The 111,093-nt window shown below is 71.5% G+C and carries 107 protein-coding genes, 1 tRNA gene and 1 riboswitch (2 of these 109 running past the window's edge); of the genes, 48 read left to right on the top strand and 60 right to left on the bottom strand.

Features of this window, described 5'->3' with window-relative positions; genetic code table 11:
• Positions 1 to 908, top strand: partial view of a TIM44-like domain-containing protein gene (locus ACLBX8_RS01445; RefSeq protein WP_447714513.1) — the 3' portion only. Its footprint begins 67 nt before the window's first position; the window shows 908 of its 975 coding nt (coding positions 68–975); its start codon lies beyond the left edge, outside the window; it ends in the stop codon at positions 906 to 908.
• Positions 909 to 951: 43 nt separating this feature from the next.
• Here ACLBX8_RS01445 and rsmA read toward each other — a convergent pair whose 3' ends face one another.
• The 5 genes from rsmA to lptF all read right to left on the bottom strand — a co-directional run bounded on the left by rsmA (position 952) and on the right by lptF (position 7,981).
• The gene (gene rsmA, locus ACLBX8_RS01440) at positions 952 to 1,830 is read right to left on the bottom strand and encodes a 16S rRNA (adenine(1518)-N(6)/adenine(1519)-N(6))-dimethyltransferase RsmA (RefSeq protein ID WP_056522390.1); all 879 of its coding nucleotides are present in this window, start codon (positions 1,828 to 1,830) and stop codon (positions 952 to 954) included.
• A gap of 10 nt (positions 1,831 to 1,840) precedes the next feature.
• Complete coding sequence (gene pdxA / locus ACLBX8_RS01435; RefSeq protein WP_091680149.1) at positions 1,841 to 2,956, bottom strand: 4-hydroxythreonine-4-phosphate dehydrogenase PdxA; 1,116 nt, start codon at positions 2,954 to 2,956, stop codon at positions 1,841 to 1,843.
• A gap of 110 nt (positions 2,957 to 3,066) precedes the next feature.
• Complete coding sequence (locus ACLBX8_RS01430; RefSeq protein WP_447714512.1) at positions 3,067 to 5,646, bottom strand: LPS-assembly protein LptD; 2,580 nt, start codon at positions 5,644 to 5,646, stop codon at positions 3,067 to 3,069.
• Between the two features lie 77 nt (positions 5,647 to 5,723).
• Positions 5,724 to 6,812, bottom strand: coding sequence for an LPS export ABC transporter permease LptG (lptG, locus tag ACLBX8_RS01425; RefSeq protein ID WP_447698128.1), 1,089 nt, complete (start codon positions 6,810 to 6,812; stop codon positions 5,724 to 5,726).
• A gap of 8 nt (positions 6,813 to 6,820) precedes the next feature.
• Positions 6,821 to 7,981: an LPS export ABC transporter permease LptF gene (gene lptF, locus ACLBX8_RS01420; RefSeq protein ID WP_020093547.1), complete on the bottom strand. Its 1,161-nt coding sequence runs from the start codon at positions 7,979 to 7,981 to the stop codon at positions 6,821 to 6,823.
• 184 nt (positions 7,982 to 8,165) lie between these two features.
• Here lptF and ACLBX8_RS01415 point away from each other — a divergent pair, with 184 nt between their 5' ends.
• The 4 genes from ACLBX8_RS01415 to msrP all read left to right on the top strand — a co-directional run bounded on the left by ACLBX8_RS01415 (position 8,166) and on the right by msrP (position 13,418).
• Complete coding sequence (locus ACLBX8_RS01415) at positions 8,166 to 9,677, top strand: leucyl aminopeptidase (RefSeq protein ID WP_447697689.1); 1,512 nt, start codon at positions 8,166 to 8,168, stop codon at positions 9,675 to 9,677.
• Positions 9,678 to 9,726: 49 nt separating this feature from the next.
• Positions 9,727 to 10,458 (top strand): hypothetical protein, encoded by a 732-nt coding sequence (locus tag ACLBX8_RS01410; RefSeq protein WP_447714511.1) that lies wholly within the window; start codon positions 9,727 to 9,729, stop codon positions 10,456 to 10,458.
• A gap of 99 nt (positions 10,459 to 10,557) precedes the next feature.
• Positions 10,558 to 12,303 carry an AMP-binding protein gene (locus ACLBX8_RS01405; RefSeq protein ID WP_447697688.1) on the top strand — a complete coding sequence of 582 codons (1,746 nt, stop codon included), beginning with the start codon at positions 10,558 to 10,560 and terminating at the stop codon, positions 12,301 to 12,303.
• Between the two features lie 161 nt (positions 12,304 to 12,464).
• Positions 12,465 to 13,418, top strand: a complete 954-nt coding sequence (gene msrP, locus ACLBX8_RS01400; RefSeq protein ID WP_091680143.1) for a protein-methionine-sulfoxide reductase catalytic subunit MsrP — start codon at positions 12,465 to 12,467, stop codon at positions 13,416 to 13,418.
• Between the two features lie 96 nt (positions 13,419 to 13,514).
• On the opposite strand, the gene ACLBX8_RS01395 is transcribed toward msrP, so the two are convergent.
• The 7 genes from ACLBX8_RS01395 to carB form a co-directional block, all read right to left on the bottom strand.
• On the bottom strand, positions 13,515 to 13,775 hold the full coding sequence (locus ACLBX8_RS01395) for a YARHG domain-containing protein (protein WP_447714510.1): 261 nt from the start codon (positions 13,773 to 13,775) through the stop codon (positions 13,515 to 13,517).
• A gap of 41 nt (positions 13,776 to 13,816) precedes the next feature.
• A complete protein-coding gene (locus ACLBX8_RS01390) occupies positions 13,817 to 14,707 on the bottom strand; it encodes a LysR family transcriptional regulator (protein WP_012317569.1) in 891 nt (296 codons plus the stop codon).
• Positions 14,708 to 14,976: 269 nt separating this feature from the next.
• A complete protein-coding gene (gene trxB / locus ACLBX8_RS01385; protein WP_447680573.1) occupies positions 14,977 to 15,957 on the bottom strand; it encodes a thioredoxin-disulfide reductase in 981 nt (326 codons plus the stop codon).
• Positions 15,958 to 15,971: 14 nt separating this feature from the next.
• Positions 15,972 to 17,021, bottom strand: coding sequence for a mitochondrial fission ELM1 family protein (locus tag ACLBX8_RS01380; protein WP_447714509.1), 1,050 nt, complete (start codon positions 17,019 to 17,021; stop codon positions 15,972 to 15,974).
• Positions 17,022 to 17,072: 51 nt separating this feature from the next.
• Positions 17,073 to 17,573 (bottom strand): hypothetical protein, encoded by a 501-nt coding sequence (locus ACLBX8_RS01375; protein ID WP_132366934.1) that lies wholly within the window; start codon positions 17,571 to 17,573, stop codon positions 17,073 to 17,075.
• A 4-nt stretch (positions 17,574 to 17,577) separates the two neighbouring features.
• On the bottom strand, positions 17,578 to 18,054 hold the full coding sequence (greA, locus tag ACLBX8_RS01370) for a transcription elongation factor GreA (protein ID WP_170855149.1): 477 nt from the start codon (positions 18,052 to 18,054) through the stop codon (positions 17,578 to 17,580).
• A 90-nt stretch (positions 18,055 to 18,144) separates the two neighbouring features.
• On the bottom strand, positions 18,145 to 21,618 hold the full coding sequence (gene carB / locus ACLBX8_RS01365; protein ID WP_447697685.1) for a carbamoyl-phosphate synthase large subunit: 3,474 nt from the start codon (positions 21,616 to 21,618) through the stop codon (positions 18,145 to 18,147).
• Between the two features lie 353 nt (positions 21,619 to 21,971).
• On the opposite strand from carB, the gene ACLBX8_RS01360 reads away from it, so the two are divergent.
• Positions 21,972 to 22,361, top strand: coding sequence for a pseudoazurin (locus ACLBX8_RS01360; protein ID WP_447697684.1), 390 nt, complete (start codon positions 21,972 to 21,974; stop codon positions 22,359 to 22,361).
• Positions 22,362 to 22,394: 33 nt separating this feature from the next.
• Here ACLBX8_RS01360 and ACLBX8_RS01355 read toward each other — a convergent pair whose 3' ends face one another.
• Both ACLBX8_RS01355 and carA read right to left on the bottom strand, forming a co-directional pair.
• Complete coding sequence (locus ACLBX8_RS01355; RefSeq protein ID WP_020093535.1) at positions 22,395 to 22,772, bottom strand: hypothetical protein; 378 nt, start codon at positions 22,770 to 22,772, stop codon at positions 22,395 to 22,397.
• 187 nt (positions 22,773 to 22,959) lie between these two features.
• The gene (gene carA, locus ACLBX8_RS01350; protein ID WP_447697683.1) at positions 22,960 to 24,183 is read right to left on the bottom strand and encodes a glutamine-hydrolyzing carbamoyl-phosphate synthase small subunit; all 1,224 of its coding nucleotides are present in this window, start codon (positions 24,181 to 24,183) and stop codon (positions 22,960 to 22,962) included.
• A gap of 192 nt (positions 24,184 to 24,375) precedes the next feature.
• Between carA and ACLBX8_RS01345 the strand changes: the two genes are divergently transcribed.
• The 4 genes from ACLBX8_RS01345 to ACLBX8_RS01330 all read left to right on the top strand — a co-directional run bounded on the left by ACLBX8_RS01345 (position 24,376) and on the right by ACLBX8_RS01330 (position 30,344).
• Complete coding sequence (locus ACLBX8_RS01345) at positions 24,376 to 24,837, top strand: GatB/YqeY domain-containing protein (protein ID WP_447697682.1); 462 nt, start codon at positions 24,376 to 24,378, stop codon at positions 24,835 to 24,837.
• Between the two features lie 100 nt (positions 24,838 to 24,937).
• On the top strand, positions 24,938 to 26,827 hold the full coding sequence (gene dnaG, locus ACLBX8_RS01340; protein WP_447714508.1) for a DNA primase: 1,890 nt from the start codon (positions 24,938 to 24,940) through the stop codon (positions 26,825 to 26,827).
• A 198-nt stretch (positions 26,828 to 27,025) separates the two neighbouring features.
• Positions 27,026 to 29,008 (top strand): RNA polymerase sigma factor RpoD, encoded by a 1,983-nt coding sequence (gene rpoD / locus ACLBX8_RS01335; RefSeq protein WP_020093531.1) that lies wholly within the window; start codon positions 27,026 to 27,028, stop codon positions 29,006 to 29,008.
• Between the two features lie 76 nt (positions 29,009 to 29,084).
• On the top strand, positions 29,085 to 30,344 hold the full coding sequence (locus ACLBX8_RS01330; protein ID WP_020093530.1) for an adenylate/guanylate cyclase domain-containing protein: 1,260 nt from the start codon (positions 29,085 to 29,087) through the stop codon (positions 30,342 to 30,344).
• Positions 30,345 to 30,432: 88 nt separating this feature from the next.
• Here ACLBX8_RS01330 and ACLBX8_RS01325 read toward each other — a convergent pair whose 3' ends face one another.
• Both ACLBX8_RS01325 and ACLBX8_RS01320 read right to left on the bottom strand, forming a co-directional pair.
• The gene (locus tag ACLBX8_RS01325; protein ID WP_447697680.1) at positions 30,433 to 31,554 is read right to left on the bottom strand and encodes a glycosyltransferase; all 1,122 of its coding nucleotides are present in this window, start codon (positions 31,552 to 31,554) and stop codon (positions 30,433 to 30,435) included.
• A 401-nt stretch (positions 31,555 to 31,955) separates the two neighbouring features.
• A complete protein-coding gene (locus tag ACLBX8_RS01320) occupies positions 31,956 to 32,462 on the bottom strand; it encodes a retropepsin-like aspartic protease family protein (protein ID WP_244526933.1) in 507 nt (168 codons plus the stop codon).
• Between the two features lie 233 nt (positions 32,463 to 32,695).
• Positions 32,696 to 32,824, top strand: a riboswitch (TPP riboswitch).
• Positions 32,825 to 32,888: 64 nt separating this feature from the next.
• Between ACLBX8_RS01320 and thiO the strand changes: the two genes are divergently transcribed.
• The 4 genes from thiO to ACLBX8_RS01300 are packed head-to-tail and all read left to right on the top strand — an operon-like array spanning position 32,889 to position 35,780.
• Positions 32,889 to 34,112 carry a glycine oxidase ThiO gene (thiO, locus tag ACLBX8_RS01315; RefSeq protein WP_447714507.1) on the top strand — a complete coding sequence of 408 codons (1,224 nt, stop codon included), beginning with the start codon at positions 32,889 to 32,891 and terminating at the stop codon, positions 34,110 to 34,112.
• The gene (gene thiS / locus ACLBX8_RS01310) at positions 34,109 to 34,321 is read left to right on the top strand and encodes a sulfur carrier protein ThiS (protein WP_020093526.1); all 213 of its coding nucleotides are present in this window, start codon (positions 34,109 to 34,111) and stop codon (positions 34,319 to 34,321) included. The genes thiO and thiS overlap by 4 nt, the downstream gene beginning before the upstream one ends.
• Positions 34,322 to 34,323: 2 nt before the next feature.
• Complete coding sequence (gene thiG, locus ACLBX8_RS01305; RefSeq protein ID WP_447714506.1) at positions 34,324 to 35,127, top strand: thiazole synthase; 804 nt, start codon at positions 34,324 to 34,326, stop codon at positions 35,125 to 35,127.
• The gene (locus ACLBX8_RS01300; protein ID WP_447714505.1) at positions 35,124 to 35,780 is read left to right on the top strand and encodes a thiamine phosphate synthase; all 657 of its coding nucleotides are present in this window, start codon (positions 35,124 to 35,126) and stop codon (positions 35,778 to 35,780) included. Before thiG ends, ACLBX8_RS01300 begins: the two co-directional genes overlap by 4 nt.
• Before the next feature lie 58 nt (positions 35,781 to 35,838).
• Here ACLBX8_RS01300 and ACLBX8_RS01295 read toward each other — a convergent pair whose 3' ends face one another.
• The 6 genes from ACLBX8_RS01295 to map all read right to left on the bottom strand — a co-directional run bounded on the left by ACLBX8_RS01295 (position 35,839) and on the right by map (position 41,608).
• Entirely contained in the window at positions 35,839 to 36,591 is a 753-nt protein-coding gene (locus tag ACLBX8_RS01295) for a peptidase (protein WP_020093523.1), read from the bottom strand.
• Between the two features lie 44 nt (positions 36,592 to 36,635).
• Positions 36,636 to 37,463 (bottom strand): transglutaminase family protein, encoded by an 828-nt coding sequence (locus tag ACLBX8_RS01290; RefSeq protein WP_020093522.1) that lies wholly within the window; start codon positions 37,461 to 37,463, stop codon positions 36,636 to 36,638.
• A 21-nt stretch (positions 37,464 to 37,484) separates the two neighbouring features.
• Positions 37,485 to 38,432 carry an alpha-E domain-containing protein gene (locus ACLBX8_RS01285; RefSeq protein WP_020093521.1) on the bottom strand — a complete coding sequence of 316 codons (948 nt, stop codon included), beginning with the start codon at positions 38,430 to 38,432 and terminating at the stop codon, positions 37,485 to 37,487.
• 65 nt (positions 38,433 to 38,497) lie between these two features.
• Positions 38,498 to 39,931, bottom strand: a complete 1,434-nt coding sequence (locus ACLBX8_RS01280) for a circularly permuted type 2 ATP-grasp protein (RefSeq protein WP_447714504.1) — start codon at positions 39,929 to 39,931, stop codon at positions 38,498 to 38,500.
• A gap of 96 nt (positions 39,932 to 40,027) precedes the next feature.
• Entirely contained in the window at positions 40,028 to 40,774 is a 747-nt protein-coding gene (gene radC / locus ACLBX8_RS01275; RefSeq protein WP_020093519.1) for a RadC family protein, read from the bottom strand.
• Positions 40,775 to 40,780: 6 nt separating this feature from the next.
• On the bottom strand, positions 40,781 to 41,608 hold the full coding sequence (gene map, locus ACLBX8_RS01270) for a type I methionyl aminopeptidase (RefSeq protein WP_056522448.1): 828 nt from the start codon (positions 41,606 to 41,608) through the stop codon (positions 40,781 to 40,783).
• A 200-nt stretch (positions 41,609 to 41,808) separates the two neighbouring features.
• Between map and ACLBX8_RS01265 the strand changes: the two genes are divergently transcribed.
• From ACLBX8_RS01265 to ACLBX8_RS01245, 5 genes are all read left to right on the top strand, one after another.
• A complete protein-coding gene (locus ACLBX8_RS01265; protein ID WP_020093518.1) occupies positions 41,809 to 42,066 on the top strand; it encodes a zinc-finger domain-containing protein in 258 nt (85 codons plus the stop codon).
• A gap of 12 nt (positions 42,067 to 42,078) precedes the next feature.
• A complete protein-coding gene (locus tag ACLBX8_RS01260) occupies positions 42,079 to 43,272 on the top strand; it encodes an FAD-dependent monooxygenase (RefSeq protein WP_447697674.1) in 1,194 nt (397 codons plus the stop codon).
• A gap of 33 nt (positions 43,273 to 43,305) precedes the next feature.
• Positions 43,306 to 43,392 (top strand) — tRNA-Leu (locus ACLBX8_RS01255).
• 25 nt (positions 43,393 to 43,417) lie between these two features.
• Positions 43,418 to 43,600: a hypothetical protein gene (locus ACLBX8_RS01250; protein WP_020093516.1), complete on the top strand. Its 183-nt coding sequence runs from the start codon at positions 43,418 to 43,420 to the stop codon at positions 43,598 to 43,600.
• Between the two features lie 93 nt (positions 43,601 to 43,693).
• Positions 43,694 to 43,942, top strand: coding sequence for a flagellar protein (locus tag ACLBX8_RS01245; protein WP_447680587.1), 249 nt, complete (start codon positions 43,694 to 43,696; stop codon positions 43,940 to 43,942).
• Here the strand turns inward: ACLBX8_RS01245 and ACLBX8_RS01240 are convergent.
• The 4 genes from ACLBX8_RS01240 to ACLBX8_RS01225 form a co-directional block, all read right to left on the bottom strand.
• Positions 43,932 to 44,630, bottom strand: a complete 699-nt coding sequence (locus tag ACLBX8_RS01240; protein WP_447697673.1) for a YoaK family protein — start codon at positions 44,628 to 44,630, stop codon at positions 43,932 to 43,934. The two genes, ACLBX8_RS01245 and ACLBX8_RS01240, sit on opposite strands and share 11 nt — an antisense overlap.
• 112 nt (positions 44,631 to 44,742) lie before the next feature.
• Positions 44,743 to 45,114: a hypothetical protein gene (locus ACLBX8_RS01235; RefSeq protein WP_447680589.1), complete on the bottom strand. Its 372-nt coding sequence runs from the start codon at positions 45,112 to 45,114 to the stop codon at positions 44,743 to 44,745.
• A gap of 107 nt (positions 45,115 to 45,221) precedes the next feature.
• Positions 45,222 to 45,455: a hypothetical protein gene (locus tag ACLBX8_RS01230; protein WP_447680590.1), complete on the bottom strand. Its 234-nt coding sequence runs from the start codon at positions 45,453 to 45,455 to the stop codon at positions 45,222 to 45,224.
• A 150-nt stretch (positions 45,456 to 45,605) separates the two neighbouring features.
• On the bottom strand, positions 45,606 to 46,253 hold the full coding sequence (locus tag ACLBX8_RS01225; protein ID WP_020093511.1) for a carboxymuconolactone decarboxylase family protein: 648 nt from the start codon (positions 46,251 to 46,253) through the stop codon (positions 45,606 to 45,608).
• A 185-nt stretch (positions 46,254 to 46,438) separates the two neighbouring features.
• Between ACLBX8_RS01225 and hrpB the strand changes: the two genes are divergently transcribed.
• From hrpB to ACLBX8_RS01190, 7 genes are all read left to right on the top strand, one after another.
• On the top strand, positions 46,439 to 48,904 hold the full coding sequence (gene hrpB, locus ACLBX8_RS01220) for an ATP-dependent helicase HrpB (RefSeq protein ID WP_447714503.1): 2,466 nt from the start codon (positions 46,439 to 46,441) through the stop codon (positions 48,902 to 48,904).
• 41 nt (positions 48,905 to 48,945) lie between these two features.
• Entirely contained in the window at positions 48,946 to 49,371 is a 426-nt protein-coding gene (locus tag ACLBX8_RS01215) for a PaaI family thioesterase (RefSeq protein WP_447680592.1), read from the top strand.
• 74 nt (positions 49,372 to 49,445) lie between these two features.
• Complete coding sequence (locus tag ACLBX8_RS01210; RefSeq protein ID WP_447697671.1) at positions 49,446 to 50,669, top strand: SMP-30/gluconolactonase/LRE family protein; 1,224 nt, start codon at positions 49,446 to 49,448, stop codon at positions 50,667 to 50,669.
• 90 nt (positions 50,670 to 50,759) lie between these two features.
• On the top strand, positions 50,760 to 51,344 hold the full coding sequence (locus ACLBX8_RS01205) for a DUF1285 domain-containing protein (protein WP_447697670.1): 585 nt from the start codon (positions 50,760 to 50,762) through the stop codon (positions 51,342 to 51,344).
• Positions 51,341 to 52,012, top strand: a complete 672-nt coding sequence (locus tag ACLBX8_RS01200) for a CoA pyrophosphatase (protein WP_056522483.1) — start codon at positions 51,341 to 51,343, stop codon at positions 52,010 to 52,012. Before ACLBX8_RS01205 ends, ACLBX8_RS01200 begins: the two co-directional genes overlap by 4 nt.
• A 9-nt stretch (positions 52,013 to 52,021) precedes the next feature.
• Positions 52,022 to 52,279: a DUF6111 family protein gene (locus ACLBX8_RS01195; RefSeq protein WP_020093505.1), complete on the top strand. Its 258-nt coding sequence runs from the start codon at positions 52,022 to 52,024 to the stop codon at positions 52,277 to 52,279.
• Positions 52,276 to 53,514, top strand: a complete 1,239-nt coding sequence (locus ACLBX8_RS01190) for a CCA tRNA nucleotidyltransferase (protein ID WP_447714502.1) — start codon at positions 52,276 to 52,278, stop codon at positions 53,512 to 53,514. Before ACLBX8_RS01195 ends, ACLBX8_RS01190 begins: the two co-directional genes overlap by 4 nt.
• A gap of 7 nt (positions 53,515 to 53,521) precedes the next feature.
• Here the strand turns inward: ACLBX8_RS01190 and ACLBX8_RS01185 are convergent, their stop codons facing one another.
• The 7 genes from ACLBX8_RS01185 to ACLBX8_RS01155 all read right to left on the bottom strand — a co-directional run bounded on the left by ACLBX8_RS01185 (position 53,522) and on the right by ACLBX8_RS01155 (position 60,417).
• Positions 53,522 to 53,923 carry a F0F1 ATP synthase subunit epsilon gene (locus ACLBX8_RS01185; protein ID WP_020093503.1) on the bottom strand — a complete coding sequence of 134 codons (402 nt, stop codon included), beginning with the start codon at positions 53,921 to 53,923 and terminating at the stop codon, positions 53,522 to 53,524.
• 140 nt (positions 53,924 to 54,063) lie between these two features.
• Complete coding sequence (gene atpD / locus ACLBX8_RS01180) at positions 54,064 to 55,518, bottom strand: F0F1 ATP synthase subunit beta (RefSeq protein ID WP_020093502.1); 1,455 nt, start codon at positions 55,516 to 55,518, stop codon at positions 54,064 to 54,066.
• A 42-nt stretch (positions 55,519 to 55,560) separates the two neighbouring features.
• Positions 55,561 to 56,451, bottom strand: coding sequence for a F0F1 ATP synthase subunit gamma (locus tag ACLBX8_RS01175; protein ID WP_103985306.1), 891 nt, complete (start codon positions 56,449 to 56,451; stop codon positions 55,561 to 55,563).
• Positions 56,452 to 56,586: 135 nt separating this feature from the next.
• Complete coding sequence (gene atpA / locus ACLBX8_RS01170) at positions 56,587 to 58,119, bottom strand: F0F1 ATP synthase subunit alpha (protein ID WP_447714501.1); 1,533 nt, start codon at positions 58,117 to 58,119, stop codon at positions 56,587 to 56,589.
• A gap of 54 nt (positions 58,120 to 58,173) precedes the next feature.
• Positions 58,174 to 58,746 (bottom strand): F0F1 ATP synthase subunit delta, encoded by a 573-nt coding sequence (locus tag ACLBX8_RS01165; RefSeq protein WP_020093499.1) that lies wholly within the window; start codon positions 58,744 to 58,746, stop codon positions 58,174 to 58,176.
• Positions 58,747 to 58,962: 216 nt separating this feature from the next.
• Positions 58,963 to 59,661 carry a DsbA family protein gene (locus ACLBX8_RS01160; RefSeq protein ID WP_056522497.1) on the bottom strand — a complete coding sequence of 233 codons (699 nt, stop codon included), beginning with the start codon at positions 59,659 to 59,661 and terminating at the stop codon, positions 58,963 to 58,965.
• A gap of 129 nt (positions 59,662 to 59,790) precedes the next feature.
• Positions 59,791 to 60,417: a 2-hydroxychromene-2-carboxylate isomerase gene (locus ACLBX8_RS01155; protein ID WP_020093497.1), complete on the bottom strand. Its 627-nt coding sequence runs from the start codon at positions 60,415 to 60,417 to the stop codon at positions 59,791 to 59,793.
• Between the two features lie 212 nt (positions 60,418 to 60,629).
• On the opposite strand from ACLBX8_RS01155, the gene ACLBX8_RS01150 reads away from it, so the two are divergent.
• On the top strand, positions 60,630 to 61,868 hold the full coding sequence (locus ACLBX8_RS01150) for an argininosuccinate synthase (RefSeq protein ID WP_447697668.1): 1,239 nt from the start codon (positions 60,630 to 60,632) through the stop codon (positions 61,866 to 61,868).
• A gap of 49 nt (positions 61,869 to 61,917) precedes the next feature.
• On the opposite strand, the gene ACLBX8_RS01145 is transcribed toward ACLBX8_RS01150, so the two are convergent.
• Both ACLBX8_RS01145 and mtgA read right to left on the bottom strand, forming a co-directional pair.
• The gene (locus ACLBX8_RS01145; protein WP_091977071.1) at positions 61,918 to 62,562 is read right to left on the bottom strand and encodes a hypothetical protein; all 645 of its coding nucleotides are present in this window, start codon (positions 62,560 to 62,562) and stop codon (positions 61,918 to 61,920) included.
• 62 nt (positions 62,563 to 62,624) lie between these two features.
• Positions 62,625 to 63,395 carry a monofunctional biosynthetic peptidoglycan transglycosylase gene (mtgA, locus tag ACLBX8_RS01140; protein WP_447714745.1) on the bottom strand — a complete coding sequence of 257 codons (771 nt, stop codon included), beginning with the start codon at positions 63,393 to 63,395 and terminating at the stop codon, positions 62,625 to 62,627.
• A gap of 35 nt (positions 63,396 to 63,430) precedes the next feature.
• Between mtgA and ACLBX8_RS01135 the strand changes: the two genes are divergently transcribed.
• Positions 63,431 to 64,402: a polyprenyl synthetase family protein gene (locus ACLBX8_RS01135; RefSeq protein WP_026604982.1), complete on the top strand. Its 972-nt coding sequence runs from the start codon at positions 63,431 to 63,433 to the stop codon at positions 64,400 to 64,402.
• Between the two features lie 184 nt (positions 64,403 to 64,586).
• Here the strand turns inward: ACLBX8_RS01135 and mmsB are convergent, their stop codons facing one another.
• The 4 genes from mmsB to ACLBX8_RS01115 form a co-directional block, all read right to left on the bottom strand.
• Positions 64,587 to 65,714 carry a multiple monosaccharide ABC transporter permease gene (gene mmsB / locus ACLBX8_RS01130; protein WP_447714744.1) on the bottom strand — a complete coding sequence of 376 codons (1,128 nt, stop codon included), beginning with the start codon at positions 65,712 to 65,714 and terminating at the stop codon, positions 64,587 to 64,589.
• A gap of 95 nt (positions 65,715 to 65,809) precedes the next feature.
• Positions 65,810 to 67,345, bottom strand: a complete 1,536-nt coding sequence (gene mmsA / locus ACLBX8_RS01125) for a multiple monosaccharide ABC transporter ATP-binding protein (protein ID WP_447714500.1) — start codon at positions 67,343 to 67,345, stop codon at positions 65,810 to 65,812.
• 99 nt (positions 67,346 to 67,444) lie between these two features.
• Positions 67,445 to 68,518: a multiple monosaccharide ABC transporter substrate-binding protein gene (gene chvE, locus ACLBX8_RS01120; RefSeq protein ID WP_447714499.1), complete on the bottom strand. Its 1,074-nt coding sequence runs from the start codon at positions 68,516 to 68,518 to the stop codon at positions 67,445 to 67,447.
• A gap of 545 nt (positions 68,519 to 69,063) precedes the next feature.
• Positions 69,064 to 69,813, bottom strand: coding sequence for an SDR family oxidoreductase (locus ACLBX8_RS01115; RefSeq protein ID WP_056522513.1), 750 nt, complete (start codon positions 69,811 to 69,813; stop codon positions 69,064 to 69,066).
• Between the two features lie 210 nt (positions 69,814 to 70,023).
• Here ACLBX8_RS01115 and ACLBX8_RS01110 point away from each other — a divergent pair, with 210 nt between their 5' ends.
• The 5 genes from ACLBX8_RS01110 to mutS all read left to right on the top strand — a co-directional run bounded on the left by ACLBX8_RS01110 (position 70,024) and on the right by mutS (position 76,435).
• Positions 70,024 to 71,757, top strand: a complete 1,734-nt coding sequence (locus ACLBX8_RS01110; RefSeq protein ID WP_100252199.1) for a patatin-like phospholipase family protein — start codon at positions 70,024 to 70,026, stop codon at positions 71,755 to 71,757.
• Between the two features lie 140 nt (positions 71,758 to 71,897).
• Positions 71,898 to 72,101, top strand: coding sequence for a hypothetical protein (locus ACLBX8_RS01105; protein WP_020093487.1), 204 nt, complete (start codon positions 71,898 to 71,900; stop codon positions 72,099 to 72,101).
• Between the two features lie 70 nt (positions 72,102 to 72,171).
• Positions 72,172 to 73,029, top strand: a complete 858-nt coding sequence (locus ACLBX8_RS01100; RefSeq protein ID WP_447714498.1) for an alpha/beta fold hydrolase — start codon at positions 72,172 to 72,174, stop codon at positions 73,027 to 73,029.
• Positions 73,030 to 73,266: 237 nt separating this feature from the next.
• Positions 73,267 to 73,575 carry a hypothetical protein gene (locus tag ACLBX8_RS01095; RefSeq protein WP_447697664.1) on the top strand — a complete coding sequence of 103 codons (309 nt, stop codon included), beginning with the start codon at positions 73,267 to 73,269 and terminating at the stop codon, positions 73,573 to 73,575.
• Positions 73,576 to 73,717: 142 nt separating this feature from the next.
• Positions 73,718 to 76,435, top strand: coding sequence for a DNA mismatch repair protein MutS (gene mutS / locus ACLBX8_RS01090; protein ID WP_447714497.1), 2,718 nt, complete (start codon positions 73,718 to 73,720; stop codon positions 76,433 to 76,435).
• Between the two features lie 40 nt (positions 76,436 to 76,475).
• On the opposite strand, the gene ACLBX8_RS01085 is transcribed toward mutS, so the two are convergent.
• Positions 76,476 to 76,913 (bottom strand): response regulator, encoded by a 438-nt coding sequence (locus ACLBX8_RS01085; protein ID WP_020093483.1) that lies wholly within the window; start codon positions 76,911 to 76,913, stop codon positions 76,476 to 76,478.
• A gap of 57 nt (positions 76,914 to 76,970) precedes the next feature.
• Positions 76,971 to 78,047 carry a histidine kinase dimerization/phosphoacceptor domain -containing protein gene (locus ACLBX8_RS01080; RefSeq protein WP_082557723.1) on the bottom strand — a complete coding sequence of 359 codons (1,077 nt, stop codon included), beginning with the start codon at positions 78,045 to 78,047 and terminating at the stop codon, positions 76,971 to 76,973.
• Between the two features lie 203 nt (positions 78,048 to 78,250).
• Here ACLBX8_RS01080 and ACLBX8_RS01075 point away from each other — a divergent pair, with 203 nt between their 5' ends.
• From ACLBX8_RS01075 to ACLBX8_RS01065, 3 genes are all read left to right on the top strand, one after another.
• Complete coding sequence (locus ACLBX8_RS01075; protein WP_447680604.1) at positions 78,251 to 79,636, top strand: AmpG family muropeptide MFS transporter; 1,386 nt, start codon at positions 78,251 to 78,253, stop codon at positions 79,634 to 79,636.
• A gap of 25 nt (positions 79,637 to 79,661) precedes the next feature.
• Positions 79,662 to 80,600, top strand: a complete 939-nt coding sequence (locus ACLBX8_RS01070) for an EcsC family protein (protein WP_447714496.1) — start codon at positions 79,662 to 79,664, stop codon at positions 80,598 to 80,600.
• Between the two features lie 82 nt (positions 80,601 to 80,682).
• Positions 80,683 to 81,342, top strand: coding sequence for an MgtC/SapB family protein (locus ACLBX8_RS01065; RefSeq protein ID WP_273562479.1), 660 nt, complete (start codon positions 80,683 to 80,685; stop codon positions 81,340 to 81,342).
• A 34-nt stretch (positions 81,343 to 81,376) separates the two neighbouring features.
• Here the strand turns inward: ACLBX8_RS01065 and ilvA are convergent, their stop codons facing one another.
• The 5 genes from ilvA to ACLBX8_RS01040 all read right to left on the bottom strand — a co-directional run bounded on the left by ilvA (position 81,377) and on the right by ACLBX8_RS01040 (position 87,024).
• Positions 81,377 to 82,993, bottom strand: a complete 1,617-nt coding sequence (gene ilvA / locus ACLBX8_RS01060; RefSeq protein WP_447680687.1) for a threonine ammonia-lyase, biosynthetic — start codon at positions 82,991 to 82,993, stop codon at positions 81,377 to 81,379.
• Between the two features lies 1 nt (position 82,994).
• Positions 82,995 to 83,342, bottom strand: coding sequence for a diacylglycerol kinase (locus ACLBX8_RS01055; RefSeq protein WP_020093477.1), 348 nt, complete (start codon positions 83,340 to 83,342; stop codon positions 82,995 to 82,997).
• Entirely contained in the window at positions 83,339 to 84,397 is a 1,059-nt protein-coding gene (locus tag ACLBX8_RS01050; protein WP_020093476.1) for an AbrB family transcriptional regulator, read from the bottom strand. Before ACLBX8_RS01050 ends, ACLBX8_RS01055 begins: the two co-directional genes overlap by 4 nt.
• Positions 84,398 to 84,507: 110 nt before the next feature.
• Positions 84,508 to 85,998 (bottom strand): argininosuccinate lyase, encoded by a 1,491-nt coding sequence (locus ACLBX8_RS01045; RefSeq protein ID WP_447714495.1) that lies wholly within the window; start codon positions 85,996 to 85,998, stop codon positions 84,508 to 84,510.
• A gap of 90 nt (positions 85,999 to 86,088) precedes the next feature.
• Positions 86,089 to 87,024 carry a LysR substrate-binding domain-containing protein gene (locus ACLBX8_RS01040; protein WP_447697657.1) on the bottom strand — a complete coding sequence of 312 codons (936 nt, stop codon included), beginning with the start codon at positions 87,022 to 87,024 and terminating at the stop codon, positions 86,089 to 86,091.
• A gap of 136 nt (positions 87,025 to 87,160) precedes the next feature.
• Here ACLBX8_RS01040 and ACLBX8_RS01035 point away from each other — a divergent pair, with 136 nt between their 5' ends.
• The gene (locus ACLBX8_RS01035) at positions 87,161 to 88,750 is read left to right on the top strand and encodes a catalase (RefSeq protein WP_447714494.1); all 1,590 of its coding nucleotides are present in this window, start codon (positions 87,161 to 87,163) and stop codon (positions 88,748 to 88,750) included.
• 85 nt (positions 88,751 to 88,835) lie between these two features.
• The gene (locus ACLBX8_RS01030) at positions 88,836 to 89,312 is read left to right on the top strand and encodes a cupin domain-containing protein (protein WP_447697655.1); all 477 of its coding nucleotides are present in this window, start codon (positions 88,836 to 88,838) and stop codon (positions 89,310 to 89,312) included.
• Here ACLBX8_RS01030 and ACLBX8_RS01025 read toward each other — a convergent pair.
• The 11 genes from ACLBX8_RS01025 to ACLBX8_RS00975 form a co-directional block, all read right to left on the bottom strand.
• Positions 89,264 to 90,508: an MFS transporter gene (locus ACLBX8_RS01025; protein ID WP_447697654.1), complete on the bottom strand. Its 1,245-nt coding sequence runs from the start codon at positions 90,506 to 90,508 to the stop codon at positions 89,264 to 89,266. The genes ACLBX8_RS01030 and ACLBX8_RS01025 overlap by 49 nt on opposite strands.
• Complete coding sequence (gene lnt, locus ACLBX8_RS01020; protein WP_447697653.1) at positions 90,505 to 92,136, bottom strand: apolipoprotein N-acyltransferase; 1,632 nt, start codon at positions 92,134 to 92,136, stop codon at positions 90,505 to 90,507. Before lnt ends, ACLBX8_RS01025 begins: the two co-directional genes overlap by 4 nt.
• Positions 92,137 to 92,224: 88 nt before the next feature.
• Positions 92,225 to 93,358 carry a hemolysin family protein gene (locus ACLBX8_RS01015; protein ID WP_447697652.1) on the bottom strand — a complete coding sequence of 378 codons (1,134 nt, stop codon included), beginning with the start codon at positions 93,356 to 93,358 and terminating at the stop codon, positions 92,225 to 92,227.
• A 36-nt stretch (positions 93,359 to 93,394) separates the two neighbouring features.
• Complete coding sequence (gene ybeY / locus ACLBX8_RS01010) at positions 93,395 to 93,874, bottom strand: rRNA maturation RNase YbeY (protein ID WP_026604977.1); 480 nt, start codon at positions 93,872 to 93,874, stop codon at positions 93,395 to 93,397.
• Between the two features lie 2 nt (positions 93,875 to 93,876).
• Positions 93,877 to 94,983, bottom strand: a complete 1,107-nt coding sequence (locus ACLBX8_RS01005; protein ID WP_091977046.1) for a PhoH family protein — start codon at positions 94,981 to 94,983, stop codon at positions 93,877 to 93,879.
• A 37-nt stretch (positions 94,984 to 95,020) separates the two neighbouring features.
• Positions 95,021 to 96,358 (bottom strand): tRNA (N6-isopentenyl adenosine(37)-C2)-methylthiotransferase MiaB, encoded by a 1,338-nt coding sequence (miaB, locus tag ACLBX8_RS01000; protein WP_020093466.1) that lies wholly within the window; start codon positions 96,356 to 96,358, stop codon positions 95,021 to 95,023.
• A 155-nt stretch (positions 96,359 to 96,513) separates the two neighbouring features.
• Positions 96,514 to 98,250 carry an L-lactate permease gene (locus tag ACLBX8_RS00995; RefSeq protein ID WP_447680615.1) on the bottom strand — a complete coding sequence of 579 codons (1,737 nt, stop codon included), beginning with the start codon at positions 98,248 to 98,250 and terminating at the stop codon, positions 96,514 to 96,516.
• A 343-nt stretch (positions 98,251 to 98,593) separates the two neighbouring features.
• The gene (locus tag ACLBX8_RS00990; RefSeq protein ID WP_091977043.1) at positions 98,594 to 99,460 is read right to left on the bottom strand and encodes a lysophospholipid acyltransferase family protein; all 867 of its coding nucleotides are present in this window, start codon (positions 99,458 to 99,460) and stop codon (positions 98,594 to 98,596) included.
• A 4-nt stretch (positions 99,461 to 99,464) separates the two neighbouring features.
• Positions 99,465 to 99,980: a GNAT family N-acetyltransferase gene (locus ACLBX8_RS00985; protein WP_012317649.1), complete on the bottom strand. Its 516-nt coding sequence runs from the start codon at positions 99,978 to 99,980 to the stop codon at positions 99,465 to 99,467.
• On the bottom strand, positions 99,977 to 100,651 hold the full coding sequence (gene tsaB, locus ACLBX8_RS00980) for a tRNA (adenosine(37)-N6)-threonylcarbamoyltransferase complex dimerization subunit type 1 TsaB (protein ID WP_447714493.1): 675 nt from the start codon (positions 100,649 to 100,651) through the stop codon (positions 99,977 to 99,979). Before tsaB ends, ACLBX8_RS00985 begins: the two co-directional genes overlap by 4 nt.
• A 288-nt stretch (positions 100,652 to 100,939) precedes the next feature.
• Positions 100,940 to 101,506: a NifU family protein gene (locus ACLBX8_RS00975; protein WP_020093462.1), complete on the bottom strand. Its 567-nt coding sequence runs from the start codon at positions 101,504 to 101,506 to the stop codon at positions 100,940 to 100,942.
• 190 nt (positions 101,507 to 101,696) lie between these two features.
• Here ACLBX8_RS00975 and ACLBX8_RS00970 point away from each other — a divergent pair, with 190 nt between their 5' ends.
• From ACLBX8_RS00970 to ACLBX8_RS00955, 4 genes are all read left to right on the top strand, one after another.
• Positions 101,697 to 102,164, top strand: a complete 468-nt coding sequence (locus ACLBX8_RS00970) for an atp-dependent helicase (RefSeq protein WP_447714492.1) — start codon at positions 101,697 to 101,699, stop codon at positions 102,162 to 102,164.
• A 107-nt stretch (positions 102,165 to 102,271) separates the two neighbouring features.
• Complete coding sequence (locus ACLBX8_RS00965; RefSeq protein ID WP_447714491.1) at positions 102,272 to 102,694, top strand: DUF2934 domain-containing protein; 423 nt, start codon at positions 102,272 to 102,274, stop codon at positions 102,692 to 102,694.
• Between the two features lie 154 nt (positions 102,695 to 102,848).
• Positions 102,849 to 103,514 (top strand): HAD family hydrolase, encoded by a 666-nt coding sequence (locus tag ACLBX8_RS00960; protein WP_447714490.1) that lies wholly within the window; start codon positions 102,849 to 102,851, stop codon positions 103,512 to 103,514.
• Positions 103,515 to 103,703: 189 nt separating this feature from the next.
• Positions 103,704 to 103,910, top strand: a complete 207-nt coding sequence (locus tag ACLBX8_RS00955; protein ID WP_056522580.1) for a hypothetical protein — start codon at positions 103,704 to 103,706, stop codon at positions 103,908 to 103,910.
• A gap of 15 nt (positions 103,911 to 103,925) precedes the next feature.
• Here the strand turns inward: ACLBX8_RS00955 and ACLBX8_RS00950 are convergent, their stop codons facing one another.
• From ACLBX8_RS00950 to ACLBX8_RS00940, 3 genes are all read right to left on the bottom strand, one after another.
• On the bottom strand, positions 103,926 to 104,213 hold the full coding sequence (locus tag ACLBX8_RS00950; RefSeq protein WP_447714489.1) for a hypothetical protein: 288 nt from the start codon (positions 104,211 to 104,213) through the stop codon (positions 103,926 to 103,928).
• A gap of 104 nt (positions 104,214 to 104,317) precedes the next feature.
• Positions 104,318 to 104,623, bottom strand: coding sequence for a hypothetical protein (locus ACLBX8_RS00945; protein WP_447714488.1), 306 nt, complete (start codon positions 104,621 to 104,623; stop codon positions 104,318 to 104,320).
• A gap of 170 nt (positions 104,624 to 104,793) precedes the next feature.
• Positions 104,794 to 105,174 (bottom strand): DUF6481 family protein, encoded by a 381-nt coding sequence (locus ACLBX8_RS00940; protein WP_447680619.1) that lies wholly within the window; start codon positions 105,172 to 105,174, stop codon positions 104,794 to 104,796.
• A 767-nt stretch (positions 105,175 to 105,941) separates the two neighbouring features.
• On the opposite strand from ACLBX8_RS00940, the gene ACLBX8_RS00935 reads away from it, so the two are divergent.
• The 6 genes from ACLBX8_RS00935 to ACLBX8_RS00910 all read left to right on the top strand — a co-directional run.
• Positions 105,942 to 106,136 (top strand): DUF4089 domain-containing protein, encoded by a 195-nt coding sequence (locus ACLBX8_RS00935; RefSeq protein ID WP_020093454.1) that lies wholly within the window; start codon positions 105,942 to 105,944, stop codon positions 106,134 to 106,136.
• Positions 106,133 to 107,533, top strand: a complete 1,401-nt coding sequence (locus tag ACLBX8_RS00930; RefSeq protein ID WP_447714487.1) for an AtzE family amidohydrolase — start codon at positions 106,133 to 106,135, stop codon at positions 107,531 to 107,533. The genes ACLBX8_RS00935 and ACLBX8_RS00930 overlap by 4 nt, the downstream gene beginning before the upstream one ends.
• Positions 107,530 to 107,913 carry an oxalurate catabolism protein HpxZ gene (gene hpxZ, locus ACLBX8_RS00925; protein WP_447680622.1) on the top strand — a complete coding sequence of 128 codons (384 nt, stop codon included), beginning with the start codon at positions 107,530 to 107,532 and terminating at the stop codon, positions 107,911 to 107,913. The genes ACLBX8_RS00930 and hpxZ overlap by 4 nt, the downstream gene beginning before the upstream one ends.
• 107 nt (positions 107,914 to 108,020) lie before the next feature.
• A complete protein-coding gene (locus ACLBX8_RS00920; RefSeq protein ID WP_447714486.1) occupies positions 108,021 to 109,643 on the top strand; it encodes an ABC transporter substrate-binding protein in 1,623 nt (540 codons plus the stop codon).
• 160 nt (positions 109,644 to 109,803) lie between these two features.
• Positions 109,804 to 110,757 (top strand): ABC transporter permease, encoded by a 954-nt coding sequence (locus ACLBX8_RS00915; RefSeq protein WP_056522601.1) that lies wholly within the window; start codon positions 109,804 to 109,806, stop codon positions 110,755 to 110,757.
• A 14-nt stretch (positions 110,758 to 110,771) separates the two neighbouring features.
• Positions 110,772 to 111,093: the beginning of an ABC transporter permease gene (locus tag ACLBX8_RS00910; RefSeq protein ID WP_020093449.1), read on the top strand. It continues 614 nt past the right edge of the window; the window shows 322 of its 936 coding nt (coding positions 1–322); the start codon lies at positions 110,772 to 110,774; its stop codon lies beyond the right edge, outside the window.

Below are 111,093 nucleotides of genomic sequence, written 5' to 3'. Positions count from 1 at the left end.
TCGCGGCACCCGTCGTGGAAGCCCGTCCGGGCGGCGGCGGGTCCGTCGGGTCCCGCGGCTCGCGCACCTACACGGCGCCCTCCGCCACGCCGACCGCTCCGGGCGGCGGCACGACGATGCAGCGCTCGCAGACCGCGCCCTCGCCCGGCATGGGCAGCCCCGGCATGCAGGCCCCGGCCGCGCCCGGTCGCCGCTTCGGCGGCGGCTTCTTCGCGGGCCTGCTCGGCGCCGGCCTGATCGGCGCGCTGCTCGGCGGCGGCTTCTTCGGCGGTCTCGGTGGCCTCGCCTCGATGATCGGCCTCCTGTTCCAGGTCGGTCTCGTCGTGCTCGTGGTGATGCTGGCCCTGCGGTTCTTCCGCCGCCGGAACGAGCCGGCCGGCGCCGGCGCGCCCTACGCGCGCTCGTCGCTCGACGATCAGCCGGGCGCCCGCGGCCCGATGGGCGGCGCTCCGGGCGGCCCGGCTCCAGGCGGCATGTTCGGCGGTGGGCAGCGCCTGCCGCAGACGCGCCCGGTGCAGATCGGCCCGGCCGATTACCAGGCCTTCGAGCGCCTGCTCGGCGACATCCAGGATGCCTACTCGCGCGAGGATCGGGTGACCCTGGGCAACCTGTCGACGCCCGAGATGGTCAGCTACTTCGACGAGGAGCTGCGCGGCAACGCCTCCCGCGGCGTGGTGAACAAGATCTCGGACGTGAAGCTGCTGCAGGGCGACCTCGCGGAGGCCTGGGGCGAGGACCGCACCGACTACGCGACCGTGGCCATGCGCTACGCCCTCAAGGACGTGATGATCGAGCGGGCGAGCGGCCGCGTCGTCTCCACGGACTCGTCCGAGGCGACGGAGCTCTGGACCTTCCTGCGCCAGCCCGGCCGCGGCTGGGTGCTCTCGGCGATCCAGCAGACCCGCTGACCCGGCAGCGCTCCGTCCTCCGGGCCGGAGCCGCGGCTCTCCGTCAGGCCGGCGTCCCCACCGGGGCGCCGGCCTTTCTGTGCGCGTCCCACCGATTGGCGAGATCGACGAACCCGGACACCGGGATCTCCTCGGCGCGCGCGGTCTCGGACAGGCCGGCGGCGGCCAGCAGGGCGCCGGCCTCGGGCGTCAAGGCCTTGAGGCTCTGGCGCAGCATCTTCCGCCGCTGGCCGAAGGCCGCCCGGGTGACGGCTTCGAGCGCGCCGGCGCGGCAGGGCAGGGGCTGGGCGCGCGGAACCAGCCGGACCACGCTCGAGGTCACTTTGGGCGGCGGCACGAAGGCCGAGGGGCTGACGTCGAACAGGATCTCGGCCTCCGTGCGCCAGCCGCACAGGACGCCGAGCCGGCCGTAATCGGCCCGCTCCTCCGGGCCGGCGACGATCCGCTCGGCGACCTCCCGCTGGAACATCAGCACGGCCTGGTCCCACCAGGGCGGCCAGACCTCCCCGTCGAGCCAGCCGGTGAGCAGAGCGGTCCCGACATTGTAGGGCAGGTTGGCGACGATCCGCGCCGGGGCCTCGCCCACCAGCGGCCGCGGGTCGAACGCCAGGGCGTCGGCGTCGACCACCTCGAGCCGGCCGGGATAGTGGGCGGCGATCTCGGCGAGGGCCGGCAGGGCGCGCGGGTCGCGCTCGATCGCCACGACGCGGGCGGCGCCCTCGGCGAGGAGCGCGCGCGTCAGCCCCCCCGGGCCCGGCCCGACCTCCACCACGGTCACCCCCGCGAGCGGACCGGCCGCCCGGGCGATCCGGCCGGTCAGGTTGAGGTCGTAGAGGAAGTTCTGGCCGAGCGCCTTCTTCGGCTCCAGGCCGTGGCGGGCGACGACCTCGCGCAGCGGGGGAAGACCGTCCCCGGCGCTCATGCTGGCTGCCTCACAGCTCGTCCTCGGGATCGAAGTGGCGGGCGCCGACGGGCCGGGGACGGCCGGCATAGACGCTGAACGGGATGATCTCGGCCCCGGCGGGGGCCTCGCTCCGCGCGGCCGCGTTGGCGGCCAGCCGGTCGGCGAGGCGCAGGGCTGCCACGAGGCTGTCCGGCCGGGCGACGCCCTGGCCGGCGATGTCGAAGGCCGTCCCGTGGTCCGGCGAGGTGCGCACGAAGGGCAGGCCGAGGGTGACGTTCACGCCGTCGTCGAACGCGATCGTCTTGATCGGGATCAGGGCCTGATCGTGCGTGGGCGCGAGGGCGACGTCGTAGGTCTCCCGGGCGCGGGCGTGGAACAGGGTGTCGGCGGGGAGCGGCCCGCGGATGTCGATGCCCCGCGCCCGCAGGCGCGCCACGGCGGGGGCGAGGACGTCGCGGTCCTCGCGGCCGATCGTTCCGGCCTCGCCCGCGTGCGGGTTCAGGCCGGCGAGGACGAGGCGCGGCTCGGGCAGGCCGAACCGTTCCCGCAGGTCCCGGGCGACGATCGCGGCGGTCTCCTCGACGAGTTCCTGGGTGAGCAGGTCCGGAACGTCCCTCAGCGGCACGTGGATCGTCACCGGCACGACCGAGAGGCCGGCGCTCCAGATCATCATCACCGGCCGGGGCGGCGTCACGCCGGGCGGCACCGCGAGGGCGGCCAGGAACTCGGTGTGCCCGGGATGGGCGAAGCCCGTCCGGGTCAGCACGAACTTGGCGATCGGGTTGGTCACCACCGCGCTCGCGCGCCCGGCCTTCACGAACTCCACCGCCGCGGTGATCGACTCGATGGTCGCGCCGGCGTTGCCGGAATCGGGGACGCCGGGATCGGCCGCGACGCGGGCGCCGCTCGGCAAGGGCACCACGGGGAGCGCGCGCGGGAACACCTCGGCGGCCGTCTCCGGATCGACCTCCGCCACCGGGACGGGGCGGTCGAGGCGGTGGGCGAGGCGCTCGACGAAGTCGGGATCGGCCACCAGGAAGAACGGCGGCAACGGATCCGCCCCGCCGCGCCCGAGCCACGCGCTGAGCGCCAGCTCCGGGCCGATGCCGGCGGGATCTCCGAGGGTGAGGGCGAGGGGCGGCATGGGCGCTCTATAGCGCCCGCGCGGCGCGGGCGCATCCTCGGCGGCTCAGACCGAGCAGCGGGATCGCGGCGGGCGACGCGCCGGACCGGCGCGCCGCCGGTCCCGGTTCCTCAGCGGATCGAGGCGATGCCGTCGGCGGTGGTGGCGGTCCCGACGTTCTGGCGCAGGTCGGCCTCGCCCAGGGTCTTCAGCTCGACCCGCAGCAGCACCGTCTGGTTGCGCTCGCGGACGCCCGTCGCGGTCGCGATCGGCGAGTTGATGTAGTTCAGCGAGACGGTGGTGCACTCGTCCTGATAGCCGCCGCCGAAGCTCGCGCCCGACAGGTAGAAGCGGCCCGGGTTCTGGTAGATCGGCACGGTCCCGATCGGGTTCGCCAGGTAGGAGCTCAGCGCGTCCGTGTAGGTGTTGCGCACGTCGAGGTAGTGGGTCAGGTCGACGAGCAGCGAGCCCGACACGAACCAGTTCGGCGTGATGTTGTAGGTCGCGGTGGCGGTGATGCCCTCGCGGTAGTGGCTGTAGCCCAGCAGAGGCTGCGCCTCGTAGTACGAGTAGAAGGCCGAGACGGTGAGCGGCAGGAACGGCGCGAACCGCGCCGTCGCGCCGGTCTCGAACCGCGCCACGTGGAAGTCGGACTGGTTGAACCGGGCCCGGCTGATGAACGTGATGTTCTGGTTCGGCGAGACCTGGAAACGGCCGACGAAGTCCGAGCGCTGCGTCTCGAGCCCGGAATCGAGGCCGGTGTTGGCGATGTCGCCGCGGCGGAACGAGTTGACGCCCGCGAGCTGGATGGACTCGCCGAACAGGACGTTCGCGTACCAGCCGGACGGGGTCACGACCGAGTACTGGCCGCCGAGATTGGTGCGCACGCCGCCCTCGACCCGGTCATAGCCCGAGAATTTGTCCCACTCGAACAGCGAGGTGTCGTCGAAGACGAGGCTCTGCGCGTCCTCGTTCGGCAGGCGGCCGATCCGGGTCTCCGACGGGCGCGCGATGATCTGGCCGATCGGCTCCAGGGTGTGGACGCCGAGGGCGCCGAAATTGGCGACGAACGGGTAGCGGTAGTCGAGGCCGATCGCCGGCATGACCCGCCCGGCAAAGCCCTGATCGACGTGCGCGACCTGCGGGACGAGGTCATTCTGGTAGCCCGAGAAGCTCGTGCTGTTGAAGAACGCGTCCGTGCGCAGGTACGCGAAGGGCGTGAATTTCTGGCCCAGATCGTCGATGAAGCTGCGGCGCCAGGACAGCTCCGCGGAGGCGCGGGTGTTCGTGCCGGCGAGCCCGTCGATGGCGCACAGGCCGCGCTGGAAGACCGTGCAGGTCTGGTAGAGCGGGAAGCTGACGCCGTTGACGCTCGGCGAGAACAGGTAGCTCGAGGTCCGCGGCAGGCCCTGGTACTGCGTGGTCTCGCGGGTCAGGCTGGTGATGTTCGCCTGGAAGCGCACCTCGCCGCCGATCTCCGATGGGCCATTGATCCGCTTGTCGTAGTCGATCACCGGCGCCACGATCGGCTGCTGCTTCTGCCAGTCGAAGCTCGACAGGCCCTTGAAGTAGTAGCCCCGCGCCTCGAACCACGAGCGGTCGCCCTGACCGATCAGGAAGGCGGTCGAGGTCGCCTCGCGGAAATAGTCCGTGGTGATGTTCTGGTTGCGGATCCGGTAATTGTCGAGGAACCACTTGTCGGTCACGCCGACGAGGTCCCAGCCGGTGCGCCAGCGCGGGTTGATGTAGAACCGACCCTGCGACTCGACCGAGCCGCGGAAGTCGCGCTCGCCCGCGCCGAGGGGGCTCGGCAGGAAGGCCGAGGGCGTCGTCTGCGAGATGCCCGACAGGCGGATGTTGTAGAAGCCGTTGTCGATCCGCTGGCGGAACTCGCCCTGCGCGAGCAGGCCCTGCCGGCTCAGCAGGGTCGGCGTCAGCGTCAGGTCGTAGTTCGGCGCGAGGTTGATGAAGTACGGGAGCGACACGCCGTTGCCGAGCGCGGTCGTCGTGATGAAGCGCGGCGTCAGGAAGCCGGTCTTGCGCTTCACCGTCGGGTCCGGCGCCTCGAAATACGGCAGGTAGGCCACCGGGATGCCGGCGATCTCGAGCGTCGAGTCGTCGAAGTAGACCGTGTGGGTCTCGTTGTCGTGGATGATCTTCTTCGCCTTGATCTGCCACAGCGGCGGCGTCTCAGGGTTGTCCTTGCACGGCTCGCAGGCCGTGTAGCTGCCGGACTCGAAGCTGGTCTGCTCGCCGTTCAGGCGCTCGGCCCGCGGCGCGGAGAACCGGGTGCGCACGGTCTCGAACTTGCGCTGGACGGTCTGCTGGCCGCGGAAGGCGTCGACGAAGCCGGTCTTGAAGTCGTCGGTGAGCTCCATGCGCGCGCCGGTCACGACGCCGCCGTCGGCCTCGGTGAGGCGGACATTGCCCTCGGCGAAGACCCGGCCGGAATTCCGGTCGTAGCGCACGCGGTCGGCCTGCAGCGTCCGCGGGCCGTAATGCAACTCGGCGTTGCCCCGCGCCGTCACGGTGCCGTGGTCGTTGTCGTAGATCAGCTCGTCGGCCTCGACGAGGAGCTTGTCGCCGGGCTTGCCGGCCGCGACGGCGGGCAGACCCTGGGCATGGGCGGACAGGCCCCCGGCCAGCGGCGCGGCGAGCGCCAGCGCGGCCCGGAAACCAGCCTTCCGCAGGATGTCGGCGACCTTACGCAACGCGCGTCCCAACCCCTGTGACGTCTGCCGCCACCAACCTCAACACCCGTCTCCCGTCCCGCGAAGGATCGCGGAAGTCAGCCGTCTTCCTGGTACAGAAGCGTGAGCGTACCGAGAAGACTGCCTACCACGGCCGGGAACCAGGCCGCCACCGGTGCGGCGACGAGTCCGGATGCTCCGAGCCCCTCCATGACCTGTCGGACCACGTAGAGGGCGAAGCCGGCCGCGACGCCACCGAGGACGAGTTTACCGACCCCACCAAAGCGGAAGAACCGTAAGGAAACGGTTGCGGCGACGATGACCATGGCCACGAACAGCACCGGCCGCGCCCACAGGACATCGTACTGGAGACGGTAGCGGGTGGCGTCCAAACCGGCCCGCTCGGTCCGCGCGATGGTTGTGGGAAGTTGCCAGAAAGGCACAGATTCCGGGGGGGTGAACCGCTGCCGCACCTGCCCGGGGTCGAGGTTCGAGTCGATCAGGTAGGTGTCGAACGACTCAGGCGGCGCGTGCGGTGTGAGAACGCGCACATCGGAGAGTTCCCAGTAGCCGTCGTGGAGCGTGGCGCGGGCCGCGACGAGCTGCTCGGCGAACCTGCCGGCGTCGTCGAACGTGAAGACCGACACCCCCGCCAGGGTGGTCGTGCCCTCGATGGCGGTCTCGGCGCGGAGGATCGCCTCGCCGTCGAGGCCCTTCTGGCGGATCCAGAGGTCCTTGCCCGAACTCGCCTTGGTGGATTTGGCGAAGATCTTGGCCTCGATCTCGGTGGAGCGCTGCTTCAGCATCGCCGAGACCGGGTTGTAGACGCCGACCGCCAGCGCGCCGAGGGTGAGGGCCACGAAGAAGCCGGGCTGCAGGAACTGCCAGGCCGAGATCCCGGCCGCGCGGGCGACCACCAGCTCCAGCTTGCGCGAGAGCTGGAGCAGGGCCGCCATGGAGCCGAACAGGACCGCGAAGGGCAGGACCCCCTCCGCCACCGCGGGGGTGCGATAGAGCGAGAGCTGCGCCATCAGGCCGGCGGACGCGCCCTGAGCCTCGCCGGCGCGGCGGAGCAGCTCGACGAAGTCGAGGGTGTAGACCAGCGCGAACACGGTGACGAAGACGCCGAGCACCGTGCGGAGGAAACGGGCCGCGAAGTAGCGCCCGAGGGTGGGGCCGATCAGCATCATCGGCGTCAGGCCGCCGGCGCGAGGCGCGGGCCGCGGAACCGGCCGCGGACGGCGCGGGCCAGGGCGGCGTTGAAGGCGCGCACCCGGGGCCCGTAGAAGATGAGGAGGCTCGACAGGAGGATCGCGAGCAGCGGCACGCCGTAGACCGCCAGGACCGCGGCGGGGCTGCGCGCGGCGGCGCTGACCGCCGCGAAGCCGCCGATGCGCAGCGCCACGACGGCGACGATCGCGCCGGCGATCGCGACGCCGCGCCCCTGCCGGGTCGTGCGGGGATCGCCCAGAGCCGCGAAGGCGATGAAGACCAGGGCCAGCGGGTAGAGGCAGGCGGAGAGTCGGTCGTGCAGCTCGGCGCGGAACCGGCCCTTCTGCAGCTTGTAGTAGCCCTCCGTCGTGTCGGGGAACAGGAGCTGCGCCGTCGAGCGCTCGCGCGGCTTGTAGATCGTGTCGGAATCCGGGGGCGCGAAGGCCGCGAGGTCGATCGTGTAGCGCTCGAAGGTCAGGATCGAGGAATCGCGCGAGTCCTTCTGCTGCTGGTGGACGCTGCCGTTTTCCAGGATCAGGTAGCTCTGGCCGTCGACGTCGACCGCGTTGCCGCGCTCGGCGAGGTAGACCTTGGTCTTCCCGGCCTCGCGCCGGTCCTGGATGAACAACCCCTTGAGGGTGCCGCCCGGTCCGCGCTCGCGGAAGTGGAAGGTGATGCCGTTGTCGAGCTGGGTGAACTGCCCTTCCTTGACGACGTTCGCGATGAAGTCGCCGCGCACCCGGGTGATCACGTCGCGCAGCTCCTGGAAGCTCGCGGGCATGACCACAACGACCAGGAATCCCACCAGGAAGCTGACGAACAGCGCCAGGGTGAGGAAGGGCCGCAGCAGCGAGCGCGGCGGCATCCCGGCCGCCGACATGACAATCAGCTCGGAATCGCCGTTCAGCTTGTTGAGCGCGTAGATCGTGCCGATGAACAGCGCCACGGGGGCGATGACGACGACGAGGGTCGGCAGCGACAGGCCGGTGACGAAGAGGAAGACCAGCAGCGTCTGGCCCTTGGCGGTCACGAGATCGAGCTCGCGCAGGGCCTGGGTCAGCCAGATGGTGCCCGTCAGCCCGATCAGGCAGGCGAGGGTGGCGCCCAGGGCGATCCGAAAGATGTAGCGCTCGATCTGCCTCATCGGCCCGGCAGTCCCGCTCGTCCTCTCGCGCCCTCGAGGCGGCAGGGACCCGACAAAAGGGGCGATTCCAGGGCTGTCACGCCGCGTTGCGTTCTCCGTCTCAGCGGCTACACAGGGCGGATCGCCCGCGCCTCGGCGCGCGGGTGCGTAGTACGGCTCCGGAATAACGGGCAGGGCGACGGGTATGGCGGACGGTATCGAGGTCGGTTTCGGTCCCCTGGAGCAGAGCGGCCAGGGCCCCGGCGGATCCGGCGATCTCGTGGTCTTCGTCGGCGACGACCTGTCGCTCGGGTCGGCCGCCCGCGAGGCGCTGGGCGCCTCCGGGGCGGATCTCGTGGCCCGCGCCGCGGCCTCCGAGAAGTTCAAGGGCCGCTCGCTCAGCGCCCTGTCCCTGCCGGCCCCGGCGGGCGTCGGTGCCGACCGCCTCGTGGTCGTGGGCCTGGGCTCGGAGAAGGACCGGGCCAAGACCGACTGGCCGGCGCTCGGCGGCTTCACCGCCGGCAAGGTGGCGGGACGGACCGCCCGGGTGGTGCTCGACTGGCCGGGCGCGACGGTCACGGCGGCGCAGGCCGGCGAGTTCGCCCTCGGCGCGCGCCTGCGGACCTACGCGTTCGACCGCTACAAGACCAAGAAGAAGCCCGACGCCGACGACAAGTCCGTCACCGCGCTGACCCTGCTGCTCGCCGATCACGGCGCGGCCGCCCGCGAGGGCGAGGGCGCCAAGAGCCTGTCCGACAGCGTGGTCCTGGCCCGCGACCTCGTGAACGAGCCGCCGAACGTGCTCTTCCCGGCTGAGTTCGCCCGCCGCGCCTCGGAGCTCGCCAAGCTCGGCGTCGAGATCGAGGTGCTGGAGCCGGCCCGGATGCGGGAACTCGGCATGGGCGCGCTGCTCGCGGTGGCGCAGGGCTCGGCCCGCGAGCCGCGGATCGTGATCATGCGATGGAACGGCGGCCCCGCGGCCGAGGCGCCCGTGGCCCTCATCGGCAAGGGCGTCGTGTTCGATTCCGGCGGCGTCTCGATCAAGCCGGGCGGCGGCATGGAGGACATGAAGGGCGACATGGGCGGCGCCGCCGCCGTGGTCGGGGCGCTCCACGCGCTCGCCGCCCGCAAGGCGCACTGCAACGTGGTCGGCGCCATCGGCATCGTGGAGAACATGCCGGACGGCGGGTCGTACCGCCCGTCCGACATCCTGACCTCCATGTCGGGCCAGACCATCGAGGTGATCAACACCGACGCCGAGGGCCGGCTGGTGCTGGCCGACGTGATCACCCACGTCATCCGCAGCACCAAGCCCAAGGCCATCGTCGACCTCGCGACGCTGACCGGCGCGATCATCGTGGCGCTGGGCCAGGACATCGCCGGCATGTTCTCGAACGATGACACGCTGGCGGGCAACATCCACGCCGCCGGCGAGGCGACCGGCGAGAAGGTGTGGCGGATGCCGCTGATCCCCGCCTACGACAAGGCGATCGATTCCAAGTTCGCCGACATGAAGAACACCGGCGGCCGCCACGGCGGCGCCGCCACCGCGGCGTCGTTCATCAAGCGCTATGTCGAGGACGTTCCGTGGGCGCATCTCGACATCGCCGGCGTCGCGATGTCGTCGAACGCCAGCGAGATCAACCGCAGCTGGGGCGCTGGCTGGGGCGTGCGCCTCCTCGACCGGCTGATCCGCGACCATTACGAGGCCCGCTGAGGCGGCCGCGGCGGTCCCGACCCCGCGCGCCTCTCCGGCTGATCCCAGCATGGCCGCACACGCCAACGCCGCGCTCGACCGGGTCGGCCCGGGCGCCGGGACGTTCGGAGGCCGCTCCGGCGGCCTTCTGGCAGCGGCGGGGCCGATCCTCGCCATGCTGGCCGCCCTGGCTCTCGTCGCGGCGACCGGCCTGAGCCAGCGCGACGCCGTGCCGGAGGCCCTCGAGCCCTGGATCTTCGGCTACTTCATCGGCCGCTACCCGCTCTTCGCCTTCGCACTGGTCTACGGGCTCGGCCACCTCGCGCGGGTGGCGACGGGCCCGGGCCCGGGCTCCGCGCCGCGCCGGATCGTGTTCGGACTGGCGGGCGCGGCCGCGCTCCTCGCCGCCGGGCTCTACCCGACCTTCGGCGGCCTCGTCCTGCGCGGCGCCTTCGCCACCGGGGGCATGGCCTTCCTCACCCACCAGCCCCTGTGGCTGGCCTACGGGCTCGGCGCCGCCGTGGGCGCGCTGACGTTCGGCGGCGTCCTCGGCCTGTTCGCGGTCGCGGCCAACCGGCCCCTGCGGCCGCGGCTGCGCCGGGTCGGCTACGGCGCGCTCGCCTTCCTGACCCTGTGGCTCGGCGCGATCCTGATCGGCCTCGCCTGCGACCTGGGCGTCGGCCCCTGGCCGCGGCGTGCGATGCGGCCGGAGGAGGCCGCGCTCGCCGCCGGCCTGCTGATCGCGGCGGCCCTGCCCCACACCGTGCTGGCGACATTGCGCCGGCATCGTCCAGCCCTCTGACCCCCCTGCCTTGCGGGCCGGCCTCCGTTCCCGCAGAGTCCGCGCGACAGGCGTTGCGGGACTCGGCCCCCGAGAGTCGGGCCCGCGGGAGGCATCGCGATGCATGAGGCGAACGTGATGGAGCACGGCGCTCGAGCCGCCACGGCCGGAGCGATGCCGGGCCACGGGGCCTCCGACCGGCCCTGGCTGCCCTTCTATCCGCCCGGCGTGCCGGCGGAGATCGACGTCGCGGGCCTCGGGACCCTGGTCGACCTGTTCGAGACCAGCGTGACCGACTTCGCCGACCGGCCGGCGATGCTGTGCTTCGGCTCGACCATGACCTACGCGACCCTCGGCCAGCAGGCGCGCGACCTCGCGGCCTGGCTGCGCGGCCAGGGGCTGGCGAAGGGCGACCGCGTGGCGATCATGCTGCCGAACGTCCCCGCCTACGCCGTGGCGATCTTCGGCGTCCTCCTGGCGGGGGGAACGGTGGTCAACACCAACCCGCTCTACACGCCCCGGGAATGCGTGCAGCAGATCAACGATTCCGGCGCGCGGATCCTGATCGTCCTGGAGAATTTCGGCGCCACCATCGCGGCGGCGCTGCCGGACGTGGCCCTGGAGCGGGTCGTCCTCGTGGGTCCGGGCGACGGGCTGGGGCTGAAGGGGCGGGTGATCAACCTCGCGAGCCGGCACGTCCGCAAGGCGGTGCCGCCGTTCCGCCTGCCGGAAGGGCTGGCGATCCCGTTCGCCACCGTGCTCCGCCAGGGCCGGACGATGCCGCGCGCGTCCGCCGCGGTCGACCCGGAGGACCTCGCCTTCCTGCAATATACCGGGGGCACCACCGGCATCGCCAAGGCGGCGATGCTGAGCCACCGCAACATCATGGCGAACGTCGAGCAGTCGCAGCTCTGGTTCAACTCGAAGGATCCGAGCGTCGCGCGCTGCGTGGTCACGGCGCTGCCGCTCTACCACATCTTCGCGCTCACCGCGTGCTTCTTCCAGTTCATGCGCAGCGGCGGCTCTTGCCTGCTGATCCCCAATCCGCGCGACTGCGACGGCATGGTCAAGACCCTGAGCCGCACGCGCTTCACCCACCTGATGGGCGTGAACACGCTGTTCAACGTCCTGATCAACCATCCGAAGATCGGCACGGTGGATTTCGCCCACCTCGACTTCGTGGTCGGCGGCGGCACGGCCGTCCAGCGGGCGGTGGCCGAGCGCTGGAAGGCCCTGACCGGCAACACGATCATCGAGGGCTACGGCCTGTCGGAGACCTCGCCGGTCGTGTGCGTCAACCCGCGGGGCATGCGCGACTTCTCCGGCACGATCGGCTACCCGCTGCCCTCCACGGAGGTCTCGATCCGCGCCGTCTCCGGCGAGCCCCTCCCGGCCGGGCAGCCAGGCGAGATCTGCGTGCGCGGCCCGCAGGTGATGCGCGGCTACTGGAATCGGCCGGAGGAGACCGCGCGGGCGATGACCGCGGACGGGTTCTTCCGGACGGGCGACGTCGCGATCCTGCAGGCGGACGGCCAGGTCCGGATCGTCGACCGGATGAAGGACATGATCCTCGTCTCCGGCTTCAACGTCTATCCGAACGAGGTCGAGGACGTGCTGGCGGCCCACCCGGCCGTGCTCGAATGCGCGGTGGTCGGCGCGCCGAGCGAGGAGACGGGCGAGATGGTGGTGGCCCACGTGGTCCTGAAGGACCCGTCGGTCTCCACCGATATCCTGCGGGCGCATGCCCGCACCCAGCTCACCGGCTACAAGGTTCCCCGCCGCGTGGTGCTCCACGAGACCCTGCCGAAGACCAATGTCGGCAAGGTGCTGCGGCGGATGCTGCGCGACGAGACGCCGCCGGCCTAAGCGTCGCCCGCGCGGCGGAAGACGGCCTGCGTCCCGGTGCCGCTCACGGGCGGCGTAACTCCTGCGCGCCGTTCGCCGAAAGGTGAGGCTGCGGCGCTTGCGCCCCTGTCGGCCGCGGCCGATCTGTGGGTTGTGCAGGCAGGAGATCCGAGGAGACGGCCATGTTGATCAAGCGCAGGCGCGGTTGGGAGATTCCGGAGCATCTGGCGACGCCGGAGGCCGTCTTCCTCAATCGGCGGGCCCTGATCGGCGGCGCGGCCGGGCTCGCGGCCGGCTCGCTCCTGGGCGGACGCGCGGCCCTTGCGGCGGCGGGCGACCAGCCGCTCTACCCGGCGCCGCAGAACCCCGCCTACACGCTCGACCGCCCCCTGACCCCGGAGCGCTTCAGCGCCGACTACAACAATTTCTACGAGTTCGGCACGTCGAAGACGGTGCTGCCGGCGGCCAACGCCCTTAAGACGCAGCCCTGGACCCTGAAGATCGACGGGCTCGTCGAGAAGCCGTTCGAGATCGGCGTCGACGACCTGATCCGGAAGGTCGGCCTGGAGGAGCGTCTCTACCGTCACCGCTGCGTCGAGGCGTGGTCGATGGCGGTGCCCTGGACCGGATTCCCGCTGGCGAAGCTCGTGGCGCTGGCCAAGCCCGCCTCCGGCGCGAAGTACATCCGCTTCGAGACGTTCATGGACAAGGCGATGGCGCCCGGCCAGCGGGCGTTCTTCTATCCCTGGCCCTACACGGAGGGCCTGACCCTGGCTGAGGCCGGGAACGACCTCGCCTTCATGGTCACGGGGATCTACGGCAAGCCGCTGCCCAACCAGTTCGGGGCGCCGATCCGCGTCGCGGTGCCGTGGAAGTACGGGTTCAAGTCGGCCAAGTCACTGGTGAAGATCTCGTTCACGGCCGACCGGCCGAAGACCTTCTGGGAGGGTCTGCAGGCCTCGGAGTACGGCTTCTGGGCCAACGTGAACCCGGCCGTGCCGCACCCGCGCTGGAGCCAGGCGACCGAGCGCGTCCTCGGCACTGACCAGCGCGTGCCGACGCTGATCTACAACGGCTACGGCGAGCAGGTCGCCGGCCTCTACAAGGGCCTCGAGGGCGAGCGCCTGTTCGTGTGAGCACGCGCCTGCCGAAGCCGCGCTGATCTGGCGCGGCTTCCGCAGCGACGACGCGGCTCCTACGCTGCCCGGCCGACGAGGTCGACGGTCCGCGGCCTAGCGCGGGCAGGCATGGGCCCGCTCGAAGGCCTGCAGATCCGCCACCGTCGCCTGCTCTTGGCGCGAGAGCGGCACGCGATCCATGGCGTCGTACCGGCAATCGGCGTTGCCGAAGGTCCGGATCGCGCGCGGCGTGGTGAAGCAGTAGCCGGCCTGCTTGTAGATCAGGTTGCGTTGGTACCAAGCTTCCGCGCAGTCATCCGCCATCGCGCCGGTGGAGCCCGCGACGAGGACCAGAGCGTAGAGAGCAGCACGCATCGAATCGTCTCCGTGAGGAGACGGATCCAACCATCGGATGCTCAGTAGGTCCAGCGCTGCGCCTTCGAGACGAGGAAGTCGCGGAACGCCTGCACCCGGGCGACCGAGCGCATCTCCTCGGCGTAGACGAGGTAGCTCTCCAGGCTCGGCATCTCGGTCTCGCGCAGAACCTGCACGAGCTGCTGGCCGCCATCCACCGCGTAGTCGGGCAGGATGCCGATGCCGGCGCCGGCCTCCATGGCGCGCTGCAGGGCGCCGATATTGTTCACCGTCAGGTGGACCTGGCGCCGCTCGCGGCCCTCGCGGCCCGCGTCGGCGAGCCAGTGGGCGGCCAGAAGATACGAGGGCTCGTTGCCGCCGAAGGAGACGAGGCGGTGGTCGTCGAGCTCCTCGATGGTCTTGGGCTCGCCGAACCGCTTCACGTAATCCGGACTGGCGAAGGCGTGGTAGTGCACGGTGAACAGCCGCCGCTGGATCAGGTCCGGCTGCGCCGGGCGGCGCATGCGGATCGCCACGTCGGCCTCGCGCATGGCCAGATCGAGCTCCTCGTTGGTGAGGATCAGCTCGATGCGCACGTCCGGGTAGAGGTCCAGAAACTCGCCGACCCGCTGCGACAGCCAGGACGTGCCGAGGCCGACCGTGGTGGTGACCTTGAGGTCGCCGGTCGGCCGCTCGGAGGTCTCGACGAGGCGCGCCCGGGTATTTTCCAGGCGCAGCTTCATGTCCCGCGCGGCGCGGAACAGCAGATCGCCCTGCTCGGTGAGCAGTAGGCCGCGGGCGTGGCGGTGGAAGAGCGGCGCCTTCAGCTCACGCTCCAGGGCGCTGATCTGGCGGCTGACCGCCGATTGGCTGAGCCCGATATCGTCACCCGCCTTGGTGAAGCTCCCCGCCTCCGCGACGTTGAGGAAGATCCGGATCTTGTCCCAGTCCAAGGCGAGAACCCCTACCAGCGCGCGCCCACGGGTCGCGCCCGGGGTGGAGAAGGGGCGCGAAGCGGCGGGCAGATCACCGGGCGAACTGCGCGGTGCCGCGTGCGGATGGCCGCTCCCGACACCGCGCGGGCATGCAATCGGTGCATCCCGGCGCAGTCAGCACTCCTATGCACACGGTGCATGGTCCTGCGCAAGCGCAAGCAGCGCGAACTTGTTGAAATGCCAGGCCTGACGGCTCCGCGCGGGAGGTGCGGAAGCCCGTCCGGCCGTCATTCCGCCGCGGCGGCTTGGACCGGGCTCTCACCGATCTCGAGATTGGCCAGGAACTTCTCCGCCTCCAGCGCCGCCATGCAGCCCATGCCGGCGGCGGTGATCGCCTGGCGGTAGACGTCGTCCGTGACGTCGCCGGCGGCGAACACGCCCGGGATCTCGGTCTCGGTCGTGCCGGGCTTCACGGTGAGATAGCCGCCGTGGCGCATGGGCAGCTGACCCTCGAAGATGGCGGTCGCCGGCTGATGGCCGATCGCCACGAACACGCCGTCGGCCTTCACCTCGCTGATCTCGCCCGAGCGCGGATCCTTGAGACGGACGTGCGTCACGTTCGGTGCCGGCTTCTGCACGCCGCAGATCTCGGCGATCTCGCGGTGCCACAGCACCTCGACGTTCGGGTGCTTGAACAGGCGCTCCTGAAGGATCCGCTCGGCGCGGAAGCTGTCGCGGCGGTGGACCACCGTCACCTTGCTGGCGATGTTGGCGAGGTACAGGGCCTCCTCGACCGCGGTGTTGCCGCCGCCGACCACCACGACCTCCTTGCCGCGGAAGAAGAAACCGTCGCAGGTCGCGCAGGCCGAGACGCCGCCCCCCTGGAACGCCGCCTCGGACGGGATGCCGAGCCACTTGGCCTGCGCCCCCGTGGCGATGACCAAGGCGTCGCACGAGTAGGTCTCGCCGGAATCGGCCTCGAGGCGGAACGGCCGCTGCTTGAGATCGACCTTCGTGATGTATTCCGAGACGATCCGAGTGCCGACGTGCTCGGCCTGGAGGCGCATCTGCTCCATCAGCCAGGGGCCCTGGATGGCCTCGGCGAAGCCCGGGTAGTTCTCGACATCTGTGGTGATCATGAGCTGGCCGCCCGGCTGGAAGCCGGAGATCAGCAACGGCTCGACCATGGCGCGGGCGGCGTAGATCGCCGCCGTGTAGCCGGCGGGTCCCGAGCCGATGATGACGAGCTTGGCGTGGGTGTGGGCCATCTGTCTCGGTCTCCTCAGGCCGGTTCGGCCGCGCGGCGCGCGGCATAGGCGTCGGCGAGCGCCCGGGCGATCACCGGAGTCGCGTCGATCGGCTTGTACGTCAGATCTGCCAACTGACCGGTGAACGGTCGCAGCGCCCCGGCGATCGCCAGCCCGGCGAACATGCGCCGATGCCGAATATAGGTACGCGGCAGGTCGAACAGCAGGACCGGCGCGCCGGTGGACACCGCCTCGCTAACCATGTTGGCCGAGTCGGAGGTCACGACGATCGCCTCGGCGAGCGCCAGCATGGCCACGTAGGGGTTGTCGCCGCTCCCGTCCCAGAGGAACCCCCCGGTCTCGGCGGCCAGCACCTTCACGGCGTCGCGGAGCGGGTTCGGCGTCCGGCGGGAAATCGTCACCATCAGCCGGCAGCCCTGCGCGGCCAGTCCGCGCAGATCCTCCACGAGGCGGTTCATGTCGGTCTTGCGGTAGCTCAGGTGACGGCTGTCGCCGCCGACCAGCACCGCCACCCGCGGGCCGTCGAGGCGCGCGAGCCGCGGATCCGGCCGGACCCGGGCCGCGGCCAGGCGCGCCGCGGTGACGAGGTGCGGCGCCGTGAGCGTGGTGAAGACGTTGGGACCGCGCAGATCGTCGTAATCCGGCACCCAGATGAAGTCGGCGCTGTCGGCGCCGGTCCGCGGATCCTTCAGGAAGGCCGTGAACGTCCGGCCGCCGGTGGCGCGCCGCACGGTCCGCAGGTACGGGACCGACCGGCGGCCGGAGGCGATCAGGATGTCGGGGTAGGGGCCCGACAGGGCTCCGGCGCGGCGGCGCGGGCCCTCGCGCGGGTCGATCGGCCCCCAGGGCGCCATCCAGCCGAATGGTCCTGAGGCCGGCACCTTCCGGATCTCGAAGTCGAGACCCAGGGTCTCGGCGATGCCGACGCACTGGTTCTCGTCGCCGGCCTTGCCGTCCGTGACGATCCAGGCGCGGGCGCGGGCGAGCTCGGGCAGGCGCTCGCGCCGCGGGTCCGGACTGCTGACCGGCGCGCTCTGCGCCTCCGACACGTCGATGCTTGCCATGCTCCTCACCGGATACGCCCCACGCCGCCGACCGGGGCCGGCGGCCGTCTTCTAATCCCGCGGCAGGTCGCGGGCGAGCCACTGGGCGTAGATGTCGGCGATGGCGGCGAGCCGGCGCTGCTCGAATTGCGGATCGTACCACGCGCCGCCGTAGCTCGACGGCGTCGCGGTCATCTGCGGGTAACGCCCGAGCACCTGCCCCTTGGGCCCGACGAGCAACGCCTCGCCCTCCATGTAGTCGGTCTCGAAGTTGCCGCCCAGGCCGCGCAGGGAACCGCTGCCGACATAGGGCCGCAGCGACAGGCTCGTCACGACCACGACGAGGCGCGGCCCGCGGCCGCCGATCCGACCGGCGAAGTTCTTCCGCAGTGCTTCGGTCAGGTCGCCGGCCAGCGCCTCGGCCTGCAGCCCCGCGCCCTTGTTCAGGAGCGGCCGCACGTCGACCCGGACGTCGGAGAAGACCGGGGTCGGCGGAAAGTCGCTCGCCGCCGCGGACCCCGCGACGGCACCGAGGAGCAGGCCGGCGAGCCGGCCCCACGTACGCGGGCGCATCGGCTCAGCCGCCGTACTGGACGGCGACGACCTCGTAGGACTTGCCGCCCCCGGGCGTGGTGACCTCGACCGTGTCGCCGACGCCCTTGCCGATCAGCGCGCGGGCGATCGGCGAGGTGATCGAGACGCGGCCCGAGCGCACGTCGGCCTCCGGCTCTCCCACGATCTGGTAGGTCTTCTCCTCCTCCGTGTCCTCGTCGACGAGCTTCACGGTGGCGCCGAACTTGATCCTGTCACCCGAGAGCTTCGTGACGTCGATCACTTCGGCCCGCGCGATCATGCTCTCCAGTTCGAGGACGCGACCCTCGTTGTGGGACTGCGCCTCCTTGGCGGCGTGGTACTCGGCGTTCTCCGACAGGTCGCCGAGCGCGCGGGCCTCCGCGATCGCCTGGATGATGCGCTGGCGCTCCACCTGCTGGCGGTGCTTCAGCTCCTCTTCGAGGGCTGCCAGCCCGCGCACCGTGATCGGAACCTTGTCTATCGCCATCGTCTCGCGCCACAATGAAGAGGCCCGGCCGAGAGTGCAGCACTCTCCCCGGGCCATGAAATGAAGTCAGCGGAACCCTGAGGTTCAGGCCGCGAAGTATTCCTGCAACGCGCGGACCTTGAGATCGCCTTCTAGATAGGCCTTGATCCCCTCGGCCGCGGCCATCGCGCCGGCTAGAGTGGTGTAATACGGCACCTTATGCAAGAGGGCCGCGCGCCGGAGCGAGCGCGAGTCCGAGAGGGCGCCGGCCCCCTCGGTGGTGTTCAGGACGAGGTGGATCCCGCCGTTCTTGATCGCGTCGACCACGTGCGGCCGGCCCTCCAGAACCTTGTTGATCCGCTCGGCCGGAACGCCGTTCTCCGCGAGGTAGCGCTGCGTGCCGCCGGTCGCCAGGATGGTGAAGCCGAGATCGGACAGGAGCTTCATGGTCGGCAGGATGCGGGCCTTGTCGGCATCCCGAACCGAGACGAAGACGGCGCCCGCCTTCGGCACCTGGGTGCCCGAGCCGAGCTGGCTCTTGGCGAAGGCCACGCCGAAGCTGGCGTCGAGCCCGATCACCTCGCCGGTGGAGCGCATCTCCGGTCCGAGCAGCACGTCGACTCCGGGGAAGCGGGCGAAGGGGAAGACCGCTTCCTTCACGGCGATGTGCGGCAGGGTCTTGGGCTTCAGGCCGAAGGTCGCGAGCGGCTCGCCCGCCATGATCCGGGCCGCGATCTTGGCGATCGGCTCGCCGATGACCTTGGCGACGAACGGCACCGTGCGCGAGGCGCGGGGGTTCACCTCCAGCACGTAGATCGTGCCGTCCTTGATGGCGTACTGCACGTTCATCAGGCCGACGACGTTGAGCGCCAGCGCCATGGCCTTGGTCTGCCGCTCCAGCTCGTCCACGATCTCGGGCGAGAGCGAGCGCGGCGGCAGGGAGCAGGCCGAATCGCCGGAATGGATGCCGGCCTCCTCGATGTGCTCCATGATGCCGGCGATGAACACGTCCTTGCCGTCGCAGACCGCGTCGACGTCGACCTCGACCGCGTCCGACAGGTAGCGGTCGAACAGGAGCGGGTTCTTACCCAGCACCGTGTTAATCTGGCCGGTCTTGTCGTTCGGGTAGCGGGCCTTCACCTCGGAGGGGATCAGGCTCGGCAGCGTATCGAGCAGGTAGTCGGCGAACTGGGTCTCGTCGCGGATGATCGCCATGGCGCGGCCGCCGAGCACGTAGCTCGGGCGCACCACGAAGGGCAGGCCGAGCGTCTCGGCCACCAGCCGGCTCTGCTCGACCGAGTAGGCGATGCCGTTCTTCGGCTGCTTCATCCCGAGCTTGTCGAGGAGCCGCTTGAACTGGTCCCGGTCCTCGGCGAGGTCGATCGCGTCGGGCGAGGTGCCGAGGATCGGCACGCCGGCGGCCTCGAGGGCGCGGGCGAGCTTCAGCGGGGTCTGGCCGCCGAACTGCACGATCACGCCGTGCAGGGTGCCGGCCTGCCGCTCGGTCTCGATGATCTCCAGCACGTCCTCGGCGGTCAGCGGCTCGAAGTAGAGCCGGTCCGAGGTGTCGTAGTCGGTCGAGACCGTCTCCGGGTTGCAGTTGACCATGATGGTCTCGTAGCCGGCGTCCGACAGCGCGAAGCAGGCGTGGCAGCAGCAATAGTCGAACTCGATGCCCTGGCCGATCCGGTTCGGGCCACCGCCGAGGATCACGACCTTCTTGCGATCCGAGGGCTCCGCCTCGTCCACGACCGCGCCCGCGAACGGCGCCACGTAGGTCGAGTACATGTAGGCGGTGGGCGACTTGAACTCGGCCGCGCAGGTGTCGATCCGCTTGTAGACCGGGCGCACCGCCAGCGCGCGCCGGGCCGCGCTGACGGCGGCCTCGTCGGTTTTGGCCAGCACCGCGAGGCGGGCGTCCGAGAAACCGGCGGCCTTGAGCTGGCGGAAGGCGCCGGCCGTCTTCGGCAGGCCATGGGCCTTCACGCGGTTCTCGAGGTCGATGATCGCCTGGAGCTGCTCGAGGAACCACGGGTCGATCTTGCAGGAGGCGTAGACCTGCTCGTGGCTGACGCCGAGCCGCAGGGCCTGCGCGACCTTGAGCAGCCGGTCCGGGGTCGGGGTGCCGATCGCCGCCTTGATGGCGTTGTGGTCGTCGCCCTTGCCGAGCCCCTCGATCTCGATGTCGTCGAGGCCGGTCAGGCCGGTCTCGAGCGAGCGCAGGGCCTTCTGCAGCGATTCGGCGAAGCAGCGGCCGATCGCCATGGCCTCGCCCACCGACTTCATGGCGGTGGTCAGCGTCGGCTCGGCGCCCGGGAACTTCTCGAAGGCGAAGCGCGGGATCTTGGTGACGACGTAGTCGATCGTCGGCTCGAACGAGGCCGGCGTCGCGCCGCCCGTGATGTCGTTGGCGATCTCGTCGAGCGTGTAGCCGACCGCGAGCTTGGCGGCGACCTTGGCGATCGGGAAGCCGGTGGCCTTCGAGGCGAGCGCCGAGGAGCGCGAGACGCGCGGATTCATCTCGATCACGATCATGCGCCCGTTCTCAGGGTTGATCGCGAACTGCACGTTCGAGCCGCCGGTCTCGACGCCGATCTCGCGTAGCACCGCCAGCGATGCGTCGCGCATCACTTGGTACTCCTTGTCGGTGAGCGTCAGCGCCGGCGCGACGGTGATCGAATCGCCCGTGTGGACCCCCATCGGGTCGATGTTCTCGATGGAGCAGACGATGATGCAGTTGTCGTTCCGGTCCCGGACGACCTCCATCTCGTACTCTTTCCAGCCGAGCACGCTCTCCTCGATGAGCACCTCGTTGGTCGGCGACGCGTCGATGCCGCGCTCGACGATGTCGAGGAACTCCTCGCGGTTGTACGCGATGCCGCCGCCGGTGCCGCCCATGGTGAAGGACGGCCGGATGATCGCCGGCAGGCCGACCTCGGCCAGCGCGATCAGCGCCTGCCCGATCGCGTGCTCACCGTAGCGCTTGCGCCGCTCGGTCTCGCCCGCGGCCCAGCTCTTCTCGTAGGCCGCCAGCGCGGCCTGGCGCGCCGCCGGATCGCTGTTCGCCGCCTCGATCCTGGCGATCTCGGCCAGGTAGGCCTGACGGTCCGCCTTCTTGGCGGCGGACGCGTTGGCGAGCGCCGATTTCGGGGTGTCGAGCCCGATCTTGGTCATGGCGTCGCGGAACAGGCTCCGGTCCTCGGCCTTGTCGATGGCCTCGGCGGTGGCGCCGATCATCTGCACGCCGTACTTCGCGAGCACGCCCATCTTCTGCAGCGACAGGGCGCAGTTGAGCGCCGTCTGGCCGCCCATCGTGGGCAGGATCGCGTCGGGGCGCTCCTTCTCGATGATCTTGGCGACGATCTCCGGGGTGATCGGCTCGACGTAGGTCGCGTCCGCCATGTCCGGGTCGGTCATGATGGTCGCGGGGTTCGAGTTCACTAGGACGATGCGGTAGCCCTCCTCGCGGAGCGCCTTGCAGGCCTGGGTGCCGGAATAATCGAACTCGCAGGCCTGTCCGATGATGATCGGACCCGCACCGATGATCAGGATCGAGGAGATGTCGGTGCGTTTGGGCATCGTGGGCCTTCTCAGGCCAAGCGCGCCCGATCGGGCACGGCTCGACTGAGCCCTGCTCCCGGACGCGCGTGGCGGGAATGTCGTTGAGCCCCGCGTTTACACGGGCGACGGGCGCATTGGAAGGCCGGGACGACCGCGCAGTCTGGCCGCGCGCCCGGCGCATGGATGCGGCATCGATCCTTCGATTTGGAGGATTTATAAATTCTCACAAGATTTCATCGATTTCTTGCAGGAAATCGACGCCGGACCTTAAGCTCCGATGGATCGGCCAGCGCGCCGATCGACATCATCATCGTTCGAGACCGAAAATGCCCAGGCTAGCGACACTCTTCGCGATACTTCTGATCGGCTCGATGACGGGCGCGAACGCTTCGGAGATTGCCATCAAGACTTTGAACAGCGGTCCGGGCGGGATGATGGTCTTCGACCCGGCCTTCGTGAAAATCCAGCCCGGCGACACGGTGCGGTTCGTGCCGGCCGACAAGGGTCACAATGCCGAGCTGATCAAGGGGATGGCGCCCGAGGGCGCGGCGCCGTTCAAGACGGTGGTCGGCAAGGAGGAGGCCGTGACCTTCGACAAGCCCGGCCTCTACGGCATCAAGTGCTCGCCGCACTACATCATGGGGATGGTCGGCCTCGTCCAGGTCGGCGACAAGCCCGAGAACCTGGAGGCGGCCCGGGCGGTGCCGCAGAACAAGCTGGCCGCCAAGCGGTTCGAGCCGCTGTTCGAGAAAGTTCAGTAGGCGCCGGGGCGGCTCTGGCCGCCCCGATCCGTCTCAGAAGCCGGCGTGGAGCGCGGCGACCGCCCGGTCGATCGAGAGGTAGAACACCCCGAAGGCCACCAATGCGGCGGCCGCGAACTCCACGGCGACATTCGAGAGCGTCTGCGCGCGCCGCAGGGCCTCGCGGCCGAAATAGACCGAGACCCAGGCGAGGGCGAGGACCGCCGGCATGGCGAAGAGGTAGGACACCGTGCTCTCGACGCGGTCGAAGCCGCCGGTCGGATCGATCAGCGCCCGGATGTTGCGCACCCAGGGGGCGTAGACGGCGGCGTAGAGGGCGGTCAGCCAGGACAGGCCCGCGGCGACGCCGAGATGGAAGGTGAAGCTGCGGTGCAGGCGGGAGAAATCGTCGCGCGCCTCGTCGATGGTCATCCGGCAATCCCCTGCGACGGGCCGCCGTCGCCGGGCGCGGATGCGCCGCCGTTCAGGGGCCGTCGTGGGCTCCCTTAAGCCGTCCGATCTGGCGGATTTTATGGCCCCGCCGCGGCCCGATTGGGATCGGGACGCAGGACTGAAAGGCCGCGCACCGCGGCTCTGCCGCCCTCGCGAGGACGACGCGTCAGGAGCGCTCGGGTTCGCCCGAGCGCATCAGCGTCACGAAGCGCTCGAAGAGGTAGTGGCTGTCGCGCGGGCCGGGGGAGGCCTCCGGGTGGTGCTGCACCGAGAAGGCCGGGCGGTCGGTGAGGGTCAGGCCGCAATTCGAGCCGTCGAACAGCGACACGTGGGTCTCCACGGCCGTCTCCGGCAGGCTGTCCGGGTCCACCGCGAAGCCGTGGTTCATCGACACGATCTCGACCTTGCCGGTGGTCTTGTCCTTCACCGGGTGGTTCGCGCCGTGGTGGCCCTGGCCCATCTTCACGGTCCGGCCGCCGAGGGCGAGACCCATCAGCTGGTGGCCGAGGCAGATGCCGAAGGTCGGCACCTTCTGGTCCAAGAGCTTGCGAATCACCGGGACCGCGTAGGCGCCGGTGGCGGCCGGGTCGCCGGGGCCGTTCGACAGGAACACGCCGTCCGGCTTCAGCGCCAGGATCTCCTCGGCCGTCGTGGTGGCCGGCACGACGGTGACATCGCAGCCGGCCTGGGCGAGGAGGCGCAGGATGTTGCGCTTCACGCCGTAATCGATGGCCACGACTTTGAGGCCCTCGCCGGGTGCGCGCGTGCCGTAGCCGTTACCGAGCGCCCAGACGGTCTCGGACCATTCCGACGGCGCGCGGCTCGTCACCGGCGGAACGAGGTCTAGCCCCTCCATGGGGGCGAGGGCCGCCGCGCGGGCCTTGAGGGCCTCGCGGTCGAAATTGCCCTGGGGATCGTTGGCGATCACGGCGTTGGGCATGCCCCGGTCGCGGATGCGGGCCGTGAGCGCCCGGGTGTCGACGCCCGTGATGCCGACGATGCCGCGCGCCCTGAGCCACCCGTCGAGGTGCGACGATGACCGCCAGTTCGACGGGTTCGTCACCGCCGAGGCGATGACGGTGCCGCGGACGCCCGAGGCCGGCGCCGCCTCCAGGCTCTCCAGATCCTCGTCGTTGGTGCCGACATTGCCGATATGCGGGAAGGTGAAGGTGACGATCTGGCCGGCATAGGACGGGTCCGTCAGGATTTCCTGGTAGCCGGTCATCGCGGTGTTGAAGCAGACCTCGCCGTCGGCCACGCCGGTCTGGCCGATGCCGAATCCCTCCAAAATGGTGCCGTCGGCCAGCACCAGCAGGGCCGTCGCGACGGGCTCGGCCCAGGGCTCGGGAGCCTGAGGCTCGGGGGCATGCGCGGCGGCGTCTTGCAGCATGGGCTGAGTCTCGCTTATGTCCGGCCAAAGGCGGGCGCCGGGTTGCGGCGCTCTCGGCTTGCGGCATGATCGTGTGCGGCGCTCTTAGCGAGCGGCCCGCGATGGGGTCAATGTGGCTCCGCTGCCGGCAGGGCTCAACACCCGCAAATCGCAGGCCAGCCCCCCGCTTCGACCGTTGGAAGGTTCATCGAGATGCTGCGCGCGCGCTTCACCACCGAGATGAAGGAGGCCATGAAGGCCGGCGACAAGGAGCGGCTGGCGACCGTCCGGATGATCCAGGCCGCCCTCAAGGACCGGGACATCGAGGCCCGCGGCAACGGCAAGGAGCCGATCTCCGACGAGGAGATCCTGTCGCTCCTCCAGAAAATGACCAAGCAGCGCACCGAATCGGCTGCCGTCTACGAGCAGGGCGGGCGTCCGGAGCTCGCCGCTAACGAGCGCGCCGAGATCGCGATCATCGAGAGCTTCCTGCCGAAGCAGATGGACGAGACCGAGATGAAGGTGGCGGTCGAGGCGGCGATCCTCGAGACCGGCGCGGCCGGCCCGAAGGACATGGGCAAGGTGATCGCCGCCCTGAAGGGCACCTTCGCGGGCCGGATGGATTTCGGCAAGGCGAGCGGCCTGGTGAAGGCGGCGCTGGCGGCGAAGGGCTGAACCTCTCCCCGCAATCCTCCACCGGATTCAGGGGGTGTGAGGGACTCGGTCACGCCTCTCGCGCTATAGGAGCGGGTTCACGCAACCCGTCCCAGGCCCCGTGCGCTATCCGCCCCACATCCTGGAAGAGATCCGTTCCCGGCTGCCGGCCTCGTCGGTGGTCGGCCGCCGCGTGCAGTTGAAGAAGGCCGGCCGCGAGTGGCGCGGCCTGTCGCCGTTCAACGCAGAGAAGACGCCGTCCTTCTACGTGAACGACCAGAAGCAGTTCTACCACTGCTTCTCGTCCTCCAAGCACGGCGACATCTTCACCTTCCTGATGGAGACGGAGGGCCTCAGCTTCCCCGAGGCGGTCGAGCGGCTGGCGGGCGAGGCCGGCGTCAGCCTGCCGGCGCCCACCGAGGACAACCGCGCCAGCGAGCAGAAGCGGTCCGGGGCGATCGAGGTCATGGAGATGGCCGCGCGCTGGTTCGAGGAGCGCCTGCGATCGGGCCAGGGCAGCGAGGCCCGCGCCTATCTCGAGCGGCGCGGGTTGCGGGACGAGACGCAGCGCGCCTTCCGCCTCGGCTACGCGCCGGGCGAGCGCTACGCCCTGCGCGACCACCTCGCCGGGCAGGGGGTCGAGAAGGCGCTGATGGTCGAACTCGGCCTGCTCGCGGCGGGGGAGGGGGTCTCGGTCCCCTACGACTATTTCCGCGACCGGGTGATGTTCCCGATCACCGACACCCGCGGCCGGGTCGTGGCCTTCGGCGGCCGGGCGCTCGCCAAGGAGGTGCGCGCCAAGTACCTCAACTCGCCGGAGACGCCGCTCTTCCACAAGGGACGCACGCTCTACAACCTCCACGGCGCCCGCAAGGCCGCGCATGATCGCGGCTCGATCATCGCGGTGGAGGGCTACGTCGACGTCATCGCCATGACGCTCGCGGGCCATCCCGAGACGGTGGCGCCGCTGGGCACCGCTCTCACCGAGGACCAGCTCGGGCTGCTCTGGCGCCACGCCGACGAGCCGATCCTGTGCTTCGACGGCGACAAGGCCGGCCAGCGGGCGGCCTTCCGGGCCCTCGACATCGCGCTGCCGCTCCTCGAGCCCGGCCGCTCGCTGCGGATCGCGCTGCTGCCGGGCGGCCAGGATCCGGACGACCTGCTGCGCTCGGGCGGCCCGACGGCCATCGACCAGGTACTCGCGGCCGCGCTTCCCCTCTCGGAGCTGCTGTGGCGGCGCGCCCTCGAGGCGGGACCGGTCGACACGCCGGAGCGCCGCGCCGGCCTGACCCAGACCCTGCGCACCACCGTCGCGACGATTCGCGACGAGACCGTGCGGCGCTACTATCGCGACGATGTCGAGGAGCGCCTGCGCGGCCTGTCGCCCCGCGGCAACCGCGCCGCCGGCGGGACCCCGCGCGGGCGCCAGCGCTTCGCCCGGCCCGGCGAGCCGGTCTCGCCGCGCATCACCGGGAGCCCGAGTCCCTCGGTGACGGCCTCGGCGGGCTTCACGGGCGCCGCCCCGGTGCGTGAGGCGGTGATCGTCGGCACCCTGTTGGCCCATCCCGAGATGATGGCGGAGTTCGGCGAGGAGGCGGCCGAGCTCGACTTCGCCGATCCCGACGCCCGGGCGCTGCTGTCGGTCCTGCTGGCCTGCGCGGCCGAGGACGAGCACGCGGCGCCCGAGGTGTTGCAGAACCGCATCAACCGCGCCGGACTCGCTGGGGCGGCCGACCGAATCCTCGCCCTGGCCCGCTCGCGGGACCGCACGACCCTGGCCCCGCACGCCGATCCTGCCCACCGCGCAGACGCGCTCCGACAGGCGATGATCTTGCACCGGCAGGCAGGAGCGCTACATAGCGAACTTCGCGAAGCACGGCAGGCGTTTGAGGACGATCCGACCGATGCCGGGTGGGCATGGCTCTGCGAAGTGAAGGCGAGGCTGGAAACCGTCATCGCCGCCGAGGCGGAGGCCGATGCACCGGTGTCGAGCGACTCGACGGCCGTGTGATGCCTGTGTCATGGCGGTGGCGGGGTGACGTGTCCCGCCATAGTTAACAATCGGTCAAGCCTCGGGCTTGCATACGGAAACCGACGACTCACGGCGACCGGAGCGATCCGGCGCCGATCTCATACAGCGGCGCCGACGGCGTGGACTGGCCTCATCGGGGCCTCCGCTACGCGCCGCGTGCGAAACAATAGGCTGATCATGGCGACGAAGGCAACGGAACGGGACGAGACGGACGCTGCCCCCGAGCAGCAGACCGACGGGCCGCTCCTCGACCTGACGGATGCTTCGGTCAAGCGGATGGTCAAGCTCGCCAAGAAGCGCGGCTACGTGACCTACGAGGAGGTCAACGAGGTCCTGCCCGAGGGGCAGTCCGATCCGGACCAGCTCGAGGACGTGCTCTCGCAGCTCTCCGAGATGGGCATCAACGTCGTCGAGGCCGAGGAGACCGACGAGGCCGCGGGCGAGAAGGCCGCGGACGGCGAGGAGGAGGAGGCCGAGGGCGGCGAGGTCGCCGAGGTCGCGCCGGCGCGCGCCGTCGCGGTCGCCACGACCACCAAGGAGCCGACCGACCGCACCGACGATCCGGTGCGCATGTACCTGCGCGAGATGGGCTCGGTGGAGCTCCTGTCCCGCGAGGGCGAGATCGCCATCGCCAAGCGCATCGAGGCCGGCCGCGAGGCGATGATCGCGGGTCTCTGCGAGAGCCCGCTGACCTTCCAGGCGATCATCATCTGGCGGGACGAGCTCGTGGAGGGCAAGGTTCTCCTGCGCGACATCATCGACCTCGAGGCGACCTACGCGGGCCCGGACGGCAAGAACGCGCCGCAGATCGCCGAGGGCGAGGATGGCGGGGACGACGCGGAGCCGCCCGCGCCGCCGGAGGGTGGCGACGACGAGGACGACCTCGAGAACAACGTCTCGCTTGCCGCCATGGAGGCGGAGATCAAGCCGCGGGTCCTCGAGACCTTCGACGCGATCGCCGCGAACTACCGCAAGCTGCGCAAGTTCCAGATCGAGGGCACCGAGCGCAAGGCCGCCGGCGAGCAGAACACCCCGGCCCAGAACCAGAAGCAGATCGAGCTGAAGGACATCGTCGTCGCCGACGTGAAGTCCCTGTCTCTGAACAACAACCGCATCGAGGCGCTGGTCGGCCAGCTCTACTCGATCAACAAGCAGCTGATCGGCCACGAGGGCCGGCTGATGCGCTTCGCCGAGAGCCACGGCGTGGCCCGCGACGAGTTCCTGCGCCACTACCAGGGCTACGAGCTCGATCCGAACTGGATGGAGCGCGTCGGTACGCTCGGCGGCAAGGGCTGGAAGAACCTGGTCGAGCGCGGCTCGAGGCAGGTGGCGGAGCTGCGCGCGCAGATCCTCGACCTCGCCTCGGAGACGGGCCTGGAGATCGGCGAGTACCGCCGCATCGTCAACATGGTCCAGAAGGGCGAGCGCGAGGCCCGGCAGGCCAAGAAGGAGATGATCGAGGCGAACCTGCGCCTCGTGATCTCGATCGCCAAGAAGTACACGAACCGCGGCCTGCAGTTCCTGGACCTGATCCAGGAGGGCAACATCGGCCTGATGAAGGCGGTCGACAAGTTCGAGTACCGCCGCGGCTACAAGTTCTCGACCTACGCCACGTGGTGGATCCGGCAGGCGATCACCCGCTCGATCGCCGACCAGGCCCGGACCATCCGCATCCCGGTGCACATGATCGAGACGATCAACAAGATCGTCCGCACGTCGCGCCAGATGCTGCACGAGATCGGCCGCGAGCCGACCCCGGAGGAGTTGGCCGAGAAGCTGGCCATGCCGCTGGAGAAGGTCCGCAAGGTCCTGAAGATCGCCAAGGAGCCGATCTCCCTCGAGACGCCTATCGGCGACGAGGAGGACAGCCACCTCGGCGACTTCATCGAGGACAAGAACGTCGTCCTGCCGATCGACGCGGCGATCCAGTCGAACCTGCGCGAGACCACGACGCGCGTGCTCGCCTCGCTCACGCCCCGCGAGGAGCGCGTGCTGCGCATGCGCTTCGGCATCGGCATGAACACCGACCACACCCTGGAGGAAGTCGGCCAGCAGTTCTCGGTGACCCGCGAGCGCATCCGCCAGATCGAGGCGAAGGCGCTGCGGAAGCTGAAGCATCCCTCGCGCAGCCGGAAGCTCAGGAGCTTCTTGGACAACTGAGCCCGCGCCGCGAACCGCGCGGCGCTTCCCCGTCGCCCGCGTTGCCACGGTGCCGCGCGGCATCCAGTCTGGCGCCATGCTCGAACGCCGCCCGCCAACGCCCGGATCCCCGACGGCCTTCGCGGACGGCTCGGAGGCCGACGACGTGCCCTTCGGCGCGCTCCAGCCCTCCGTGGGCATCCGCGACTGGCTTCTCGGCGAGGGCGCGCGGATGCCCAACGCCGAGGAGATGCTGGCCGGGCTCGCCGAGCGCCTGATCGCGATCGGCGTGCCGGTGGACCGGGCCTCCACGGCGATCGACACCCTGCACTCGGAATATGCCGGAGTCGGCCGAATCTGGACCCGCGACGGCGGCACCACCGTGCGGCTGTTCCCCCACGGGGCCCGCTCGACGGACGCGTACCTCAACAGCCCGTTCCACACGGTCCACGAGACCGGCGAGTGGCTGATCCTCGACCTGTCGAAGACCCCGGACGACGCCTACGCGATCGTTCCCGACCTGAAGGCCGGCGGCTACACCCACTACGTCGTCGCGCCCCTGTTCTTCACGAACGGCACGCAGAACGGCATCACCTTCGCCACGCGGGCCCCCGAGGGGTTCCGGGACGACGACATCGCGATCCTCCGCTTCGTCATGCCGGCGCTGGCGGCCGTGATGGAGATGCGCGTCCTCAACAAGCAGCTCGACCACGTGCTCCGGCTCTATGTCGGCGACGAGCCGCACCGGGCGATCCTGGCCGGCGACATCCGCCGCGGGCAGGTGACCCGGATCCGCTCGGCGATCCTGTTCGCCGACATGCGCGACTACACCCGCACCACCGCCGACATGACGCCGGAGGAGGCGGTGGGCCTGCTCAACGTGTTCTTCGACTGCCTCGTGCCGCCGATCGAGCGTGAGGGCGGCGAGGTCCTGAAGTATCTCGGCGACGGCCTGCTGGCGATCTTCCGGGAAACCGGCGACGATCTGGGCGGCGCGGCCAAGGGCGCGCTCACGGCGGCCCAGCACGCCCTGGCGGCCCTCGACGAGGCGAACGCCCTACACCAGTTCCCGGTGCCGGTGGCCGCCGGCATCGCGCTCCACCACGGCGAGGCCGCCTACGGCAATGTCGGGTCCGGCTCACGCCTCGACTTCACGGTGATCGGCCGCGACGTGAACCTCGCGAGCCGCATCGCGCAGCTGAACCGCGCCCTCGGCGAGCCGCTGCTGATGTCGAAGCCCTTCGTGGACTTCCTCTGGGGAGACCCGATCCCAATGGGAGAGCACCGGCTCAACGGCTTCGACGAGCCCATGGCGGTGTTCCGGCCGAAATTCCTGCGCCCGCGCAAGTCCAGCTGAGCGGCCCTTTGATCGGTCCCGACGTCACGCGGCGCTCACGGAGATAAGCCGCGATCTGAGGCCCGCAGCCGATCCGCGCGGTGCGCGTTCACCACGTCGGCACGAACGGCAGAGCGTAGGGCGTGTGCCGGCAACCCCAGACCGGATCGATCATCTGCGCCATCACGTCCCGGGCCAGGGCGCCGGCGCGTATGGCGACCTCCCGCGGGACATGCGCCCGCTCGAGGATCTTCAGGCAGGCATGTCCGCAGGCGCTGAACTGGCCGCTGTGGTACGCGTTGAGGGCGAACTCGTCGAGCAAGCCGTACTCGTAGACCCACGGGTTCAGGGAGATGCCCTCGCTCGGAAGCTCGAGCGCCAGGCCCGCCTCGGCGTAACGATAGCCTTCCGCGAACCGCTTCCTCAGCCTGCAGAATCGGCTGGCCCCGTGGCGCGCCTCCGCCCGCCCCGGACGGATTGCGGTGGCGCGCTCGTAGAGCTGCAGCACCCTGTCCTCCGGCTCGTCGAGGCGCTCCGCGTTCACCGCGGCCATCAGCAGGTTGAAATAGACCTCCTCGTCCCATCCGCCGAGATCGGCCCGCTTCAGGAAGCAGGCGAGCGCTTTCCGGTACTCGCCGGCGGCGTCGTAGGTGGTGCCGAGGTACATCGTGTACCGGGCGATCATGAAGGGGTCCGTCTCGACCGCCAGCGCCTTCTCGAGGACGGCGATATCCCGCGCGTCCGCCGTCGCGTCGCGGTGGCGGGCACCGTCGTCGCCCCGACGCATCGCGAGGGGGAGGATCGGTGTCTCTGTCACGCCGGGGCAGCTGAGGAATTCGTGCAGGACGCCCCGGTAACGCCAGTTCTCCCGGGTGCTGACCAGCTGGTTGCGCCAGTACCGCGTGTGCGCGTCGATGATCTCGAACCGATAGCCGGGCGCACGCAGCTTCGGCATCGTGAAGTCCGCCGGGATGATCAGCTCATCGTCGGCGTCGATGATCAATGCGTACTGCGCGTGACGCCGCGCGAGTTTCAAGGCCTCGTTCCGATTGAAGGCGAAGTCGACCCAGGAGCGCTCGACCAGGGCACCCGGTATGTCCGCGAGCGCGGCGCGGACAACATCCTGGGTCCCGTCCGTCGAGCCGGTATCGACGACGATCCAATGATCGATGATCGGACGAACAGAATCGAGGCAACGCCGAATAACGTGGGCCTCGTCCTTCACGATCATGGACAAACAGATCGTCGATCCGCGATTCTTCATGCCGAAGCCGTCCCATCGCGCGCTCACGTGTCGGATGCGCAGTCATGCAGGCTCCTAGCATTGCCGTAATGCGCTGACAAAACAAACATATCCTTCGGCAAAATTTAGATTAAATATCCGTCAGGACAGACAATCGTCGATTTGTATATAAATACTCCGGCTTCATGGTCTCATAATTGGAAATACATGCAATCGATAGACTGATCGAGCGGATCAGGAGACGCCCGCCATCGGGCTGGCACGAGGCCCGAACGCCGTAGGTCATCGGCGCGGGCGTTGGGCCCGCAGCCGATCCCGTGGTGCAAGCTTGGGGGCCCCCCCCACAGGAGCGCCTCGGCCAGACAGATCAGCGTTGATCTCCGGCCGCTTCAGCCCCGGAGCGTCATCGTGCTGCCGGAGATGCCGAAATCGCGCAGACGCCTGAGGAACGACATGCCCAGCAAACTCGTCGACAGGAGCCCGCGCGGGATCACGACCGCATCGACGTCCCGCACCGTGATCGATCCGATCTGCACGATGGCGATCCGGATCGGCGCCACGCGGACCGTGCCGTTCGCGGTGTTCCAGACGCGGGTGAAATCGGCCGGAGTGACCCGGATCCCGATCCGCGCGGCATCCTCCTCGGAGAACGCGCAGGCGCTCGCCCCCGTATCGACCATCATCGGCAGCGAGCGGCCGTCCAACAGCGCATTGACGAAGAAGTGGCCGTTGCGCCCGGCCTGGAGGGCCACGCCGGCGGCGTCGACTGCGGGAACGGGCTCCGGCGGCGGCGTGACGGCGAGGGCCACCGGCGCCGGCCTCATGCCGTCGCGCAGCTTCAAGGCGGCCGTGACACCGAGGAAGCCGAGCAGGCAGATCAATAGGATTGCGCGCACGCGAGTCCGCCCGTGACGTGGAGTGCCGGCGACCGGAGACGTTCCGGAATCCCGGTGATGAGAGGCCAGACCGGTGAAGGGATGGTGCGCGATCGCGGCCGCCGCCGCGGCGCGCGCGCCGATTCCGCTCCGCTTGGTGTCCAGATCGTCACCGGGATCATCGGATTGTCGCGGGAACGCCCGGATGGTCGCGGCGCGGGGTTGACCGGCAGCGGCCGGGGAGCCACATCTGCGTCTGTTCCAGGGAGATCCCCGGCAAGGGGCTGAGAAACCGCTGGCACGTCCGTCAGGACCTGCGGCGCGGAAATCCTTCGAACCTGATCCGGCTCATACCGGCGTAGGGATTGGACCGCGGCCGCCTGAAAGGCAGGCCACAGCTTCTCACCGAAGCGCACGGCCCGATCTCCGCGACGGCAATCCGCGGAGATGATTGTGCCCCTCGACCGACCCGCCTCACCGATCGGCCGCCGCCGCAACCCGGACGGCAGCGTCGCGCCGGCGACCCTTCCGGCGCGGACGGACGTCGCCGTGGTCGGCGGCGGGCTGATCGGGCTGTCGATCGCGTGGCGCCTCGCCCGGGCCGGCCGCGCCGTGACGGTGCTGGAGCGGGACACGATCGGGGCGGGCGCGAGCCTCGCGGCCACCGGCATGCTGGCCCCGGCCGCCGAGCACGAGCCGGGCTCCGATCCGCTGCTGCCGCTCGCCCTGGACTCGCTGCGGCTCTGGCCCGCGTTCCGCGACGCCCTGGAGGCCGAGTCCGGCCGGGCGATCGACTACCGCGCCGACGGCACCCTGGTGCTGGCGGTCGGCCGCGACGAGGTCGAGCGCCTGCGCTTCCGCTTCGACCTTCAGCGCCGCTCGGGGCTCGAGGCCACGTGGCTGCCGGGCAGCGAGGTCCGGCGCCTGGAGCCGGGCCTGCGCCCCTCCGTCACCGCCGGGATCCACTGCCCGCTCGACCATCAGATCGATCCCCGTCTGGTCATGGACGCCCTTACCGAGGCCTGCCGCCGCGCCGGCGCGATCCTGGTTGAGCGGACCCCCGTCACCGCCCTGGACTGGTCGGGTGGCCGCGTGACCGGGATCCGCGCCGGCGACCGCGTCGTCGCGGCCGAGACCGTCATCCTCGCCTCCGGCGCCTGGAGCGGGGAGGGCGGCCTGCTGCCCGACGCGCTCGCCCTTCCGGTCCGCCCGCTGAAGGGCCAGTCCCTGGCCCTGCGCACCACCGCTCGGACCGGTACCCTGGCGCGGATGGTCTGGACCGAGCAGGTCCACATGGCCCCGAAGAGCGACGGCCAACTCGTCGTGGGCGCGACCGTGGAGGATTGCGGCTTCCGTCCCGGCGTCACCGCGGGCGGACTCTACGCCCTGCTGGAGGGTGCCCGCCGGGTGCTACCCGGCATCGAGGAGATGGAGGTGGAGGCGGTCTGGAGCGGGTACCGCCCGACCTCGGACGACGACGCACCGATCCTCGACGCGATCGCGCCGGGCCTCGTCGCCGCCACCGGGCATCACCGCAACGGCTACCTGCTCGCCCCGGTGACCGCCGACGCGATCGCCGCGCTGGTGCTGCGCGGCGCGCTGCCGGAGGTGGCGCGTCCCTTCACCCGCGCGCGCTTCGGCCAGCCGGAAGCGCTGAGGGCCTCGGCATGAAACTCCTCGTCAACGGTGAGCCGCGCGAGTGCGCGGTCGAGACGGTGGACGCCCTGTTCCGCCTGGAGGCGGAGGAGAGCGGCATCGAGAGCCCGCAGGGCGTCGCCATCGCGCTGAACGGCCGCGTTCTGCGCCGCCGGGACTGGGGCGAGACACCGGTCGCGGAGGGCGACCGGGTCGAGATCGTCCGCGCCATGCAGGGAGGTTGAGCATGGACCAGAGTCACTTGCCGCCGCGCCCCGAGGGTGGGGATGACGGCCTGACCATCGCCGGGGTGAGGCTGTCGTCCCGGCTGTTCATCGGCACCGCCGGCTACCCGACGCAGGCGATCATGCGCGACGCCGTCGCGGCGAGCGGCGCCGACGTGGTCACCGCCTCGATCCGCCGGGTCTCGCTCCAGGGCCACGGCTCGGACACGGTCAAGATCCTGAAGGGCAAGCGCTTCTTGCCGAACACCGCCGGCTGCGAGACGGCCCGCGACGCGATCATGACCGCCGAACTCGCCCGCGAGGCGCTCGACACCAACTGGATCAAGGTCGAGGTGATCGGCGACCGCGAGACGCTCTACCCGGACGTGATGGAGCTGATCGAGGCCTGCCGCCATCTCGTGGACGACGGCTTCGTCGTGCTGCCCTACTGCAACGACGACCCGATCGTGTGCCAGCGCCTGGAGGATCTCGGCTGCGCCGCGGTGATGCCCATGGGCTCGCTGATCGGCTCCGGGATGGGTGTCGCCAATCCGGCCAACTTGGAGCTGATCTGCCGCCGGGCGACGGTGCCGGTGGTGGTCGATGCCGGCATCGGCACCGCATCGGACGCGGTGATTGCCATGGAGCTCGGCGCCTCCGCCTGCCTGATCAACACCGCCGTGGCCAAGGCCGACGATCCGGTGCGGATGGCTCGCGCCATGGGCCGGGCCGTGGAGGCCGGGCGCGACGCGCACCGCGCCGGGCGGATCCCCCGCCGCGGCCGGGCCGAACCGTCGAGCCCGCAGCTCGGCCTCGTCGGCTCGTGAGGGCGCTACCGTCGCCGCTGCTCGCGGTGACGGACCGGCACGGGCATCCGCGGCCCCTCGCCGAGACCGTCCAGGCGGTCCTCGACGGCGGCGGGCGCTGGATCTGGTTCCGCGACAGGGACCTGGAGGCGGATGCCCGCCTGCGCCTCGGCGCGCGCGTGGCCGAGCGCGTGCGGGCCGCGAACGGCGTCCTGACGATCGGAGGCGATGTCGCGCTCGCGCGCGCCCTCGGTGCCGACGGCCTGCATCTCGGCGGCGGCTCGGGACCGGAGGCGATCGCGGCGGCGCGGGCGGCACTCGGTCCGCTCGCGCTGATCGGCGTCTCGGCCCACGCGCCGCGCGAGGCTGCGGCTGCCGCGCAGGCCGGCGCCGATTACGTGACCCTCAGCCCGATCTACACGACCGCGAGCAAGCCCGGCTACGGGCCGGCGCTCGGGTCCGAGGGGATCGGCGCCGCGCGGGCGGCGGGCCTGCCGATCGTGGCCCTGGGCGGTGTCGGGCCCGAGATGATCGGGGCCTGTCGCGCGGCGGGGGCTGCGGGCTTCGCCGTCATGGGTGGCCCGATGCGCGCCCTGGATCCGGCCGACGCGACCCGGGCGCTCCTGAAGGCCTGGGGCGCAGCGGAGTCTTCAGCGGCTCGGACAGCCACGTAGAAATCTGCCCCCGTCCCGGCGAGCGCAGCGGAGCAAGACGGCCGATGCTGTAGTTGCCCTAGGCGTTGGACGGTCCGTAGGGCGGGCGCGGGATCGCCCGGTGCGCCGCGCGCAGCGCAGCCGACCAGCGCTCGCGCAGATCGTGGAAGTAGCCCTCGCCGGCCTCGATCCGGTGGTTCACCTCGAGCGTCAGCGCGTTCCGGCGAGCGACCGCGATGTCGATCGGCAGGCCGACGCCCAGATTGGAGCGCATGGTCGAATCCATCGAGACCAGGCTCACCTTGAGGGCGTCGTAGAGGTCGGTCGTGTACTTCACGGCGCGGTCGAGGATCGGCTTGCCGTACTTGTGCTCACCGATCTGGAGGAACGGCGCGTCGGTGCTGCACTCGATGAAATTGCCGGCGGAGTAGATCAGGTACAGCCGCATCTCGCCGGTGCCGATCTGGCCGCCGAACAGCAGCGAGATCGAGAACCGGATGTTGGCGGCCTCGAACCCGTCCTTCTCGATGGCGCGCACCCGCCGGATGGCCCGGCCGATCAGCTGCGCCGCCTGGAACATCGTCGGCGCCTCGACGAGCTTCTGCGGCGGCTCACCCTCCTCCTCGCCGGGCACGCCCTCCTGGAGCAGGCTGAGCACCGACTGAGTGATCGAGAGGTTGCCCGCGGAAGCGAGCATCATCACCCGCTCGCCCGGCACGTTGAAATGGTGGAGCTTGCGGTAGGTCGAGATGTCGTCGAGCCCCGCATTGGTGCGGGTATCGGCGACCATGACCAGCCCTTCCTCCACCAGGACACCGACGCAGTAGGTCATCGTTTTCGGGCTCTCGTGCGGTCGGCGGACTGGGGTCGGGACGGTCAGGATTGAGCGGCGGCCCTGCCTTGCTCGACCCGGAGCTTCACGTCCAGTGTCTCGGTGCCACCGCCGGTCCGGCTGCCGCGGATCGGCGCCGCCCCGAGATAGTCCAGGCCGGTGGCGACGCGGATGTAGTTGTCCGTCGGGCTGACGTCGTAGCACGGGTCGAACGCCACCCAGCCGAGATCCGGCACCAGGGCCTCGACCCAGCCGTGGGGCGCCTCGACATCCGCCTGCCCGTCCTCCCGGGCCCGGTAGCCGGCGACGTAGCGCGCCGGGATGCCGATGTGGCGGGCGGCGGCGATGAGCACGTGGGCGAGATCCTGGCAGATTCCGCGGCCCGCCGCGAACGCCTTGCCGGCTGGCACCGCGCCGCTCGCGGGACCGGGCTCGTGGGCCACAGCACCGTGGACCGCCCCCATCAGCCGGTGGAGTCGGGCCAAGGTCGCACCGTCGTCCTCGGCGGCGACGCGCTCCGCGAAGGCGTGCAACTCCGGGCTCGCGGCGCACAGGTCCGTGTCGCGCAGGTAGAACTCGTCCGGCAGGCGCTCCACCGTGCCACGCACGACGCCGTGCGTGTCGTCGGTGTCGACCTCGCCGGTGACCCGGATGGTCAGGGCGTCGGCCGGCTCGTCCGGGGTGAACCAGTGGACGACGTTGCCGAACCCGTCCTCGCGGGCGGTCAGCCGCCCGTCGACGGTGGTGTCGATCCGCCACCCGCGGACGTACTGCCCATCATGGTCGCGCGGCGTCAGCCGCAGGACCTGCACGAGCCCGCGGGCGGGCTGCTCGTACGTGTAGATGGTCTCGTGAACCACGCGGATGCGCATGCGCCGTCCTGTTCGTCCTGTTCAGCCGACCAGATACTGCTTCGCGATCGCCTCGCCCACCTTGTTGTTCTCGGCGATGAACGCCTCGACGAACTCGTGCAGCCCGGTGGCGAAGACCCGGTCGATATCCTCGCCCTCCAGCTTCGCCAACATGTTTCCCGCGAGGCGCTGGCTCGGGCCCCGGCGGCCGTAGGCGTCGGCGATCAGGTCGAGATACTCGACGATCACGCCGTAGCAGTTCGCGAAGGAGCGCGGCATCTGCTTGTTGAGCATCAGGAGGTCGGCCACCAGCAGCGGCTTGATGCTCTCCCGGTAAACCCAGTGGTAGGCGTTGAACGCCGACACTTCGCGCAGGATCGTGGTCCACTGGAAGTAGTCAAGGCTGCCGCCCACCGTCTCGTCGTGCGGCAGCAGGATCTGGTACTTCACGTCGAGGATGCGGGCGGTGTTGTCCGCCCGCTCGATCGCCGTGCCGAGCCGAGTGAACCAGAAGGCGTCGTTGCGCAGCATCGTCCGGAAGGCCGAGCCGTCGAAGGTCAGCGAGACGGTCTTCACCCAGTCGAGGAAGCGGCCGAACTCGTCGCGGTTCAGGTCTTTGCCGGCGTAGTTGCGCAGCTCCAGCCACGCGCCGTTGATCGCGTCCCACATCTCGGTGGTGAGCGCCGTGCGCACCGAGCGGGCATTCTCGCGGGCCGCCTCGATGCAGGAGCGGATCGAGGACGGGTTGTGCGGGCTGAAGGCCAGGAAGTCGCAGACCGTGTCGGCGTTGATCGCGCTGTAATGGGTCTTGAACGCGTCGGGGTCGCCGGCCGAGGCGAGGGCCGATTCCCACTCGTTGCTCCCGCCGCCGCCGTAGCTCGTCGGCAGAGACGCGAATCGGTGCGCCGCGTCGAGGATACGGGCGACGAAGTCGGCGCGCTCGACGTAGCGGGAGAGCCAGAAGAGGTTGTCGGCAGTCCTGGAGAGCATCGGTCTTCAGCCAAGTCGTGCGGACCACGGTGTCCGCGCCTCGGAACGTCCGGATATCGCGGAGCTCAGGCGTCGAGCACCCAGGTATCCTTGGTGCCACCGCCCTGGCTGGAATTGACCACCAGGGAGCCTTCCTTCAGCGCCACCCGAGTCAGGCCGCCCGGAACGATGCGGATCTTGTCGGCCCCGCACAGCACGAAGGGCCGCAGGTCGACGTGGCGGGGCGCGACGCCCGAGGCCACGAAGGTCGGGCAGGTGGAGAGCGACAGGGTCGGCTGGGCGATGAACCCGTCCGGGGCGTGCTTGAGCTTCTTGGCGAAATCGTCGAGCTCGCGCTTGCTGGCATGCGGCCCGACCAGCATCCCGTAGCCGCCCGAGCCGTTGACCTCCTTCACCACCAGGTCGGACAGGTTGTCCATCACGTACGCGAACGCGTCCTTCTCGCGGCACCGATAGGTCGGCACGTTGTGCAGGATCGGCTCCTCGCCGGTGAAGAACTTCACGATCTCCGGCATGTAGCTGTAGACCGCCTTGTCGTCCGAGATGCCGGTCCCGACCGCGTTGGCGAGGGTGACCGAGCCGCGCTCGTAGGCGTTCATCAGGCCGGGCACGCCGAGCACCGAGTCCGGGCGGAAGACCAGCGGGTCGAGGAAGTCGTCGTCGAGGCGGCGGTAGATGACGTCTACCTTCCGCGGCCCCTCGGTGGTGCGCATGTAGACGACGTCGTCCTTGGTGAAGAGGTCGGACGCCTCCACCAGCTCGACGCCGAGCTTGTCGGCCAGGAACGAGTGCTCGTAGAACGCGGAATTGTAGCGTCCGGGGGTCAGCAGCACGACGGTCGGGTCCCGGGTCGCCGAGCCCGGCGCGAGGCTGCGCAGGGTGGCGAGCAGGGCGTCCGGATAGTTCTCCACCGGCGCGACCCGGTGCTTGGAGAACAGGTCCGGGAATAGGCGTAGCATCACCTCCCGGTTCTCCAGCATGTAGGAGACGCCCGACGGGATGCGGGCGTTGTCCTCCAGCACGAAGAAGTCGTTCTCGCCGGTCCGGACGATGTCGATGCCGGCGATGTGCACGTAGAGGTCGTGCGGCACGCGGAAGGACCGCATCTCCATGCGGTAATGGGCGTTGCGGTAGACGAGGTCGGCCGGGATGATGCCGGCCTTGATGCATTCCTGGGCGCCGTAGATGTCCTTGAGGAACAGGTTGATGGCGGTGACCCGCTGCGTCAGCCCGCGCTCCAGGAAGGCCCATTCCGGCTTGGTGATCACCCGGGGGATGATGTCGAACGGGATCAGCCGCTCGGTCGACTGGTTGTCGCCGTAGACCGCGAAGGTGATGCCGATCCGGCGGAACAGCAGCTCGGCCTGGCTGCGGCGGGTGTTGAAATGCTCGGGCGGCGTGGAGTCGAGCCAAGCCTTGAGCTGGCCGTAGGCGTCGCGGACGGCCGCCGGATCGGCCGCGCCGATCCCGTTCATCTCGTCGAAGGCCGTCACCGCCATCTCGCTCCTCCCGTACGCTCCCGCTCTTGAGGCAAGAGGCGCGCCACCCGATCATGGCTATATCCGCGGGCGATAACGCTCAAGGAGGCCGGAGGATCAGATCAACTTCAGGCCTTTCAGGCTGGCGTGACCGTTTCGGCCGAGGATCACGTGGTCGTGGACCACGATCTTGAGCGGCGCCAGGACGGCCACGATCTCGCGGGTCATCGCCACGTCGGCCGCCGACGGGGCCGGGTCGCCGGACGGGTGGTTGTGGGCCAGGATGATGGCCGTCGCCGACAGTTCGAGCGCCCGGCGGGCGACCTCGCGCGGGTAGACCGGCGTGTGGTCGACGGTGCCGCGCCCTTGCACCTCGTCGGCGATGAGGTGGTTGCGCTTGTCGAGAAAGAGGACGCGGAACTCCTCGCGCGGGGCGAACGCCATGGTGGCGCGCAGGTACTCGTGCAGGGCGCTCCACGAGCCCAGGAGCGCGCGCTCGCGGATCGCGCCCCGGGCCAGCCGCCGCGCCGCGGCCTCGATCACCTTGAGGTCGGACGCGACCCCGGCGCTCACGCCCTCCACTTCCATGAGCCGCGCCGGCTCGGCGCTGACCACCTCGGCGAAGCTGCCGAACCGGGCGACCAGCGCCTTGGCGAGGGGCTTCACGTCGCGCCGGGGAATCGCCCGGAACAGGACGAGCTCCAGCAGCTCGTAATCGGGCAGCGCGTCGGGCCCCGCGGCGGAGAACTTCTCCCGCAGGCGGTCGCGGTGGCCGTGGTAGTGCGGCGTCTCCTTCTCGACCGGCGACGGGGCGGCGCTGTCGGCGAACAGCCCCGCCTCACCGTCGTCCTGCCGCTCGGGCACGGCCGGTCAGGCGGCCGGGTTGACGGGCTGGTGCAGCCCCTTCGGCGAGATCGTGAAGATCTCGACGCCGGTCTCGGTGACACCGACCGTGTGCTCGAACTGGGCGGAGAGCGAGCGGTCGCGGGTCACGGCGGTCCAGCCGTCGCCCAGGACCTTCACGGCGGGCCGGCCCAGATTGATCATCGGCTCGATCGTGAAGAACTGGCCGGGTTTGAACGGCACGTCGTAGCTGGCCTCGACGTAGTGCAGGATCGTGGGCGCGTCGTGGTAGGTGCGCCCGAGGCCGTGGCCGCAGAAATCGCGCACCACCGAGCAGCGCTCGCCCTCGGCGTAGGACTGGATCGCCCGGCCGATGTCGTTGGTCGATCCGCCCGGCTTCACGGCGGCGACGCCGCGCATCAGCGCCTCGTAGGTGATCTCGCACAGGCGCTGGGCCTTGCGCGGCACCTCGCCGACATAGGCCATCCGGCTCGAATCACCGTGCCAGCCGTCGAGGATCAGGCAGATGTCGAGATTGACGATGTCGCCCTCGCGCAGCGGCTTGTCGTTGGGGATGCCGTGGCAGACCACGTGGTTGATCGAGGTGCAGATCGACTTCGGGTAGCCGCGGTAGAGCAGCGAGGCCGGATAGGCGCCGTGGTCCATGGCGAAGGTGTAGGCGAGCCTGTCGAGTTCCTCGGTGGTGACGCCGGGCTGCGTCGCCTCCATCAGCAGGTCGAGGGCCTCGGCGGTGAGCCGCCCCGCCCGGCGCATGCCCTCGAAGCCCTCGGGACCGTGGATCGGCGGTTCCGGGGCGCGGCGCGCACCCTGCGCACTGGCCTGTTCCTGCTGCATGATCGGGACTTTTTTCGCGGCGGCGTCAATCGGGCTTCGCCCTATGTACGGCGCGGGGCCCGCGAGTCCAAGCCGCATCGGTCGTAGGTCGGGCGAGGCTTGCGCCGGTCGCGGGGCTGGCGGCATAAGCGGCCGCGAGACGCCCGGGAGCGCGCTGGCAGATTCGCCGCGCGGTCGGTCGCGGGGCAGGCGAGGGCCGGATGGCAGGCAAGGCGGTACCGCACTTCCACAACGAGCCGGGCGTGCCGGTTATCACCGTGGGCGTGAAGGAGTTCATGTGCATCGGCGCGCTGCCGCCGTTCGACCACCCGCACGTGTTCCTCGACATGGGCGCCGACAGCGAGATCATCTGCCAGTACTGCTCGACGCTCTACCGCTACCGGGCCGGCCTGAAGGCCGACGAGGCGGAGCCGCAGGCCTGCGTGTGGCGGGACGACGCCAAGGTCGCGGCGGAGTAGGCGCCGCCCACCGTGCCTTCTGGCAGTCCATCACTGCGGATCGGGATCGTCGGGGCCGGGATCGGCGGCCTGACGGCGGCGCTGGCGCTGTCGGATGCCGGCCACGCCGTCACGGTGATCGAGCGCCGGACCGGCTTCAGCGAAGTCGGGGCCGGGATCCAGATCTCGCCCAACGCGAGCCGGGTTCTGGCGGGCCTCGGGCTCTCCGCGGCGCTGCGCCGGGCGGCGAGCGAGCCGCCCGCCGTCGAGGTGCGGGCCCTGGACAGCGGCCGCCGCATCGGCGGCGTGGCGCTCGGCGCGCAGGCGCAGAGCCGCTTCGGCGCGCCCTACTACGTGATCCACCGCGCCGACCTGCAGACACTGCTGCTCGACGCGCTCCGGAGCCGCTCGACGATCCGCCTGATGATGGGGCGCACCGTCACGGCCGTGTCCCAGACGACGTCCGAGGCCGTCCTCACCGTCGAGGGCGCGAGCGGGGCCCAGCCGGTCGCCTACGACCTCGCGATCGGCGCGGACGGGCTGAGATCCCGGCTGCGCGCGCAGCTCGATTCGGCGCCGCTCCGGCCGGGTCAGGCCGCGGCGTGGCGCGCGCTCATCCCGATGGAGGCAGTCCCGCAGGACCTGCGCGGCGGCGCCACCGGCCTGTGGCTCGGCCGCGGCCGGCACGTGGTGCATTACCCGGTGCGGGACGGCCAGTTCCTGAACGTGGTGGCGGTGGTGCCCGAGGCGGTGGGCGACGAGGGCTGGGGCCGGCTCGGGGAGCCGGCCGTGCTGCGCGGGCATCTGCGCGGCAGCGCCGCGCCGCTTCGCGACCTCCTGAGCCTGCCGGATTCCTGGCTGGTCTGGTCGCTCGCCGACCGCGCCGTGGCGCGCCCGCTCGCCCGCGACCGGCTCGCGCTGATCGGCGATGCCGGCCACCCGGTGCTGCCCTATCTCGCGCAGGGGGCCGCCCTGGCGATCGAGGACGCCGCGGTCCTCACGCGCGCCCTCGCGGACAACGCCGACGTTCCGGCCGCGCTCGCGGCGTATTCGGGCGCGCGGACCGCACGGGTGCGACGGGTTCAGAAAGCGGCGCGGAGCAACGGCCGGACCTACCACGCCGGCGGCGTGGTGGCGTTCCTGCGCAACGCCGTGATGGCCCGTCTCGGCCCGGACGGCATGCGCGACCGCTACGCCTGGCTGTATGGCTGGACGCCCCCCGCTTGATCGGACCCGCCGCCCCCGCTACCGAGGGTGCATGCGGACGTGGCGGAACCGGTAGACGCACGAGACTTAAAATCTTGCGGCCGCGAGGCCGTGCGGGTTCGAGTCCCGCCGTCCGCACCAGCACGCAGCGCGACGCCGGACCGGGATGCCGGAGGGGAATGGCGTGGTCTACGTGCTCATCATCATGCTCGCCGGCTCGGGCTCCGCGATCGGATCCGTCGAGTTCAACACGAAGCAGGCCTGCGAGGCCGCCGCGAAGCAGATCGCCGAGGCGGAGCGGCCCTACGGCGGCGCCTCTCCGGTGACCGTGTGCGCGCCGAAGGGGTGAGGCGGCCGTCGCGCCGGATGGATCGCATTTGAGCGATCGCCGAAACCGGCCCTTGTCGTGTCCCTGCCAGAGTGGCGGCGGGGAGATTCCGGTATGATCGACGCCCTTCAGACCGCCGCCACCGGCATGAGCCGGGCCACCGACCGGCTCGGGAGAGCGGCCGAGACCATCGCGGCGAGCGGCGCGCCCACCGGCGACACGGCCCTGCCGCCGGCCGCGCAGGTGGACCTGTCGGGGGCCGCGCTGGACCTCATCGGGTCGCGGTCGGCCTTCGCGCTGAACGCCGCGGTGGCGCGCTCCGCCGACCGCATGATGGGCCAGCTCCTCGACGTCACCGCCTGAGAGCGGGGAGGGCGAGTCCGGCCAGGATCGCGGCCGCCGCGAAGAGCAGGGCCACGCCGACGAGGCGGTAGGCCACGACCCCCACCACACCGCCCGCCAGGAAGGCGCCGACGGTCAGCAGGTACAGCCGCAGCCGCTCCGGATCGTGGGGCTTGAGTGGATCCGCGCCGGATGGGCCGCGGTCCAGCCAGCGCGCGAGTTCGATGCCGATGTCGGTGATCATGCCGGTCACGTGCGTGGTCCGCACCCGCGATTCGGAGATCTTCGTCACGGCCGCGTTCTGGAGGCCCAGGACGAAGCTCAGGCCGAGCACCAGGGCGTGGCTCCGCGCCGGCTCCTCGAGCGGCAGCACGACCAGGCCGACGGCGACGAGGAGGATCGCCTCCGCGCAGACCCCGTAGGCGTAGGCGCCCGGTCGGTGCCCGCGGCGGCGGCGGCGGATCAGCAGCGTCGCGGTGGCGGCGCCGAGCACGAACAGGACGACGAGCAGACCGGCCTGCGCGGCGAGGAGCAGGTCGCCCGTGCCGGTCCTGTCCGAGATGGCCGAGACGTTCCCGGTCATGTTCGAGGCGTAGAGGCCCACCGCGTAGAAGCCGGCGGTGTTCAGCGCGCCGGCCACCCCGGCGAGGGAGAGGGCGAGCGCCCTGTCGGCCTCGGGGGTACGCGTCTCGCCTTCGTGGACCAGCATGGACCCGTCGATGACCCGTCGGTGGGGTGCCGAGAACCCGATTCGGTCGGCGCCGCCACCGTCTTAAGCCACGCGCCCGGGCGCCGTCACGGCGCCGGGCGCAACCCCCGGCTCACCAGCCGCGATAGCCGTAGCCGCCCTCGTAATCCCCGCCCCAGTGGCGGGCGGGGCCGTAGCCGACCGGGACCCGCTCGTAGGTCACGGTCCGGCGGGTGGCGTAGACCGGCGCGTCCTCCTCGTAGACGCGGTAGACCGGGGCCCGCCGCACGACCACGGGAGCCGGGGCGTAGCCGTAATCCGCGTATCCGTAGCCGTAGCCGGGCGCCGCGTGGGCCTGGGTCGCGGCGCCGATCAGGGCGCCGGCCGCGAGGCCGCCGATGATGCCGGCCGCGATGGCGCCGCCGCCGCGGGCCTCGGCGGCGGTGGAGGCCAGGGTGCCCGCGCCGATCAGCGCGGCGGCCGAGAGCAGAGCGATGCGTGTCATGACCTGTCTCCGGTGGGTGCGGGGAGCGCCTGCGGCGCCCCGGATCACAGGAGGGACAATGCCGCGCCCGCGCTGCACCGATGCTGAAGCCGGCCTGCAGCCACGGTTCAGCTTGCCGCTCCGGCCTCCGTGTCGGGGGCGGTGCGGACGTAGCCTCGGGAGATCAGGCGACTGCGCTCGCGCGTGCGCCGCTCGGCCTCCATCAGGTCGGACAGGGCGTCGGCGATCGCGCAGCGCAGGGCGATCCCGGCATCGCCGCCCGCGAAGCCGAGATACGCGGCGCTGATCGCCTCGACGGGGCATACGTGATCGTCGCGCTGGGCCAGGACCTGGGTCAGCATCGGGTTCTCCTTCGTCGCGTCCGGGAACGAAAAGAGAACAAGCCATCAGGGTTAACGTTCCGTCAACGGCGGCCGGGCCAGCCGGACGGGACCAGCCAAACCCTGTGGACAACGCCGTTGCCGCTGCCGGGCGACTGTGGATAAGCGGGGTCACTCGGGCATGCGCGGCAGGGGCTTGCCGTCGGCGGGAATCGGGTAGCGGGCCGCGTTCAGCTCCATCGCCAGGAACGTGTAGTAGCCCGAGATCGCCGCCAGATCGACGACGCCGGGCTTGCCGAACCGGGCCTCGGCGCGCGCGAAGGTCGCGTCGGAGACGCGCTTCGTGTCCTGGAGCTCGGCGGTGAAATCGTACACGAGGGTCTCGTCGTCGCTCATCTTCGCCGGCCGGCGGCCGTCGCGGATCGCCGCGATGATGTCGGCGGAGATGCCGGCCTTCTCGGCGATCGGCGCGTGGACGTACCACTCGTAGTCCTGCGTCCAGCGGCGGGCGGTCATCAGGATCACCAGCTCCGAGAGCGTGGTGCCGATCTTCGGCTTGAAGCGGAGGTAGTCGCCCATCGACCGGGCGAGCGTCATCACTTCCGGCGAGTACATGAGCGGCTCGAACGGCCCGAAGGGCGGCTTGCCGCGTGCCTGCGCGAAGGCCTCGGCCGCCTGTTTCTGCTCGGGCGTGTAGTCCTGGGGCGGGATGGTCGGCAGCCGGTCTTGCGCCCGCGCCGCCACGGTCGCCAGCGGAGTCGCCAGCGGCAGGGCCAGGGCGAGGGCGGCCAGAGTCAGCGCGCGGCGGCGGAGGGTCATCGTTTAGCTCCCGTTGGATCTGTGCAGTCGCGCCGCACGATCGCGGCGGCGCCGCGCGGCCACCAGGGCCCGGGGCGGCAAGCCCGTGTCGAATCGCGCGCGGCGTCACGGGAATGCCGGACGCGTCGCGGTCCCGGGCCCGGCCCGGTTGCGCTCGGCGCCGCACCGCGCCATCAGCGGCCGCGATGGCCGGTCCCGCACCCGTGCTGCCGATCGAGGCGGCGCTCCCCGATCTGCGCCGCGCGCTCGCCGCGCGGAACGCCGCCGTCCTGGTGGCGCCCCCCGGCGCCGGCAAGACGACCCGCGTGCCCCTCGACCTGCTCGCGGCGCCCTGGCTCGACGGGCGCAAGATCGTCCTGCTGGAGCCGCGCCGCCTCGCGGCCCGGGCCGCCGCCGCGCGGATGGCCCAGACTTTGGGCGAGCCGGTCGGCGGCACGGTCGGCCTGCGCGTCCGCCTCGGCTCGAAGATCTCGGGCCGCACGCGGATCGAGGTCGTCACCGAGGGTGTCTTCACCCGGATGATCCTGGACGATCCGGAACTGTCCGGGGTCGGAGCCGTCCTGTTCGACGAGTTCCACGAGCGCTCCCTCGACGCCGATCTCGGCCTCGCGCTGGCGCTCGACGCGCAGGGCGGCCTGCGGGAAGACCTGCGGATCCTCGTCATGTCGGCGACCCTCGACGGCGCCCGGGTCGCGCGGCTGATGGGCGACGCCCCGGTCGTGGCCTCCGAGGGGCGCGCCTTCCCGGTGGAGACCCGCTACGCGGAGCGCGATCCGAACCGGCGGATCGAGGACTCGGTCGCCGAGGTCACCTTGCGCGCCCTGCGGGCGGATCCGGGCTCGATCCTGGTGTTCCTGCCCGGGCAGGCGGAGATCCGCCGGACCGCCGACCTGCTGGCCGAGAAGGTCGGCCCCGACGTGCAGGTCGCACCCCTCTACGGCGCGCTGACGGCCGCCGAGCAGGACCGCGCCGTCGCGCCGGCCTCCGCCGGAACGCGGAAGGTCGTCCTCGCGACCAGCATCGCCGAGACCTCCCTCACCATCGAGGGCGTCCGGATCGTGGTCGATTCGGGGCTGGCGCGGGTCCCGGTCTACGAGCCGGGCCTCGGTCTGACCCGCTTGGTCACGGCCCGCGCCTCCCGCGCCTCGGTGGACCAGCGCCGGGGCCGCGCCGGCCGCACCGAGCCCGGCCTGTGCTGGCGGCTCTGGTCCGAGGCCGGCACCAACGCCCTGGAGCCGTTCACGCGGCCCGAGATCCTGTCGGCCGACCTCGCCGGGCTGCTCCTCGACTGCGCCGCCTGGGGCGTGACCGACCCGGGCGCGCTCGCCTTCCTCGACCCGCCGCCGGCGCCGGCCCTGGCGGAGGCCCGCGCCCTGCTGAGTGAGCTGGGCGCCCTCGACGCCGACGGCCGCCTGACGCCGGTCGGCGCGCGCCTGCGGGCGCTGCCGCTGCCGCCGCGGCTCGCCCGGATGGTGACGGTCGCGGCCGGTACCGGCCAGGCGCGGGCCGCGGCCGACCTCGCCGCCGTGCTGGTGGAGCGGGGCCTCGGGGGCGACGGGGTCGACCTCGACGAGCGGGTCAAGCGCTTCCGCCGCGACCGGGGCGGGCGCGCCGCCGACATGCGCCGGCTCGCCGAGAACTGGGCCCGGAGCGCCGGGGCCGACGGGCCGGCGAGTCCGGATGCCGGCCCGGCCGCCGCAGGGCCGCTCCTGGCACTCGCCTATCCCGACCGGGTCGCCCGGGCGCGCGGCCGCGAGGGCGAGTTCGTGATGGCGAGCGGTCGGGCCGGGCGCCTCGACCCGGCGAGCCCGCTCGCCCGGGAGACCCATCTGGTGATCGCCGACCTCGCCGGGTCGGCCGGGAATGCGCGGATCCTGGCCGCGGCGGCGATCGGCACCGAGGCGATCGAGCGCCTCTTCGCCGACCGGATCGAGTCGCGCACCGAGATCACCTTCGATCCGCAGGCGGCGGCCCTGCGGGCGCGGGCTGTCCGGCGGCTCGGAGCGGTCAGTCTCGGGTCACGGCCGCTGCCGGTGCCGCCCGACACGGACAGCGCCGCGATCCTGGCGCGCGGCATCGCCGATCTCGGGATCGATTGCCTGCCGTGGACGCCGGCCCTGGCGCAGTGGCGGGCCCGGGTGACCTTCTTGCACGCCGCCGACGGCGCGGCCTGGCCCGACCTGTCGGACGACGCGCTGGCCCGCACCGCGGAGACGTGGTTGGCGCCCGCCCTGGTGGGGCGCGCCGCCCTGGCGTCGGTCACGGCGAGCGACCTGGCGGACGCCCTCCAGTCCCTGCTGCCCTGGGACCTGCGCGCCCGACTCGACGCGGAGGCGCCGACCCATGTCGAGGTGCCGACCGGCTCGCGCATCCCGGTCGATTACACGGCGGAGGAGCCGGCGCTGGCGGTCCGGGTGCAGGAGCTGTTCGGCCTCGACCGGCATCCCAGGGCCGGCGGGCGCCCGCTGGTCCTGCACCTGCTGTCGCCGGCGCAGCGACCGATCCAGATCACCCGGGACCTGCCGGGTTTTTGGCGCGGATCCTGGACGGCCGTGCGGTCCGAGATGCGCGGGCGCTACCCGCGCCATCCCTGGCCGGAGGACCCGCTCAGCGAGGCCCCGACCCGCCGGGCCAAGCCCCGGGGAACCTGACAGCCGCCCTTCGAGACCCCGACACGAACGGACCCGACGCGATGACGACCGACACGGATGCCCACGACCCCGCCGCCGAAGGCTGGACGCTGGTGGAGGACAAGGGCTTCATCGCCCATGTCGGGCCGCTGCACGTCCGCGGCGCGGACGGCGCCTACGCGTTCCGGGCCGATCAGAAGCACGCCAACCTGATCGGCGTGGTCCACGGCGGCATGCTGATGAGCTTCGCCGACCGCGCCCTCGGCGAGACCGCGATGCGCGCCGCCGGGGGCGCCAACTGCGTGACCATCCAGCTGGAGATGAAGTTCATCGATGTCGGCCGACTCGGCGACTGGATCGAGATCCGGCCGCAGGTCGTCAAGCGCACGGGCTCCCTGGTGTTCATGCGCGGCGACGTCCGCGACGGCACACGTCTCCTCGCCTCGGCGGACGGCGTCTGGAAGATCCTGAGGCGCCGTCCCGATTGACCCGCGCAGGACGACGGTCCTAACCTGCCCGGGCGCATCGCGGCGCAGAGGCCCGATGTGCGGGGGAGGATCGCATGCGACCGTCGCGGACCGACGCATCCGGGATCGCGGGTGAACGCGGGTCGATTCCGCGATCCCGGCGCACGATCCTCGCGGGCCTGGGGGCCCTGGCCGTGACTGCCGGCGACGCGGCGGCCCGACCGGAACCGCCCAGCGCGGTGACGAGCCCGCCGCGCGACTTCCGGCCTGGCGCAGCCCCGACCACCTACTTCACCGATCCGGACATCGTCACGGTCGACCCGGCGTTCGAGCCCTACATCGTGCCGAACAGCGCCATCCGCCGGCTCTGGACCGGCGCCCTCTGGGCGGAGGGACCGGCCTGGAACTCGGTCGGCCGTTACCTGGTCTGGAGCGACATCCCGAACAACCGGCAGATGCGCTGGCTCGAGGAGGACGGGCACGTCTCCACCTTCCGGATGCCGAGCAACAACTCCAACGGCAACAGCTTCGACCGACAGGGACGGCAGCTCAGCTGCGAGCACGCCACCGGACGCGTCGTCCGCTACGAGCTCGACGGCTCGGCGACGGTCCTCGCCGATTCGTTCGAGGGCAAGCCGCTCAACTCGCCCAACGACGTCGTCCAGCACCCGGACGGCGCCTACTGGTTCTCCGATCCGCCCTACGGCGCGCTGCTCTACGAGGGCCTGCCCGACGTCGCCGGCGGCCCGAGCAACCGGCAGGGCCATCTCGATCCGCGGCTCGGCCAGCCCGCCGGGACCGTCTCGCGGCGACGCGTGCTCCCGAACGCCGTCTACCGCATCGACCCGTCCGGCCGGGTCGACCGGGTGCTCACCGACGACGAGGTGCCCGACCCCAACGGGCTGTGCTTCTCGCCCGATCACCGGACGCTCTACGTCTGCTCCACCGGCAAGGGTCCCGGGGATACCGGACCCGGCGGCAAGGGCGAGATCTACGCCTTCGACGTCGGGGCCGGGGCGGCGCTCTCGAACAAGCGCCTCTTCTCGGACTGCGTCGTGGACGGGGTGAAATGCGGGCCCGACGGCCTGCGGACCGACGTCGACGGCAATCTCTGGGTGTCGAGCAATGCCGGCCGGGCCGTGGGCTACAACGGCGTCACCGTCTGGACGCCCCAGGGCAAGCTCATCGGTCGGATCCGCCTGCCGGAAGTGTGCGGGAATCTGACCTTCGGCGGCCCCAAGCGCAACCGCCTGTTCATGGCGGCGAGCCAGTCGCTCTACGCCCTGACGGTGAATACCCAGGGCGCCGGGCCGGCCTAGGATCGCGCACCTGCGATCCGGGACGGAACCGGCGCCGATCCTCCTCTCGGCCATGGCTGACCGGGCATCGCGACGCTATCTGTCACGGGCATGACCGAGGATCCCGCCTCCGACCCGACCTTGAGCCGCCTCAGCGCGGCCCTCGGGGATCTGCCGAAGCGCGGGTTGCCGCCGGTCGAGCGGTGGGACCCACCCTATTGCGGCGCCATCGACATCCGCATCGCCGCGGACGGGACGTGGTTCCACAACGGCTCGCCGATCCGACGGGACAAGCTGGTCAAGCTCTTCGCCACCATCCTGCGGCGCGAGCCGGACGGCCGGACCGTCCTGGTCACGCCGGTGGAGAGCGTGGGCATCACCGTGGACGACGCGGCCTTCGTGGCCGTCGAGATGGCGGTGGACGGGAGCGGGGCGGACCGGCGGGTCTCGTTCCGGACCAACGTCGACGACCTGGTAAGCGTCGACGCCGACCACGCCCTCCGCTTCGAGGAGGCGCCGGACGGGGCGCTGAAGCCCTACCTCCATGTCCGCCGCGGGCTGTGGGCGCTCGTGACCCGGGCGCTCACCTACGACCTCGTGGACCTCGCCGAGGAGCGTCTGATCGACGGGAAGCCCTGGCTCGGCCTGTGGGCCGGCGGCGCCTTCCACACGATCGCGCCGGTCGCCGCCGCGTGAGCGACCCGCTCGCCGACTTCCTCGCCCGCGCCGCCGCCGGCCTGTCGCCAGACCCGCCCGGACCGGACGATCCGACCTCCAATCCCCGGGGCGACCACAGCCTCGATCCGGACGGGACGGCCGTGATCCCGCCGCCGCCGCACCGCCGGGCCGCCGTCCTCGTGCCGGTCGTGCCGCGCGCGGACGGTCCGACCCTGATCCTGACGATGCGGGCCGCCAACCTGCGCGACCATTCCGGGCAGGTGGCGCTGCCGGGGGGCAAGATCGATCCCTCCGATCCCGGCCCTGCGGACGCGGCCCTGCGGGAAGCCTACGAGGAGATCGGGCTGCCGCCCGAGGCGGTGCGGTTCCTCGGCTATCTCGACCCGTACCTCTCGGGCACCGGCTTCCTCGTGACCCCGGTCATCGGCCTGGTCGATCCCGGCGCGGTGCTGACGCCGAACCCGGACGAGGTGGCCGACGTCTTCGAGGTGCCGCTCCCGTTCCTCATGGACCCGGAGCGCTACCGCCTGCGCTCCCGCGCGTGGCAGGGCCGCGAGCGCTGGTTCTACGCCCTGACCTTCGGCGAGCGGCTGATCTGGGGCGTCACCGCCGGGATCCTGAACAATCTGCGGGAACGGCTCTACCCGGAGGCGGCGCCGGGCGACGCCGACCGCGCGGCGCGTTAGGCTGACCGCATGCTTCGCCGCATCCTCGAAGAGTTCGGCCTCTTCCTCATCCCCTTCGCGCTGTTCCTCGTCTACCTGCTGCTGTCCGGCCGCAATCCCCTGCGCCGGGTGCACTGGGACGCGCACCTGTTCCGCTTGGTCCTGGCCGGGCTGGCGGTGGTGATCGGCACCCTCGTCTACGAGGGCCTGTTCTCGGAGCGCCGTCCCGGGGGCTACGTGCCGACCCACATGGAGAACGGCCGTCTCGTACCCGGTGGCTTCCGGTGAGCCGCGCCCTCGATGTGGCGGGGCTGGCGGCCCTGCTCGAACGCCCGGGCGTCCGCCGCGTCCTCGCGGCCCTGGACGCGCCGGGCGCGGAGACCCGCCTGATCGGCGGCTGCGTCCGCGACGCGCTCCTCGGCGCGCCGACCGCCGACATCGACATGGCGACGACGCACCGGCCCGAGGCGGTGATGCGGGCGGCGCAGCGGGCGCCCGGCCTCAAGGCGGTGCCGACCGGCATCGAGCACGGCACCATCACGCTGGTGACCGAGGACGGGCCGATCGAGGTCACGACCCTGCGCGAGGACGTAGAGACCGACGGGCGGCACGCGGTCGTCCGCTTCGGCACGGACTTCCGCCGCGACGCCGAGCGCCGGGACTTCACCGTCAACGCGCTCTCCCTCGCCGCCGACGGAACCCTCCACGACCCGGTGGGCGGCCGGCCCGACCTGACGGCCGGGCGGGTGCGCTTCATCGGCGACCCGGCGACCCGGATCCGCGAGGACGCGCTGCGGATCCTGCGCTTCTTCCGCTTCCATGCGCGGTTCGGCGCCGGGGCGCCCGACGCCGCGGCCCTGGCGGCCTGCGTGGCCGCGCGGGACAGCCTGGACCGGCTCTCTCGCGAGCGCGTGCGCGCGGAATTCCTGAAGTTGCTCGCGGCCCCCGGCGGCGCGGCCATGGTGACGACGCTGAGCGCGACCGGGCTGCTGCCGCGGATCACCGGCGGCGTCGGGGAGCTCGGGCGGCTGGAACGGGCCGCAGCCGCGGGCCTGCCTCCGGTGACGCGCCTCGCGGCCCTCGCCGTCGGCGCCCGGCACGACGCCGACCGGCTGCGCGAGCGGCTGCGCCTGTCGAAGAGCGAGCACGGGCAGCTGCTCGGCTACGCCGCGGCGCTGGCCGATCTCCACGGATGCGCGGTGCTGGACGCGGTCGCGGCGCGGGCCCTGGCGGCGGAGCACGGCCTGTCGTGCCTGGCCGACGCGCTGGCGATCCTGGCCGGAGAGCCGCGGCCCGCCGTGACGGAGGCGGCGCGGGCGGCCCTGCGGGCTCTGGAGGGGGAAGGGGCGTCGCCGGCCTTTCCCCTGGCGGGGGCGGATCTCGTCGCGGCCGGGGTGGCGCCGGGGCCCGGGATCGGGCGCGGGTTGGCCGCGGCGCGGAGGATCTGGCTGGAGCGGGGCTGCCCGACGGACGCGGCAGCGCGGGCCGACCTGCTGGCGCGGGCGCTGGAGAGCGCCCGCTGAACGAGGCTCAGAGTTTCAGGAGCGCCTTGGTCTCCTGGAGCTGGACGATCTGGCCGTTCAGCTCCTCGCGCTTCTGCAGGTCCTCGGTGGCGTCGCGCTGCATCTCGATCGCCTCGATGTCGCGGTCGAGGGATTCGTGCGTCAGCTCCTCGATCGGGGCGGCGCGCTCGGCCAGCACGGTCACGGCCGTCGGGCCGATATCGGCGAAGCCGCCGCGGACGTAGATCCGCTTGCCGCTGCCCTGGCTCTCGGTGATCACGATGACGCCGACCCGGAGGGAGGTCAGCACGGGCGCGTGGCCCGGCATCACGGTCATCTCGCCCTCGGTGCCGGGCAGCTGAACGGCGGTCACCTCGCCGGAATACAGCGTCCGCTCGGGGCCGACGAAATCGAAGTGGAAGGTGGCCATGGCCTGACGTGTTCCCGGATCGGCGGCGCGCGCCCCGCCATGCGGGCGGAGCGTCTCGGAAAAAGGCTGCGCGGACGGCACCGGTGAGGGTCGCCCGCGCGGCCTCTGTCCCCTTCCCGCGCGGGGAAGGGGGTGTCGTCTTACGCGGCCTTGAGCTTCTTGGCCTTCTCCTGGGCCTCCTCGATGGTGCCGACCATGTAGAAGGCGGCCTCCGGGAGGTCGTCGTAGTCGCCGTTCACCAGGCCCTTGAAGCCCTTGATGGTGTCCTCGAGGGCGACCTGCTTGCCCGGCGAGCCGGTGAACACCTCGGCCACCGAGAAGGGCTGCGAGAAGAAGCGCTCGATCTTGCGGGCGCGGGCCACGGTCAGCTTGTCCTCCTCGGACAGCTCGTCCATGCCCAGGATCGCGATGATGTCCTGGAGTGCCTTGTAGCGCTGCAGGGTCTGCTGGACGCGGCGGGCGACGTCGTAGTGCTCCTCGCCGAGGATCGCCGGCGACAGCATGCGCGAGGTCGAGTCCAGCGGGTCCACCGCCGGGTAGATGCCCTTCTCGGCGATCGAGCGCGACAGCACGGTCGTGGCGTCGAGGTGGGCGAACGAGGCGGCGGGCGCCGGGTCGGTCAGGTCGTCGGCCGGCACGTAGATCGCCTGCACCGAGGTGATCGAGCCCTTGGTCGTGGTGGTGATGCGCTCCTGGAGGGCGCCCATGTCGGTGGCGAGCGTCGGCTGGTAGCCCACCGCCGAGGGGATGCGGCCGAGGAGCGCCGACACCTCGGAGCCCGCCTGCGTGAAGCGGAAGATGTTGTCGACGAAGAACAGCACGTCCTGGCCGTCGTCGCGGAACTGCTCGGCGATCGTGAGGCCGGTCAGGGCGACGCGCGAGCGGGCACCCGGCGACTCGTTCATCTGGCCGTAGACCAGGGCGCACTTCGAACCCTCGGCAGAGCCGTGCTCCTTCGGGTCGACGTTCACCTTGGACTCGATCATCTCGTGGTAGAGATCGTTGCCCTCGCGGGTGCGCTCTCCCACGCCGGCGAACACCGAGTAGCCCGAGTGCACCTTGGCGATATTGTTGATCAGCTCCATGATCAGCACGGTCTTGCCGACGCCGGCGCCGCCGAACAGGCCGATCTTGCCGCCCTTCGCGTAGGGGGCGAGCAGGTCCACCACCTTGATGCCGGTGACGAGGATCTGGGCCTCGGTCGACTGCTCGGCGTAGGAGGGGGCCGGCTGGTGGATGGCGCGGAACGTGTCGGCCTGGACCGGGCCGGCCTCGTCGATCGGCTCGCCGATGACGTTCATGATGCGGCCGAGGGTGTTCATGCCGACCGGAACCTTGATCGGCTCGCCGGTGTCGGTGCACTCCTGGCCGCGGGTCAGGCCCTCGGACGTGTCCATGGCGATGCAGCGGACGGTGTTCTCGCCGAGCTGCTGGGCGACCTCGAGGACGAGGCGGGCGCCGTTGTTCTTGGTCTCCAGCGCGTTCAGGATCTCGGGCAGGTGGCCCTCGAACTGCACGTCGACCACGGGGCCGATGACCTGGGTGATCTTGCCGACCTTGTTGGAGCCGGTGCCGGGGAGTGCGGTGTTCGCCATCGTTAACCTACCCTTCAAGCTGTGCGGTCGGGTCGCGGTGCCTCAGAGGGCTTCCGCACCCGAGATGATCTCGATGAGTTCCTTGGTGATCATGGCCTGACGCGTCCGGTTGTAGATCAGCGTCTGCTTCTTGATCATCTCGCCCGCGTTGCGGGTCGCCGAGTCCATGGCGCTCATGCGCGCGCCCTGCTCGGAGGCGGCGTTCTCCAAGAGCGCCCGGTAGATCTGCACCGTGAGGTTCTTCGGCAGCAGCGTCTCGAGGATCGCCTCCTCGGACGGCTCGAATTCCAGGGCGGCGTTGCCGGCGGCCGCCTTCGCGGTCGTGTCGACCGCCGGCAGCTCCGCGGGGATCAGGCGCTGCGCGGTCGGGATCTGCGAGATGACCGAACGGAACTCGGAGTAGAACAGGGTCGCGACGTCGAACTCGCCGTTCTCGAAGCGGGTCAGGATCTTGTCGGCGATCGAGGCGGCGAACTCGTAATCCACCGGGCGGTTGCCGCGGATGTCCATGCTCTCGACGATCTGGTCGCGGTACTGCCGGCGCAGCGCGTCGAGGCCCTTCTTGCCGACCGTCATGATCTTGACCGTCTTGCCCTCGGCGGCGAGCTTCTGGGCGTGCTCGCGCACCGCGAGGCGGACGATCGACGAGTTGAACGCGCCGGCGAGGCCGCGGTCGCCCGTGCACACCACGAGCAGGTGCGTCTGCTCTGAGCCGGTCCCGGACAGGAGCCGCGGGGCGCCGACGCCGCCGACGAGGTTGCCCGCGAGGTTGCCGAGCACCGCCGACATCTTCTCGGCGTAGGGACGGCCCGCCTCAGCGGCCATCTGCGCCCGGCGCAGCTTGGCGGCGGCGACCATCTGCATGGCCTTGGTGATCTTCTGCGTCGCCTTCACCGAGGTGATGCGGTTGCGCAGGTCCTTCAAACTCGCCATCGGGTGAGGTCCAGGTCCGTTCTATGGGCCTCTCCTTCCCTCGGCGGGAAGGAGCCGGAAGTTCGGGCGGTGCGGCGGGGACCGGGATCCCCCCGGCACCACCCAAGATCCCTCCCCGAGGGGAGGGGCCTCACATCAGCCGATCGACTTGGCGACGCTCTCGACGACGCTCTTCAGCTTGCCGGCGTTCTCGTCCGACAGGTCCTTGGAGGCGGCGATCGAGTCGAGCAGGTCCTTGTGCCTGGAGCGCAGGGTCGAGAGCAGCGCGTCCTCGAACGGGCGGACCTTGGTCACCGGCATCTTGTCGAGGTAGCCGTTCACGCCGGCGTAGATCACCGCGACCTGCTCTTCCATCTTCAGCGGCGAGAATTGCGGCTGCTTCAGGAGCTCGGTGAGCCGCGAGCCGCGGTTCAGGAGGGCCTGGGTGGAGGCGTCGAGGTCCGAGCCGAACTGCGCGAAGGCGGCCATCTCGCGGTACTGCGCGAGCTCGCCCTTGATCTTGCCGGCGACCTTCTTCATCGCCTTGGTCTGCGCCGAGGAGCCCACCCGCGACACCGAGAGTCCGACGTTCACCGCCGGGCGGATGCCCTGGTAGAACAGGTCGGTCTCGAGGAAGATCTGGCCGTCGGTGATCGAGATCACGTTGGTCGGGATGTAGGCCGAGACGTCGTTGGCCTGGGTCTCGATGACCGGCAGCGCGGTCAGCGAGCCGTTGCCGGCGGCGTCGCCCATCTTGGCGGCGCGCTCGAGCAGGCGGCTGTGGAGGTAGAACACGTCGCCCGGATACGCCTCGCGGCCCGGCGGGCGGCGCAGCAGCAGCGACATCTGGCGGTAGGCCACGGCCTGCTTCGAGAGATCGTCGTACACGATCACGGCGTGCATGCCGTTGTCGCGGAAGTACTCGCCCATGGCGCAGCCGGCGAACGGCGCGATGAACTGCATCGGGGCCGCGTCGGACGCCGTCGCGGCGATGACGATGGAGTACTCCAGCGCGCCCTGGTCCTCTAGGACCTTCACGAACTGGGCCACCGTCGAGCGCTTCTGGCCGATGGCGACGTAGATGCAGTAGAGCTTGGCCTTCTCGTCACCGCCGGCGGTGTGGCCCGGCTTCTGGTTCAGGATCGTGTCGAGGGCGATGGCGGTCTTGCCGGTCTGGCGGTCGCCGATGATCAGCTCGCGCTGGCCGCGGCCGACCGGGATCAGGGCGTCGATCGCCTTCAGGCCCGTGGCCATCGGCTCGTGCACAGACTTGCGCGGGATGATGCCCGGAGCCTTGACGTCGACGCGGCGACGCTCGGTCGACTGGATCGGGCCCTTGCCGTCGATCGGGTTGCCGAGGGCGTCGACGACGCGGCCGAGCAGGCCCTTGCCGACCGGCACGTCCACGATGGCGCCGGTCCGCTTGACGGTCTGGCCTTCCTTGATCTCGCGGTCGGAGCCGAAGATCACGATGCCGACGTTGTCCTGCTCGAGGTTCAGGGCCATGCCGCGCACGCCCGACTCGAACTCGACCATCTCGCCGGCCTGGACGTTGTCGAGGCCGTAGGCGCGGGCGATGCCGTCGCCGACGGACAGGACCTGCCCGACCTCGGAGACCTCGGCCTCCTCGCCGAAGTTCTTGATCTGCTCTTTCAGGATCGCGGAGATCTCGGCGGCGCGGATGTCCATACTCGGGCCTCTGTCGCTGATGCGTCTATGCGTGTTCGGGTCGGATGGGGGCGCTTACCGCGCGGCCCGCATCGCGAGGCGGATACCGTTGAGCTTGGTCTTGAGGGAGGCGTCGACCATGCGCGAGCCCATCTTCACGACGAGGCCGCCGATCAGGCTGGGGTCGACCACGAGGTCGACGGCGACATCGGCCTTGGCGATGTCGCGCAGCGACGCCTTGATCTCCTCGATCACCGCGTCGGAAGGCTTCTCGGCCACCCGAACCTGGGCGCGCACGATGCCCTTCGAGTCCTGGACCAGGGTCCGGAACGCGTCGATCATGTCGGGCAGGGCGAAGAGCCGGCGGTTCGAGGCCGCGAGGCGGATGAAATTGCCGGCGAGGCCGCCGATCCCCGCCTTGTCGAGCACGGCACCGATGGCGGCCGCCTGCTCCTCGGCGCTGAAGACCGGGCTGCGGACGAGGCGGCGGAGATCCGCGCTCTCCTTCAGCAGCGTGTCGAATTGATCGAGAGACTCGGCGACCGCGTCGACCTGGCGCTCGTCGCGCGCGAGCTCGAACAGGGCGGAAGCGTACCGGCCCGCCACGCCTGCGACCAGGGGACCAGCCTCGGAACCGTTCTGCGCCACCCGTCGCTCTCTTCTCTGGTTGCCCGTCCGCTCCGCGCGCTCCGGCTGGAGCGCGGTGCGAGACCGTTCGGGACGTGGGATCGCGCCGGCAACGGACAGGTCGAGAACTGTCCTCGCGGCGCGGCGACCGCCTAGCATGCCAGCATGGCCGCGCGCAACACGGCAGGCGCGCGTCGCTGCGCGTCAGGACGGCGGAAGTGTGACGCGGGTCCCGCCTCAGCAGGCGAGCCGGTCGCAGCGCCGCACGCTCGCGATCATCTTGGCCATGGCGCCGGCGCCGGGATGCCCGAGGATCCCGCTGTTGCCGATCACGTAGGACGGCGTCGCGTAGAGGCCGAGATCCGCGGCCATCCGCATCTGGCTCTTCAGCGCCGCGCGCACCTCCTCGCTGTCGGCGATCTCCTCGACCTCCGCCTGCGGGATCCCCATCGTGGCGGCGACGGCGAGCGCGCCGGGCCCGTCGATGCGGCCGGGCTTGCCCAGCAGCGTCTGGTAGAAGCGCCACGCGGCCTCGGAGCCGAGCTTGCGCTGCACCGCGAGCATCACCTTGGCGGCCTGGGCGGATTGCGGCGACAGGATCGGGTTGTGGACAAGCCCGATCCGCAGCTCCGGATCGCTGTCGTGCAGGGCGACCACGTCGGCGGCCGCCTTCCGGCAGTACGGGCAGTTGAAGTCGAAGAACTCGTAGAGCGTGGTCCCGGCATCCCGCGGCCCGACATAGGTCACGCCGCGCAGGGCCGGGATCTGCCCGGTGATCTCGCCCGGCAGGATCGAGTTCGCCACCGCGCGCCCGTCGTCGCCCGTCACCGCGACCCGCTGGCCGTAGGATTGCGCGGAGGCGCCGGTCAGGCCGGCACCGAAGGTGGCGGCTGCGGCGAGCAGGAGACGTCGCGAGACAGGCTTCGAAACAGGCATGGGACTCGTCCGGGGCATCGCTGTCCCGCTCCGGCCGCGCCGAAGCGGAGCCGGACCAGAACCAGGGGGTCGAGTCGGTTTCATGGCCGAGCGGCCGTGAACGTCGCGCTACCGCGGGGCGGGCGCGGCCTAGCGCAGCCCCTTCGGCCGGTCGCCGGTCGCCCAGGCCAGGGCCTGCTCGAGCCGGTCGTTGCCCCAGAACAGCTCGCCGTCGTCGGCCAGGAACGTCGGCGCCCCGTAGATCCCGCGGGAGCGCGCCTCCTCGACGCTGACCCGCAGCTTCGTCTTGTTGGCCTCGGCGGCGGCGGCCCGCACGGTCTGCGTGCCGTCGAGCCCGAGCGAATCGAGGATCTCCGCGACGGCCGCCGGCTCCGCGATCGAGCGGCCCTCGGCGAAGCTCGCGGTGAAGACCGCCTTCGAGAACGGGACCAGCCACGGCTGGTCCTGGCCGAGGATCGCGACCCGCACCGCGCTGAGGCTGTTCTGCGGGAACTGGGCGGGCCGCGTCACCGGCGGCAGGCCGAGGCGGGCGGCCTCGCGCTCGACGTCGCGCCACATGTTCTTGCCCTTGGCCGCGTAGAGATTGAACGGCGAGGTGGTCCACCCCTGCGCGGCGAAGAGCGGCCCGACCAGGAAGGGGCGCCACCGGATCGCCACGTCCGCCTCGGCGGCGGCGGCCTCGACGCGCATGGCCGCGAGGTAGGAGTAGGTGGAGGCGAATTCGTACCAGAACTCCAGAATTGGCTGGCGCGCCATAGACTTCGCTTCTCCGATGCACTCTCGCGGCGATGACGACCTGCAACGCCCGGGCCGTTTCTGACACAACCGCAAGGCCGTCGTGAGGCGAAACGCGGCCGATCCTCCGGCATCTCGGCTACGCGCGAGGCGGCGCGCCGGTTGCAGGCCGGTGACACCCGCGATAAGCCGCAGACGCCGAGCCAGATCCCTCGCCCAGTTCCGGAAGTCCCATGTCCGTCCCCGCGAAGAGCCCCGTGAAGAAGGTCGTGCTGGCCTATTCCGGCGGCCTCGACACATCGATCATCCTGAAGTGGCTGCAGACCACCTACGGCTGCGAGGTCGTCACCTTCACGGCCGATCTCGGCCAGGGCGAGGAGCTGGAGCCCGCGCGCAGCAAGGCGGAGCTCCTCGGCATTAAGCCCGAGAACATCTACATCGAGGACCTGCGCGAGGAATTCGTCCGCGACTACGTCTTCCCGATGTTCCGGGCGAACGCGGTCTACGAGGGCGTCTACCTGCTCGGCACCTCGATCGCCCGCCCGCTGATCGCCAAGAAGCAGATCGAGATCGCCGAGCGCGTCGGCGCCGACGCGGTCTGCCACGGCGCCACCGGCAAGGGGAACGATCAGGTCCGGTTCGAGCTCGGCTACTACGCGCTCAAGCCCGACGTCACGGTGATCGCGCCCTGGCGCGAGTGGGACCTGCGCTCGCGCGAGCAGCTCATCGCCTTCGCCGAGCAGCACCAGATCCCGATCGCCAAGGACAAGCGCGGCGAGAGCCCGTTCTCGGTGGACGCCAACCTTCTGCACGCCTCCTCGGAGGGCAAGGTGCTGGAGGATCCGGCCGTCGAGGTGCCGGACTACGTCTACTCGCGCACCCTCTCGCCCGAGGAGGCGCCCGACCAGCCGACGGTCATCACGATCGGGTTCGAGCGCGGCGACGCCGTCTCGATCGACGGCGAGGCTCTGTCGCCCGCGAGCCTGCTGACCAAGCTCAACGAGCTCGGCCGCGCCAACGGCATCGGCCGGCTCGATCTGGTGGAGAACCGCTTCGTCGGCATGAAGAGCCGCGGCATGTACGAGACGCCGGGCGGCACGATCCTGCTGCCGGCGCACCGCGCCATCGAGTCGATCACCCTGGACCGGGGGGCAGCGCACCTCAAGGACCAGCTCATGCCGCAATACGCCGAGCTGATCTACAACGGCTTCTGGTTCTCGCCGGAGCGCGAGATGATCCAGGCCCTGATCGACAAGAGCCAGGAGAAGGTCACCGGCACGGTGCGGCTGAAGCTCTACAAGGGCGGCGTCCACGTGATCGGCCGCGAGAGCCCGCACTCGCTCTACGACCAGGACCTCGTGACCTTCGAGGAGGGCGCCGTCGCCTACGATCACCGCGACGCGGCGGGTTTCATCAAGCTCAACGCCCTGCGGCTTCGCACGCTGGCCCAGCGCAGGAAGCGCGAGGGCTGAGCCCGCTGCCGGTCGCCGCCGCGCGGACGGCAGCGACCGGAGGTAGCCGTCAGGCGGGGAGCCAGCGCTCGGCGGCCCGACGGAAGTCGCCGGGGCCGAGATCGGCGTAGCGCAGGAAGATCTGCAGGGCCGGCTGCAATTCGCGATGGAGGCGCACGAGCCGCGTCTCCGCGTCCTCGTCGTCGTTCGCGGCCGCGCCCGGCACGGCGGCGAGAAGGCGCTTCATCGCCGCGGTGTAGGCGCCGTCCGCGCCGTAGGGCCGCTCCGGGTCGACGCGCGGCACCCCCTGCTCGGCGTTCCACCCGATATTCAGCTGCGGGATCAGCGCGAGGTGCTCGGGCGTCACCGCGAAGGTGATGACGTCCGGGGTCTCGCCGGTGGCCGCGTCCCGGAAGACGTCGCCCACGGCGCCCGGATCGAGCTTGGCCAGACCGTTGTGGTACTGGTACCGGCCCGGCTTCAGCTGCCCGTTCTGGACGAAGACGGCGAGGCCGTCCTCGAGCGACCGGTGCTCCTCCTCGGCGCCCTCGTCGTCGCCGGTGACGTTGGCGATGTCGCCGTCGCGGTCGAGGCTGCCATAGGGGGCGGCCGGGTGGATGGTCGGCGCCCCCGGCTCGGCGCCGTCCCAGGCGACGACCATCCGGCGGATCAGGGCGATGCGCTCCAGGCTCAGGTCGTAGACGGCATCGCTCATCGTGTATCGGTCCCGGCTCTCACGCTTGGAAGGCCCGTCTTACAGAGGCGAGTCGCCCCCTGCTACCGCCGCAAGCAGCCCGTGAGGCCGTCGATCTGTCCCATCATCGCCTGGATCCGCGCGGCCCGGCGGCGCACCCCGGGGGAGGGCCGGCCGGCGCTGCGGGTGATCGGGTTCGGCAGCACGGCGGCGAGCAGGGCGGCCTCGTTGCGGGTCAGCCGGCTCGCGTCCTTGCCGAACCAGTGCCGGCTCGCGGCCTGCGCGCCGTAGATCCCGTCGCCCCACTCGGCGACGTTGAGGTAGATCTCCATCATCCGGCGCTTGCCCCAGAGCGTGTCGAGCGCCAGCGCCAGCGGGATCTCGATGGCCTTCCGGATGTAGGAGCGGCCGGGCCACAGGAAGACGTTCTTCACCGTCTGCATGGCGATCGTGGAGGCGCCGCGGCTCGGGGAATCCTCGTCCTCGACCACGTCGCGGATCGCGCCGAAATCGACCCCGTGATCCAGGCAGAAGCGCTGATCCTCCGAGGCGATCACCGCCTGCGGCAGGACCGGCGCGATGGCGGAGAGCGGCACCGGATCCCGACTCACCGGCTGAAGCGTCAACCACCGTCCCAGCATCAGGGTCGACGGCGGCATCACCGCGCTATAGACGAGCGCCAACGTCAGCGCGAGGACGAACCCGACGGCGGGGAGCAGCAGCAGCGCTCTCACAAGCTGTCGGACGCGACGGGAACGGCGCGGGCGCGCGAGCGGGAGGTCGCGACCTGCCGTCTCCCGCCTGCGTCGAGCCCCGTCCACCGTGAGTCCGTCCCCGCCCAACTGACACCCGATTGGTTTTCGCAAGGCCAGGACCGGACGTAAGCCCGATGACCCCGACCCCCTCAACGCAGGCACCGACCGGTTCGGTCAAGGCAGTCACGCCGGCCGCCGATTTTACCCACAGGTTGACGGAGGTCGCCGGCACGGTCGAGACCTTCCTGGTCGAGCGGCTCGGCCCCGCGGTCGGCGCCGGCGAGATCGCCCGGCCGCCCCGCCTGATGGAGGCCATGCGGCACGCCGTGCTCGGCGGCGGCAAGCGTCTCCGGCCGTTCCTGGCCATCGAGACCGCCCGGATGCTCGGCGGCTCCGAGGCCGCCGCGCTGGCGGCCGGCGCCGGCGTCGAGCTGGTCCACTGCTACAGCCTCGTCCACGACGACCTGCCGGCGATGGACGACGACGACATGCGCCGCGGCAAGCCCACGGTCCACAAGGCCTACGACGAGGCCACCGCCATCCTCGTCGGCGACGCCCTGCAGACGCTGGCCTTCGAGATCGTGGCCGACCCGACCTGGCAGCCGGATGCGCGCATCCGCGCCGACCTCGTGCTCGGCCTCGCCCGGGCCTCGGGCCTCGGCGGCATGGTCGGCGGCCAGCTCCTCGACCTCACCGCCGAGGGCCGGTTCGGCGCGGCCAACATGGACGTGGACGACACCCTGCGGATGCAGGCGATGAAGACCGGCGCGATCCTGGCCTTCTCGGTGGAGGCCGGCGCGATCGTCGGCGGTGCCGACAAGGACCAGCAGGCCGCACTCCTGCGCTACGGCCTCGCCCTGGGGCAGGCCTTCCAGATCGCCGACGACATCCTCGACCGGGAGGCCTCGCCCGAGGCCATGGGCAAGGCCACCGGCAAGGACAAGGATGCCGGCAAGGCGACGCTCGTCGACCGTCTCGGCATCGACGGGGCCCGCGCCGAGTGCGACCGCCTCGTCGGCGTCTGCGAGGACGCGGTGTCGTCCTGGGGGGAGGGCGCCCGCGTCCTGCGCGACGCCGCCCGCTTCACGGTCGCCCGCAAGACCTGATCGCGCCGGGCGGCCGGGCCGGGCCCGGCAGCCCGACCTCCGCGAACACTGCGCCACGACCACGCGGGGCACGCCACAAGCGATCGCGGCTCCGCCGGATCGAAACCCTCCGCGAGGCGGACCCGCGCCGTCCCGATCGGGGCCATCCGAACCGGAGGCGGGGTCACGGAGCGCGCGGCGCCGGTCAGAGCCGGTTGGTCTTGTTGTGGACGTCGAGGCACACGGCGGCGAGCAGGACGACACCCTTGATCACCTGCTGCCAGTCGACGCCGATCCCCAGGATCGACATGCCGTTGTTCATGATGCCGATGATGAAGGCGCCGATCACGACACCCGAGACCTTTCCGATCCCGCCGGCTGCCGAGGCGCCGCCGATGAAGCAGGCCGCGATCACGTCGAGCTCCATCCCGACGCCGGCCTTCGAGTTCGCGGTGTTGAGCCGGGCGACGAAGATCATGCCGGCGAGGCCCGCCAGCGCGCCCATGTTGGCGAAGGTCAGGAAGGTCAGCCGCTCGGTCTTGATGCCCGAGAGGCGCGCGGCCTTGATGTTCCCGCCCAGCGCGTAGATCCGGCGCCCGATCGTCGTCCGCGTCGTCACGAAGCCGTAGAGCGTCACCAGCGCCAGCAGCACGAGGAGCACGTTGGGCAGGCCGCGGTACGCGCTCATCTGCCAGGCGAAGGCCAGGATCAGGATGGCGGTCACGCCGTTGCGGCCGATGAACGCCGCCGGGGACTCGGCCGGGCTCCCGTTCCGCAGCCGAGCCAGCCGCCGTCGCCAGTTCAGCCCGGTCAGCGTCGCGACCAGCGCGGCGGCGATCAGGACGGCGGTCCAGGGTCCGGCGCCGTTGACGAGGAAGCCCTTGGCGAGGAGCTGGAACACCTCCGGGAACGGTCCGATGGAGGCCCCCTGCAGCAGCACCTGCGTCAGGCCGCGGAACACCATCATGCCGGCCAGGGTGACGATGAAGCTCGGGATGGCGAGGTAGGCCACGAAGTAGCCCTGCAGACCGCCGATGACCGCGCCCACCGCGAGGCACAGGAGGGCCGCCGAGAACGGGTCGACGTGGAAGCGGACCATCAGCAGGGCGGCGAGCGCCCCCACGAAACCGACCACCGAGCCGACCGACAGGTCGATATGCCCGGCCACGATGACCAGCAGCATCCCGAGCGCCATCACGACGACGTAGCTGTTCTGGAGGATCAGGTTGGTCAGGTTCAGCGGCTGGAACAGGACGCCGCCCGTCGCGACCTCGAAGAACAGCGTGATCGCCGCCAGCGCGACGACGAGCCCGTAGGCGCGCAGCTGCGCCATCGGCAGGCGGCCGCGCCGGACCCCGGCCGCGCCCGCGGCGGCGGCCGGGATGAGTTCGCTGCCGGGGCTCATGGACTTGCTCACTGTGATGTCGGTCATCCGTTCAGCCCCCTGGAGCGCATGATGGCGCGCATGATCGCTTCCTGGCTGGCCTCGGCGCGGTCGAATTCGCCCACGAAGCGCCCCTCGTTCATCACGTAGATGCGGTCGCAGAGGCCGAGCAGTTCCGGCATCTCCGAGGAGATCAGGAGGACGCCGCGGCCGTCCTCGGCCAGCTCGTTGATGATGCTGTAGATCTCGTACTTCGCGCCGACATCGATGCCGCGGGTCGGCTCGTCGAGGATCAGCACCTTGGGCCGGGTGAACAGCCACTTGCTCAGCACGACCTTCTGCTGGTTGCCGCCCGACAGGTTCACGGTCTGCTGCGTCACCCCGACGGAGCGGATGCGCATCTTGGTGCGGTAGCCGGTCGCGACCCGGTGCTCGGCCGCCTCGTCGATCACCGCGGCGGTGGAGATCCCGGGCAGGTTCGCCAGGGTGGTGTTCCGGGCGATGTCCTCGCCCAGCACGAGCCCGAGCTGCTTGCGATCCTCGGTGACGTAGGCGAGGCCGGCCGCGATGGCCCGGTCGATCGTCGAGACGTCGACCTCGACACCCTCGATCCGGACCGTGCCCCGGATGTCCCGGCCGTAGGACCGGCCGAAGAGGCTCATGGCAAGCTCGGTCCGGCCCGAGCCCATCAGGCCCGCGATCCCGACGATCTCGCCCCGGCGCAGGCTCAGGTCGACGTCGCGCACCACCGCCCGGTCGGCGTGGACGGGGTGGTGGACCGTCCAGTCGCGCACCTCCATCAGCACCGCGCCGATCCGCGGCGTGCGGACCGGGTAGCGGCTCTCCAGCGTGCGGCCGACCATCGCCCGGATGATGCGGTCCTCGTCGATCGCGCCGCCGCGGCAGTCGAGGGTCTCGACGGTGCTGCCGTCGCGCAGGACCGTGATCCGGTCGGCCACCTTGGCGATCTCGTTGAGCTTGTGGGAAATCAGGATCGAGGCGATGCCCTGCGCTTTGAAGCGCAGCAGGAGCTGCAGCAGGGCCTCGCTGTCGGTCTCGCTCAACGACGCGGTCGGTTCGTCGAGGATCAGGAGCTTCACCTCCTTGGAGAGCGCCTTGGCGATCTCCACGAGCTGCTGCTTGCCGACCCCGAGATGGGTGACGAGGGTGTCGGGGCTCTCGTCGAGCCCCACCATCGCCATCAGCGCGCGGGCGCGGGCCTGGACACGATCCCGGTCGATGACCCCGAACCGGGCCGGCTCGTTGCCGAGGAAGATGTTCTCGGCGATCGACAGGTACGGCACCAGGGCGAGTTCCTGGTGGATGATCACGATGCCGAGGCGCTCGCTGTCCGCGATGTCGCGGAAGCGGGCCGGCCGCCCCTCGTAGGTGATGTCGCCCGTGTACGACCCGTAGGGATACACGCCGCTCAGCACCTTCATCAGCGTCGACTTCCCCGCGCCGTTCTCGCCGACCAGGGCGAGGATCTCGGCGGGCTCGACGGTCAGGTTGACGTCGGCGAGGGCCTTCACGCCGGGGAAGGTCTTGGTGATTCCCCGCATTTCGAGAACGGGCTGCATGCGGCGCCTACCAGCTCGGACTGCACGTTCGGCCCGCGCGACAGTCGTCGCGGCGGGGATCGGATCGGGCGGAGCGACCGGGCTCCGCCCCGGCATCGGTCACTTGAGCTGGTCGAGCGTGTAGTAGCCCGTGTCGATCAGGGCCGGCTTCCAGTTGGCCCGGGTGACGATCACCGGCGTGAGCAGGTAGGACGGGACGATCTTCTTGCCGTTGTCGTAGGTCTTCACGTCGTTGACCTCGGGCTGCCGGCCCGCCTCGATGGCGTCGATCATCGCCACTGTCACCTTCGCCAGGTCCCGGGTGTCCTTGAAGATCGTCGCCGTCTGCTCACCGGCGATGATCGACTTGACCGATTGCAGCTCGGCGTCCTGGCCGCTGATCACCGGCAGCTTCACGCCGCCGGACCCGTAGCCCACGCTCTTCACCGACGAGAGGATCGCCGTGGAGATGCCGTCGTAGGGCGAGAGCACGGCATCCAGATGGGCGTTGCCGTAATAGGCCGAGAGCAGGTTATCCATCCGCGCCTGGGCGGTCGCGGCGTCCCAGCGCAGGGTGGACACCTTGTCCATGCCGAACTGGCCCGAGCGCACGACGAGCCTCTTCGCGTCGATGTAGGGCTGCAGCACCGACAGGGCGCCGTCGTAGAAAAAGTATGCGTTATTGTCGTCGGGCGAACCGCCGAACAGCTCGATGTTGAAGGGCCCCTTCCCGTCCTTCAGGCCGAGGGCGTCGACGATGGATGTCGCCTGCTGAACGCCGACCTTGTAGTTGTCGAAGGTGGCGTAGTAATCGACGTTCGGCGTCCCCCGGATGAGCCGGTCGTAGGCGATGACCCTGACGCCGCGCTCGCTCGCTTTCGACAGCACATCGCTGAGGGTCGTGCCGTCGATGGAAGCGATCACCAGGATCTTCACGCCGGTAGTGAGCATGTTCTCGATCTGGGCGAGCTGGGTTGGGATGTCGTCGTCCGCGTATTGCAGATCCGGCTTGTAGCCCTTGGCCTTCAGAAGCCTGACGATGTTGTTGCCGTCGTCGATCCAGCGCTGCGACGACTTGGTCGGCATGGCGACCCCGATCGGATCCCCGCCGGCCGCCTGCGCCGATGCCGTGGCGCACGCGCCGATGAGCGACAGGCCCAGGATGTATTTGAGAACCGTATGCCTGGCGATCATAATCCCCCCTATCGCTGCGCAGCCGGACTTCGACTTCAATCGAAGCGAGTCCGTGCTTCAATTATTGTCGATTGATTATTTTCTATAATTAAAACTCGATGTTTTACTTACCTTGTCTATGGCCGACACCCATCCACTGCCCGACCGAATATCCCTGCGGGAGCCGATCCGGCAAGCTTGGCCGGGTTGGCAGGCAGAGGCGCGATTCGGGCGCCGCCGGCAGCCTCTTCGAGGGCCAAGCCCACACCTTGAGAAGCTCGGGCATTCAATTTGTATGAGTTATAGAGGGGGCCGTCAATCGGCACGCGCGGCGCCCCGTCTCGCGGCGCGGTCTCAGGTGTGTGTGGAGCGCGCCGCGGGTTCAGGTCCGAGTTCGATCGCCGGTCGGCGCGATGGGGTCGCGCGGGCCACGGGGCGCGGCCTGCCGATCGGCACGGCGGCGATGACCGGTCGGCTCGATCGGATCAGGGCAGGCCGGATCGCGTGTCCGCACCGCCAAGCAGTTCAGCGCGGCGTCGCCGCGCGGGCCCGGAAACCGCGTTGGTTCAGCCGCGGCCGACGAACGGCATCTTGGTGGCCATGATGGTCATGAACTGCACGTTGGCCTCCAGCGGCAGGCTCGCCATGGACAGCACGGCCTGACCGACATGGTCCGGATCCATCACCGCCTCGGCCCGCAGGGAGCCGTCCGCCTGCGGGACGCCGGCCTTCATCTTGCCGCCCATGGGCGTGTCGGCGTTGCCGATATCGATCTGGCCGCAGGCGATGTCGTAGGCCCGGCCGTCGAGGGAGGTCGCCTTGGTCAGCCCGGTCACGGCGTGCTTGGTCGCCGTGTAGGCGATGGAGTTCGGTCGGGGCGCGTGGGCCGAGATCGAGCCGTTGTTGATGATCCGGCCGCCCCGGGGATCCTGGTCGCGCATGATCCGGAAGGCGTGCTGCGTGCACAGGAACAGCGCCGTGAGGTTGGTGTCGACCACCTGCCGCCAGGTCTCGAGGGGCAGATCCTCCAGCGGGACCGCCGGAGCGCCGATCCCGGCATTGTTGAACAGCAGGTCGAGCCGGCCGAACTCCGCCTTGGTGCGCGCGAACAGGGCGGCGATCGAGTCGGGATCGGTCACGTCGGTCGGGACCGCCACCGCCCCGTGACCGATCCGCGCGGCGACCTCCTCGAGGGGAGCCTGACGCCGCCCCGAGAGGACGACGCGCCATCCGGCGTCGGCGAGCGCCAGGGCGGCGGCCTTGCCGACACCCGTCCCGGCCCCGGTCACGATCGCGATCCGCTCAAGCCCCGACATGCGTTCCTCCCGGTTCCGGTGTTTCACCGCCTGTAGCGGATGGCCGCCGCCGCGCGAAGGCGTCGGCGTTTCAGATGCGGGCCGCGGTCACGGGGCGTACCGGCGGCCGCCATGCGCTATGGTGGTCGAAAGACACGGGGACGGGAACGGAACGATGGGGCAGGGTTCGTCGGCAGGCCTGCGCGGGACGAGCGACGCGGCGGTCCCGGCGTGAGCGCCCCCGAGATCCCGTTCCTCGCCGGCCTCGACGCGCCGGCGGTCGCGGCCGTGCGGGCCCGGATGGTGCCTGTGGCGGTGCCGGGCGGCCGGACCCTGTTCGAGCAGGGCGAGACCGGGGACGCCCTGTACACGCTGGTCTCCGGCGCGGTCGGCGTCTCGGCCCGCGACCATGCCGGGCGGCCGACCCGGATCGCGCGCCTTCGGCCGCCCGAGACTTTCGGCGAGATGGCCCTGCTGTCGGACGCCCCGCGGGCGGCGACCGTGATGGCGCTGCGCGATTCGCACCTCCTGCAACTCACCCGCGACGCCTTCGAGGCGGTGATCGCCGAGCACCCGCACACGCTCCTCTACTTCGCCCGGATGCTCGCCGACCGCCTGCGGGCGATCTACGACGGCCACTCGGTCCACCACGCGCCGCGGATCTTCACGATCCTGGCCGTGACCGAGGGGCCCGATCCGGCGCGGGTGGCGCGGCAGCTCGCCGCCGCCTTCGACGCCCTGCTGCCCGGGAAGACCGGCTGCCTCACCGACTGGCCGGAGGGCGCCGACGAGGCGTGGTTCCAGGCCTTCGAGGGCGCCCACGCGCGCACGATCTTCGCGGCGCACGACATCGACTGCCCCTGGTGCCGCCAGAGCCAGCGGCGGGGCGACCATGTCCTGCTCCTCGCCGAGCCCGGCGCGCCGCCGCGGCCGGGCGCGGCGGCCTATCTCGACCGGGTGCGCTCCGACTGGATCCGCATGGACCTCGTCGTGCGCCAGGACCCCGCGGCCCGGCGCCCGAGGGCCCTGCATCCGGAGGTCGCCGCGCTGCCCGCGGCGATGCGCATCCAGGTCCGGGACGGCGATCGGGGGGATCTGCATCGCCTCGCGCGGCTCGCCAGCGGGTCGGCGCGCGGCCTCGTCCTCGGCGGCGGCGGGGCGCGGGGGCTCGCCCATCTCGGGGTGCTCAAGGCCCTCGACGAGGTGTCCTGCGCGCCCGACTTCGTGGGCGGGACCAGCATGGGCGCGATCATCGCGGCGAGCCTCGCCATGGGCTGGAGCGTCGCGGAGATCCAGGCCCAGATCGAGGCGTTCTTCGCCACCAGCAACCCGATCAACGACTACACGCTGCCGCTGCACGCGTTGACCCGCGGCGCAAAGGTCGATGCCGGCCTCGCGGCGCGCTACGGCGGCGTGCGCATCGAGGACCTCTGGCTGCCGTTCTTCTGCGTCTCGTCGAACCTGACGACCGGCAACACCATGGTGCACCGCTCGGGCGACCTGCCGAAGGCCCTGCGCGCCAGCATCGCGATCCCCGGCCTCCTGCCGCCCGTGCTGTGCGACGAGGGCGTCCTGGTCGACGGCGGCATGATGAACAACCTGCCGGCCGACGTCGCCGCCGGGCTGGAGCGCGGCCCGGTCCTGGCCGTCGATGTCGGGACCGACCGGGCGTTCCAGGACATGCCGCGGCGCGGGTGGAGCGGCCGGCTCATGCGCAGGCTGATCGGCTCGCCGCTGGCGATGCCGGGCCTGGCCCCGCTGCTCCTGCGCGCCGCCACCGTGTCGAGCGACGCGCAGAGCCTGATGGCGGCGGCCCACGCGACCGCCGTGCTCAAGCCGCAGCTCTCCGGCATCGACCTGCGGGCGTGGTCGCGCTTCCGGGAATCGGCGGAGCTCGGCTACCGGGAGACCCGCGCGGGCATCGCGACCGGGACCCTCGCGCGCTGGCTCGACCCGATGCGCTGACCCGGTGCGCTGAACGCGTGCGCTGACCCGGTGCGCTGAGATGTCCGCGTGCGGCGGCGCACGCGCGGCGCCCGCGGCCCTGTAACCCGGACCATCCGCCGACGATCTCCGGTGCAACACGTCATCGGGAGACCGGAACCATGACCCACCCTGCCAAGACCCCGACCGGCGCCGTGCCCGGTTCCGCGCCGGACCGGCGCGCCGCGGCCGACCATTCCGGGCCGCACGCCCTCCTGCACGGCGCCGCCTTCGTGCTGCTGTGCCTCTGGACGCGGACCGCGCCGGAGCGTCTGCGCGACCAGCTCTCCCCGGACGCCGGCGACGGCGCCGCGCTCGGCTTCTGAGCGGATCGGACCGGAGGACGCGCGCGTTCTCCGCCGCGGGGGAGCCGGACATGACGGAGCGCGCGCGAGGATGACCGTCGCGGGAGTGAGGTTTCGCCGGATCGCCCTGCCGGAGGTCGGCCTGCACGTGGCCGAGGCAGGCCCCGAGACGGGGCCGCCGACCATCCTGCTGCACGGCTTCCCGGAATGCTGGTACGGCTGGCGCCACCAGATCGGGCCGCTCGCCGAGGCGGGGCTGCGGATCATCGCGCCGGATCAGCGCGGCTACGGCCTCAGCGACAAGCCGGCGGAGATCGCCGCCTATCACCTGGACCGGCTGGCCGGCGACGTCCTGGCCCTGGCCGACACCTACGGCGCGCCCACGGTGCGGCTCGTCGGCCACGACTGGGGGGGCCTCGTCGCGTGGTGGGTGGCGAGCCGCCACCCCGAGCGGATCGACCGGCTGGCGATCCTCAACGCGCCGCATCCCGCGATCGTCGGCGCCTACATGCGCCGCCATCCCGGTCAGTGGCTGCGCAGCACCTATGTGGGCCTCTTCCAGCTCCCGCGCCTGCCCGAGCGGCTGCTCACGGCGGATCGCGGCCGGGTCCTGCGGCGCGCGCTGACGACCTCCAGCCGGCCGGGCACCTTCGCGCAGGCCGATCTCGACCATTACGTCGCGGCGTGGCTCCAGCCCGGCGCGATGACCGGCATGCTGAACTGGTACCGTGCCCTTGTGCAGCTGCCCCGGGCGCGGCCGCCGCGGGTGCGCGTGCCGGTGCTGATCCTCTGGGGGCGACGGGATACGGCGCTGCAGCCCGGCTTGGCGGAGGCGAGCCTCGCGTTCTGCGACGCCGGCCGGCTCCGCTGGTACGAGCGGGCCAGCCACTGGCTCGCCCACGAGGAGCCCGAGGCGGTCAACGCCGACCTCGGCGCGTTCCTCCGCTAGCCGCCGGGCGCCCGCGGGAGCTCGGGCCGGTCCACGCGGGCAAGTTGTAGAACGTTATTCAATGCGCGGCCGGATCTCGCAAGTCTCCGCGCCGGTACGTGCGGACGCGCGTCGGGCGGCGCGGTAATCCGTTCGCTTCTCGGAAGCCACGTACTATTTTTCGCTCGCCGCTCCGGAACATGACGAGCACTTGTCACTTGGTGGTGGCCCATGAGGGCTGATCGGAGCTACTCCACGATGTCTTTTCGTTCTTTCCTGACCGCGGGTGTGGTCTTCGGCGGCCTCCTGGCGGGAACCGTCGCGTCGCAGGCCGCGCCCGCGCTCGCGCAGCCCGGCTTCGCCGGATCCGACATGGTCGAGACCGTGGCGATGCATCGCCACCACCGCATGCATCATCACCGGATGCACCGCCATCACTCGACCCGGCACGAGCGCCGGATGCGGCGCATGAACACGATGCGCCACGGCAACCCGAACGCCCGCAACCCGTCGCGCCCGGGCTACCAGCAGCAGCTCGGCAACACCACGGGCGGCCCGCGCTACTGACATCGCGACCGCGCCCGGATCCCGCGCAGGCTGTGGCGGATCCGGGCGCCATCCACCGGCGATGCGGCGTCCGGGCGCCTTCTCCCCAGGCGCATCGGTTCGCCCGGCCTGATTCGCCGGCGTCGCTCTGCTAAGAGGCGGCATGGCCAGAACCGCCGTCCGCCCCGCCGCCGACACGACGCCCACGCCCGGCCTGGACCCGGCCGGTGCGACGCCGATGATGGCGCAGTACATCGAGATCAAGGCCGCCAATCCGGACTGCCTGCTGTTCTACCGGATGGGCGACTTCTACGAGCTGTTCTTCGAGGACGCGGAGATCGCGTCCCGGGCCCTCGGCATCGTCCTGACGAAGCGCGGCAAGCACGCGGGCGGCGAGATCCCGATGTGCGGCGTGCCGGTCGACCGGTCCGACGACTATCTCAACCGCCTCATCGCCCTCGGCCACCGCGTGGCGGTGTGCGAGCAGACCGAGGATCCGGCCGAGGCCAAGAAGCGCGGGCCGAAATCCGTGGTCCGCCGCGAGGTCGTGCGGCTCGTCACCCCCGGCACGATTACCGAGGACCGGCTCCTCGACCCGGCCCGCGCCAACCTCCTCCTGGCCATCGGCCGCCGGAAGACGGGGGAGGGGGCGGTCGCCTACGGCCTCGCCGCGGTGGACATCTCCACGGGCCGCTTCTCCCTCAGCGAGGTCGCGGGCGGCGACCTGTCCGGCGCCATCGCCCGGCACGACCCGCGGGAGATCGTCCTGTCGGAGGCCATCCACGCCGATCCGGCCCTCGCGCGCCTCTGGCAGGAGTGCCGCGCGGCCGTCGTACCCCTCGCGCAGGCCGAACTCGAGCCCGCGGCCGCCGAGCGGCGCCTGCGCGAGCAGTACGGGGTCTCGACCCTAGAAGGGTTCGGCCAGTTCACCCGGGCCGAGATCGCGGCCGCCGGGGCGGCGCTGCTCTACATCGCCCGAACGCAGCTCGCGGCCCGTCCGCCCCTGGCGGTTCCGACCCGCGAGGATGGCGGCGCCACCCTAGCGATCGACGCGGCGACGCGGACCAACCTCGAACTCACCCGCACCCTGTCGGGGGAGCGCGCCGGGAGCCTCCTCGCCACGATCGACCGGACCGTGACGGCGAACGGGGCGCGGCTGCTCGCCGAGCACCTCGCGGGCCCGTTGACCCATCTCGACGCCATCGCCCGGCGGCACGCCGCGGTGGCGTACCTGGTGGAGAACGCGCGCCTGCGCGGCTTCCTGCGCGACGCCCTGGCCCGCGCGCCCGACCTCGCGCGGGCGCTCTCGCGGACGGGGCTCGGTCGCGCGGGTCCTCGGGACCTCGCGGCCATCCGCGACGGCCTCGCGGTCGCGGCGGATCTCGGCGCGCGCCTCGCCGCCATGAACGGCCTCCCGGCGGAACTCGCCCGGCTGGCCGAGCATCTGGCTGAGGCCGACCGGACGCTCATCGCGACCCTGGCGGCGGCGCTCGCCGACGAGCTGCCCCTGAGCCGGCGCGACGGCGGCTTCGTCCGCACGGGCTACCACCCGGAGATCGACGAGGCGCGGACCCTCGGACAGGATTCCCGCAAGGTGATCGCGGCCCTTCAGGCGCGCTACGCCGAGCAGACCGGCTGCCGGACCCTGCGGATCAAGCACAACAACCTGCTGGGCTACTTCATCGAGGTCCCGCAATCGGTCGGCGAGGCCTGCCTGAAGGGCCTGCAGAGCGAGTTCGTCCATCGCCAGACCATGGTGGACGCGATGCGCTTCACCAGCGTCGAGCTGGGCGAGCTCGAATCGAAGATCTCGGGCGCCTCCGACCGGGCCCTGGCCCTGGAGGCCGCCGTCTTCGACGACCTCGCGGCCCGCGTGCTGGCCCAGGCCGAGCCCGTCGCCGAGGTGGCCGAGGCGCTGGCCGGGCTCGACGTAGCGGCGAGCCACGCGGAACTCGCCGTCGAGCTCGACTGGCGGCGTCCCGTGGTCGACGACTCGCTCAGCTTCGTCGTGGTCGGCGGCCGCCACCCGGTGGTCGAGGCGGCCCTGCGCCGGGCCGGCGAGCCGTTCATCGCCAACGACTGCGACCTGTCCGGCGACACGCGCGGCCGGATCCGGCTAATCACCGGCCCGAACATGGGCGGCAAGTCGACCTTCCTGCGCCAGAACGCGCTGATCGCGGTGCTCGCCCAGATCGGCGCCTTCGTGCCGGCCGCGGAGGCGCGGATAGGCCGGGTCGACCGGCTGTTCTCCCGCGTCGGCGCCGCCGACGATCTCGCCCGGGGGCAATCGACCTTCATGGTCGAGATGGTCGAGACCGCGGCGATCCTCAACCAGGCGACCCGGCGCTCCCTGGTGATCCTGGACGAGATCGGCCGCGGCACCGCGACCTTCGACGGCCTGTCGATCGCCTGGGCCTGCCTGGAGCACCTCCACGAGGTGAATGCCTGCCGGGCGCTGTTCGCCACGCATTTCCACGAGCTGACGGCGCTGGGCGACCGGCTGGCGCGGCTGGAGAACGCCACCCTGAAGGTGGCCGAGCACCGGGACGGCGTCGTGTTCCTGCACGAGGTCGTGCCGGGCGTCGCCGAGCGCAGCTACGGGCTGCAGGTGGCACGGCTCGCCGGCCTCCCGGGCAGCGTCGTGACCCGGGCCGGGGCGATCCTCAATAGTCTGGAGAAGGCCGAGCGGGGCCGCCCCGCCCGCGCCCGGATCGACGACCTGCCGCTCTTCGCGGCCCTCGCGCCACCCCCGCCGCCGGAGCCGCCGCCGGAGGATCCGCTGGGCGCGCTGCTCGACGGGATCGACCCGGACGCGCTGACGCCGCGCGAGGCGCTGGACGCGCTCTACCGGCTGAAGCGCGAGCGGGCGGCGCGGGGCTGAGACCCGTGGGCCGCGCGCCGGGGGCCTGACCCGAAGAACCTCAGACGGGCGCGGGCGAGAACCCGTCCGGGCAGGCCGGCCCGTCGCGGCCGGCCCGGCGATCGGCCACGTAGTCCAGGGTGCTGGCCACGACGCGCTCGGAATAGGGCTTGGCGATCACCCCGATCGCGCCGGCGAAATCGGCCGGGATGCGCTTGGCGTTGGCGGTCATGAACACCACGGTGGTGCGCCGGTCGGCCGAGAGCGCCCGGGCCACGTCGATGCCGGTCGGGCCGTCGACGAGGTGGATGTCGACGAGGGCGACGTCGGGCGCCGTGGACCGGCCCATCGCGATGGCCTCCGTCGCGTTGCCGGCGACGCCGACGGTGACGTGCCCGAGATCGTCCAACAGGCATTCCAGCTCGAGGGCGATCAGGGCCTCGTCCTCCACCACGAGGATGCGGAGGGCGGCGTCCGCGGCGGCGTTCCCGGTCCCCATGCGCTCTTCGTCCTCCGGCCCCGCGGCCGACGAGCTTGATGCCTCCACGTCGATTTCTCAAGCCGGCTGCTGGAGCGGGATGTCGATCTCGACGGTCGTGCCCGGGCCGGCATCCGCCCAGGCGATGGTCCCGCGCATCTGCCGGACGACCATCTCCACGAGATTGCGCCCGAACCCCGCCGGGTTCGGAGCCGCCGCGCCGACGCCGACGCCGTCGTCGCGGATCGTCATGTGCATCCCGCCCTCGGTGCGGCGGGCGACGATCGACACGCGCCCCTCGCGCTCGCCCGGGAAGGCGTGGCGCAGGGCGTTGGCCGTCAATTCGTGGATCATCAGCGCGAGAGGCGCCGCCATCGCGGCGGCCACCGCGATCGGCTCGACATCGGCCTCCACCCGGCGCCGCTCCGGGTCCAGGCCGGCATTCATGTCGGCCAGGAACTCGGCCGCGAAGTCGCCGAGGTTGAAGTGCGTGCAGTCGCCCTCGGAGTAGAGCATCCGGTGCGCCGTCGAGAGGGCGCCGATCCGCTCCGCCATGCCCTGGAGCGCGTCGCGCGCCTCGCCCTCGGGCGTGCGCCGCGCCTTCAGGAGCATCAGCGACGAGATCACCTGGAGGTTGTTCTTCACCCGGTGGTCGACCTCGTGGAGGAGGGCGGTCTTCTGCTCCAGCGCCGATGTCAGGTCCTGGGTCCGCGCCGCGACGAGGCGCTCCAGCTCGTCGTTGGTGCCGCGCATCGACACTTCCATCTGGTGGACATGGGTCATGTCCGCCTGCGCGGCGTAGAAGTAGGCGAGCCCCTCGGCGTCGCGCACCGGCGTGATGGTCATCGCGTTCCAGAAGGACGTCCCGTCCTTGCGATAGTTGAGCAGCTCCACCGAGATCGGCTCTTCGGCCTCCACGGCCGAGCGGATCCGCTGCACCGTCGAACGATCGGTGGCCGGCCCCTGCAGCATCCGGCAGTTGCGCCCGACGATCTCGTCCGCGGCGTAGCCCGTGGCGCTCAGGAACGCATCGTTCGCCCAGGCGATCGGGTTGTCGGGCGCGCGCGCATCGGTGATGACCATCGGCGACGGGCTCGACGCGAACGCGTCGACGAGCGTCGCGAGGGGCGGACCGGTCTCGGATCGGGCACTCAACGCGTCATTCCACAGTCAGGCGGTGACCCCGTTCGTCCGGCGGCGCCACCATCGCGCTCCGACCGCGGGACGTGGACACCGCGTTAAGCAAGCTTCTACCAAGATTGGGGCGCAAGACAGCAGGATCCAGCGGAGACAGGTGCGGCGTAAGGCTGCCACGATTTCGCGGGATCAAGGCCACGAAGGCTCAGGAGTTCCATGCCATGGCGAACCAGCCACAGGCGACGCGTCGATTCCGGCTCCGCGACATCGTCGAGGACCGGCGGATCGCGCTCATGCTGGCGCTCGGATTCTCGTCCGGCCTGCCGCTGCTCCTCGTGCTGGGGACCTTCACGCTCCGCCTCGCCTTCTCGGACATCGACGTGCGGGCGATCGGCCTGTTCAGCTACGTGGCGCTGCCCTACTCGCTGAAGTTCCTCTGGGCGCCGGCGATCGACCGCCTGAACGTGCCGGTGCTGAGCGCCCGGCTCGGGCGCCGCCGCGCCTGGATGGTGACGACCCAGGCCGCGGTCGCGCTGTGCCTGATCCTGATGGCCTTCTCGGACCCGAAGACCAACCTCGCGCTCCTCGGGCTCGGGGCCTTCCTGGTGGCGTTCTGCGCGGCCAGCCAGGACGTCGTGATCGACGGCTGGCGCATCGACGCCGCCGGCAGCGACTTCCAGGGCATCCTGGCGGCGACCTCGAACCTCGGCTACCGGCTGGGCCTGATCACCGCCGGCGCGGGCGCGCTGTTCATCGCCTCCGCGGGGGGCTGGACGCTGGCCTACCTGATCATGGCCGCCCTCATGCTGGTCGGGATGATCGCCGCCCTGCTGGCCCCGGCCTTCGACAGACCGCGCGCGGCCCCCGCCGAGACGCCCGGCCGGTCCCGGTTCTGGTCGATGCGCCGCGCCATCCTGGAGCCGCTGACCGAGCTGCACGGCCGGTTCGGCGGCGCGCTCTGGGGCATCCTCCTGCTCGTGGCCCTGTTCCGGCTGCCCGACTTCCTGTCCGGCGTCATGGCGAGCCCGCTCTACCGGACGCTGGGCTTCGACCTGAAGGAGATCGCCACCGTCACCAAGCTCTACGGCATCTGGGTCGGCATCGCGGGCGGCTTCGCGGGCGGCTGGGCGCTCGCCCGGTTCGGCCTGTTCCCGACGCTGCTGCTTGGCGCCTTCCTGGCCGCCGCCTCCCACCTCGCCTTCGCGTGGCTGGCGGCCGGCGCGCCCGAGATCTGGCGCCTGACCGTGGCCATCTCGATCGAGAACTTCTGCGGCTCCTTCGCGGGGATCGTGCTGATCGCCTACATGTCGAGCCTCACCAGCCCGGCCTACGCGGCGACGCAGTACGCGCTGTTCTCCTCGCTCTACGCGCTGCCGGGCAAGCTGATCGCGGGCTCGTCGGGCTTCGTGGTCGCGGCGATCGGCTACCCGGCCTTCTTCGTCATGACCTCCCTCGTGGGAATCCCCGTCCTCGTGCTCTGCCTCGCGGTCGGGCGGCGGAGCGGGCGTGGAGAGGCCGCGGCCCCGGCGCGGGACGCCCAGGAGCCGGGGAACCGCATCCCGGGGCCCGAGCTTCCTACCACGGCGCGCGCCCCCGGGGCCGCGTGAGCGGGACAGATCCAGGGATCGACGGATGAGCACGAGCGACCTCACCCGCGCCGGCGAGACGCTGCCGGCCGAGACGCCAGAGATAGCACTGAGCGACGCGGATCTCGCCGCCCTGCGCCGCGCCGTGCAGGTGCTGGAGCGTCCGAGCCTCGCGGCGCGGCTCTCCGCGGCGGCCGGCGCACCCCTCGACATCATCGGCCGATCGCTGCCGACCCCGGTCACCGAGGCCGTCAGCCGCAGCACCGAGGTGGCCATGCGGGGCGCGCTGCGCGTCGCGCTGGCGACGCTGCCGCGTAAGGAACTCGTCCCCGCCGAGGGCGAGGGTCTCGGCGGTGTGGCCGCGAAGGCCGAGAGCCGTCTCGCGCGGCTGCTCGGCTCGGGCGACGCCAAGCACAAGGCGATGGCGGCGCTCTCGGGCGCGGTCGGCGGCGCGTTCGGCCTCGCGACGCTGGCGGTTGAGCTGCCGGTCTCGACCACGCTGATGCTGCGCTCGATCGCCGAGATCGCCCGGGAGGAGGGGGAGGATCTCGAGACCCCCGAAGGCGCGCTCGCCTGCGTGCAGGTCTTCGCCCTCGGCGGCCGGCCCATGGCGGAGACCGAGGCGGGCTCGGCGCTCACCGAGAGCGGCTACTTCGCGGTCCGCGCCGCGCTGGCCAAGACCCTGTCGGAGGCGGCCCGCTACGCCGGGAGCAAGACGCTCCTCGACCAGTCGGCCCCGGCTCTGATCCGCTTCACCGCCCAGATCGCCGCGCGCTTCGGGCTCGTGGTCTCCCAGAAGGTCGCCGCGCAGGCGGTGCCGATCCTCGGCGCCTTCGGCGGGGCGGCGGTCAATACCGCCTTCATGAACCACTTCCAGTCGACCGCGCGGGCGCATTTCACCGTGCGCCGCCTGGAGCGCGCCTACGGCGCCGCCGCCGTGCGGGCCGCCTACGAGGTCGAGAAGGCGGCGCTCGGGATCGCTTGATCCGCCCGCGGTAAAGCCGCAAGGATCCGTGCCATCCGCACGGGGCGGAGGCACGGAGGCGGCTCTGATCGGCAACGGCGAGATGGTGGCCCGGCTGGCGCTGGCGGCGCTGTTCGGCAGCGTGGTCGGCCTGGAGCGCGAGCGCCTGCTCTGGGCGGCCGGCCTGCGGACCCACATGCTGGTCTGCGTCGGCTCCTGCCTGATCATGCTGGTCTCGGCCTTCGGCTTCGCCGACGTGCTGGGCGCCGAGCACGTCGTCCTCGACCCGTCCCGGATCGCCGCGCAGGTCGTCTCCGGCATCGGCTTCCTCGGCGCGGGGACGATCCTGCTGCGGGGCGAAGTCGTGAAGGGCCTCACCACGGCGGCGAGCCTGTGGGGCGTGGCGGCGATCGGGCTGGCGATCGGCAGCGGCCTCTACGTTCCGGCGCTCGCCGCGACGGCGCTCATCGTCGGGATCCTGGCCGGCGTGAAGCCCTTCGAGGAGCGCTGGCGCGACCGGATGCGCGCCCAGACGCTGCGACTGACCGCCCGACGGGGCACCATGTCGATCGACACCCTCCAGGCGGCGACCGGCGAGCGCGCCTCGCGCGTCCGGACCTTCACGGTCCACCCGGGGCCCGACCCCGACCACGACGAGGTCACCGTCACCTTCGTGCGCCTGTCGCGCACGAGTTTCGAGACCATCGCGGCGAAGCTGCGGGCGATGCCGGACGTCACCTCCGTCGACGTGGCGGAGAGCTGACGGGATGTGACGCGGGGCGAGCCGCCGCCGGCGCTCAGAGCGCCCCGGAGCCCTCGCCGTCTAGGAACAGGCGGTAGGCCGGGTTCTCGGTCTCGTCGGTGGCCGGGTAGCCGAGCGCCTCGATGACGGCGTCGAACCGGTCGCGCTCGGCCGGCGGCACAGCGATCCCGGCCAGCACCCGGCCGTAATCGGCGCCGTGGTTGCGGTAGTGGAACAGCGTGATGTCGAAGTCCGGGCCCAGCGCCTCCAGGAACTTCATCAGCGCGCCCGGCCGCTCCGGGAACTGGAAGCGGAACAGGCGCTCGTGCGCCACCCCCACGGCCCGGCCGCCGACCATGTAGCGGACATGGACCTTGGCCATCTCGTTGTCGCTCATGTCGAGGACGCGGTAGCCGGCGTCGCGCAGGGAGCCGATCAGCGCCTGCTTCTCGCGCTTGCCGCCGCCGACGTTGATGCCCACGAAGATCTGCGCCTCGGAGCCCGGGGCGTGGCGGTAGTTGAACTCGGTGACGGCGCGCGGACCGAGCGCCTGGATGAAGGCCCGGTAGGCACCGGGCCGCTCGGGGATGGTGACCCCGATCAGGACCTCGCGCTGCTCGCCGATCTCGGCGCGCTCGGCGATGTGGCGCAGGCGGTCGAAGTTCAGGTTCGCCCCCGACGAGATGGCGATCAGCGTGCCGTCGCCGCCCTCGCGTTCGGCGTACATCTTGGCGCCGGCGAGGCTCAGCGCCCCGGAGGGCTCGGACACCGCGCGGGTGTCGTCGAAGATGTCCTTGACCGCGGCGCACATGGCGTCGGTGTCCACGGTGATGACCTCGTCGAGGTGCTCGCGGCAGAGCCGGAAGGTCTCCTCGCCGGCCTGCCGCACGGCGACGCCGTCGGCGAACAGGCCGACGCTCGGGAGGCTGACCCGGGTGTCGGCCGCGAGCGCGGCGGCCATGCAGGCGGCGTCCTCGGGCTCGACGCCGATCACCTTGGTGCCGGGCCGCAGGTACTTCACGAAGGTGGCGATCCCGGCGGCCAGCCCGCCGCCGCCCACCGGCACGAAGATCGCCTCGATCGGGCCGGTATGCTGCTCCAGGATCTCCTTGCCGATGGTGCCCTGGCCGGCGATCACGTCCGGATCGTCGAAGGGGTGAAGGAAGGTAAGGCCCTGCTCGGCCTCGAGGATCTTGGCCTGCGCCAGGGCCTCGTCGAAGGCGTCGCCGTGCAGCACGACCTCGGCCCCGCGCGCCCGGCAGGCATCGACCTTGATCGAGGGGGTGGTGCGCGGCATCACGATGACGGCCCGCGCGCCGAGCTTGGCGGCGGCGAGGGCGACGCCCTGGGCGTGGTTGCCCGCCGAGGCGCAGACGACGCCGCGGGCGATCTGGTCGGGGTGCAGGCCCGACATCTTGTTGTAGGCGCCGCGCAGCTTGAACGAGAAGACCGGCTGGAGATCCTCGCGCTTGAGCAGGACCGGCCGGCCGAGCCGCTGCGTCAGGCGCGGCATCGGATCGAGGGGGCTCTCGATCGCGACGTCGTAGACGCGGGCAGTGAGGATCTTGCGGATGTAGTCCGTCACGGTGTGCAGTCTCGGCCGATGCGCGGGGCGATGCCGGCCAGATAGACCCTCCGGCCCGCGGATGCGAGCGCGCCCCGCGCGCGGCAGGTCAGCCGAGACGGTCCACCAGCGCCGCCACCCAGACGAGCAGCGCCGCCATCTGCGCCATGAAGGTGCCGGCGGAGGCGAGGTCCTTCACGGTCCCGATCATCGGGTGATGGCCCGGATGGACGTGGTCGCAGAGCTTCTCGACGGCGGTATTCAGGAACTCCGCGGCCAGCATCAGCAGCAGGCTGACCATCAGGGCGACGCGCACCCAGAGCGTCGCGCCGAGGAACAGCGCGACCGGGATTCCGAGCGCCAGGAGCACGAGTTCCTGTCTCACGGCCCGCTCGGTGCGCGCGCCGTGGCGCAGGCCGCGCCAGGAATTGAGGAAGGCGAGGACCAGGGCGTTCATCGGATGGCGGCCTCCGGCACGGACCGGCTGATCCACTTGGCGAGCAGCGGGCCGGTGAGCAGCACCACGAACAGGCGCAGGGTCTGGACGGCCAGCACGAAGGAGACGTCCGCCTTCGAGCCGACCGCGATGATCGCCACCGAGTCGAGGCCGCCGGGGCTCGTGGCGAGGATCGCGGTCAGCAGGTCGATGGGCAGCAGGAGGGTCAGTCCCCAGCCCCACGCCGCGCAGAGGGCGATGACCGAGAAGGTCGCCGCCAGGATGCCCGGCAGGGCGGTGACGGTCAGGCGCAGCGTCTCGCGGGTGAAGCGCAGCCCCACGTAGATGCCGATGCAGGCGTAGGCGAGTTCGAGGAGCGGCACCGGCAGCGCCATGCGCACGAGCCCGGTGGCGTGGAGCAGGCTGCCGAGCACCATCGGCCCGATCTGCGCGCCGGCCGGAACCCGCAGGGCGAGCGCCGCGCCCGCGCCGACGACGGCGACCGCGAGCGTCGCCAGCAGCGAGAGCGGACCGGTGACCTCGCCGGCGCCGGCCGACGCCCCCGGGACCGGGGCCTCCATCAGGAAGCGGGCCGCCAGCGAGGCCGAGAACACCACGGCGGCGACGCGCACGTACTGCATGAAGGCGACGAGGCGCGGATCGGCGCCGAAATCCTCGGCCATCGCCACCATGGCGGAGGCGCCGCCGGGGGACGAGCCCCAGGCCGCGGTGGTCCCGGGGAGCACGCGCAGGCGGGTCAGGATCCAGCCGACGAGGCCGCTGACCGCGACGGTGACCAGCACGACCGCGACGATGAGCGGCCCGTCCTCCATCAGGGTCTGGGCGATCTGCCCGGTGACGGCGTGCGCGACGAGGCAGCCGATCGCCGCCTGGGAGGCCTGGAACGCGGGCCGCGGGACGCGCAGGCGCGAACCGCCGACGCCGAAGGCGATGGCCGCGATCATCGGCCCGAGCAGCAGCGCGGCCGGGAACTGCGCCTGCATCAGGCCGTACGACACGGCCGCCGACGCGGCGGCGAGGGCGGCCCAGAGGCCGAGGGTGCGGAGAGGGGGCAAGGCGACCGATCGGGAGAGGCCCGCTTCAGCCGGCAGGCGTCAGGCGCGCGCTATACCGCAATATTGGCCCTGTCACGGCAGAGTTTCGGCACGGCGCCCTCGCGCGGAACTCAGGGCTCGCGCGTGAGGGCCGCGAAGGCGGCGTCGAGGCGCGCCCGGGCGTCGGCCAGGCCCTTGCGGCGGGCGTCGAGCCAGTCGCGGTCGGTCCGCAGCCGCGCCTGCGCGGCGCCCAGCATCCGCCGGACCTCCGCGGGCTGCGGGCCGCCGAGCCCCTTCGCGGCGTCGATCATGCCGCGGGCCGACAGCGCCGCCCGGAAGCGGGCCTCGTCGAGGGGCAGGTCCGGCTTCAGCCCCGACCCCGCCGCGGCCTCGGCGTAGATGCGCCGCACCTCCGGGAAGGGCAGGTCGGCCGGGCGCAGGTCGTGGCCGCGGCCGTAGCTCACGAGCTCGGACGCGAAGTGGTGGCCGAGCCGGAACGGCACGTCGGCCTCGCGCTGGAGCGTGTCGGCGAGCTCGGTGGTGGTGGAGTAGTCCGCCGCGACCTCGTCGGCGGCGCGCGCCCGGTCCACGACCAGCCCGTCGAGGACGCGCGTCCAGCGCCGGCACATCTCGGCGGCCTCGGCCAGGGTCCGCGCCGGCGGCTCGGCCTGGTTGCGCTTGTAGTCCGGCATGCCGGAATCGACGTTGTGCGCCATGATGACGAAGGCCTGGGCGGCCCCCACGACGTCGCTGGCCTTCATGCGCAGGCTGTAGAGCGCGACGGGGTTGCGCTTCTGCGGCATGATGCTGCTCGGCCCGGTGAGCGCGCCCTCCCGCAGCAGGATCCAGGGCCGGGTCTGGTGGTACTGCGCGTAGAGATCCTGCGCGAAGCTGCCGGCGGTGGTGGCGAAATTCGCCGCGAGCCCGGTCAGCTCGAGCCCCATATCCATCGGCGCGAGCTGGCCGGAATCGTAGCTGTTCTCCACCGGCGCGTCGAAGCCGAGCAGCGCCGCCAGCCTCTCGCGATCCACCGGGAAGCTCGACGTGCCGAGGGCGGCCGCGCCCAGGGGCGACAGGTTCAGCCGCGCCCAGGTCTCCCGGAGGCGGTCGGCATCGCGGGCGAGGACGGATGCGTAGCCCAGGTAGACGTGGCCGAGCGTCGTCGGCTGGGCCTGCACCCCGTTGGTGTAGGCCGGGACGATCGTGTCGGCCTCGCGCTCGGCCACCGCCAGCAGGGCCGCCCGGGTCTCGTCGAGCGCCTTGGCCAGGTTCAGGAGACGGTCGCGCTGCTCGAGCTTCAGCACCGTCGGGATGATGTCCTGGCGGCTGCGCCCGGAATGCATCCGCGTGGCGTCGGCCCCCGCGATGGCGGTGATCAGCGGCTCGATCCGCAGGTAATCGTCCGGCCGCTCGGCGCCCGGCTTGGCGGCGTCGGCGGCGACCTGGTCGAGGGCGCGGGCGACGGTCGCGCCCAGCGCCCGCGGCACGATGCCGGTCTCCACCGTCATCACCAGGGAGGCGCGGTTGATCTGGTCGATCCGGGCGAAGCTGTCCTTCGGCTCGGCGCGCGCGCCCGCGGGGATCAGCAGCGCCAGTACGGCCCAGACCATCGTGCGCCGCATCGAGCCGCTCCCTGTCGTCACCCGTCCTGATAGACCGGTCGCGGCCCCTCTTCCTATTCACAACCGCTCAAGGTGGGCGTCCGCGGCGGCTCAGGCGACGGCCTCGCCGTCGCGGCAGGCGGCCGTGCCCGCTGGCGCGTGCGCCCGGAAGAAGGCGGCCAGGCTCGCGAGGCCGGCGGCCCGCGGATCGCTCGCGCGCCAGACCAGCGCGATGGTCCGCCCCGGGCCGTCGACGTCGAAGGCGCGGGTGACCGTCAGGCCGCTGGGATCGGGGCTCGCCGGCACCGCCAGCGCCGGCAGCAGCGTGTAGCCGGCGCCGGCCGCCACCATCGAGCGGAGCGTCTCCAGGCTGGTGGCGTGGCGGCCGACCGACGAACCGGCGCCGCAGGCGGCGATCGCCTGGTCGCGCAGGCAGTTGCCCTCGTCGAGGAGCAGCAGGTCCGGCCCCGCGATCTCGTTGGCGGAGAGCGCGCCGCCCCGGGCGAGGGTGTGCTCGGCCGGGCAGGCGAGCCAGAACGGCTCGACGAACAGCGGCGAGACCGCGAGCCCGTGCGACGGCAGCGGCAGCGAGACCAGGGCCGCGTCGATGCGCCCGTCGCGCAGCCCCTCGACGATGTCGGCCGTCCGCGATTCGGACAGCGAGAGCATCAGCAGCGGGTACTGCTCGCGCAGGGGCCGCAGCACCAGCGGGAAGAAGTAGGGGCCGAGCGTCTGGATCGCCGCCAGCACGAGACGCCCGGTGAGCGGCGAGCCGCGCCCCTCGCTGGCCAGCGCCAGGAGCCGCTGCGCCTCCGCCAGGACGACCCGCGCCTGCCGGACGATGGCCTGGCCCGCCTCGGTGAGCAGGATCCGCCGGTTCGAGCGCTCGAACAAAGTCAGGCCGAGCGCGGTTTCCAGCTTACGGACCTGCACGCTCAGCGTCGGCTGGCTGACGTTGCAGCGCTCGGCAGCCCGGCCGAAATGCCCCTCGTCGGCGACGGCGACGACGTATTCGAGATCGCGGAGGGAGAGGCCGGCCAGATTCATAGGCTGCGTCTATCAGAACCTTTGTGACGATGCATTTGCCTCGGGGTCACGCCCCAGTCATAACCCTTCACCAGAACGGTTCCAGGCTGACTCCGCTGTCCACCGAGAGCCTTCGCAGTACGGAGAGACGGTACGCATGAGCGATCAACGCCCGATCCTGACAACCCGCCAGGGCCATCCGGTCCGCGACAACCAGAGCACCCGCACGGTCGGTGAGCGGGGCCCGGCCACGCTCGAGAACTACCAGTTCATCGAGAAGATCACGCACTTCGACCGCGAGCGGATCCCGGAGCGCGTCGTCCACGCCCGCGGCGCCGGCGCCCACGGCTGGTTCGAGGCCTACGGCAAGATCGGCGACGAGCCGGCCTCCAAGTACACCCGCGCGCGCGTGCTGAACGAGACCGGCGTGAAGACGCCGATGTTCGTGCGCTTCTCGACGGTCGCCGGCGCCAAGGAGAGCCCGGAGACCGAACGTGATCCGCGCGGCTTCGCGGTCAAGTTCAAGACCGTCGACGGCAACTGGGACCTCGTGGGCAACAACCTCAAGGTCTTCTTCATCCGCGACGCGATCAAGTTCCCCGACATGATCCACGCGTTCAAGCCGGACCCGGTGACGAACCGGCAGGAGGCGTGGCGCTTCTTCGACTTCGTGGCCCAGCACCCCGAGTCGATCCATATGGTGACGCACCTGAAGTCGCCCTGGGGCATCCCGGCCAATTACCGCGAGATGGAAGGCTCGGGCGTCAACACCTACAAGCTGGTCAACGACCAGGGTGAGGCCGTGCTCTGCAAGTTCCACTGGGAGCCGAAGCAGGGCGTGCGCAACCTGACCTCGCAGCAGGCCTCCGAGATCCAGGCCAAGGATGTCGGCCACGCGACCCGCGACCTGTACGACAACATCAAGGCCGGGAATTTCCCCGAGTGGGAATTCTGCGTCCAGATCATGCCGGACGGCTCGAACGACCACCTGTCGTTCGACCCGCTGGACGACACGAAGCTGTGGCCGGTCGACCAGTTCCCGCTGCTGCCGGTGGGCCGCATGGTGCTCGACCGCGTGCCGGACAACTTCTTCGCCGAGGTCGAGCAGTCCGCCTTCGGCACCGGCGTGCTGGTCGACGGCATCGACTTCTCGGACGACAAGATGCTGCAGGGGCGGACGCTGTCCTACTCGGACACGCAGCGCTACCGCGTCGGCGCCAACTACCTCCAGCTGCCGATCAACGCGCCGCAGCCCGGCGTGAAGGTCTACTCGAACCAGCGCGACGGTCAGATGGCCTACACGGTCGACGGCACCGGCCCGAACAGGCACATCAACTACGAGCCCTCGACGCTGGCCGAGGGCCTGCGCGAGGCGCCGAAGCCCGCCAAGGACTACCACCAGCCGGTGGAGGGCCGCCTCGGCCGCTACCAGACCTCGCGGACCGAGGACGACTACACCCAGGCTGGCGTCCGGTACCGCTCGTTCCAGGATTGGGAGCGCGACGACCTGATCGCCAACCTCGTGGCCGACATGAAGCAGTGCCCCGAGCCGATCCAGCTGCGGATGGTCTGGCACTTCTGGCACGCCGACGAGGATTACGGCCGCCGCGTCGCCGAGGGCGCCGGGATCGATCTGGAGAAGGCCAAGGCCCTGCCGCCGCTGCCGGGCCGCGCCGCGCCGGGCAAGCGCCTGCAGTCCGAGACCCTGACCGACGGCTCGCAGGCGCACCGGGTCGCCGCCGAGTAAGCCTCGCGCGCGCGCTCATCGACACAGCCCCGCGCGGTCACCCGGCCGCGCGGGGTTCTCGTTTGCGGAACGGACGGGGGCGAAGATGGCGAGTGTCGTGCACCGCGGGCCCGGCCCGAACGCCGTCATCGGCGGCATGCGGGTCACCTATCTCGCGCGCAGCGACGAGACGGCCGACGGCCTCGGCATCTACCGCGTCACGATGGATCCCCGGACGCCGGGCGCGGGACTGCACCGCCACGCCCGGCTGACCGAGACCTTCTCGGTCGAGGCGGGCCGGCTCGCCCTGCACGTCGACGGTGCCGACCACGACCTCGGACCGGGCGACTTCGCGCTCATCCCGCCCGGCGTCGCGCACGCCTTCGCCAATCGCGGCGACCGCCCGGTGCGCTTCACGCTGAGCTTCGCGCCGGCGCTCGGCCGCGAGGGCTTCTTCGAGGGTCTGGCCCGCCTCGCCGCGGAGGGACGGCTCGGCGACGCCGCCGCGATGACCGACCTGATGGCCCGCTACGATCAGGAACCGCTGGCCGGGTTCGCCGGCTGGAGTTCGGTCAGCGGCTGAGCGGCCGGATCCCGCAGCTCGGGTTCGGCCGCGCTGACCTTCCGGTCGCGTCCGGCGGCGAGCCCGATCAGGATCGCCGCGACGGTGATGCCGACGAACAGGGCGCCCGGCACGGTCCAGCCGCCGGTCGCCTCGTGGGCGAGACCGAAGACCAGCGGCCCCAGCGCGGCGCAGGTGTAGCCGATGCCCTGCGCCATGGCCGAGAGGCCGGCGGCGCTCGCCGCGTCCGCGGCGCGCAGCACGATCAGGGTCAGGCCCAGCCCGAAGCAGCCGCCGATCCCGAAGCCCAGCGCGCATGCGGCGGGGATCCGCACGAATTCCGCCCCGAAGGCGAGGACCACGAAGGCGGCGGCCGTCAGGCCGGGAATCACGACGATCCAGGCGCGCTGGTCGCGGGCGCGGGCCGCCAGCATGGCGACCAGCAGCGCGCCCGGCGCCTGAACCAGCGTCGCCAGCGAGGCGTAGAGCCCGGCATTCAGCGGCGTCAGCCCGCGGCCCTGCAGCAGCAGCGGCAGCCAGCCGAACAGGATGTAGGCGAGCGACGATTGCAGGCCCATGAAGCCCGTCACCCACCACGCGAGCGGGTTGCGGAGCAGCCGCCCGGCCGAGGGCGCGGCGGTCGAGGCGGTCCGGCGGGCGAACGGGATCCACACGAAGGCCGCCACCAGCGCGGGCAGCGACCAGATCGCCAGGGCGGAGGGCCAACCGCCCCCGAGGGCGTGCTCCACCGGCACCGAGGCCCCGGCGCCCGCGGCCGCGCCGAGGCACAGGGTCATCGTGTAGAGGCCCGTCATCAGGCCGCCGTTGCCGGCGAAATCGCGCTTCACCAGCGCCGGCAGCAGGACGTTGTCGATCCCGATCCCGACGGCCGCCAGCGCCGTCCCGGCGAAGAGCGGCACGAGCCCGCCGAGACCGCGCAGCGTCAGGCCGGCGACGAGGATCGTCGAGCCGGCGAGCACGGCGAGGTCGGGCCCGATCCGGCGGATCAGCGGCGCGGCCAGCGCGCAGGCGATGCCGAGGCACAGGACCGGCAGCGTCGTGAGGATGGCGGCGCCGCCGGCGCCGAGCCCCGTGCCGTCCCGGATCGTCGCCAGCAGCGGGCCGACCGTGCTCAGCGCCGGGCGCAGGTTGAACGCGACCAGCATCAGCGCGAGGCCGAGCAGGAACCGGTTGGCCGTCGCCCGGTCCGCGCTCACGGCCGCCGCCGCGCGATCACGGCCCCGCCCAGGCAGGCGGCCAGCATCAGCGCGAAGGCGGCGTCGCCGAACTGGCCGTAGAGCGTGCCGCCGACGATGCGGGCGGGCAGGTCGGCGTCGAGCCAGGTCTCGGTGTCGAGCGCGGTGCGGGCGACGACGCGGCCGTGCGGGTCGATCACCGCGGAGATCCCGGTATTGGCGTCGCGCACGAGCGGCAGACCCTCCTCGACGGCGCGCAGGCGCGCCTGGGCGAGGTGCTGGCGCGGCCCCGGCGTGTCGCCGAACCACGCGTCGTTGGTGACGTTCAGGATCAGCCCCGGCGGCTGCGGGGACGGCGCGGCGTGCCCGGCGGGCAGGATCGCGCCCGGGAAGATCGCCTCGTAGCAGATGGTCGCCGCGACCGGCGGCAGGCCCGGCACCGTCAGGATCCGCTGCCCGGCGAGCGTCCCGGCCGAGAACCCGCCGGGGATCGCCACGAACTGGCGCAGCCCCACGGTCCGCAGGGCGGCGTCGAGGGGCGCGGGGAGGTACTCCCCGAACGGGACGAGGTGGACCTTATCGTAGCTGTCGGAGATCCGGCCGTCCGGGCCGATCACCAGGACGGCGTTGTAGAAGCGCAGGCGCTCGCCCGGCAGCGGCTCCTCGGCGCGGGCCGCCCCGGTGATCAGGTGCTGCCCGGGCTTGAGGCCGGCCGCCACCTTGGCCAGGGCGTCGGGGTCGCGCTGGATCAGGAACGGGAAGGCCGATTCCGGCCAGACGATGTGGGTCGGTTCCGGCGCACCGGCCTCCGTCGGGCGCTGGCTCAGCTCGATGTAGCGGTCGACGATGTCGGCCCGGTTCTCGGGCCTGAACTTGGCGTCCTGGGGCAGGTTGGGCTGGACGAGCCGCAGCCGGACACCCGTGACCACCGGGTCGGGCGGACCGAGCCGCTCGGCCCCGTAGAGCGCCAGGCCGGCGAGGACGATCGCGGCGGCGGCGCTCGGCCCGAACCGGGCGCGCGGATTCGCGCCGGTGGCGAGCGTCGCGGGCGCCGCGCAGACCAGCGCGGCCAGGATGCACAGGCCGTAGAGCCCGATCGCCGCCGCCCCCTGCATCAGCCAGAGGTTCTGGGCCAGCGCCATCCCGAGGGTGTTCCAGGGGAACCCCGTGAACAGGTGGCCGCGCAGCCAGTCGGCCGCGCCGAGCCCGAAGGCCAGGGCGGCGATCCGCGCCGCGCCCCGCCCCCAGAGCAGGCCCGCGGCGCCGAAACCGGCGCCGTAGAACAGGCCGAGGACGAAGGGCAGGCCGATCACGCCCAGCGGCAGGGCCCAGAGGAACTCGTCGGCCTCGACCAGGAAGGCCTGGCCCAGCCACCAGAGCCCGGCAGTGAGATAGCCGAAGCCCCAGGCCCAGCCGATGAGGAAGCATGGCCCGAATCGCCGGAGTGTCGTCCGACCGGCCGCAGCCCCGTCCTGCAGCCAGACCGCGATCGTCAGGGAGACCGCGAGGGCCGGGAGGAGCCCGTAGGGCGGCATCGCCAGCGCGCCCAGGGCGCCGGCGAGCCACGCCAGCCCGAGCCGGCGCCAGCCGGTCAGGCGCGCGATCGCCAGCACCGCGCCGGGGACGCGCGCCCGCTCCGGATCGGACATGGGACCCGGGATCGGCCCGCGCATCGGTGCGCCGGCCGCCGCGGGCGACCGGGCGAAACCGTCCACCAGACCCGTCACGCCGCGACCGTCACGGGTGCGGCGTCTCGGCGACCGGGGCGTTCGCGGGCGGCGGCAGGGCGAGCGGCACGACATTGCCGATGCGCGCCGCGCCCTTGTGGAACCGGAGCCGCTTCAGGCGGCGCGGATCGGCGTCGAGCACCTCGAACTCGAGGTCCCCGGGGCCGGCGATCAGCTCGCCGCGCGACGGGACGCGGCCCGCCAGCGTCACGATCATGCCGCCCAGCGTGTCGATCTCCTCGGCCATCTCGCCGACGGCCGCGACGAGGTCGACGCCCGTCACCTCGGAGACCTCGGCCAGCGGCGTGCGCGCGTCGGCCACGAAGACCTCGCCCTCACCCTCGACGCGCTGGACGTGCTTGTCCTCGGCCACGTCGTGCTCGTCCTCGATATCGCCGACCACGACCTCGATCAGGTCCTCGATGGAGATCAGCCCGTCGGTGCCGCCGTACTCGTCGATGACCAGCGCCATGTGGGTGCGGGTCGCCTGCATCCGCACCAGCAGGTCGATCGCCGGCATGGAGGGTGGCACGAACAGGACCGGCCGCTGGATGCGCGCCGCCGCGAGCGTGGTCGTCAGGTCGACCTTGCCGAGGTCCAGGCCGCGCGGCAGGCGCGCCGCGGGCCGGCGCGGGCGCGGTGCGGTCGGCGTGTCCGCCGCACCGTCGACCGCGAGATCGGCGGCCTTCGCGACGGCGGGCGCGCTGCGCCGGGCCGGCTCGGCCTTGGCGGCGATGTGGTCGACGAGGTCGCGGATGTGGACCATGCCGCGGGGATCGTCGAGGGTCTCGCCGTAGACCGGCAGCCGGGAATGGCCGGCCGTGCGGAACAGCTTGAGCAACTCGCCGAGGCTCGTGTCGTTCGAGACGGCGACGATGTCGGCCCGGGGGACCATCACGTCGTCGACGCGCACCTTGTGCAGGCCGAGGACGTTCTTGAGCATGACGCGCTCGAGCGGGGTGAGGCCGCTCTCGCCGGCGTCCGGCTCCGCCAGCGCCTCCTCAAGACCCTCGCGCAGCGAATCGCGCGGCTTGAGATGGAGCGCCTGGAGCAGGCGGTCGTACCAGGGCTCCCGGTGCTGGGACTCGCCCTCGGTGGAACTGGGCGCGGCCAGGGCCGCGCCGCGACTTCGATCGTTGCTCATGTCTCTCGGGTCTGGGGTCGCTCGGACGTCGTGCGCTCAGGCATAGGGATCCGGGATGCCGAGGGTCGCGAGTGCCGCGACCTCGAGGGCTTCCATGGCATCGGCCTCGGCCTCGCCGATCTCGTGGTCCTGACCGAGACAATGCAGGGTGCCATGGACGAGGAGGTGGGCGAGGTGATTCTGGAGCGGCTTCGACTGCTCGGCACTCTCGCGCACCAGGGTCTCGTACGCAAGGACCACGTCGCCGAGGGGCGCGGCGGTCCCGGCATGCCGCGGCTGCGGGGCGGCCGGGAAGGACAGGACGTTGGTGGGCTTGTCCTTGCCGCGCCAGGTCCTGTTGAGTTCCCGGACGGCGGCGTCGTCGGTCAGCAGGACGCTGACCTCGACGGGACCGTCCGGCCTCTCGGGGGCGACGGCGAGCCCGGCCTCGACGGCGCGGGTGACGAGGGCCTCGAGGTCCGGAACCGCCGTCTCCCAGCGCGCGTCCTCGACGGCGAGGTCGATCTCGTGGGGCATGGTCACGCCAGGGGCCGGCGGCGGGGATTCGGGTTGCGGTCGGCCTCCGCGCTGCCGTGGGCGGCGCGCTCATAGGCGGTCACGATCCGGCGGACGAGGTCGTGGCGGACCACGTCGACGTCCTTGAACCGCACGTGCCCGATCCCCTCGACGCCCTCCAGCACGCTGACCGCTTCCACGAGGCCGGATTTCTGGCCCGGCGGCAGGTCGATCTGGCTCGGATCGCCGGTGATGATCATGCGCGAGCCCTCGCCCAGGCGGGTGAGGAACATCTTCATCTGCATGGAGGTGGTGTTCTGCGCCTCGTCGAGCAGCACCACCGCGTTGGTGAGGGTTCGGCCGCGCATGAAGGCGAGCGGCGCGATCTCGATCTGGCCGGTCTGGAGGCCGCGATCGACGTGGCGGGCCTCCATGAAGTCGTACAGGGCGTCGTAGATCGGGCGGAGGTAGGGGTCGACCTTCTCGCGCATGTCCCCCGGCAGGAAGCCCAGGCGCTCGCCGGCCTCGACCGCGGGCCTGGACAGGATCAGCCGCTCGGCATGGCCCTGCTCTAGGAGCGACACGGCGTGGCCGACGGCGAGCCAGGTCTTGCCGGTCCCGGCCGGGCCCTCGGCGAAGACCAGCTCGTTGGTGCGCAGGAGCTTGATGTAGGCGTCCTGTGCCGGGTTGCGCGCCCGCACGGCCCCGCGCTTGCGGGTGGCGATCTGCTCGAAATGCGGCCTGTCGGCCTCGGCCGCGATGACCTCGGCCGGGAACAGGGTCGCCTGCGCGGTGGCCTCGCGGATGGCGCCGTCCACGTCGCCGAGGGTCAGCGTGCTGCCGCCGGTCCGCACCCGGGCGTAGAGCTTCTGGAACACCCGCCGCGCCGTCTCGGCGGCGTCGGCCGGCCCCTTGATGACGAGGTGGTTGCCGAGCGCGGTGGCGGTGACCTCCAGCCGGCGTTCGATATGGGCGACGTTCTGGTCGTACTGGCCGAAGACGAGGCTCGCGAGGCGGTTGTCGTCGAAGGTCAGCGGCACCTCGACCGCCTCGTCCGATCCGGCCGGCCGCGCCGCCGGGCCGCGCCCCTTGAGCGCGCCGCGCGCGCCCGCACCGTCCGACGCGCTCAAGCCGCCATCCTCGCCATCATCCCGACCGCTCCGCTCCTCACGCCGCCGCAGCCGCGGAGACGAGTTCCCCGAACAGGCTGTTGGACCCCGCCTCGGTGATCCGCACGGGCACGACCTGTCCGATATGGTGAGGCGCGGCGTCGAACTGGACGGCCAGCAGGTGCGGCGTCTTGCCCGCGACCTGACCGGGATGCCGCCCGGGCTTCTCGACCAGAACGTCGAAGACCCGCCCGACGGCCGCCCGCTGATAGGCGTGGCGCTGGCCGTCGAGGAGCGCCTGCAACTCGGCGAGCCGGGCCGCCATCACGGCCTCCGGCACCTGATCGGTGCGGTCGGCGGCCGGCGTGCCGGGGCGTGGGCTGTACTTGAACGAGAAGGCGCTCTCGAAGCCGACGTCGCGCACGAGCCGCAGGGTCTCGGCGAAGTCCGCGTCGGTCTCGCCGGGGAAGCCGACGATGAAGTCGGAGGACAGGGCGATGTCGGGCCGCGCCGCGCGGATCCGGTCCATCAGCCGGCGGTACTGGTCGCCGGTATGCTTGCGGTTCATCGCGGCGAGGATCCGGTCGGAGCCCGACTGCACCGGGAGGTGCAGGTAGGGCATCAGGGCCGGCACCTCGGCGTGCGCCCGGATCAGGGCGTCGTCGAAGTCGTTCGGGTGGCTCGTCGTGTAGCGGATCCGCGCGATGCCGGGGATCTTCGCCACCGCGCGCACCAGGTCGGCGAGGCCCGCGGGCGCGCCGTCGGGGCCGTCGCCGTGATAGGCGTTGACGTTCTGGCCGATCAGCGTGATCTCGCGGACGCCGCCGTCGGCGAGCTTCTCGGCCTCGGCGAGCACCGCCGCCACGGAGCGCGAGACCTCCGCGCCCCGCGTGTAGGGCACCACGCAGAAGGCGCAGAACTTGTCGCAGCCCTCCTGAACGGTGAGGAAGGCCGACGAACCGAGCGTCCGCCGGCGGGGCAGGTGGTCGAACTTGTCCTCGACCGGGAACTCGGTGTCGACGACGCGGCGCTCGCGGGAGCGCGCCAGCAGGTCTGGCAGCCGGTGATAGCTCTGCGGGCCGACGACCACGTCGACGGCGGGCTGGCGCGCCTGGATCTCGGCGCCCTCGGCCTGGGCGACGCAGCCCGCGACTACGATGCGCGTGTCGAGGCCCTGCGCCTTCCGCTCACCCTTGAGCACGCGCAGGCGGCCGAGTTCGGAATAGACCTTCTCGGCGGCCTTCTCGCGGATGTGGCAGGTGTTGAGGACGACGACGTCCGCGTCCTCGACCGTGTCGGTCGCCGTGTAGCCCTCGGCGCCGAGGACGTCGGCCATGCGGGCCGCGTCGTAGGCGTTCATCTGGCAACCGTAGGATTTGACGAAAGCCTTCTTCAACGCGCGCCGTCCCGAACCGTCCGATGATCCTTGCACCCGCCCCGCGGGGCCCGGCACGCGGCCTGTAGCACGGATCGCGGGGGCCGTCGCGGCGCCCGAGACGCGACCGGCCGCCCGAGGGCGGCCGGTCAGAGGCTGTCGCGGTCGAACCGGCCTCAGTGGGCGGCCGGCGCCGCCGCGGGCAGGTCGATGACCATCTGCTGGAAGAACGGCACGTAGGCCTGCAGCATCACGAACAGCCCGACGAGGCAGGCCAGCGCGATCGAGTGCCAGAACACGAAGCGCAGGATCTTGCCTTCCTGGCCGAAATAGCCGGTGGCCGTGGAGGCGACGACGATCGACTGGGCGTCGACCATCTTGCCCATCACGCCGCCCGACGAGTTCGCCGCCGCCATCAGCACGCCCGAGAGGCCGAGCTGCTCGGAGGTGATCCTCTGGAGGCCGCCGAACAGCACGTTCGAGGCCGTGTCGGAACCCGTGAGCGCCACGCCGAGCCAGCCGAGCAGCGTCCCGAAGAATGGGTAGAGGATGCCGGTGCCCGCGAAGGCGAGGCCGAGCGTGGCGTCGACGCCCGCGTAGCGGGTGAGGACGCCGAGCGCGAGCATCGCCGCGATGGTGATGAGCGAGTAGCGCAGGGCCCAGATGGTCTCGAAATAGGCGGTGACGAGGCGCAGCGGCGAGAACCGCATGATCAGGCCGGAGATGATCGCCGCGATCAGCACGCCCGTGCCGGTGTACGACATGTAGGTGAACAGGAAGACCGCGCCCTCCGGCACCGGCTTGGCCACCACCGGCGGCACCTTCATGATCACGTTGTGCAGGCCCGGCACCTCGTATTTCCAGGTGAAGAGCGGGTTGACGATGCCCTTGAACCAGCCGGTTCCCCAGACCGCGACGATGACCGAGAGGACGATCCACGGCACCCAGGCCATCAGGATCTCGCCCTGCGAGGCGGTGCGGGCGCCGGTATGGACCGGGGGCGTGCCGGGCACACCGGCGCCGAGCGCCACGGGCCGCGGACCGGCGACGGCGAGCGACGGATCGTGGCCGCGCAGGGCCGGCGACGACCAGATCTCCTTGGGCTGCCAGACCTTCAGGAACAGCACCAGGGCGAGCATCGAGGCGAGCGAGGCGCCGATATCGACGATCCACGGGTTGACGTAGTTCGAGATCAGGAACTGCGCGACCGCGAAGGAGGCGCCGCAGACCAGGATCGGCGGCCACACCCGGATCATGCCGCGGAAGCCCGCGAACACCCAGATCAGCCAGAACGGCACGATCAGCGAGAACAGCGGCAGCTGCCGGCCGATCATCGCGCCGAGGATCTCGGGCGGGTAGCCGGTGACCGAGGCGAGGCCCTGGATCGGCGCGCCGAGCGCCCCGAAGGCCACCGGCGCGGTGTTGGCGATCAGCGACAGGCCGGACGCGGCGAGCGGCGAGAAGCCGAGGCCGATCAGGATCGCGCCCGTGACGGCGACCGGCGTGCCGAAGCCGCCCGCGCCCTCGAAGAAGGCGCCGAACGCGAAGGCCACCAGGAGCAGCTGCAACCGCCGGTCGGCCGTGATGCCGGCCACGGACTGCTGCAGGATCGCGAACCAGCCCTTCTCCACCGTGAGCCGGTAGAGGAAGATGACGTTGAGGATGATCCAGCCGATCGGGAAGAAGCCCGTGACCATCCCGAGGATGGCGGCGCGGGTGGCGAGATCGGTCGGCATGCCGAAGCCGACGATGGCCACCAGCATGGCGAGGCCGAGGGCGATGACGGCCGCGATATGGGCCTTCACGCGCCCGCTGGCGATCATGGCGAGCAGTGCGATGACCGGCACTGAAGCGGCGAGCGTCGAGAGCCACGGGCTCCCGAACGGGTCGTAAACCTGGTTCCAGGTTTGCACCGGGCGTCCTCCAATAATTTCCGTCTGTTCCGGATTGCGGCCTAGCTAGCAGACGTGTTCCGGCCGCTCAATGCGTTGAATCATGTATTCTGACGGTGATTCCACCGGCTTTCTCTCGCGCGGATCGGCGGATCCGCCCGGTCGAACAGCGACGAGTTGGTCTCGAAAGGATCAGATCCGTCCGGAACAGGCGTAAAATCTGGAGCTGAGACAGGATTCCGTTCGCGTTCAAGAGCTTAGGCGTGGAGAAGCAGGCCGCGCGCGCCTCCCGCGGTGCCGGGGTCGCGGGCGCGCCGGCTCCGGATCCCGAGGCGGGCGCAGCGTCCGGCGCAGCGCCGAGGATTCAGACCGGCGCGATCTCCGGCCCCTGGAGACCGATCTCCGGGGCGGCCGGCCGCGCGTCGGGTGCCGGGGCGGTGCCGGCGCCCGTGCCGGCGCCCCGCAGGGCCGCGCGCACCTCGGCTTCGGCGGCCGCGGTGGCGACCTTCCGGTCGGTGGTCGCCTCGAAGGGGATCGGCGCGCCCCAGACCACGTGTACGTCGATGGGGCCGCCCTGCACGAAGGTCGCGAGGTGCGGCACCAGCTCCATGTCGCCGTACCACGCGATCTCCGCGCGCTCGGCGCGCGTGACCGGCAGGCCGTTGCGCCGTGGATAGGCGATGGCGAGCGGCTGGAGGCGCACCCGTCCGCGCCCGGCCTCGGCCTGCAGCGCCGCGCGGGCGGCGCCGACGAGGGACGAGCGGAACGGCAGGAGCCGGGTCCCGTCGCCGGTGGTCCCCTCCGCGAACAGGACGACCAGCTCCCCCTCGGCCAGGCGGTGGCCCATGGCGGTGCTGACGCTCGCGGTCGCGCCGCGGCGCTGCCGGTCGATGTAGATCGTCCGCTGGAGCCCCGCGAGGACGCCGATCAGCGGCCAACCGGCGATCTCGGACTTCGCCACGAAGGAGAGCGGCCGCAGCGAGCCCACCGCGATGATGTCGAGCCACGAGACGTGGTTGGCGAGCACCAGCGCCGCCTCGCCGGGGGCCGGGGGCGTCCCGCTCTGCGTGACCCGCACCCCGAACAGCCACAGGAAGACGCGGTGGAACAGGATCGGCGCCAGGGTCGCGCGGCGGCCGAGGAGCCGCAAGGCGATCCAGTGGGGCGGTCCCAGCACCGCGAAGGCGAGGGCGAGGGCCGCGACGCGCCAGGCGATGCCGAGGCGGCTCACGGCGTCACAGGTCGGCGCTCATCGTCAGCGCGGTCGCCCGGCTGCCGTCGGCCTTGAGATAGTAGCCGGTGCGCGAACCGACCTGCCGGAATCCGTGCCGGGCGTAGAGCCGCAGGGCGGGGGCGTTCCCCTCGTCGACCTCCAGATGCACCCGGGCGACACCGTCGAGGGCCAGGCTCGCCAGGTGCTCGCGGAGCAGCTTGCGGCTGTGGCCGCCGCCGCGCAGAGCCGGGGACAGCACGACCGTCAGGATCTCGGCCTCGTCGGCGGCCCGGCGCGAGAGCACGAAGCCCTGGAGCACGCCCGCGCGCCAGAGGGCGTGCGCGTGGGTCGAGCGCTCGCAGAGCATCCGCTCGAACTCGTGCGCGTCCCAGGGCCGCGCGAAGGCGGTCGCGTGGAGGCGGGCGAGGGCAGGGGCCTGCGCGGCGTCGCGGAGCGGCGCGACGTAGGGCTCCGGGGTCAGCGCGTCCCACCACGCGAACCACCAGTCGAAGGGCCAGAAGGGCAGCGGGCGCGTCATCGCCGTGCGATCCGCGCGTGGTCCTGCGGCCGGGCATCCGGGCCCCGCAGGTAGAGGGGCCGCGCCAGGGCCTGCGCCGGGTCGGCGACGAGGCCGAGGGAGGCCACCGCCGCGATATCGGGACCGCCGACATGGGCGACGCGCGCCGCGACGCCGCGCGCGGCGAGCACGGCGGCCAGCATCGGCGCGCCGGAGCCGGTCAGCACCACCGGACCGTCGCCCAGCTGCTCGGCCGCCGCCTCGACGGCGAGGTGCGCGGGCGCGAGGCCGTCGCCCGGCCCGAGGGCCTGCACGTAGACGGCGCCGTGGCGGGCGTCGATCACCGCGGCGATCGTGCCCGCGACGGTGTCGGCCAGGAGCGGCGCGAGGAGCGCCGAGAGGGTGCCGACGCCGACGACGGGCTTGCCGGTCGAGAGTCCGATGGCGCGGGCCGCCGACAGGCCGACCCGCAGCCCGGTGTAGCTGCCGGGCCCGACCGTCACGGCGACCCGGTCGATCGCCTCAAATCCGCCCTCGACCCGGGCGATCACCCGCTCGATCAGCGGCAGCAGGGATTCCGCGTGGCCGCGCGCCATGGGCAGCGACTCGGCGGCGAGGGGCGCCTCGGACTCCTCCGCCATGACGCAGGCGGCGCAGGTGTCCAGCGCTGTGTCGATGGCCAGGATACGCACGCTCACTCCCACAGGCCGGTCCGCGCCGACGGTTGCCTCCCTGCGCCGCGACGGGCGCGAAGAGCCTCCAGCGTTAGAGCAAAACCGCCGCCTCGTCAGCGGCGGGGCGCCCGCACCGGGCGGATCACCGGTGGAGTGTTGCCGGCTTGCGCCGGTGCGCGCCCGCGGCCTCGGACGGGTCCGGCGCACAGGCCCCCGGCTCCGCCGCGAAGGCGGGAGCCGGCGGGCAGCCGAGGGCCGTTCCGGCCCTCCGGCGTGCCGCCCGCACCGCGGCGCGGGCGCAAATCCTCAGATCGCCTGGACCTCGCGGATCTCCGGCAGGAAGTGCCGGAACAGGTTCTGCACGCCGTGCCGCAGGGTCGCCGTGGAGGACGGGCAGCCCGAGCAGGCCCCCTTCATCTCCAGATAGACCACGCCCTCCTTGTAGCCGCGGAAGGTGATGTCGCCGCCATCGCCCGCTACCGCCGGGCGCACCCGGGTCTCGAGCAGGTCCTTGATGGTCACGACGGTGTCGTGGTCCGCCTCGTCGTAGAACTCGTCGCCCGGCTCGATCTCGCCGTGGCCGCCCTCGGCCATCACGGGCGCGCCGGACTGGAAGTGCTCCATGATCGCGCCGAGCACCGCCGGCTTGACCTGCGCCCAGTCCGAGCCGTCCTCGGCCTTGGTCACCGAGATGAAATCGTGGCCGAAATAGACGCCCGCCACGCCCGGGACGGTGAACAGCGCCGCGGCCAGGGGCGAGCGGGCGGCGGCCTCGGCGTCCCGCGCCTCGAAGGTCGATTCCGCCAGCACGACGCGGCCGGGCAGGAACTTCAGGGTGGCCGGGTTCGGCGTGGCTTCGGTCTGGATGAACATGGTGGCGATACTCCGCTGCGCCGGTTCAAGGCCGGCCGGGACAGGCGCCCCGAGGCGCCGCCTCCCATGTGGACCGGCGATCGGATTTTCTCAACCTGTCGTCCGGTCCCGCCGGCGCGCGAGAGTGGACATTCGGCCGACGGCGCGACAGGACGAACGCCGTCGAACGCCAGAGGAGCCGGCAGTGGACATGACCGCGGACCAGACCCTCGCGCAGGACTTGCTGAAGGATCTGCGCGAGGCCCAAGCCAAGCTGGACGCGGCGCGCGCGGAAGCGGCCTCGCTCAAGGTGCTGCTCGCGCTGCGCACGCATCAGCACGACCAGGCCTGGCAGGAGGGGCAGCGCCTCGCCGCGGCGCTCGCGGAGGCGCAGACCCGCTCGGAGGCGGCCACGACCGCGCGGGCCGAGACGCAGGTGGACGCGCAGGCGAACGCGGCCGCGTCCGAAGCCGCCGCGATGGCCGACGAGCGCACCGAGGCGGTCCGGACCGTCCTGAGCGCGGTCCTCGCCAGCATCGGGCACCGCGCCCTCGACCGGCGGCGCTTCCAGGACCTGATCGCCCGGGCCGGCCGCGAGGCGCCGGATCAGGGTCCGGGCGCGGCCCGGCACGCCGTGCTGCTGACCGAGGCGCGGCGGGTGCTGGGGATCGCCCAATAGGGCGGCCCGAAGCGCGCGCACCGCGACCGGTCGCCGGCGGCAGGGTTAACCGACGCTTAACCCGGCTCTCCCATCGTTGTCCCCGGGACGGACAGGAGATCGACCGCATGCTGATCAGCGAGCACCACGTGCGCGAGTGCGCCTACTACATCTGGGAGAACGAGGGCCGGATTCACGGGCACGCTGCGGCCCACTGGATCCGCGCCGAGTCCGAGCTGCGCGCGAACGCGATGCTCGCGGCCGCCGCGTCCGAGACGGTCGAGGCCGCCAAGCCCGTCGAGGCCGCCGCGAAGGCCGCGCCGGTGAAGACCGCCGCCAAGCCGGTCGCCAAGCCGGTCGCCAAGACCGCTGCCACCAAGACCGCCATTGCCAAGCCCGCCGCGTCGAAGACCGCCGCTGCCAAGCCCGCGGCCGTGAAGGCCGCCGCGAAGCCGGCGGCCCCGAAGCCCGCCCGCGCCTCCAAGGCCGCGGTGACCGCCGGCCTCGCCGCCAAGGCGAAGCCTGCCCGGACCCCGGCCTCGATGCACTGAAGGGTCGGCGCCGCGGCGCCACCACGGCCTTTCCCGGAGCCCGCCCCTCGCGCAGGGGCGGGCTTCCGTCGTTCGTGGGCCCGGCGCGGAACAGGCCGGGCGCCGGCAGGTTGTCCGGCCTGATGCGGGCGCAGGGCTCCGCGACGGGGCTGCGATGAGCGCGGTGATCTTCGACATCGACGGGACGCTGCTCGACAGCGTCGACCTGCATGCCCGCGCCTGGGTGGAGGCCTTCGCGCATTTCGGCGTGGAAACCGGCTTCGCCGAAGTCCGCCGGCAGATCGGCAAGGGCGGCGACGAGCTGATGCCGGTCTTCCTGTCGGAGGAGCGGATCGCGCGGGAGGGCGAGACCATCGAGGCCTACCGCTCCGACCTGTTCAAGCGGCGCTACCTGTCCGAGGTCCGGCCGTTCCCGGGTGTCCGGCCGCTGTTCGAGCACATCCGCTCCGCCGGGCTGAAGATCGCGCTCGCCTCGTCGGGCAAGCGCTCCGAGGTCGAGCACTACACCGAGATCCTGGAGATTGGAGACCTCGTCGACGTCGCCACGAGCTCGGACGACGCAGACCGGTCCAAGCCGCACCCCGACATCTTCGAGGCCGCCCTGGCGAAGCTCGACGGCGTCCCGCCCGACGCGATCATCGTCGTCGGCGACACCCCCTACGACGCCGAGGCCGCCGCGAAGGCGGGCCTGCGCACCGTCGGCCTCCTCTGCGGCGGCTTTCCGGAGGCGGACCTGAGGGCGGCCGGCTGCGCGGCGATCTACCGGGACCCCGAGGATCTGCTCCACCGATTCGCGGAGTCGCCGCTGGCGAGCGGCTGAGCGCCGGCCCGGCAAGCGGATTCCGCGGCGGGTCCGGCATCATCCACACATTCCCGCCACGCTGTTGCAGCGCGGTGACGCGGAGCGATGCCGGCTACGTATTCACGCGAAAAGGACTGGTGCCCGTCGATCGAAAGGCGTAGCGACCCGCCCGCCAATCTGGACTCCTTCGAAGGACGAGCGCCTCGCATGCCCCAGACTCACCAGGCCGGCCCGGCACCGCGCTTCGTACCGGTCGCCAAGTCGCTGCCGGAGCAGATCGCCGACGCGGTCGAGAGCCGGTCGACCCCGCTCAGCCAGCTGCTCCGCCTGATGGCCGCCCTCGATGCCGAAGGCGGGCACGAAGCCCTGCGGCTGCGGCTCCGCGCCCGGATCGGCGCGCCGCTCGACGCCTGACCCCCGCGTCGCGGGTCAATGCCGCCGGTGCCGATGGCGCCGGCCACCCCGCTTCGCCGCCGGTGCGGCCGCCTTCGCGACGCGGTCCATGCAGGCGAAGTAGATCCGGCGCCCGATCTCCTCGAGTTCGAGACCCTGCGGGTTGGGCGCCGAGAACACCTTCGCGCGGGCCTCGTTGCGGCAGGCCGCGTCCTCCGGGCTCCGGATCGGCGGCTCGGCGCGGGCGGCCCCGCAGGCCAGGGCCGAGACGATCCAGGTCGCTGCCGCGATCGATACGCGCGTGCTTGCCAGGGTACTCGGCATACTGACGTTCGGACCTCACTCGCTCGGGACACAGATAGAGCGTCTCGATCACCCGTGAAGCTTGGTCAGAGTGCGGGCTCCGGCAATAATCGACAGCCTTCGCGTCAGGGCACGATCCAGCGGCACGGACCCGCGACGGCGACGGTCAGGCACTCGTAGGGCGCCCCGCCGATCAGGGCCCGCTGCTCCACGGTGCCGATCGCGCTGCGCGGGATCCGCCGACAGCCGGCCTCCGTGGGGGCGGGGCCACCGCTGCCCGAGGCCGCGTCGATCCGCCGGGCGGCAATCAGCGTCTCGCAGGCCATGACCGAGTCCGCCCCCTGCGCGCGGGTCGTCCGGGGCGCGACGGCGACGGACACGGCGGCGAGGACGAGGACCGCGGGGAGAACCAGTCGGGATCGGGACAGCATCGCGGCCTCGGCTGCCCGCGCCGGACGGGCGCGTCGCGGTTCGGCAGCCCTCAACGCGTTGCCGCGCGCGTTGGTTGCCGCGTGCGGACGCGCCCCCCGAACGCGACGACGCCCGCCTCGGGGGCGGGCGTCGTGGGCGTCCGAAGCTCGGGTGAGCCGACGGCCGGCGCTCAGCGCTTGGTCTTGACCTTCGCCTTGCGGGCCGCGTAGCGCGCGTCGCGCTGGGCCTTCTTGGCGGCCAGGTCGGCCGACTTGCGCTCCTGCGCGGCGGCCAGCTCGGCGGCCTCGCGGGCGATCTGGGCGGCGAGTTCCGCCTCCTCCCGCTGACGCTTCTCCTCGGCGGCCTTCCGCTCGGCGGCGATCCGGGCAGCCTCGCGCTCGCGGGAGCGCTCTTCGCGGGCCTTGGCGACCTCGGCGCGGGCCTTCGCCTTGGCGATCACCTCGGGGTCATCGGCCGCGGGGCGAGCCTTGAACTTGGCCAGCAGGGCGGCCTTGGCGTTCTGCGAGTTCTGGCGACGATCGTCGAAATTCCTGTAGTCGAATGCGCTCATCTGACCTTTCTCAGTTGGGTACGTCTCGCGTGTCGCGGGGACATCCGGCGGGGCCGGGCACGTACGGAGTCTGCAGGTTCCGACGCCATCCCCGCGCCCCGGAACCGCACCGATCCACCGGCTGTACCGATGGTCCGACCCGAGCGTTCGGCCTGCGTCTGAACGCTCGGGTCGGACCATTGTTCGAAGATCGCAGAGCCCTTAATCAGAGCTTCACGCGAGATGCAATCGGCGAGACCTGCGCAGGCGGTCGGTCCAGCGACAATCCCGGCCCACTCTGTAAGAGTTTCGACCCGCGGTGCGGAAATACCTCAGGCCGGCGGCGGGCAGGGGCTTCGGTGCTCGACAGGTGGGCGCGCATCCATCCCCTGGACTTGCCTGCCAGCCCTAGATGGGTCGCGCGCCGGGCGAAGACAAGATTCGTGTTCGCCCGGCGCCCGTGGCGCAGCTGTCCGCTGGACGGACCTATACTTCCATCACAAAGCAGACCTGCAAAATCGACAGCGTATTCGTTGCCGGACCTTCGATCCCGCGAGGGGTCGCGATTCCGCTCCGGCGCGCAGGCGTGCCCGGAAACTGCCCTCCCGCCACAGCCTAATTCTTGTGCACATGGATCGGAGCGCATCGAATCCATCGCCAGCACGTCCCTGCCTGCCTATGATCTAGGCACGCGGGCGCGCCGGTTCGCGGCACTGCGCGCGGGCTCGCGGCACAGGGCCTGCTTGCCGCGATCGATCGCGTCCCGCGCGATCGGCCTGAGGAGTTCCATGTCCGAGACCCGCCCCCCGTACGATCCCGAGAGCTACGCCGCGGCCGCGGCGGCCCTCCTCGGCCTCACCCTCGACCCCGCGTGGATCGCCCCGGTGACCGCGAATCTGCGCGTCCTGGCCGCGGCGGCCGAGCTTGTGGAGGCCTTCCCGCTCGCCGACGAGATCGACGCGGCCCCGAGGTTCGAAGCGTGAGCGCGAGCGATTCCTCGACGGCAACGGCGATCGCCGCAGCGATCGCCGATGGCCGGACCACCGCGCGGCAGGCCGTCACGGCGGCGCTCGACCGGATCGGGCGCCTCGACGACCGGGTCGGCGCCTTCACCGACGTGCTGTCCGCCCGCGCCCTGGCCCGGGCCGACGCGCAGGACGCGGCGCGCCGCGAGGGTGCGTCGCCGGGCCCGCTGGCCGGCGTGCCGTTCGCGGTGAAGAACCTGATCGACATCGACGGCCTGCCGACCCGCGCCGGATCGAAGATCAACCGGGAGCGGCCGCCGGCCGAGCGGGACGGCGCCCTGGTCCGGCGCCTGGAGGCCGCGGGGGCGATCCTCGTCGGCGCCCTCAACATGGGTGAGTACGCCTACGACTTCACCGGCGAGAACATCCACGACGGCGACGCCCACAACCCGCACGCCCTGGATCACATGACCGGCGGCTCGTCGGGCGGCTCGGGCGCGGCCATCGCCGCCGGGATGGTGCCGCTCACGCTGGGCTCGGACACGAACGGCTCGATCCGCGTCCCCGCCGCGTTCTGCGGCTGCTTCGGCCTCAAGCCGACCTACGGCCGGCTGACCCGCGCGGGGAGCTTCCCCTTCGTGGGCAGCCTCGACCATCTCGGCCCGATGGCCCGGAGCGTGACCGATCTCGCGCTCGCCTACGACGCCATGCAGGGCCCCGATCCGGACGATCCGGTGGCGACGCTCCGCCCGGCGGAGCCGGTCCTGCCGCGGCTCGAGGCGGGGATCGACGGCCTGCGCGTCGCGGTGGCCGGCGGCCATTTCGCCCGCAACGGCGATCCGGAAGCCTTCGCGGCGGTGGCGCGCGCCGCCGAGGCGCTCGGCGCGCGGCGCACCGTCGAGCTGCCGGAGGCCCACCGCGCCCGCGCGGCCGCCTATCTGATCACCGCCGCGGAGGGCGCCACGCTCCACCTCGACCGTCTCCGCACCCGGCCGCAGGATTTCGACCCGGCGGTGCGCGACCGGCTGATCGCCGGGGCGATGATCCCGGCGCCCCACGTGGAGCGGGCGCAGCGGTTCCGCCGCTGGTACCGGGCGCGGGTGCTGGAGCTGTTCGAGACCGTCGACGTGATCCTGGCCCCAGCCACGCCCTGCCGCGCGCCGAGGGGCGGCCAGACCCACTTCGTCCTCGACGGCGTGACGCTGCCGGTGCGCGCCAATATCGGGGTGTTCACGCAGCCGATCTCCTTCATCGGCCTCCCGGTCGTGGCGGCGCCGGTCCGGCTGGACGCCGGATTGCCGCTGGGGGTCCAGATCATCGCCGCCCCCTGGCGCGAGGATCTCGTCCTGCGCGCGGCGCGCCATCTCGAACGGACCGGCGTCAGCGCGGCGCCCATCGCGGAGCTTGACCGATGATCATCGACGATCCCGCCGTGAAGGCCGAGGTCGAGGCCGCGTTCCGGGCCTACGAGACGGCGCTGACCACCAACGACGTCCCGACCCTGGAGGCGCTGTTCCGGGACGATCCGCTGACCATCCGCTACGGGATCGGCGAGAACCTCTACGGCATGGACGCGATCCGCGCCTTCCGCCGGGCCCGCTCCCCGGTGGGCCTGGAGCGGACCCTGGCGCGGACGCAGATCACCACCTACGGGCGCGACTTCGCCACCGCGATGACGCTGTTCACCCGCGCCAACGCACCGGGGAAGATCGGTCGCCAGAGCCAGACCTGGGCGCGCTTCCCGGAGGGCTGGCGGGTGGTCGCAGCCCACGTGAGCCTGATCGACGCGGACTAGCCGCGGAGCGGCCCGCGCCCCGGCGGGGGCGTGTGGCCGCGGGCTTGCATACGGTCGAGCGTATTCCGCGCCGTCTGGCGCGGACCAACGCGAGTACCCGACCCAAGATGCTGTCCCGTCTGAGAAAACTCGGCGCCCGTGCGGCGCTGGCCGGTGCCCTGGCGCTCTCCGCGAGCACCGCTGCCCTCGCGCAGGGGACGCTGCGGATCGGCATGACCGCCTCCGACATCCCGCTGACCACCGGCCAGACCGACAACGGCGGCGAGGGTATGCGGTTCATGGGCTACACGGTCTACGACGGCCTCATCAACTGGGACCTGTCGAGCGCCGAGCTGGCCTCCGACCTCGTGCCGGGGCTCGCCACCAGCTGGGGCGTCGACGCCACCGACAAGACCAAGTGGACCTTCAAGCTCCGGCCGGGCGTGAAATTCCACGACGGCTCGGACTTCACCGCCGACGCGGTGGTCTGGAACCTCGACAAGCTCCTGAAGGCCGACGCGCCGCAATACGACCCGCGCCAGTCCGCGCAGGGCAAGACCCGCATCCCGGCTGTCGCGAGCTACCGGGTGGTCGACCCGCTGACCGTCGAGATCACCACCAAGGCCCCCGACGCGACGCTGCCCTATCAGATCGCCTGGATCATGATGTCGTCGCCGGCCCAATGGGAAAAGCTCGGAAAATCCTGGGACGCCTTCGCCAAGCAGCCCTCGGGCACCGGCCCGTGGAAACTGACCCTGTTCGCCCCGCGCGAGCGCGCCGAGATGGTGCCGTTCAAGGAGTACTGGGACAAGGACCGCGTGCCGAAGCTCGACAAGCTCGTGCTGATCCCGCTGCCGGAGGCCAACGCCCGGACGGCCGCCCTGCGCTCCGGTCAGGTCGACTGGATCGAGGCGCCGGCACCCGATTCCGTAGCCTCGCTGAAGAGCGCCGGCTTCACCATCGTCACCAACGCCTATCCGCATAACTGGACGTGGCACCTGTCGCGGGTCGAGGGCTCGCCCTGGAACGACATCCGCGTCCGCAAGGCCGCCAACCTCGCCATCGACCGTGACGGGCTGAAGGAGTTGCTCGGCGGCCTCGCGATCCCCGCCAAGGGCTTCATGCCGCCCGGCCACCAGTGGTTCGGCCACCCGACCTTCGACATCAAGTACGATCCGGAGGCCGCCAAGAAGCTGCTGGCCGAGGCGGGCTACAGCGCGGCCAAGCCCCTGAAGCTCAAGGTCGCGATCTCGGCCTCGGGCTCGGGCCAGATGCAGCCGCTGCCGATGAACGAGTTCGTCCAGCAGAACCTCGCCGACGTGGGCATCCAGGTCGATTACGAGGTCGTGGAGTGGAACACGCTGATCAACATCTGGCGGGCCGGGGCCAAGGCCGACATCTCCCGCGGCGTCTCGGCGATCAACTACTCGTACTTCATCCAGGACCCCTTCACCGGCTTCATCCGCCACCTGCAGTGCAACTTCGCCCCGCCGAACGGCACGAACTGGGGCTATTACTGCGATCCGGCGATGGACAAGCTGTTCGATCAGGTCCGCAACACCTTCGACAAGGCCGAGCAGACGAAGGTCCTGGAGAAGGTCCACGAGAAGTACGTCGATGACGCGCTGTTCATCATGATCACGCACGACGTCAATCCGCGCGCGATGAGCCCCAAGGTGAAGGGCTTCGTCCAGGCGCAGAACTGGTTCCAGGACTTCTCGAAGATTACGATGGCGACCGCGGGGCGGTAGCGTAACGGGGCGCCTCTCTCCTCCCCCTTGTGGGGAGGAGCCGGAGGTGGGGGTGGTGCAGGATAGGGCGTTGCGGTGCCTCCTGAATCGCCCCCACCCCTGACCCCTCCCCACAAGAGGGAGGGGAATAGTCTCGGCTGAGTCGACAACAGGCCCTTGAATGCTGCTCTACATCCTCAAACGGCTGGTCTACGTGACGCCCGTGGCGTTCGGGGTCAGCGTCGTCTGCTTCCTCCTCGTCCACCTCGCGCCGGGCGATCCCCTGAGCGCGGTCCTGCCCGCCGACGCCACCCAGGCCACCATCGACGAGATGCGGGCCGCCTACGGCTTCGATAAGCCGCTGCCGGTCCAGTACCTGATCTGGCTCTGGCACGTGCTGCACGGCGATCTCGGCACCTCGATCGCCACCGGCCGGCCGGTGCTCGGCGAGGTCAGCCGCGCCGTGGTGAACTCGCTGATCCTCGCCTCGGTGGCGACCGTGATCGGCTTCACCTTCGGCACCCTGTTCGGCTTCGTGGCGGGCTATCACCGCAACTCCCTGGCCGACCGGGCCGCCTCGGCCGTGTCGGTCTTCGGCGTGAGCGTGCCGCACTACTGGCTCGGCATGGTCTTGGTGATCGTGTTCTCGGCCAATCTCGGCTGGCTGCCGCCCACCGGAGCCGGGCCCGACGGCTCCGGCAACTGGCGGCCCGACTTCGAGCACCTGCGCTACCTGATCCTGCCGGCCATCACGATGTCGGTGATCCCGATGGGCATCATCGCCCGCACGGTCCGGGCGCTGGTGGCCGACATCCTGTCCCAGGACTTCGTCGAGGCCCTGCGCGCCAAGGGCATGGACGAGCGCGGCGTGTTCCGCCACGTCGTGCGCAACGCCGCCCCGACCGCGCTCGCCATCATGGGCCTGCAGCTCGGCTACCTGCTCGGCGGCTCGATCCTGGTCGAGACCGTGTTCGCGTGGCCGGGCACCGGCTTCCTTCTCAACGCCGCGATCTTCCAGCGCGACCTGCCCCTGCTCCAGGGCTCGATCCTCGTGCTGGCGATGTTCTTCGTGCTCCTCAACCTGCTGGTGGACGTGATGCAGACCGCCCTCGACCCGCGCATCGAGCGCGCTTGAGCCGGAGCCCGACGATGACCGTTCCCGTCACCGCGGCCTCCGTGGCCCTCGACGGCGGCGTCCTCGCCGCCGAGGACGTGACCCACGGGCCCGAGGCCGCCTTCGCCCCGTCGCGGGGCTTCTGGGGCCATGTCGGCCACCGGCTCGTGCGCGACCCCGTCGCCATGGGCGCGGGCGCAGTGATCCTGATCGTCGTGCTGATCGCGATCCTCTCGCCCTGGATCACCCCGATGGACCCCTACAAGGGCTCCATGCTGCGCCGCCTCAGGCACGTCGGCGACGCCACCTACTGGCTCGGATCCGACGAGCTCGGCCGCGACATGATCAGCCGGCTGA

This window comes from Methylobacterium sp. D48H, assembly GCF_053345715.1.
The sequence above is the reverse complement of the archived record's forward strand: the minus strand, read 5'-3'. Positions and strand labels throughout refer to the sequence as shown.

Excerpts from the sequence above, each read along its gene's own strand:
- rsmA (WP_056522390.1), bottom strand. The coding sequence starts at position 1,830 with ATGAGCGCCGGGGACGGTCTTCCCCCGCTGCGCGAGGTCGTCGCCCGC.
- pdxA (WP_091680149.1), bottom strand. The coding sequence starts at position 2,956 with ATGCCGCCCCTCGCCCTCACCCTCGGAGATCCCGCCGGCATCGGCCCG.
- lptG (WP_447698128.1), bottom strand. The coding sequence starts at position 6,812 with ATGCTGATCGGCCCCACCCTCGGGCGCTACTTCGCGGCCCGTTTCCTC.
- lptF (WP_020093547.1), bottom strand. The coding sequence starts at position 7,981 with ATGAGGCAGATCGAGCGCTACATCTTTCGGATCGCCCTGGGCGCCACC.
- ACLBX8_RS01415 (WP_447697689.1), top strand. The coding sequence starts at position 8,166 with ATGGCGGACGGTATCGAGGTCGGTTTCGGTCCCCTGGAGCAGAGCGGC.
- ACLBX8_RS01410 (WP_447714511.1), top strand. The coding sequence starts at position 9,727 with ATGGCCGCACACGCCAACGCCGCGCTCGACCGGGTCGGCCCGGGCGCC.
- ACLBX8_RS01405 (WP_447697688.1), top strand. The coding sequence starts at position 10,558 with ATGCATGAGGCGAACGTGATGGAGCACGGCGCTCGAGCCGCCACGGCC.
- msrP (WP_091680143.1), top strand. The coding sequence starts at position 12,465 with ATGTTGATCAAGCGCAGGCGCGGTTGGGAGATTCCGGAGCATCTGGCG.
- ACLBX8_RS01395 (WP_447714510.1), bottom strand. The coding sequence starts at position 13,775 with ATGCGTGCTGCTCTCTACGCTCTGGTCCTCGTCGCGGGCTCCACCGGC.
- trxB (WP_447680573.1), bottom strand. The coding sequence starts at position 15,957 with ATGGCCCACACCCACGCCAAGCTCGTCATCATCGGCTCGGGACCCGCC.
- ACLBX8_RS01380 (WP_447714509.1), bottom strand. The coding sequence starts at position 17,021 with ATGGCAAGCATCGACGTGTCGGAGGCGCAGAGCGCGCCGGTCAGCAGT.
- ACLBX8_RS01375 (WP_132366934.1), bottom strand. The coding sequence starts at position 17,573 with ATGCGCCCGCGTACGTGGGGCCGGCTCGCCGGCCTGCTCCTCGGTGCC.
- carB (WP_447697685.1), bottom strand. The coding sequence starts at position 21,618 with ATGCCCAAACGCACCGACATCTCCTCGATCCTGATCATCGGTGCGGGT.
- ACLBX8_RS01360 (WP_447697684.1), top strand. The coding sequence starts at position 21,972 with ATGACGGGCGCGAACGCTTCGGAGATTGCCATCAAGACTTTGAACAGC.
- ACLBX8_RS01355 (WP_020093535.1), bottom strand. The coding sequence starts at position 22,772 with ATGACCATCGACGAGGCGCGCGACGATTTCTCCCGCCTGCACCGCAGC.
- carA (WP_447697683.1), bottom strand. The coding sequence starts at position 24,183 with ATGCTGCAAGACGCCGCCGCGCATGCCCCCGAGCCTCAGGCTCCCGAG.
- ACLBX8_RS01345 (WP_447697682.1), top strand. The coding sequence starts at position 24,376 with ATGCTGCGCGCGCGCTTCACCACCGAGATGAAGGAGGCCATGAAGGCC.
- rpoD (WP_020093531.1), top strand. The coding sequence starts at position 27,026 with ATGGCGACGAAGGCAACGGAACGGGACGAGACGGACGCTGCCCCCGAG.
- ACLBX8_RS01330 (WP_020093530.1), top strand. The coding sequence starts at position 29,085 with ATGCTCGAACGCCGCCCGCCAACGCCCGGATCCCCGACGGCCTTCGCG.
- ACLBX8_RS01325 (WP_447697680.1), bottom strand. The coding sequence starts at position 31,554 with ATGATCGTGAAGGACGAGGCCCACGTTATTCGGCGTTGCCTCGATTCT.
- thiO (WP_447714507.1), top strand. The coding sequence starts at position 32,889 with ATGATTGTGCCCCTCGACCGACCCGCCTCACCGATCGGCCGCCGCCGC.
- thiS (WP_020093526.1), top strand. The coding sequence starts at position 34,109 with ATGAAACTCCTCGTCAACGGTGAGCCGCGCGAGTGCGCGGTCGAGACG.
- thiG (WP_447714506.1), top strand. The coding sequence starts at position 34,324 with ATGGACCAGAGTCACTTGCCGCCGCGCCCCGAGGGTGGGGATGACGGC.
- ACLBX8_RS01295 (WP_020093523.1), bottom strand. The coding sequence starts at position 36,591 with ATGACCTACTGCGTCGGTGTCCTGGTGGAGGAAGGGCTGGTCATGGTC.
- ACLBX8_RS01290 (WP_020093522.1), bottom strand. The coding sequence starts at position 37,463 with ATGCGCATCCGCGTGGTTCACGAGACCATCTACACGTACGAGCAGCCC.
- ACLBX8_RS01285 (WP_020093521.1), bottom strand. The coding sequence starts at position 38,432 with ATGCTCTCCAGGACTGCCGACAACCTCTTCTGGCTCTCCCGCTACGTC.
- ACLBX8_RS01280 (WP_447714504.1), bottom strand. The coding sequence starts at position 39,931 with ATGGCGGTGACGGCCTTCGACGAGATGAACGGGATCGGCGCGGCCGAT.
- map (WP_056522448.1), bottom strand. The coding sequence starts at position 41,608 with ATGCAGCAGGAACAGGCCAGTGCGCAGGGTGCGCGCCGCGCCCCGGAA.
- ACLBX8_RS01265 (WP_020093518.1), top strand. The coding sequence starts at position 41,809 with ATGGCAGGCAAGGCGGTACCGCACTTCCACAACGAGCCGGGCGTGCCG.
- ACLBX8_RS01250 (WP_020093516.1), top strand. The coding sequence starts at position 43,418 with ATGCCGGAGGGGAATGGCGTGGTCTACGTGCTCATCATCATGCTCGCC.
- ACLBX8_RS01245 (WP_447680587.1), top strand. The coding sequence starts at position 43,694 with ATGATCGACGCCCTTCAGACCGCCGCCACCGGCATGAGCCGGGCCACC.
- ACLBX8_RS01240 (WP_447697673.1), bottom strand. The coding sequence starts at position 44,630 with ATGCTGGTCCACGAAGGCGAGACGCGTACCCCCGAGGCCGACAGGGCG.
- ACLBX8_RS01235 (WP_447680589.1), bottom strand. The coding sequence starts at position 45,114 with ATGACACGCATCGCTCTGCTCTCGGCCGCCGCGCTGATCGGCGCGGGC.
- ACLBX8_RS01230 (WP_447680590.1), bottom strand. The coding sequence starts at position 45,455 with ATGCTGACCCAGGTCCTGGCCCAGCGCGACGATCACGTATGCCCCGTC.
- ACLBX8_RS01225 (WP_020093511.1), bottom strand. The coding sequence starts at position 46,253 with ATGACCCTCCGCCGCCGCGCGCTGACTCTGGCCGCCCTCGCCCTGGCC.
- hrpB (WP_447714503.1), top strand. The coding sequence starts at position 46,439 with ATGGCCGGTCCCGCACCCGTGCTGCCGATCGAGGCGGCGCTCCCCGAT.
- ACLBX8_RS01215 (WP_447680592.1), top strand. The coding sequence starts at position 48,946 with ATGACGACCGACACGGATGCCCACGACCCCGCCGCCGAAGGCTGGACG.
- ACLBX8_RS01210 (WP_447697671.1), top strand. The coding sequence starts at position 49,446 with ATGCGACCGTCGCGGACCGACGCATCCGGGATCGCGGGTGAACGCGGG.
- ACLBX8_RS01205 (WP_447697670.1), top strand. The coding sequence starts at position 50,760 with ATGACCGAGGATCCCGCCTCCGACCCGACCTTGAGCCGCCTCAGCGCG.
- ACLBX8_RS01195 (WP_020093505.1), top strand. The coding sequence starts at position 52,022 with ATGCTTCGCCGCATCCTCGAAGAGTTCGGCCTCTTCCTCATCCCCTTC.
- ACLBX8_RS01185 (WP_020093503.1), bottom strand. The coding sequence starts at position 53,923 with ATGGCCACCTTCCACTTCGATTTCGTCGGCCCCGAGCGGACGCTGTAT.
- atpD (WP_020093502.1), bottom strand. The coding sequence starts at position 55,518 with ATGGCGAACACCGCACTCCCCGGCACCGGCTCCAACAAGGTCGGCAAG.
- ACLBX8_RS01175 (WP_103985306.1), bottom strand. The coding sequence starts at position 56,451 with ATGGCGAGTTTGAAGGACCTGCGCAACCGCATCACCTCGGTGAAGGCG.
- atpA (WP_447714501.1), bottom strand. The coding sequence starts at position 58,119 with ATGGACATCCGCGCCGCCGAGATCTCCGCGATCCTGAAAGAGCAGATC.
- ACLBX8_RS01160 (WP_056522497.1), bottom strand. The coding sequence starts at position 59,661 with ATGCCTGTTTCGAAGCCTGTCTCGCGACGTCTCCTGCTCGCCGCAGCC.
- ACLBX8_RS01155 (WP_020093497.1), bottom strand. The coding sequence starts at position 60,417 with ATGGCGCGCCAGCCAATTCTGGAGTTCTGGTACGAATTCGCCTCCACC.
- ACLBX8_RS01150 (WP_447697668.1), top strand. The coding sequence starts at position 60,630 with ATGTCCGTCCCCGCGAAGAGCCCCGTGAAGAAGGTCGTGCTGGCCTAT.
- ACLBX8_RS01145 (WP_091977071.1), bottom strand. The coding sequence starts at position 62,562 with ATGAGCGATGCCGTCTACGACCTGAGCCTGGAGCGCATCGCCCTGATC.
- ACLBX8_RS01135 (WP_026604982.1), top strand. The coding sequence starts at position 63,431 with ATGACCCCGACCCCCTCAACGCAGGCACCGACCGGTTCGGTCAAGGCA.
- mmsB (WP_447714744.1), bottom strand. The coding sequence starts at position 65,714 with ATGGCGCAGCTGCGCGCCTACGGGCTCGTCGTCGCGCTGGCGGCGATC.
- mmsA (WP_447714500.1), bottom strand. The coding sequence starts at position 67,345 with ATGCAGCCCGTTCTCGAAATGCGGGGAATCACCAAGACCTTCCCCGGC.
- chvE (WP_447714499.1), bottom strand. The coding sequence starts at position 68,518 with ATGATCGCCAGGCATACGGTTCTCAAATACATCCTGGGCCTGTCGCTC.
- ACLBX8_RS01115 (WP_056522513.1), bottom strand. The coding sequence starts at position 69,813 with ATGTCGGGGCTTGAGCGGATCGCGATCGTGACCGGGGCCGGGACGGGT.
- ACLBX8_RS01105 (WP_020093487.1), top strand. The coding sequence starts at position 71,898 with ATGACCCACCCTGCCAAGACCCCGACCGGCGCCGTGCCCGGTTCCGCG.
- ACLBX8_RS01100 (WP_447714498.1), top strand. The coding sequence starts at position 72,172 with ATGACCGTCGCGGGAGTGAGGTTTCGCCGGATCGCCCTGCCGGAGGTC.
- ACLBX8_RS01095 (WP_447697664.1), top strand. The coding sequence starts at position 73,267 with ATGTCTTTTCGTTCTTTCCTGACCGCGGGTGTGGTCTTCGGCGGCCTC.
- mutS (WP_447714497.1), top strand. The coding sequence starts at position 73,718 with ATGGCCAGAACCGCCGTCCGCCCCGCCGCCGACACGACGCCCACGCCC.
- ACLBX8_RS01085 (WP_020093483.1), bottom strand. The coding sequence starts at position 76,913 with ATGGGGACCGGGAACGCCGCCGCGGACGCCGCCCTCCGCATCCTCGTG.
- ACLBX8_RS01075 (WP_447680604.1), top strand. The coding sequence starts at position 78,251 with ATGGCGAACCAGCCACAGGCGACGCGTCGATTCCGGCTCCGCGACATC.
- ACLBX8_RS01070 (WP_447714496.1), top strand. The coding sequence starts at position 79,662 with ATGAGCACGAGCGACCTCACCCGCGCCGGCGAGACGCTGCCGGCCGAG.
- ACLBX8_RS01065 (WP_273562479.1), top strand. The coding sequence starts at position 80,683 with ATGGTGGCCCGGCTGGCGCTGGCGGCGCTGTTCGGCAGCGTGGTCGGC.
- ACLBX8_RS01055 (WP_020093477.1), bottom strand. The coding sequence starts at position 83,342 with ATGAACGCCCTGGTCCTCGCCTTCCTCAATTCCTGGCGCGGCCTGCGC.
- ACLBX8_RS01045 (WP_447714495.1), bottom strand. The coding sequence starts at position 85,998 with ATGCGGCGCACGATGGTCTGGGCCGTACTGGCGCTGCTGATCCCCGCG.
- ACLBX8_RS01040 (WP_447697657.1), bottom strand. The coding sequence starts at position 87,024 with ATGAATCTGGCCGGCCTCTCCCTCCGCGATCTCGAATACGTCGTCGCC.
- ACLBX8_RS01035 (WP_447714494.1), top strand. The coding sequence starts at position 87,161 with ATGAGCGATCAACGCCCGATCCTGACAACCCGCCAGGGCCATCCGGTC.
- ACLBX8_RS01030 (WP_447697655.1), top strand. The coding sequence starts at position 88,836 with ATGGCGAGTGTCGTGCACCGCGGGCCCGGCCCGAACGCCGTCATCGGC.
- lnt (WP_447697653.1), bottom strand. The coding sequence starts at position 92,136 with ATGTCCGATCCGGAGCGGGCGCGCGTCCCCGGCGCGGTGCTGGCGATC.
- ACLBX8_RS01015 (WP_447697652.1), bottom strand. The coding sequence starts at position 93,358 with ATGAGCAACGATCGAAGTCGCGGCGCGGCCCTGGCCGCGCCCAGTTCC.
- ybeY (WP_026604977.1), bottom strand. The coding sequence starts at position 93,874 with ATGCCCCACGAGATCGACCTCGCCGTCGAGGACGCGCGCTGGGAGACG.
- ACLBX8_RS00985 (WP_012317649.1), bottom strand. The coding sequence starts at position 99,980 with ATGACGCGCCCGCTGCCCTTCTGGCCCTTCGACTGGTGGTTCGCGTGG.
- ACLBX8_RS00975 (WP_020093462.1), bottom strand. The coding sequence starts at position 101,506 with ATGTTCATCCAGACCGAAGCCACGCCGAACCCGGCCACCCTGAAGTTC.
- ACLBX8_RS00970 (WP_447714492.1), top strand. The coding sequence starts at position 101,697 with ATGACCGCGGACCAGACCCTCGCGCAGGACTTGCTGAAGGATCTGCGC.
- ACLBX8_RS00965 (WP_447714491.1), top strand. The coding sequence starts at position 102,272 with ATGCTGATCAGCGAGCACCACGTGCGCGAGTGCGCCTACTACATCTGG.
- ACLBX8_RS00960 (WP_447714490.1), top strand. The coding sequence starts at position 102,849 with ATGAGCGCGGTGATCTTCGACATCGACGGGACGCTGCTCGACAGCGTC.
- ACLBX8_RS00955 (WP_056522580.1), top strand. The coding sequence starts at position 103,704 with ATGCCCCAGACTCACCAGGCCGGCCCGGCACCGCGCTTCGTACCGGTC.
- ACLBX8_RS00950 (WP_447714489.1), bottom strand. The coding sequence starts at position 104,213 with ATGCCGAGTACCCTGGCAAGCACGCGCGTATCGATCGCGGCAGCGACC.
- ACLBX8_RS00945 (WP_447714488.1), bottom strand. The coding sequence starts at position 104,623 with ATGCTGTCCCGATCCCGACTGGTTCTCCCCGCGGTCCTCGTCCTCGCC.
- ACLBX8_RS00940 (WP_447680619.1), bottom strand. The coding sequence starts at position 105,174 with ATGAGCGCATTCGACTACAGGAATTTCGACGATCGTCGCCAGAACTCG.
- ACLBX8_RS00935 (WP_020093454.1), top strand. The coding sequence starts at position 105,942 with ATGTCCGAGACCCGCCCCCCGTACGATCCCGAGAGCTACGCCGCGGCC.
- hpxZ (WP_447680622.1), top strand. The coding sequence starts at position 107,530 with ATGATCATCGACGATCCCGCCGTGAAGGCCGAGGTCGAGGCCGCGTTC.
- ACLBX8_RS00920 (WP_447714486.1), top strand. The coding sequence starts at position 108,021 with ATGCTGTCCCGTCTGAGAAAACTCGGCGCCCGTGCGGCGCTGGCCGGT.
- ACLBX8_RS00915 (WP_056522601.1), top strand. The coding sequence starts at position 109,804 with ATGCTGCTCTACATCCTCAAACGGCTGGTCTACGTGACGCCCGTGGCG.